This window comes from Polaromonas sp. JS666, assembly GCF_000013865.1.
GTDB lineage: Bacteria > Pseudomonadota > Gammaproteobacteria > Burkholderiales > Burkholderiaceae_C > Polaromonas.
The window spans coordinates 228404-341042 of record NC_007949.1; the positions used below are offsets into that span (position 1 = coordinate 228404).

Annotated in this window: 113 protein-coding genes, 9 pseudogenes and 2 other annotated features (2 of these 124 cut by a window edge); of the genes and pseudogenes, 76 read left to right on the plus strand and 46 right to left on the minus strand. The window is 57.4% G+C overall.

Annotated elements, in window-relative coordinates; all coding sequences use genetic code 11:
- The 5 genes in view from BPRO_RS25595 to BPRO_RS25615 are tightly spaced (at most 46 nt apart) and all read left to right on the plus strand, a layout consistent with a single transcriptional unit that may run on beyond the window.
- Window positions 1-812, plus strand: the 3' portion of a protein-coding gene (locus tag BPRO_RS25595; protein WP_011485966.1) for an NAD(P)-dependent oxidoreductase. The gene continues 82 nt to the left of window position 1, outside the view; the window shows 812 of its 894 coding nt (coding positions 83-894); the start codon falls outside the window, past its left edge; its stop codon occupies window positions 810-812.
- A 46-nt stretch (window positions 813-858) separates the two neighbouring features.
- Entirely contained in the window at window positions 859-1824 is a 966-nt protein-coding gene (locus tag BPRO_RS25600; protein WP_232291595.1) for a hydroxyacid dehydrogenase, read from the plus strand.
- Window position 1825: 1 nt separating this feature from the next.
- Entirely contained in the window at window positions 1826-2974 is a 1149-nt protein-coding gene (locus BPRO_RS25605) for a mandelate racemase/muconate lactonizing enzyme family protein (RefSeq protein WP_011485968.1), read from the plus strand.
- A gap of 19 nt (window positions 2975-2993) precedes the next feature.
- Window positions 2994-3980 (plus strand): tripartite tricarboxylate transporter substrate binding protein, encoded by a 987-nt coding sequence (locus BPRO_RS25610; protein ID WP_011485969.1) that lies wholly within the window; start codon window positions 2994-2996, stop codon window positions 3978-3980.
- 19 nt (window positions 3981-3999) lie between these two features.
- Window positions 4000-5109: a mandelate racemase family protein gene (locus tag BPRO_RS25615; RefSeq protein ID WP_011485970.1), complete on the plus strand. Its 1110-nt coding sequence runs from the start codon at window positions 4000-4002 to the stop codon at window positions 5107-5109.
- A gap of 565 nt (window positions 5110-5674) precedes the next feature.
- On the opposite strand, the gene BPRO_RS31005 is transcribed toward BPRO_RS25615, so the two are convergent.
- The 4 genes from BPRO_RS31005 to BPRO_RS25635 form a co-directional block, all read right to left on the minus strand.
- Window positions 5675-5815: a DUF1508 domain-containing protein gene (locus BPRO_RS31005; RefSeq protein ID WP_369794727.1), complete on the minus strand. Its 141-nt coding sequence runs from the start codon at window positions 5813-5815 to the stop codon at window positions 5675-5677.
- Window positions 5791-6009 carry a DUF262 domain-containing protein gene (locus BPRO_RS30650; protein WP_011485971.1) on the minus strand — a complete coding sequence of 73 codons (219 nt, stop codon included), beginning with the start codon at window positions 6007-6009 and terminating at the stop codon, window positions 5791-5793. Before BPRO_RS30650 ends, BPRO_RS31005 begins: the two co-directional genes overlap by 25 nt.
- 76 nt (window positions 6010-6085) lie before the next feature.
- Window positions 6086-7314, minus strand: a protein-coding gene (locus BPRO_RS25625) for an IS3 family transposase (RefSeq protein WP_369794721.1) whose coding sequence is annotated in 2 segments (ribosomal slippage) — window positions 6086-7023 and window positions 7023-7314 — 1230 coding nt in all. Because the reading frame shifts where the segments join, the coding sequence is not laid out codon by codon here.
- Window positions 6920-7036 (minus strand) — a sequence feature (AL1L pseudoknot). Its footprint overlaps the gene before it by 117 nt.
- Before the next feature lie 235 nt (window positions 7315-7549).
- Entirely contained in the window at window positions 7550-8167 is a 618-nt protein-coding gene (locus tag BPRO_RS25635) for a flavin reductase family protein (RefSeq protein ID WP_232291609.1), read from the minus strand.
- Window positions 8168-8947: 780 nt separating this feature from the next.
- On the opposite strand from BPRO_RS25635, the gene BPRO_RS25640 reads away from it, so the two are divergent.
- The 18 genes from BPRO_RS25640 to BPRO_RS25725 all read left to right on the plus strand — a co-directional run bounded on the left by BPRO_RS25640 (window position 8948) and on the right by BPRO_RS25725 (window position 24578).
- The gene (locus tag BPRO_RS25640; protein WP_011485975.1) at window positions 8948-9502 is read left to right on the plus strand and encodes a DUF4863 family protein; all 555 of its coding nucleotides are present in this window, start codon (window positions 8948-8950) and stop codon (window positions 9500-9502) included.
- Between the two features lie 54 nt (window positions 9503-9556).
- Window positions 9557-10723, plus strand: coding sequence for an ABC transporter substrate-binding protein (locus BPRO_RS25645; RefSeq protein WP_011485976.1), 1167 nt, complete (start codon window positions 9557-9559; stop codon window positions 10721-10723).
- A 56-nt stretch (window positions 10724-10779) separates the two neighbouring features.
- The gene (locus BPRO_RS25650; RefSeq protein ID WP_232291596.1) at window positions 10780-11400 is read left to right on the plus strand and encodes an NADPH-dependent FMN reductase; all 621 of its coding nucleotides are present in this window, start codon (window positions 10780-10782) and stop codon (window positions 11398-11400) included.
- Window positions 11397-12314, plus strand: coding sequence for a branched-chain amino acid ABC transporter permease (locus BPRO_RS25655; protein ID WP_011485978.1), 918 nt, complete (start codon window positions 11397-11399; stop codon window positions 12312-12314). The genes BPRO_RS25650 and BPRO_RS25655 overlap by 4 nt, the downstream gene beginning before the upstream one ends.
- Window positions 12315-12379: 65 nt before the next feature.
- On the plus strand, window positions 12380-13300 hold the full coding sequence (locus BPRO_RS25660; RefSeq protein ID WP_011485979.1) for a branched-chain amino acid ABC transporter permease: 921 nt from the start codon (window positions 12380-12382) through the stop codon (window positions 13298-13300).
- Window positions 13293-14045: an ABC transporter ATP-binding protein gene (locus tag BPRO_RS25665; RefSeq protein ID WP_011485980.1), complete on the plus strand. Its 753-nt coding sequence runs from the start codon at window positions 13293-13295 to the stop codon at window positions 14043-14045. Before BPRO_RS25660 ends, BPRO_RS25665 begins: the two co-directional genes overlap by 8 nt.
- Entirely contained in the window at window positions 14042-14752 is a 711-nt protein-coding gene (locus BPRO_RS25670) for an ABC transporter ATP-binding protein (RefSeq protein WP_011485981.1), read from the plus strand. The genes BPRO_RS25665 and BPRO_RS25670 overlap by 4 nt, the downstream gene beginning before the upstream one ends.
- A 245-nt stretch (window positions 14753-14997) precedes the next feature.
- Window positions 14998-16497, plus strand: a complete 1500-nt coding sequence (locus BPRO_RS25675; RefSeq protein ID WP_011485982.1) for a 2-hydroxymuconic semialdehyde dehydrogenase — start codon at window positions 14998-15000, stop codon at window positions 16495-16497.
- A gap of 9 nt (window positions 16498-16506) precedes the next feature.
- Window positions 16507-16893 carry a RidA family protein gene (locus BPRO_RS25680; protein ID WP_157046020.1) on the plus strand — a complete coding sequence of 129 codons (387 nt, stop codon included), beginning with the start codon at window positions 16507-16509 and terminating at the stop codon, window positions 16891-16893.
- A gap of 17 nt (window positions 16894-16910) precedes the next feature.
- Window positions 16911-17702 carry a 2-keto-4-pentenoate hydratase gene (locus BPRO_RS25685; RefSeq protein ID WP_011485984.1) on the plus strand — a complete coding sequence of 264 codons (792 nt, stop codon included), beginning with the start codon at window positions 16911-16913 and terminating at the stop codon, window positions 17700-17702.
- Window positions 17703-17713: 11 nt separating this feature from the next.
- Entirely contained in the window at window positions 17714-18658 is a 945-nt protein-coding gene (locus BPRO_RS25690; protein ID WP_011485985.1) for an acetaldehyde dehydrogenase (acetylating), read from the plus strand.
- Between the two features lie 9 nt (window positions 18659-18667).
- The gene (dmpG, locus tag BPRO_RS25695) at window positions 18668-19717 is read left to right on the plus strand and encodes a 4-hydroxy-2-oxovalerate aldolase (RefSeq protein ID WP_011485986.1); all 1050 of its coding nucleotides are present in this window, start codon (window positions 18668-18670) and stop codon (window positions 19715-19717) included.
- On the plus strand, window positions 19714-20493 hold the full coding sequence (locus BPRO_RS25700) for a 2-keto-4-pentenoate hydratase (protein WP_011485987.1): 780 nt from the start codon (window positions 19714-19716) through the stop codon (window positions 20491-20493). Before dmpG ends, BPRO_RS25700 begins: the two co-directional genes overlap by 4 nt.
- Window positions 20490-20912, plus strand: a complete 423-nt coding sequence (locus BPRO_RS25705; protein ID WP_011485988.1) for a RidA family protein — start codon at window positions 20490-20492, stop codon at window positions 20910-20912. The genes BPRO_RS25700 and BPRO_RS25705 overlap by 4 nt, the downstream gene beginning before the upstream one ends.
- A gap of 12 nt (window positions 20913-20924) precedes the next feature.
- Window positions 20925-21524 (plus strand): 3-hydroxyanthranilate 3,4-dioxygenase, encoded by a 600-nt coding sequence (locus BPRO_RS29000; protein WP_011485989.1) that lies wholly within the window; start codon window positions 20925-20927, stop codon window positions 21522-21524.
- Window positions 21521-22525 carry an amidohydrolase family protein gene (locus tag BPRO_RS25715; RefSeq protein ID WP_011485990.1) on the plus strand — a complete coding sequence of 335 codons (1005 nt, stop codon included), beginning with the start codon at window positions 21521-21523 and terminating at the stop codon, window positions 22523-22525. Before BPRO_RS29000 ends, BPRO_RS25715 begins: the two co-directional genes overlap by 4 nt.
- Window positions 22526-22537: 12 nt before the next feature.
- Entirely contained in the window at window positions 22538-23500 is a 963-nt protein-coding gene (locus tag BPRO_RS25720) for a LysR family transcriptional regulator (protein WP_011485991.1), read from the plus strand.
- A 160-nt stretch (window positions 23501-23660) separates the two neighbouring features.
- Window positions 23661-24578 carry an NADP-dependent oxidoreductase gene (locus BPRO_RS25725; RefSeq protein WP_011485992.1) on the plus strand — a complete coding sequence of 306 codons (918 nt, stop codon included), beginning with the start codon at window positions 23661-23663 and terminating at the stop codon, window positions 24576-24578.
- Between the two features lie 106 nt (window positions 24579-24684).
- Here the strand turns inward: BPRO_RS25725 and BPRO_RS25730 are convergent, their stop codons facing one another.
- The 12 genes from BPRO_RS25730 to BPRO_RS25785 form a co-directional block, all read right to left on the minus strand.
- Window positions 24685-26223 (minus strand): IS3 family transposase, encoded by a 1539-nt coding sequence (locus tag BPRO_RS25730; RefSeq protein WP_011485993.1) that lies wholly within the window; start codon window positions 26221-26223, stop codon window positions 24685-24687.
- 144 nt (window positions 26224-26367) lie between these two features.
- The gene (locus tag BPRO_RS31010) at window positions 26368-27054 is read right to left on the minus strand and encodes an ABC transporter substrate-binding protein (protein WP_369794728.1); all 687 of its coding nucleotides are present in this window, start codon (window positions 27052-27054) and stop codon (window positions 26368-26370) included.
- A gap of 57 nt (window positions 27055-27111) precedes the next feature.
- The gene (locus BPRO_RS25740) at window positions 27112-27834 is read right to left on the minus strand and encodes a type 1 glutamine amidotransferase (protein ID WP_011485995.1); all 723 of its coding nucleotides are present in this window, start codon (window positions 27832-27834) and stop codon (window positions 27112-27114) included.
- A 49-nt stretch (window positions 27835-27883) separates the two neighbouring features.
- Window positions 27884-28621 (minus strand): ABC transporter ATP-binding protein, encoded by a 738-nt coding sequence (locus BPRO_RS25745; protein ID WP_011485996.1) that lies wholly within the window; start codon window positions 28619-28621, stop codon window positions 27884-27886.
- Window positions 28614-29375, minus strand: coding sequence for an ABC transporter ATP-binding protein (locus BPRO_RS25750; RefSeq protein WP_011485997.1), 762 nt, complete (start codon window positions 29373-29375; stop codon window positions 28614-28616). Before BPRO_RS25750 ends, BPRO_RS25745 begins: the two co-directional genes overlap by 8 nt.
- Window positions 29372-30334 (minus strand): branched-chain amino acid ABC transporter permease, encoded by a 963-nt coding sequence (locus BPRO_RS25755; RefSeq protein ID WP_011485998.1) that lies wholly within the window; start codon window positions 30332-30334, stop codon window positions 29372-29374. Before BPRO_RS25755 ends, BPRO_RS25750 begins: the two co-directional genes overlap by 4 nt.
- Window positions 30331-31191 carry a branched-chain amino acid ABC transporter permease gene (locus BPRO_RS25760; RefSeq protein WP_041390466.1) on the minus strand — a complete coding sequence of 287 codons (861 nt, stop codon included), beginning with the start codon at window positions 31189-31191 and terminating at the stop codon, window positions 30331-30333. Before BPRO_RS25760 ends, BPRO_RS25755 begins: the two co-directional genes overlap by 4 nt.
- Window positions 31192-31250: 59 nt before the next feature.
- Window positions 31251-32444, minus strand: a complete 1194-nt coding sequence (locus BPRO_RS25765; protein WP_011486000.1) for an ABC transporter substrate-binding protein — start codon at window positions 32442-32444, stop codon at window positions 31251-31253.
- A gap of 105 nt (window positions 32445-32549) precedes the next feature.
- Entirely contained in the window at window positions 32550-33788 is a 1239-nt protein-coding gene (locus BPRO_RS25770; RefSeq protein ID WP_011486001.1) for an NAD(P)/FAD-dependent oxidoreductase, read from the minus strand.
- Window positions 33788-34111 carry a 2Fe-2S iron-sulfur cluster-binding protein gene (locus BPRO_RS25775; protein WP_011486002.1) on the minus strand — a complete coding sequence of 108 codons (324 nt, stop codon included), beginning with the start codon at window positions 34109-34111 and terminating at the stop codon, window positions 33788-33790. Before BPRO_RS25775 ends, BPRO_RS25770 begins: the two co-directional genes overlap by 1 nt.
- Window positions 34112-34121: 10 nt before the next feature.
- Window positions 34122-35561: a glutamine synthetase family protein gene (locus BPRO_RS25780; protein WP_011486003.1), complete on the minus strand. Its 1440-nt coding sequence runs from the start codon at window positions 35559-35561 to the stop codon at window positions 34122-34124.
- A gap of 15 nt (window positions 35562-35576) precedes the next feature.
- Window positions 35577-36899, minus strand: a complete 1323-nt coding sequence (locus tag BPRO_RS25785) for an aromatic ring-hydroxylating dioxygenase subunit alpha (protein WP_011486004.1) — start codon at window positions 36897-36899, stop codon at window positions 35577-35579.
- 282 nt (window positions 36900-37181) lie between these two features.
- Here BPRO_RS25785 and BPRO_RS25790 point away from each other — a divergent pair, with 282 nt between their 5' ends.
- Complete coding sequence (locus tag BPRO_RS25790; RefSeq protein ID WP_041390467.1) at window positions 37182-37916, plus strand: GntR family transcriptional regulator; 735 nt, start codon at window positions 37182-37184, stop codon at window positions 37914-37916.
- A 188-nt stretch (window positions 37917-38104) separates the two neighbouring features.
- Here BPRO_RS25790 and BPRO_RS29005 read toward each other — a convergent pair.
- The 3 genes and pseudogenes from BPRO_RS29005 to BPRO_RS25800 all read right to left on the minus strand — a co-directional run.
- Window positions 38105-38200 (minus strand): annotated as a pseudogene (locus BPRO_RS29005) (ATP-binding cassette domain-containing protein); the annotation flags it as partial.
- Between the two features lie 468 nt (window positions 38201-38668).
- The gene (locus tag BPRO_RS25795; protein ID WP_041390469.1) at window positions 38669-39538 is read right to left on the minus strand and encodes an ImmA/IrrE family metallo-endopeptidase; all 870 of its coding nucleotides are present in this window, start codon (window positions 39536-39538) and stop codon (window positions 38669-38671) included.
- Between the two features lie 5 nt (window positions 39539-39543).
- On the minus strand, window positions 39544-39867 hold the full coding sequence (locus BPRO_RS25800; protein WP_011486007.1) for a helix-turn-helix domain-containing protein: 324 nt from the start codon (window positions 39865-39867) through the stop codon (window positions 39544-39546).
- 146 nt (window positions 39868-40013) lie between these two features.
- On the opposite strand from BPRO_RS25800, the gene BPRO_RS25805 reads away from it, so the two are divergent.
- The 8 genes and pseudogenes from BPRO_RS25805 to BPRO_RS25835 all read left to right on the plus strand — a co-directional run.
- A complete protein-coding gene (locus tag BPRO_RS25805) occupies window positions 40014-40235 on the plus strand; it encodes a hypothetical protein (RefSeq protein ID WP_157046021.1) in 222 nt (73 codons plus the stop codon).
- Complete coding sequence (locus tag BPRO_RS25810; protein ID WP_011486008.1) at window positions 40232-41167, plus strand: AAA family ATPase; 936 nt, start codon at window positions 40232-40234, stop codon at window positions 41165-41167. The genes BPRO_RS25805 and BPRO_RS25810 overlap by 4 nt, the downstream gene beginning before the upstream one ends.
- A complete protein-coding gene (locus BPRO_RS25815; protein WP_011486009.1) occupies window positions 41164-41643 on the plus strand; it encodes a hypothetical protein in 480 nt (159 codons plus the stop codon). The genes BPRO_RS25810 and BPRO_RS25815 overlap by 4 nt, the downstream gene beginning before the upstream one ends.
- Window positions 41640-42140 carry a hypothetical protein gene (locus BPRO_RS25820; RefSeq protein ID WP_011486010.1) on the plus strand — a complete coding sequence of 167 codons (501 nt, stop codon included), beginning with the start codon at window positions 41640-41642 and terminating at the stop codon, window positions 42138-42140. Before BPRO_RS25815 ends, BPRO_RS25820 begins: the two co-directional genes overlap by 4 nt.
- The gene (locus tag BPRO_RS25825) at window positions 42140-43045 is read left to right on the plus strand and encodes a CBASS oligonucleotide cyclase (protein WP_011486011.1); all 906 of its coding nucleotides are present in this window, start codon (window positions 42140-42142) and stop codon (window positions 43043-43045) included. Before BPRO_RS25820 ends, BPRO_RS25825 begins: the two co-directional genes overlap by 1 nt.
- Before the next feature lie 12 nt (window positions 43046-43057).
- Window positions 43058-43822 carry a DUF6602 domain-containing protein gene (locus BPRO_RS25830; protein WP_011486012.1) on the plus strand — a complete coding sequence of 255 codons (765 nt, stop codon included), beginning with the start codon at window positions 43058-43060 and terminating at the stop codon, window positions 43820-43822.
- Window positions 43823-44399: 577 nt separating this feature from the next.
- On the plus strand, window positions 44400-44984 hold the full coding sequence (locus BPRO_RS29010) for a uracil-DNA glycosylase family protein (RefSeq protein WP_011486013.1): 585 nt from the start codon (window positions 44400-44402) through the stop codon (window positions 44982-44984).
- Window positions 44985-45027: 43 nt separating this feature from the next.
- Window positions 45028-45402 (plus strand): annotated as a pseudogene (locus BPRO_RS25835) (DUF488 domain-containing protein); the annotation flags it as partial.
- A 177-nt stretch (window positions 45403-45579) separates the two neighbouring features.
- On the opposite strand, the gene BPRO_RS25840 reads toward BPRO_RS25835, so the two are convergent.
- On the minus strand, window positions 45580-46989 hold the full coding sequence (locus BPRO_RS25840; protein ID WP_011486015.1) for a PLP-dependent aminotransferase family protein: 1410 nt from the start codon (window positions 46987-46989) through the stop codon (window positions 45580-45582).
- A 123-nt stretch (window positions 46990-47112) separates the two neighbouring features.
- On the opposite strand from BPRO_RS25840, the pseudogene BPRO_RS30660 reads away from it, so the two are divergent.
- The 12 genes and pseudogenes from BPRO_RS30660 to BPRO_RS29950 all read left to right on the plus strand — a co-directional run.
- Window positions 47113-47256 (plus strand): annotated as a pseudogene (locus BPRO_RS30660) (cupin domain-containing protein); the annotation flags it as partial.
- A gap of 105 nt (window positions 47257-47361) precedes the next feature.
- On the plus strand, window positions 47362-47817 hold the full coding sequence (locus tag BPRO_RS25845; protein WP_011486016.1) for a DUF3788 domain-containing protein: 456 nt from the start codon (window positions 47362-47364) through the stop codon (window positions 47815-47817).
- A gap of 107 nt (window positions 47818-47924) precedes the next feature.
- Window positions 47925-48341 carry a cupin domain-containing protein gene (locus tag BPRO_RS25850; protein ID WP_041390473.1) on the plus strand — a complete coding sequence of 139 codons (417 nt, stop codon included), beginning with the start codon at window positions 47925-47927 and terminating at the stop codon, window positions 48339-48341.
- A gap of 233 nt (window positions 48342-48574) precedes the next feature.
- Complete coding sequence (locus tag BPRO_RS25855) at window positions 48575-49210, plus strand: nitroreductase family protein (RefSeq protein ID WP_011486018.1); 636 nt, start codon at window positions 48575-48577, stop codon at window positions 49208-49210.
- Window positions 49211-49437: 227 nt separating this feature from the next.
- Window positions 49438-50394, plus strand: coding sequence for an AraC family transcriptional regulator (locus tag BPRO_RS25860; protein WP_011486019.1), 957 nt, complete (start codon window positions 49438-49440; stop codon window positions 50392-50394).
- Between the two features lie 318 nt (window positions 50395-50712).
- Window positions 50713-51258: a carboxymuconolactone decarboxylase family protein gene (locus tag BPRO_RS25865; RefSeq protein ID WP_011486020.1), complete on the plus strand. Its 546-nt coding sequence runs from the start codon at window positions 50713-50715 to the stop codon at window positions 51256-51258.
- Between the two features lie 165 nt (window positions 51259-51423).
- Window positions 51424-52133 (plus strand): annotated as a pseudogene (locus BPRO_RS25870) (SDR family NAD(P)-dependent oxidoreductase).
- A 42-nt stretch (window positions 52134-52175) separates the two neighbouring features.
- Entirely contained in the window at window positions 52176-52742 is a 567-nt protein-coding gene (locus BPRO_RS25875; protein WP_011486021.1) for a carboxymuconolactone decarboxylase family protein, read from the plus strand.
- Complete coding sequence (locus BPRO_RS25880; protein WP_011486022.1) at window positions 52739-53437, plus strand: glutathione S-transferase N-terminal domain-containing protein; 699 nt, start codon at window positions 52739-52741, stop codon at window positions 53435-53437. Before BPRO_RS25875 ends, BPRO_RS25880 begins: the two co-directional genes overlap by 4 nt.
- 59 nt (window positions 53438-53496) lie before the next feature.
- The gene (locus tag BPRO_RS25885) at window positions 53497-54120 is read left to right on the plus strand and encodes an FMN-dependent NADH-azoreductase (RefSeq protein WP_011486023.1); all 624 of its coding nucleotides are present in this window, start codon (window positions 53497-53499) and stop codon (window positions 54118-54120) included.
- A pseudogene (locus BPRO_RS31015) lies at window positions 54117-54581 on the plus strand (pyridoxamine 5'-phosphate oxidase family protein); the annotation flags it as partial. The gene BPRO_RS25885 and the pseudogene BPRO_RS31015, both read left to right, overlap by 4 nt.
- A 93-nt stretch (window positions 54582-54674) precedes the next feature.
- Window positions 54675-55124, plus strand: coding sequence for a GNAT family N-acetyltransferase (locus BPRO_RS29950; RefSeq protein WP_041390573.1), 450 nt, complete (start codon window positions 54675-54677; stop codon window positions 55122-55124).
- 340 nt (window positions 55125-55464) lie between these two features.
- On the opposite strand, the gene BPRO_RS25905 is transcribed toward BPRO_RS29950, so the two are convergent.
- From BPRO_RS25905 to BPRO_RS25930, 5 genes are all read right to left on the minus strand, one after another.
- Complete coding sequence (locus BPRO_RS25905) at window positions 55465-55710, minus strand: hypothetical protein (protein ID WP_011486025.1); 246 nt, start codon at window positions 55708-55710, stop codon at window positions 55465-55467.
- A gap of 538 nt (window positions 55711-56248) precedes the next feature.
- Complete coding sequence (locus BPRO_RS25910) at window positions 56249-56947, minus strand: glutathione binding-like protein (protein WP_011486026.1); 699 nt, start codon at window positions 56945-56947, stop codon at window positions 56249-56251.
- A 3-nt stretch (window positions 56948-56950) separates the two neighbouring features.
- Window positions 56951-57646 carry a glutathione S-transferase family protein gene (locus BPRO_RS25915; RefSeq protein WP_011486027.1) on the minus strand — a complete coding sequence of 232 codons (696 nt, stop codon included), beginning with the start codon at window positions 57644-57646 and terminating at the stop codon, window positions 56951-56953.
- 406 nt (window positions 57647-58052) lie between these two features.
- Window positions 58053-59147, minus strand: a complete 1095-nt coding sequence (locus BPRO_RS25925; RefSeq protein WP_011486028.1) for an enolase C-terminal domain-like protein — start codon at window positions 59145-59147, stop codon at window positions 58053-58055.
- Complete coding sequence (locus BPRO_RS25930; protein WP_011486029.1) at window positions 59144-60067, minus strand: ketopantoate reductase family protein; 924 nt, start codon at window positions 60065-60067, stop codon at window positions 59144-59146. Before BPRO_RS25930 ends, BPRO_RS25925 begins: the two co-directional genes overlap by 4 nt.
- A gap of 138 nt (window positions 60068-60205) precedes the next feature.
- Here BPRO_RS25930 and BPRO_RS25935 point away from each other — a divergent pair, with 138 nt between their 5' ends.
- Window positions 60206-60796 carry a TetR/AcrR family transcriptional regulator gene (locus BPRO_RS25935; RefSeq protein WP_011481499.1) on the plus strand — a complete coding sequence of 197 codons (591 nt, stop codon included), beginning with the start codon at window positions 60206-60208 and terminating at the stop codon, window positions 60794-60796.
- Window positions 60797-60898: 102 nt separating this feature from the next.
- Here the strand turns inward: BPRO_RS25935 and BPRO_RS25940 are convergent, their stop codons facing one another.
- Window positions 60899-62323 (minus strand): sigma-54 interaction domain-containing protein, encoded by a 1425-nt coding sequence (locus tag BPRO_RS25940; RefSeq protein WP_011486030.1) that lies wholly within the window; start codon window positions 62321-62323, stop codon window positions 60899-60901.
- Between the two features lie 455 nt (window positions 62324-62778).
- Here BPRO_RS25940 and BPRO_RS25945 point away from each other — a divergent pair, with 455 nt between their 5' ends.
- From BPRO_RS25945 to BPRO_RS29025, 4 genes are all read left to right on the plus strand, one after another.
- Window positions 62779-63045, plus strand: a complete 267-nt coding sequence (locus tag BPRO_RS25945; protein ID WP_011481497.1) for a DUF485 domain-containing protein — start codon at window positions 62779-62781, stop codon at window positions 63043-63045.
- Window positions 63042-64568, plus strand: a complete 1527-nt coding sequence (locus tag BPRO_RS25950; protein ID WP_011486031.1) for a solute symporter family protein — start codon at window positions 63042-63044, stop codon at window positions 64566-64568. The genes BPRO_RS25945 and BPRO_RS25950 overlap by 4 nt, the downstream gene beginning before the upstream one ends.
- 24 nt (window positions 64569-64592) lie before the next feature.
- Complete coding sequence (locus BPRO_RS25955; RefSeq protein WP_011486032.1) at window positions 64593-65282, plus strand: haloacid dehalogenase type II; 690 nt, start codon at window positions 64593-64595, stop codon at window positions 65280-65282.
- Between the two features lie 226 nt (window positions 65283-65508).
- On the plus strand, window positions 65509-65739 hold the full coding sequence (locus BPRO_RS29025; protein WP_011481494.1) for a DUF2798 domain-containing protein: 231 nt from the start codon (window positions 65509-65511) through the stop codon (window positions 65737-65739).
- Window positions 65740-65755: 16 nt separating this feature from the next.
- On the opposite strand, the pseudogene BPRO_RS31020 reads toward BPRO_RS29025, so the two are convergent.
- The 5 genes and pseudogenes from BPRO_RS31020 to BPRO_RS31025 form a co-directional block, all read right to left on the minus strand.
- Window positions 65756-66082: pseudogene (locus BPRO_RS31020) on the minus strand (hypothetical protein); the annotation flags it as partial.
- A gap of 105 nt (window positions 66083-66187) precedes the next feature.
- Window positions 66188-66400, minus strand: coding sequence for a hypothetical protein (locus tag BPRO_RS25960; RefSeq protein ID WP_041390476.1), 213 nt, complete (start codon window positions 66398-66400; stop codon window positions 66188-66190).
- Between the two features lie 116 nt (window positions 66401-66516).
- On the minus strand, window positions 66517-66840 hold the full coding sequence (locus BPRO_RS25965) for a DUF72 domain-containing protein (protein ID WP_198141059.1): 324 nt from the start codon (window positions 66838-66840) through the stop codon (window positions 66517-66519).
- A gap of 320 nt (window positions 66841-67160) precedes the next feature.
- On the minus strand, window positions 67161-67418 hold the full coding sequence (locus BPRO_RS25970) for a hypothetical protein (protein ID WP_011486034.1): 258 nt from the start codon (window positions 67416-67418) through the stop codon (window positions 67161-67163).
- A 206-nt stretch (window positions 67419-67624) separates the two neighbouring features.
- The gene (locus BPRO_RS31025) at window positions 67625-68212 is read right to left on the minus strand and encodes a carboxymuconolactone decarboxylase family protein (protein WP_011486035.1); all 588 of its coding nucleotides are present in this window, start codon (window positions 68210-68212) and stop codon (window positions 67625-67627) included.
- A gap of 501 nt (window positions 68213-68713) precedes the next feature.
- Here BPRO_RS31025 and BPRO_RS25980 point away from each other — a divergent pair.
- Complete coding sequence (locus tag BPRO_RS25980) at window positions 68714-69406, plus strand: DNA/RNA non-specific endonuclease (RefSeq protein ID WP_081430598.1); 693 nt, start codon at window positions 68714-68716, stop codon at window positions 69404-69406.
- Between the two features lie 17 nt (window positions 69407-69423).
- Here BPRO_RS25980 and BPRO_RS29960 read toward each other — a convergent pair.
- Window positions 69424-69591 (minus strand): annotated as a pseudogene (locus BPRO_RS29960) (IS30 family transposase); the annotation flags it as partial.
- A 637-nt stretch (window positions 69592-70228) separates the two neighbouring features.
- Here BPRO_RS29960 and istA point away from each other — a divergent pair.
- From istA to BPRO_RS29045, 3 genes and pseudogenes are all read left to right on the plus strand, one after another.
- Window positions 70229-71785: an IS21 family transposase gene (gene istA / locus BPRO_RS25985; RefSeq protein ID WP_041390576.1), complete on the plus strand. Its 1557-nt coding sequence runs from the start codon at window positions 70229-70231 to the stop codon at window positions 71783-71785.
- 23 nt (window positions 71786-71808) lie between these two features.
- Complete coding sequence (istB, locus tag BPRO_RS25990; protein ID WP_041390578.1) at window positions 71809-72570, plus strand: IS21-like element helper ATPase IstB; 762 nt, start codon at window positions 71809-71811, stop codon at window positions 72568-72570.
- Between the two features lie 257 nt (window positions 72571-72827).
- Window positions 72828-72988 (plus strand): annotated as a pseudogene (locus BPRO_RS29045) (amino acid ABC transporter ATP-binding protein); the annotation flags it as partial.
- Window positions 72989-72991: 3 nt separating this feature from the next.
- On the opposite strand, the gene BPRO_RS25995 reads toward BPRO_RS29045, so the two are convergent.
- Entirely contained in the window at window positions 72992-73918 is a 927-nt protein-coding gene (locus tag BPRO_RS25995; protein WP_011486039.1) for a LysR family transcriptional regulator, read from the minus strand.
- A 104-nt stretch (window positions 73919-74022) separates the two neighbouring features.
- Here BPRO_RS25995 and BPRO_RS26000 point away from each other — a divergent pair, with 104 nt between their 5' ends.
- Window positions 74023-75120: a YeiH family protein gene (locus tag BPRO_RS26000; protein WP_011486040.1), complete on the plus strand. Its 1098-nt coding sequence runs from the start codon at window positions 74023-74025 to the stop codon at window positions 75118-75120.
- Window positions 75121-75133: 13 nt separating this feature from the next.
- On the opposite strand, the gene BPRO_RS29965 is transcribed toward BPRO_RS26000, so the two are convergent.
- Entirely contained in the window at window positions 75134-75328 is a 195-nt protein-coding gene (locus BPRO_RS29965; protein ID WP_157046024.1) for a hypothetical protein, read from the minus strand.
- Between BPRO_RS29965 and hutH the strand changes: the two genes are divergently transcribed.
- The 6 genes and pseudogenes from hutH to BPRO_RS26035 all read left to right on the plus strand — a co-directional run bounded on the left by hutH (window position 75327) and on the right by BPRO_RS26035 (window position 81894).
- Window positions 75327-76946 (plus strand): HAL/PAL/TAL family ammonia-lyase, encoded by a 1620-nt coding sequence (hutH, locus tag BPRO_RS26005; protein ID WP_011486041.1) that lies wholly within the window; start codon window positions 75327-75329, stop codon window positions 76944-76946. The genes BPRO_RS29965 and hutH overlap by 2 nt on opposite strands.
- A gap of 28 nt (window positions 76947-76974) precedes the next feature.
- A complete protein-coding gene (locus BPRO_RS26010; protein ID WP_011486042.1) occupies window positions 76975-78003 on the plus strand; it encodes a Bug family tripartite tricarboxylate transporter substrate binding protein in 1029 nt (342 codons plus the stop codon).
- Window positions 78004-78051: 48 nt separating this feature from the next.
- Entirely contained in the window at window positions 78052-79056 is a 1005-nt protein-coding gene (locus tag BPRO_RS26015; RefSeq protein WP_041390479.1) for an ornithine cyclodeaminase family protein, read from the plus strand.
- A 5-nt stretch (window positions 79057-79061) separates the two neighbouring features.
- Complete coding sequence (locus tag BPRO_RS26020; protein ID WP_011486044.1) at window positions 79062-79898, plus strand: phosphate/phosphite/phosphonate ABC transporter substrate-binding protein; 837 nt, start codon at window positions 79062-79064, stop codon at window positions 79896-79898.
- 251 nt (window positions 79899-80149) lie between these two features.
- A pseudogene (locus tag BPRO_RS26025) lies at window positions 80150-80614 on the plus strand (helix-turn-helix domain-containing protein); the annotation flags it as partial.
- 51 nt (window positions 80615-80665) lie between these two features.
- Window positions 80666-81894 (plus strand): IS3 family transposase gene (locus BPRO_RS26035; protein ID WP_369794721.1). Its coding sequence is split into 2 segments (ribosomal slippage): window positions 80666-80957 and window positions 80957-81894, totalling 1230 coding nucleotides; the frame shifts between segments, so codons are not numbered across the junction.
- Window positions 80944-81060, plus strand: a sequence feature (AL1L pseudoknot). It overlaps the preceding gene by 117 nt.
- Before the next feature lies 1 nt (window position 81895).
- Here the strand turns inward: BPRO_RS26035 and BPRO_RS26040 are convergent.
- Both BPRO_RS26040 and BPRO_RS26045 read right to left on the minus strand, forming a co-directional pair.
- A complete protein-coding gene (locus BPRO_RS26040; RefSeq protein ID WP_011486046.1) occupies window positions 81896-82156 on the minus strand; it encodes a BPSL0761 family protein in 261 nt (86 codons plus the stop codon).
- Window positions 82157-82429: 273 nt separating this feature from the next.
- A complete protein-coding gene (locus BPRO_RS26045; RefSeq protein WP_041390482.1) occupies window positions 82430-83377 on the minus strand; it encodes a tyrosine-type recombinase/integrase in 948 nt (315 codons plus the stop codon).
- Window positions 83378-84281: 904 nt separating this feature from the next.
- On the opposite strand from BPRO_RS26045, the gene BPRO_RS26050 reads away from it, so the two are divergent.
- Window positions 84282-86636: an adenosylcobalamin-dependent ribonucleoside-diphosphate reductase gene (locus tag BPRO_RS26050; protein WP_011486048.1), complete on the plus strand. Its 2355-nt coding sequence runs from the start codon at window positions 84282-84284 to the stop codon at window positions 86634-86636.
- A 387-nt stretch (window positions 86637-87023) separates the two neighbouring features.
- Here BPRO_RS26050 and BPRO_RS26055 read toward each other — a convergent pair whose 3' ends face one another.
- The 8 genes from BPRO_RS26055 to BPRO_RS29055 form a co-directional block, all read right to left on the minus strand.
- The gene (locus BPRO_RS26055; protein ID WP_232291597.1) at window positions 87024-87746 is read right to left on the minus strand and encodes an SOS response-associated peptidase; all 723 of its coding nucleotides are present in this window, start codon (window positions 87744-87746) and stop codon (window positions 87024-87026) included.
- 39 nt (window positions 87747-87785) lie between these two features.
- Window positions 87786-88022 (minus strand): hypothetical protein, encoded by a 237-nt coding sequence (locus tag BPRO_RS26060; protein WP_041390484.1) that lies wholly within the window; start codon window positions 88020-88022, stop codon window positions 87786-87788.
- 214 nt (window positions 88023-88236) lie between these two features.
- The gene (locus tag BPRO_RS26065) at window positions 88237-89148 is read right to left on the minus strand and encodes an RES family NAD+ phosphorylase (protein ID WP_011486051.1); all 912 of its coding nucleotides are present in this window, start codon (window positions 89146-89148) and stop codon (window positions 88237-88239) included.
- A 175-nt stretch (window positions 89149-89323) separates the two neighbouring features.
- Window positions 89324-89461 carry a transposase gene (locus tag BPRO_RS30760; RefSeq protein WP_081430600.1) on the minus strand — a complete coding sequence of 46 codons (138 nt, stop codon included), beginning with the start codon at window positions 89459-89461 and terminating at the stop codon, window positions 89324-89326.
- Between the two features lie 100 nt (window positions 89462-89561).
- Window positions 89562-90086: a hypothetical protein gene (locus BPRO_RS26070; protein WP_011486052.1), complete on the minus strand. Its 525-nt coding sequence runs from the start codon at window positions 90084-90086 to the stop codon at window positions 89562-89564.
- Between the two features lie 58 nt (window positions 90087-90144).
- Complete coding sequence (locus BPRO_RS26075) at window positions 90145-90843, minus strand: hypothetical protein (RefSeq protein ID WP_011486053.1); 699 nt, start codon at window positions 90841-90843, stop codon at window positions 90145-90147.
- Window positions 90840-91583, minus strand: coding sequence for a hypothetical protein (locus BPRO_RS28235; protein ID WP_011486054.1), 744 nt, complete (start codon window positions 91581-91583; stop codon window positions 90840-90842). Before BPRO_RS28235 ends, BPRO_RS26075 begins: the two co-directional genes overlap by 4 nt.
- A gap of 189 nt (window positions 91584-91772) precedes the next feature.
- Window positions 91773-92045, minus strand: coding sequence for a hypothetical protein (locus tag BPRO_RS29055; RefSeq protein WP_011486055.1), 273 nt, complete (start codon window positions 92043-92045; stop codon window positions 91773-91775).
- Between the two features lie 203 nt (window positions 92046-92248).
- Here BPRO_RS29055 and BPRO_RS26085 point away from each other — a divergent pair, with 203 nt between their 5' ends.
- The 3 genes from BPRO_RS26085 to BPRO_RS26105 all read left to right on the plus strand — a co-directional run bounded on the left by BPRO_RS26085 (window position 92249) and on the right by BPRO_RS26105 (window position 97038).
- Window positions 92249-93379, plus strand: a complete 1131-nt coding sequence (locus BPRO_RS26085; RefSeq protein WP_011486056.1) for a DUF3150 domain-containing protein — start codon at window positions 92249-92251, stop codon at window positions 93377-93379.
- Window positions 93380-93436: 57 nt separating this feature from the next.
- Window positions 93437-95707: a VWA domain-containing protein gene (locus tag BPRO_RS29060; RefSeq protein ID WP_157046027.1), complete on the plus strand. Its 2271-nt coding sequence runs from the start codon at window positions 93437-93439 to the stop codon at window positions 95705-95707.
- Between the two features lie 263 nt (window positions 95708-95970).
- Complete coding sequence (locus BPRO_RS26105) at window positions 95971-97038, plus strand: DUF7146 domain-containing protein (protein ID WP_011486058.1); 1068 nt, start codon at window positions 95971-95973, stop codon at window positions 97036-97038.
- A gap of 130 nt (window positions 97039-97168) precedes the next feature.
- On the opposite strand, the gene BPRO_RS28240 is transcribed toward BPRO_RS26105, so the two are convergent.
- Window positions 97169-98329: a hypothetical protein gene (locus BPRO_RS28240; RefSeq protein WP_157046028.1), complete on the minus strand. Its 1161-nt coding sequence runs from the start codon at window positions 98327-98329 to the stop codon at window positions 97169-97171.
- Between the two features lie 171 nt (window positions 98330-98500).
- Entirely contained in the window at window positions 98501-99205 is a 705-nt protein-coding gene (locus BPRO_RS26115; RefSeq protein WP_011486060.1) for a hypothetical protein, read from the minus strand.
- 236 nt (window positions 99206-99441) lie between these two features.
- On the opposite strand from BPRO_RS26115, the gene BPRO_RS26120 reads away from it, so the two are divergent.
- From BPRO_RS26120 to BPRO_RS26175, 12 genes are all read left to right on the plus strand, one after another.
- Window positions 99442-99999 carry a hypothetical protein gene (locus BPRO_RS26120; RefSeq protein WP_041390494.1) on the plus strand — a complete coding sequence of 186 codons (558 nt, stop codon included), beginning with the start codon at window positions 99442-99444 and terminating at the stop codon, window positions 99997-99999.
- A gap of 47 nt (window positions 100000-100046) precedes the next feature.
- Window positions 100047-100760: a FlhC family transcriptional regulator gene (locus tag BPRO_RS26125; protein ID WP_011486062.1), complete on the plus strand. Its 714-nt coding sequence runs from the start codon at window positions 100047-100049 to the stop codon at window positions 100758-100760.
- A 317-nt stretch (window positions 100761-101077) separates the two neighbouring features.
- Entirely contained in the window at window positions 101078-102874 is a 1797-nt protein-coding gene (gene mobH / locus BPRO_RS26130) for a MobH family relaxase (RefSeq protein ID WP_041390496.1), read from the plus strand.
- A complete protein-coding gene (traD, locus tag BPRO_RS26135; protein WP_011486064.1) occupies window positions 102874-104826 on the plus strand; it encodes a conjugative transfer system coupling protein TraD in 1953 nt (650 codons plus the stop codon). The genes mobH and traD overlap by 1 nt, the downstream gene beginning before the upstream one ends.
- Window positions 104827-104830: 4 nt before the next feature.
- Window positions 104831-105442 (plus strand): hypothetical protein, encoded by a 612-nt coding sequence (locus tag BPRO_RS26140; RefSeq protein ID WP_157046030.1) that lies wholly within the window; start codon window positions 104831-104833, stop codon window positions 105440-105442.
- A gap of 3 nt (window positions 105443-105445) precedes the next feature.
- Window positions 105446-106084 carry a DUF4400 domain-containing protein gene (locus BPRO_RS26145; protein WP_011486065.1) on the plus strand — a complete coding sequence of 213 codons (639 nt, stop codon included), beginning with the start codon at window positions 105446-105448 and terminating at the stop codon, window positions 106082-106084.
- A 102-nt stretch (window positions 106085-106186) separates the two neighbouring features.
- Complete coding sequence (locus BPRO_RS26150; RefSeq protein ID WP_011486066.1) at window positions 106187-107185, plus strand: CpaF family protein; 999 nt, start codon at window positions 106187-106189, stop codon at window positions 107183-107185.
- 36 nt (window positions 107186-107221) lie between these two features.
- Window positions 107222-107605 carry a TrbC/VirB2 family protein gene (locus BPRO_RS26155; protein ID WP_011486067.1) on the plus strand — a complete coding sequence of 128 codons (384 nt, stop codon included), beginning with the start codon at window positions 107222-107224 and terminating at the stop codon, window positions 107603-107605.
- On the plus strand, window positions 107606-107911 hold the full coding sequence (locus tag BPRO_RS26160; RefSeq protein WP_011486068.1) for a VirB3 family type IV secretion system protein: 306 nt from the start codon (window positions 107606-107608) through the stop codon (window positions 107909-107911).
- Between the two features lie 11 nt (window positions 107912-107922).
- Window positions 107923-110463, plus strand: coding sequence for a VirB4 family type IV secretion system protein (locus BPRO_RS26165; RefSeq protein ID WP_011486069.1), 2541 nt, complete (start codon window positions 107923-107925; stop codon window positions 110461-110463).
- Window positions 110450-111229 (plus strand): hypothetical protein, encoded by a 780-nt coding sequence (locus BPRO_RS26170; protein WP_011486070.1) that lies wholly within the window; start codon window positions 110450-110452, stop codon window positions 111227-111229. Before BPRO_RS26165 ends, BPRO_RS26170 begins: the two co-directional genes overlap by 14 nt.
- Before the next feature lie 13 nt (window positions 111230-111242).
- Window positions 111243-112639, plus strand: the 5' portion of a protein-coding gene (locus BPRO_RS26175) for a type IV secretion system protein (protein WP_011486071.1). 22 nt of this gene lie beyond the right edge of the window; the window shows 1397 of its 1419 coding nt (coding positions 1-1397); the start codon lies at window positions 111243-111245; the stop codon falls past the right edge of the window.

The window sequence follows — 112639 nt, forward strand, 5'->3', positions numbered from 1 at the left end:
TGCTGCTTGAGCATCCCGGGAATCAGCCGTTGCAAGGACTGATCGCGGCCGGCGCAACCACGACAGACAGCGCGGCGACCCTTGCCGGGGTGGTCGATATCATCATCCTGTGCGTGACCGGCACGCCGGAAGTCGAGGATGTGCTGTACCGCAAGGGCGGGCTGCTCGAAGGCATCAAGCCGGGCACGATTGTGATCGACTGCTCTACCGCCATTCCCTCATCGACGATCCGGATTGCCGAGTCCGTCGAAAAGGCGGGGGGGCGATTTCTCGACGCGCCCATGACCCGCACGCCGAAAGAGGCTGCAGAAGGGCGGCTCAATTTGATCGTGGGCGGCGACCCGGCGCTCTTCGAGAGCTGCAAGCCGGTGCTTGAGTGCTATGCCGAGAACATCGTCCTGGCCGGTCCGGTCGGATCCGGCCACCGGCTCAAGCTGCTGCATAACTTTGTCTCCCTCGGGTTTTCTGCTGTACTCGCCGAAGCGGCGGCATGCGCAGACTGCTCGGGCATAGATCCCCAGGTTTTCGTGGAAATCCTGGCGAAAGGCGGAGGCGATGGCGCCATCCTCAATCGCCTGCGTCCCTATATCGAATCGCGCGATAACTCCGGCTTTCGCTTCTCCATTGCCAATGCGTTGAAAGACATGGGTTATTACACGACGATGGCGCAGGAGGCCGGTGCAATGCACGGCACGGCGGACGCGATCAGGCAGACCTACGCCACGGCCATCAAGAAAAGCCCCGCACAGTCCACGGTGCCTGAGCTCGTTACCCTCCTGGCGGCGTCGCAGCCATGCGCGGCAGAAGCCTAGATCGACCATGATGAATCGGCAGCCCATGGTACGGCCAACGATTCTCTTGACCGACCGTATTCACCCTGATGCACACGCACGACTCGCCCTGGAGGCGAACGTTGTCGTGTTGCCTGATGGATTGTCCCGTGAAGAAAGCGATGCGGCATTGCGCACCCTGCTACCCGGCGTACAGGGGCTCGTCGTGCGTCGGCAGTTGCCCGACAATCTCTTCGACACGCCGGCTCCGCTATGCGGCGTCGTACGGCACGGCGTGGGGCTGGACTTCATTCCGGTCGCACAAGCTTCGGCGCGTCAGATACCGGTCGCCAACACCCCCGCCGTCAACGCCAATGCGGTGGCCGAATATGTTTTCGCGGCGATGTTCGCCATGAGCCGGCAGCTCGCGTTTTTCGACCAGGAGGTACGCCAGGGTAACTGGCAGTCCCGTCAGACAGCTGGAGCAAAAACGGCTGACCTGCGCGGACGTACGCTGGGCGTGATCGGCTATGGCGCGATCGGCAGGCGCATTGGCGAAATAGCCAGCCAGGGTTTTTCAATGAAGGTCGTGGCGCACACCACCACGCCGTCACGCCTGCCCGCCGATGTCGAGGCGCTTTCATTGGAGGCGTTGTTTGCGGCCAGCGATTTTCTGGTCCTGGCCTGCCCGCTCACGCCGCAGACGCTAGGCATGATCGATCGGCGTGTCATCGCTTTTGCCAAACCGGGCGCCGTGCTGATCAACGTCGCACGGGGCCCGGTCATCTGCGAAGACGATCTTGCCTGCGCCCTGACGGCAGGCACGATCAGCGGTGCGGTGCTCGACGTATTCGAGGTCCAGCCGCTTCCGGTGGACAGCAGTCTGCGCAAGCATCCCAGAGTCCTCCTGACGCCGCACCTTGCGGGCATCACGCAGGACGCCGAGCGTGCAATGGGAATGTTGGCCGTCGCTACCATGCTGGCGCTGCTTCGCGGCGAGCGGCCGGATAACGTTGTCAATCAAGAGATTTACCCAAAATTCAAGAAGGCATGACATGAAAATCACAAAAATCAACGCGATCCCCTTGTCCTACCGCTTGCCCGAGGGCAAGACCGTCACGATGGGGGTTGGCAGCACGATAAAGCGCGATGCCATCATCATCCGTGTGGAGACTTCTGAAGGAATCACCGGCTATGGCGAAGCCCATCCCGGCCGCAGCCCGGGGGCCATCACCAGCCTGATCCACAATACGATCGCGCCGATGCTGATCGGCATGAAAGCGACCGACTGCGTGGGTGCGTGGCAACGCGTGCACCGCATGCAACTCTCCAGTCATGGGCTGGGTGCCGGTGCTGCGCTGGCAATTTCCGGCATAGACATGGCCCTGTGGGACATCCGCGGCAAGGCGGCCAACATGCCCCTGTATGAGCTGTTGGGTGGCAGCAAGCGACGCATCCCGGCCTATGCGGGCGGCATTGCACTTGGCTATCAGCCCAAGGAGTCACTGGCGGAAGAGGCACAGGAATACATCGCCCGCGGCTACAAAGCCCTGAAGCTGCGCATCGGGGATGCCGCCAGAGTGGATATCGAACGCGTGCGCCATGTGCGCAAGGTATTGGGCGACGAGGTCGACATCCTGACCGATGCGAACACGGCCTACACGATGGCTGATGCACGCCGCGTGTTGCCGGTGCTTGCCGAAATCCAGGCGGGCTGGCTGGAAGAGCCGTTCGCCTGCAACGACTTCGCTTCGTATAGGGAAGTGGCCAAGATCACGCCGCTGGTGCCGATTGCGGCGGGAGAAAATCACTACACCCGCTTCGAATTCGGACAAATGCTCGATGCTGGTGCGGTCCAGGTCTGGCAACCCGATCTGTCCAAGTGCGGAGGCATCACGGAAGGTATCCGCATCGCCGCCATGGCCTCGGCCTACCGCATTCCGATTAATGCCCACAGCTCGGCGACCGGTCTGAACCATGCGGCAACGATTCACTTTTTGGCCGCCACCGAAAACGCCGGCTACTTCGAAGCCTGCGTCTCGAAATTCAATCCATTCCGCGACATGTTTGGCACCTCGTTCGAGATCGGTGCCGATGGCTGTGTCGAGCCGCCGGATGCGCCGGGCTTGGGCATTGAAGTGGACGAATCCATTTTCGAAAAGTATCCGGCTGTCGATGGCCCGGGTTATGTAGTGAAGTTCTAAACACCAACAGGAGACAACCATGTACACGTTAACGAAGAGAGTTTTTCTGTCGCTTTGCCTTGGCACCATGCTGAGCAGCATTGCTGTTGTTGCCACGGCGGCTGATGTTTTTCCGGAACGATCGGTCCGCATCGTCGTGCCCTATACGCCCGGCGGATTCAACGACACCTTGGCGCGCGTGGTCGGAGAGCGGCTGTCGAAGATGTGGAATCAGCCCGTGGTGGTTGATAATCGCCCAGGCGGCAACACCACCATTGGCAATACCTTTGTGGCCAAATCACCACCCGATGGCTACACCGTCCTGATCACGCCGCTGCCGTTCTCGGCGCTTCCCGGCTTGTACGGGCCGCAGCTGCCCTACGATGCCTTGAAGGATTTCAGTCCCCTTGTCTGGGCGGGCAGTACGCAGAACGTACTGACGGTGCGCAACGATCTGCCCGTCAACAGCGTCAAAGAGCTTCTGGACTATGCCAAAAAGAACCCGGGCAAGCTGAACTACGGCTCTACCGGTTCCGGTTCATCGAATCATTTGTCGATGGAACTGCTGATGCGCATGACGGATACCAAAATGACGCACATCCCGTATAAAGGCAGCGCGCCTGCTGTGCTGGCGATCATGGGCGGCGAGACCGACGTGTTCTTCGACAACATTCCGAATGTGCTGCCGCACCTGAAGGCCGGAAAAATGAAAGCCATTGCCGTTACGGGAACACAACGTTCGGTGCTGTTCCCGTCCCTTCCGACCATTGCGGAAGCAGGCGTTCCGGGCTATGAAGTCAACGTGTGGTTCGGCATGCAATTACCTGCGGGAACGCCGAAACCACTGGTCGACAGTATGAACCGGGACATCGTCCGCGTGCTGAAAGAACCAGAAATCATCAAGAGATTCCGCGAGCAAGGCGTCGAAGTGGTTGCCAGCTCACCCGCGGCATTCGGCCAGCTGGTGCAGGGCGAAGTACTGAAATGGACGCAAGTCATACGGGATGCCAACATCAAGGTCGAATGAGCGTGGTAATGGAGCTGACATGAAAATCACAGATGTGACCCTGACCTTGTTCGCCTGGGAAAATATTCCCGCCACCAGCTATGGTGCCCACACCGGGCGGTTTTCAGGCGAAAGCAAGCTCGGCCTGCTCGCGGTAACGACGGACCAGGGTGTGACGGGCCATGCCTTTCTGGGTTCGGCGTTTTATGCGGCGGACATGGACGGCGCGAGCCTGATTCGCTACCTCAAGCCGCTTCTTCTCGGGCAGGACCCGCTGGACCGTGAGCGTCTGTATAAGGCCATGTGGAAACGCGTGCGCACCACCACGGTCCGCGCCATCGGCGCGGTAGACATCGCGCTGTGGGACATCGCAGGCAAGGCGGCCGGACTGCCGATCCACCGGCTGCTCGGCTCTTACCGCGATCGCGTACCGGCGTACATCAGCTCCGCCGTCCTGGCGAGCCCCCAGGCCTATGCCGAGGAAGCGCTCCATTACAAATCGCTCAACATGGCCGCCTACAAGATTCATCCGCCGCAAGCCTGGCGTGATGACATCAAGGTCTGCGAGGCGGTGCGCAAGGCGGTGGGCGACGACTACCTGCTGATGCTCGATTCAGTCTGGAGCTATGACTACGCCGCGGCGCTGCGTGTGGGCCAGGCCATCGAGGCTTTGGGGTACTACTGGTATGAAGATCCTCTCGCCGATGCGGATATCTACAACTATGTCGAACTGCGAAAAAAACTGCGTATCCCGATCATGGCAACCGAATACCCGGCGGGCGGGCTCGACGCTTACGCCCCCTGGATCATGGAGCGGGCCACCGACTTCCTGCGCGGCGATGTGGCAGTCAAAGGCGGGATCACCACACTGATCAAGACCGCCCACCTGGCCGAAGCTTTTCACCTGAATTACGAACTGCATCACGGCGGGAACTCGCTCAACAATTTCGCCAACCTGCATGTGATCATGGCGATCCAGAACACGGAGTTCTTCGAAGTGCTGTTGCCGGCCGAATCGCAGAAATACGGCCTGCTCCAGGATATCGTCATCGACAGCGACGGCATGGTGTATGCCCCGACCGGCTCGGGCCTGGGTGCCACGATAGACTTTGAGCTGATCGAACGGAAAAAGCTCGCACTATTAGCATAGTAGCTGTTGGTGCGAGGATGGTTCGACAAGGATGTCTATCGCAGACTGCGGACAGTCCGATCGCGCTGGCTTCCTCCCGCACCGGTCTTGACCCGTCAGGGTTTTAGAAATTACCGCGTATCGCATTTATTTCACATACCAGTGTGGCCACCGATATGCCGCTGGTAATAAATCTCACATAGCGAGGATAGGTACGCCCCTTGCGGGCGTATGTTCGCCGCGCTGAAACCTGCACCGTGGGTCCTGAAGCAGTGTTGCCGACAGCTACCTACACCAGCCGCGCATTGCCGCAAACAATAATGTGCAGCGAATTGCGGCAGCAGCACTCGCTGACCGATGTGATGCGGGGCACAGTTCACACCATCTTCGGTAAGGTGCGCTTCACCCGCTGCGCATAGCACCTCGTTGCCAATCTCTTTGGCAGGCTGGGTGTGCAACGCAGCATTGCCAATTGCTTGCGGTAAGGCCACGCGGGCCCAAAAACCGCCTAGTTACGGTAATTGGGTGTTGTGGTAAGTAGGAAAACGAGCGGGACGTGGGTGCGCCGGGGCCACCGTAGCTGTGGCTACGCCACTGTATTGGCAGCTGGCGCGTTGGCTTTTACCCAGACCATGCCGGTGTTGCGCGCGGCGGCGGTAGCGTACAGCGCGCAGGTGCCAATTATTTTGCCGTTGGCGGCTGTTAAAGCAAAGTAGGGCGCTGCCAGTGGTGGCGGTGCAGTTGCCGATGACGGGGCATCAGACCACGCGTGCTGGGAAGATAATTGCCCATAATAGAATCGAACAGCTTTTCGATGCCCTCCGTGTCCCAGACGTATTCGCGCTGGATTGCCGGCAAGAAGGTCGTCCGGTTGATGTATTCGAGAACGACTTCGCTGATAGTTTTTGGGATGTAGCTCAAAGGTATCCTCAGAGTTGTTTATATTCGCAATAGAAACTGAATCGCCCCGGGTTTCGTGGAGGCCGGTTGGTTTAAGTCAGACCGGTGTGACGGACTGACTGGCGAGTTGCCGATAGTAATTTTCCTCAGCTTCGGCAGGAGGAATGTAGCCGATGGGCTCCAGTAGCCGGTGGTGGTTGAACCATGCCACCCACTCCAGGGTTGCCAGTTCCACAGCCTCCTTGGTCTTCCAGGGTGCCCGGCGGTGGATCAATTCGGCCTTGTACAAGCCGTTGATCGTCTCGGCCAGGGCGTTGTCATAGCTGTCGCCTTTGCTGCCCACAGACGGCTCGATGCCCGCTTCGGCCAGACGCTCGCTGTAGCGGATCGAAACGTATTGCGAGCCCCTGTCGCTGTGATGGATCAGCGCATCGTCTGCATCGGGCTGCCGGGCGTACAGCGCCTGCTCCAGCGCATCGAGCACGAAGTCCGTTCGCATGGAGCTGCTGACCCGCCAGCCCACGATGCGCCGGGCGAACACGTCGATGACGAAGGCCACGTACAGCCAGCCTTGCCAGGTCGAGACATAGGTGAAGTCCGACACCCACAGCTGGTTGGGTCGCTCGGCCTTGAATTGCCGATTGACCCGGTCCAGCGGGCGGGCAGCGGCTGCATCGTTGATGGTCGTGCGTACGACCTTGCCTCGGCGCACACCCTGCAGACCCGAGCGGCGCATGAGCCGCTCCACCGTGCAGCGGGCCACCGCCATGCCTTCACGCCTCAACTGCCTCCAGACCTTGTCAGCACCGTAGACCCGCATGTTGGCTTGCCAGACCCGCTCAATCTCTGGCGCCAGAGTGTCATCACGCTGCACGCGTGCGCAGCGCAGTGCCGGGTCTCTTTGCTGCGCGGCATGGCGCCGGTATCCCGATGGGGCAATCTGCAAGACCTTGCAGACCGGCTCGACCCCGTAGGTATCGCGATGCTGGTCAATGAAGTCCCTCAGGACTTGAATCGGCGGTCGAGCTCCGCCTGGGCGAAAAACGCGCTGGCCAGTTTCAGGATCTCGTTGGCTTTGCGTAGCTCTTTGACTTCCCGTTCAAGGGCCTTGACGCGTTCATGCTCGACAGTCGTCACCCCCTGGCGACTTCCCGCGTCAATTTCGTGCCTGCGTACCCATTCATGCAGGGTTTGAGGCACGCATCCGATCTTCGGTGCGATGGACTCTATGGCGGCCCACAGGGACGGGTACTCGCCACGGTGCTCTTGCACCATGCGGACCGCGCGTTCGCGCACTTCGGGGGAAAACTTGTTTGACTTTCTCATGGCTCCATCTTCTCAAAGGTTGGAGCCTCCTCAAAATCCGGGGCGATTCATGTTGGCTGATCTTGCGTTTCACGAGCATTGCCGCATTCATCCAAATCCCGACGCATGATGTCGACGTTAGACCGAAAGACCCCGTGCACGCCAGAGGGCTATTCAGTGTCCAGTTGACGGGCCATATGGCATTAAAAACCAGTGCCACTTGCCTCCAGGTACCCTTGAGATTCGTCATGCTGCCCTATATCCTGGGTTTCCCGGACGAAGGCAAAAAGGTTGGCACTGGGAGGCGAACTCTGTCTGTGGATCGGCAGTAGTTGGGCCCGCCGAGGCGTCCGACCGGAGCGAAGCGATCCACGTTCACGCGCAGTGTTTCCTCGTTGATGAGATCATCCCGGAAATACATCGAGACGATTTCTCCAAAAACTATGGAGCGGTTCTTTGAGAAGTCAAATATCTTGAAAAGCTTGCATTCCCATGCAATCGGAGCGTCTAAGACGCGAGGCACGCCGACGACGTTTGACTGCGTCAGTTCGAAACCAACGGAGGCAGCTTCCGATACATCCGCTGGGTAGTCGGTCCCGCAAAGAACCATCCTGTCCATGATCGTTTCGTCCACCATGTTGACGACAAATTCTTTGCGCTCCATGATGTTTTTCAAGGTGTCCTTGATTTCACCGGGGCGGTGACTTTCCTCGCCGTAGTGATCGACGGCAATTGCGAACAGGGGAGGGTCTTCACCCATGTAGTTGAAAGCGCTGTACGGTGCCGTGTTACAGAGACCAGACTCGCTCAGACTCGTAACAAGGGCGATCGGACGAGGTCCCACGCTGCCCGTGATCAGCCAATACTTTTGCATGTTGTTCAAGTGTTCCAACGCTATGTGGGGCATCTTTTTTCTTTCGAAATGGTGTCTTAAAAAGCCAGAATTTGACAGCAAGTCTAGGCTGCAAACTTAATGAGCGCCAATGAATATGGTCGATGCTGCTATCACCATTTGGAATATCAAACGTCCGGATGCGTCAACATTTTCCAAGCCTCTATTGCCTGTCTACTGCACCGGAGTTTGCTTGGTATATGCGCTCGAGGAGCTTGATGCGAGCTTGATCGGCTAAATGGGACGGTCGGCAAGAACTGTTTAAGTGCGGCGCGTGGCAGCAGCAGCGAGCGCTAAAGACAAGCGTCGTCGTCTGCCGTCTGCCGTCTGCCGCATTAGTCGACCGGGATCACGATTCAACTCAAGCATCCCAACAAACCCTAATGCAGCAACTTTTCCCCACTCAGAAGCCGTGACAAATCTAGGCACCGTAATCGGTTTTGGAGTGACCAACCATTCGCCGTATGTGGGGGTCGATAGCTGAGGCCGCAGCGATAAACGTGATGATTTTGAAGAGTTTTTTCTATTGGCAACTTCTGGCGCTTCCCGCACCACAGCGGCGCGAGCGAAAGTGGCACTTGCATTTGGCGCTCAAAAGGGTGCTCAGCTATAACAAATGCGAATAGACGATTCGATTCTTTTGATTGGCCGCGCAAATTTCCTAATCCTAAGATTCATTTCGTTGTCACATGACTTGGAACGGAACAAGAGCCCGCCACAGGTCGTTGCAACGAATCCACGATCGAACGCCTAGGAGGTTTCATGATTAACTCGCCTGTTAGTAACGGGTCAGCCCTACCGGAAAAAGGCGACGTCTTGCCTACCGGACCACACAAACCGAAGCTGATGGCGGCGATTGCCCGTCTGCTTGATTTCATTAAAGACAGGCCGCTTGATGCGGCGCTTGAGAAGGATCTCAACGATCGTTATGGCGCAACGACGGAGGGATACGCAGAGCTCTTGGGTTTGCTGAGGATAGGTATCGCCGAAGGTTGGGCATGCTATGCCGAAATTGACGGCCCTGATTATCGCCGCGGACGCCTTGCCAAGCCATCCGCCGAGACCCATGGGTTCAGCGTGGAGACCGGGATGTTAAAGGACGTGCTCGGCAACTATCACCGTCACCCTCTGGGCGAGATCAACATGATCGGGCCGGTCGATGCCACAGGACGTTTTTGTGGATACGGCGCGGGATGGAAAGTTTTTGCGCCCGACAGCCAGCACTACCCGACAGTCACCGGCGGCAAGGTGACGATGCTGTTTTTTCTGCCTGGCGGCCAGATCGAATACATGACCCCACCGATTCCGCAGCAATAGACGCCAACGCGCCCGCGCCATCTCTATCTCCAACCATTGAAGGACATTGCCATCATGAAAACCAAGTTTGCAGCCCTTATCCTACTGGCGTCATTTGCCAACGCTGTGCTCGCAGCGGACAACGTGAAGATTGGATTCCTCAGCACCTTGTCCGGACCGATCGCATCACTCGGCCTCGAGATCCGCGATGGTTTCAACCTGGCGCTGAAAAACAGCGGCAATAAAGTAGGCGGACTGCCCGTAGAGGTTGTGTTCGGTGACGACCAGGCCAGCCCCGATGTCGGCAAACAGCTCGCCGACAAGATGATCAAGCGCGACAAGGTCGACTTCATGACCGGCGTTGTTTACTCCAACGTAATGCTCGCGGTCGGACCACCGACCTTTGCCGCGCAGACCTTCTATATCAGCTCGGCGGCCGGTCCGGCCGCGCTGGCGGGCGAGCGCTGCAACAAGTTCTTCTTCGGGCTGTCCTGGCAGAACGACGGGCAAAGCGAGGCGGTCGGCGAATACATGACGACCAAAAACTACAAGAATGTGTTCATCATTGCGCCCAACTACACCGGCGGCAAGGAAAACCTCGAAGGCTTCAAACGCTTCTTCAAGGGCAAGATCAGCGGCGAAGTCTATGTGAAGCTTGGTCAGCTCGATTTCGCCTCCGAACTGGCGCAGGTTCGCGCCGCCAAACCCGATGCCGTCTTTTTCTTTCTACCGGGTGGCATGGGCATCAACTTCATCAAGCAGTACGTTGGCGCCGGACTGGACAAGCAGATTCCCTATTTTGTGCCGGGATACTCGGCTGACGAAGACACCATCGCCGCGGTGGGCGATCCGATCGTGGGCCTGAAAAACGGATCGCACTGGGCTTGGGACCTGAAGAACCCGCAGAACGAAAAGTTTGTCGCCGACTTCAAGAAGGAATACGGCCGCATTCCCACCATGTATGCATTCCAAGGCTACGACGTGGTGCGGCTGCTCGACAGCGCTGTCAAGGATGTGAAGGGCAACCTGAGTGACAAGGAGGCGCTGCACAAAGCGCTGAAGACCACCAACTTCGGATCTCTGCGCGGTAGTTTCAAGTTCAACAACAACCAATTCCCGATGGATACCTTCTATCTTCGTGAAGTGCAGAAAGACAGCAGCGGTCGCATTACCAACAAGACCATCGGCACGATTTTCAGCAACCACGCCGACGCCTATGCCGGTGAATGCAAGCTGAAATAAAAAAAGCTTGCCGGACGCTTCGCGCTGAGACGGAGTGTCCTGGCCGCCTGCAACCCATGGAATATGAAATGCAACGAAACCCTAAGATCCTCGCCTTTTCCGGAAGCTCGCGGAAAGGCTCATTAAATGCCAACCTCTTGAAGCATGCCGTGGATGCAGTCCGGGCGGCTGGTGCCGATGTGACTGCCATCGACCTGAGAGATCTTTCACTGCCCCTGTACGACGGTGACCTCGAGGCCGGGCACGGCGTTCCCGAAAATGCCAAGATCCTGCGCACGCAGATGATCGCGCATGACGGCTTCCTGATGGCATCGCCTGAATACAACGGTTCGGTGTCGGCTCTTCTTAAGAATACGCTGGACTGGTGCTCGCGGCCCGTCGACGGGATCGACGGGCTGGCACCTTACCGCGGCAAGACGGTGGCCCTGTTGTCCGCTTCGGTCAGCCCCTTTGGCGGTGCGCGTGGATTGATCGCCCTGCGCGCCATCATGGCGAAGATGGGCGCGATTGTTCTGGGCGAAGACGTGGCCGTGCCATTTGCTCAGAACGCCTTCGACGACAGCGGCGCCCTGACCCATGCGGGAGCGATTCAGGTCGTTCACACTCTTGCGACCAACTTCGTCAAGCTGACACACAAGCTGCACGTCCTGCCGGCTCTAGATGGAAGTGTGCGATGAACATCCTGCTAATTGAGCAGACATTGAACGGCTTTCAGTTCGGCCTGATGCTGTTTCTGTTGGCGGCCGGGCTGACGCTGGTGTTTGGCATCATGGACATGATTAACTTGGCGCACGGTTCGCTGTATATGGTGGGCGCCTTCCTTACCGCAGCCGTGACACAAGCCAGTGGTTCATACACTGTGGGTGTTCTATCCGCATTGGCAGGAACGGCCGTTTTCGGCATGCTGCTCGAAGTGTCGCTGTTGCGGCGCCTCTACCGCAGGGACCATTTGTCCCAGGTCCTCGCGACCTTCGCGTTGATCCTGATCTGCAATGAAGGTGTTCGCATGATTTGGGGAGCTTCGCCGATCAAGCTGAATGCGCCCGAAGCCTTGTCCCGGCCGATCGAGCTGGTTCCAGGATTGTTTTACCCCGCACACCGCTTGCTGATCATTGTGGTTGGGATAGTCGTTGCGATAGGGCTGTACATACTGGTCGCGAAGACCCGCGTCGGCATGTGGGTGAGGGCGGGCGCATCGAACCGCGAAATGGCGACGGCAATGGGCGTCAATATTCAGTGGCTGTTTACCTTTGTTTTTGGTTTCGGCGCCGCGCTGTGCGCATTGGCCGGCTCCATGTTAAGCCCATTGATGGCTGTGCAGGTCGGCATGGGTGAGAGCATCCTGATTCTTGCGTTCGTTGTCGTCGTGATCGGCGGAATTGGCTCTATTCGGGGCGCCTTCGTCGGCGCGCTGCTGATCGGAACCGTGGATACGCTTAGCCGGACTTTGATTCCGACATTGCTCGGCCAGTTTCTCTCGCCGTCAACCACCTCGGCCCTCGGTCCCGCCCTCGCGTCCATCATCATTTATGTCTTGATGGCCGCAGTTCTGTTTTGGAAACCCCAGGGCTTGTTCCCTGCGAGAGGATGACCGTCGTGAACATCGTAACGTCAACCATAATGCGGTCCACGCTGCACCACAGGGCTCGGCCAGTAATGACGATTATTGTGCTCGTCCTGCTACTGGCCCTGCCTTGGGCGGCCACCGCCTCGGATCACGCCTTCTACACCACGTTTGCCACACGCATCATGATTTTTGCGCTGGCGGCCACCAGCCTCAACCTCGTGCTGGGCTTTGGTGGCATGGTGGCGTTCGGGCATGCCGGCTTCCTCGGCATCGGTGCCTACACCGTGGGCATCCTGATGGACAAAGGCTTCAGCTCGGCATGGCTTTCCTGGCCTGCGGCGACCTTGATCAGTGGCGCCATCGCCGGTCTGATCGGGCTGGTGTCGCTGAGGACCAAGGGTGTCTATTTCATCATGATTACCCTTTCCTTCGCCCAGATGCTCTACTTTATTTCGGTTTCGCTGACTTATTTTGGAGGAGATGATGGCATGTCTTTACCGGGAAGATCGATCATTCAGTTTGGCCCCGACCTAGCCTCGGATGACCGGTTTTTCTATGTGGTGCTGGGATTGTGTGTGGCTGTGCTTTTTTTCCTGCACCGTCTGATCAATGGGCGATTCGGCCGTGTGCTGCAGTCCATCCGCGAAAACGAAACGCGCATGTCTTCGATCGGTTATCCGGTGTTCCGGTACAAGCTCGTTGCTTTCACGATCTCCGGCGCGCTGGCCGGGCTGGCGGGCGCCTTGATCGCTAACCAGAACGGTTTTATCAGTCCTAGCCTGATGTTATGGACGCAATCCGGCTCGCTGATGATCATGATCATCCTGGGCGGCGTTGGCTACCTGTATGGCGGCGTGCTCGGATCGGTGGTCTTTCTGCTGCTGGAGGAGGGACTGTCCAATGTTACCATTCACTGGCAACTGCCTCTTGGTTTGATCCTGTTGTGCGTGGTCCTCTTCGCGCCCACCGGCTTGGTCGGATTTTTCCGGGATCGGCGCCGTCATGACTAAACCACTTCTGGAAGTACGGAATCTTGTCAAAAGATTCGGAGGCCTGGTGGTGACAAACTCCGCCAGCTTGACGGTGGTGGAGGGTGAGATGCATGCATTGATCGGGCCGAACGGCGCCGGCAAGACAACGCTGATTCATCAAATTTCAGGTGGTTTGGCGGCGGACGACGGCGAGATGCTGTTTTGCGGCGAAGACATTTTCCGGATGCCGATGCACCAACGAGTCAGACTTGGTCTTGCGCGCTCCTACCAGGTCACCAGTATCTTCATGAGGCTCACGGTGCTGGACAACGTCGCGCTGGCGGTACAGGCCCACAGCGGCTCCAGCTTCCGTTTCTGGCGCGCGGCGGTGTCTGAAACCGCACTGTTCGAAGAAGCCTACTCCATCCTGGAGCAAGTTGGTCTCCACACCAAGGCCGGTCTGCTGGCTGGAAGTCTGGCGCACGGTGAGCAGCGGCAACTCGAGCTGGGCATCACCCTCGCGACCCGTCCAAAGTTGTTGTTGCTCGATGAGCCTATGGCCGGTATGGGCCCCGAAGATTCCGAACGCATGGTTAATCTCCTGCTCACCCTGAGGGGCAAAGCGACGGTGTTGCTGGTCGAGCACGATATGAGCGCGGTCTTCCGTTTGGCGGACACGATCTCCGCGCTGGTTTATGGACGCGTGATTGCGAGCGGTACACCGGCAGAGATAAAGGGCGACCCGGAAGTCAAGAAGGCCTATTTGGGGGAGGAAGTGGCATGAGTGCAATTCTGGAAGTCGCGGGAATGGAAAGCGGGTATGGGACTTGTCGGGTTCTGTTCGGCATTGATCTCAAGATCAACGACGGCGAAGTTTCCACCCTGCTGGGGCGCAATGGCATGGGCAAGACTACCAGTGTGCGGTCAATCCTGGGCCTGACACCGGTACGCACTGGGACCGTCCGTTTCCGCGGAGAGCAGATCCACCGCCTGTCACCCAATGCCATCGGTTCAAAAGGCATCGCAGTGGTGCCCGAAGGTCGGCAGATTTTCCCTAACCTGACTGTGAAGGAAAACCTGGTCGCGTTTGCCGCGAACCGAAACGGAACGCGTGAGCCCTGGACGCTCGAGAAGATTTATGCGTTCTTTCCACGCCTCCAGGAACGCGAGCGGAATATGGGCGTCGAGCTTTCCGGTGGCGAGCAGCAGATGCTAGCAATCGGTCGGGCGTTGATGACCAATCCGCATCTGCTGATCCTCGATGAGGCGACTGAGGGGCTGGCCCCGCTGATACGCGAGGAGATCTGGCAATGCCTGGCGACTTTGCGCCGAAGCGGACAAACCATTCTTGTCATCGATAAGTATGTCGAGCGCCTGATTGCTCTGGCCGATCGGCACACCATCATCGAGCGCGGCAAGGTGGCATGGGAAGGAACGTCCGCAGAGCTCGGCGCTGACAAAACCATCTGGGAACGGTACCTGGGCGTCTGACGGCATCGCGCGTGACAGAGAAAAGTTAAGCCCATGTGGCAGATATGGGCAGGGACCGGTACGCCTCACGCTTTTGAACTGCTATTCCAATCACGAATACAGGGTGGTGATTATTTGAATTTCAGATGTGAACACAGCTCGATAGACTTTGATTCACAGTGCAAAACACTGCGGTGGCCGCTGAAGAGACAAGGCCCCGCTCCATCGCAAAGCTTGCGGCGACTAATGAAAGAGGCGAGAAGTTTATGAAAAATTCAGGAAATGATCCCGCAGTCAAACCGGTTGCTGAACGCAAGCAGCTGCGGCATTACGTTGACGGCGCGTTTGTGGGAAGCGAGGTCACGTTCTCCAACATCAATCCGGTTGATGGCACGCTGATCGCCGAAGTTTGTGAAGCTAACGCATCGACCGTCGATCAGGCGGTTCGCGCCGCACAGGCGGCACTCAAAGGTCCCTGGGGAAGGCTGAGCGTGCAGGAGCGAGCCGCTGTGCTCCACAAGGTGGCCGACGGGATCCTGGCGCGCTTCGAAGAATTCGTGGAGGCCGAGGTGGCCGACACCGGCCGGCCGGTGCATCAAGCCCGGACGCTTGATATCGCTCGCGCCATTGCCAACTTTCGCACCTTCGCCGACCTCGCAAAGACCGCGAACACTGATCTCTTCGAAATGGCCACGGCCGACGGCGCCGGAGCCCTGAACTACACCGTGCGTAAACCATTGGGTGTCATTGGCGTCATTTCGCCGTGGAACCTGCCGTTGCTGCTGTTCACCTGGAAGGTCGCGCCTGCGCTGGCCTGCGGCAACACGGTCGTCGCCAAGCCTTCCGAAGAGTCGCCATCGTCAGCCACCTTGCTGGCCGAAGTGATGCACGATGCGGGCGTACCGCCGGGCGTCTTCAACCTGATCCACGGATTTGGCAAAGACTCGGCCGGTGAATTTTTGACGCGGCATCCCGGCATCAGCGCGCTCACCTTCACGGGTGAATCGAAGACCGGGAGCACCATCATGAAATCGGTGGCGGACGGCGTCAAGGAGGTGTCGTTCGAGCTCGGCGGAAAGAATGCCGCCGTGGTTTTCGCAGACACGGATTTCGATGCTGCCGTGGCGGGCGTACTGCGCTCAGCATTTACCAATTCCGGTCAGGTATGCCTCTGCTCTGAGCGGGTCTATGTGCAGCGGCCGATTTTCGACAAGTTCGTTGCGGCCCTCAAAGCCGGCACCGAACGGCTGAAGATAGGGTATCCACATGACGACGGCGTCGACATAGGGCCGCTAATTTCGCATGGTCATCGCGACAAGGTTCTGTCTTATTACAAGCTAGCGGTGGAGGAGGGAGCCACCGTCGTGACTGGCGGCGGTGTTCCTTCTTTTGGCGACGCGAGAGACGCGGGCGCCTACGTTCAACCAACGATCTGGACCGGCTTAACTGACAGCGCGCGTTGCGTGACCGAAGAGATCTTCGGCCCCGTTTGCCATATCGCGCCCTTCGACAACGAGGAGGAAGTCATCGCTCGTGTCAACGACAGTGTCTATGGTCTCGCCTGCGCGGTTTGGACAACCAACCTGTCGCGCGCGCACCGGGTTTCGCGCCAGATACATGTCGGGCTGGTCTGGGTCAACACCTGGTATCTGCGCGATTTGAGGACCCCGTTCGGCGGCGTGAAGCTGTCCGGCCTCGGACGTGAAGGTGGCAGGTACTCGCTGGATTTCTACTCAGATGTGGCCAACATCTGCATCAAGTTGTAGGGAATGACGATGCGCCAAATCCTGCGATCGAGCGCCATTCCGGCGCCGCGCTTTCACTATTCTCCCTGCGTCAGGATTGGAAACACCTGCCAGGTATCCGGCATGGTTGCACTTGACCTGGATACCGGAACGCTGGCCGGCGGAGGTCCTGGTCCCGAGACAACCCGGATCCTTGAAAACCTTCGGCGCGCCTTGCCTGACTATGGGGTCACGCTGGACGATCTGCTGATAGCTCGTATCTTCACCACCCGCTTCGAAAAGTTTGCTGAGATCAATGCCGCCTGGGAGGCGTTCTTTACTGTTGACGTTGTGCCTCCAGCTCGAACTTCGGTGGGTGTGAGCGCGTTGCCGCTGGCCGCCACCGTGGAAATCGAATTCACTTTCATCAAACACTGACGACTTAAGGAGAAGACATGCAAGAGAGGAATGAAAGGGCCGCGGAGCGACTTTGGCAGGCCGCACAAACCGGAACGCCATGCGAACCGGTGCGTGACCTGATCGGCGCAGACAATATTGATGCCGCATATGCAGTACAAAAGATCATCAGCGCAAGTCGAGAAATCCTCGGCGGGCGTCTGGTGGGGCGAAAAATCGGCCTAACCTCATTGGCAGTACAGAAGCAACTCGGCGTCAACCAACCGGACTTCGGCATGCTGTTTGCCGATATGTGCCTTGGCGACGGCGAAGAAGTGGCCGAGGGCAGGGTGATGCAGGCTAAGGTCGAGGCTGAAATTGCCTTGGTTATCGACCGGCCGTTGACGCATGAAAAACATACGGTCGCGGACATCATTCGCGCGACCGCATTCGCGCTGCCTTCGATCGAGATCGTCGGGAGCCGCATTGCCAAATGGGATATCAAACTGGGCGACACCATCGCAGATAACGCGTCTAGCGGCCTTTTTGTGCTGGGTTCCCGGCCGGTCAAGCTTGATGCCTTCGACATCGTCGGCTGCGGCATGGTGATGGAGCGCCGCGGCGACCAAGTCAGCGTTGGCACGGGATCTGCCTGCATGGGAAATCCCCTGCTGGCTGCGGTATGGCTGGCCGACGTCATGGCCAGGTATGGTCAGCCGCTGCAGCCGGGCGACATCGTCATGACCGGTGCTCTGGGACCGATGGTGCCCGCAGCTGCCAGCGACATCTTCGATGCACATATTCAGGGGCTGGGACGGGTGCGAGCTTCCTTTGCGCCGGCACAGAACTAAGGAAGTATTTCATGACTAAATCTCAACGCTTGCAGGTGGCGATCATCGGCTCGGGCAATATCGGCACCGACCTGATGATCAAGGTCATGCGCAACAGCAAACATCTGTCGATGGGTGCGATGGTAGGCATCGACGCAGCGTCTGACGGTCTGGCTCGTGCTGGGCGGCTGGGTGTTCCCGTGACACATGAAGGCATCACTGGCCTGGTCGGACTGCCGAACTTTGGAGATATCCGCATTGCTTTCGATGCGACTTCGGCAGGTGCGCATGCCGGACACAACGAAGTCTTGCAGCGTCATGGGGTCAAGGTGATCGACCTTACCCCGGCGGCCATCGGTCCGTATGTGATACCTGTGGTGAACCTTGAGGAACAGCTGTCGAGCCCGAACATCAACATGGTGACCTGTGGGGGACAGGCGACCATTCCCATCGTGCGCGCGGTCTCGCAGATAGCCCGCGTTCGTTATGCGGAAATCGTGGCTTCGATTGCCAGCAAATCCGCTGGCCCGGGCACGCGCGCAAATATCGACGAATTCACCGAAACCACGTCAGCAGCCATTGTCAGTGTCGGCCGCGCCGAACATGGCAAGGCCATCATTGTGCTTAATCCCGCCGAACCGTCGCTGATGATGCGAGACACCGTCTTCTGCCTGGTGGATGCCGATGCAGATCAAGAAGCTATCCGGCTATCCGTTCGGGACATGGTCCGGAGCGTAGCTGCTTATGTTCCCGGCTATCGACTCAAGCAAGACGTTCAATTCGACGTTATCCCGGATAAGGCGCCGGTCAACGTACCTGGCATCGGCCGCGTCTCAGGCCTGAAGGTCTCGGTCTTCCTTGAAGTCGAAGGGGCCGCTCACTACCTGCCGGCATACGCCGGAAACCTCGACATCATGACGTCGGCAGCCTTGGCCGCTGCTGACAAGATCGCCGCCAGTTTGATCACGGCCCGCTAAGGAGAACACATGTACAACGGCCAAAAACTCTACATCTCGGATGTGACCTTGCGCGACGGCATGCATGCCATCCGCCATCAATACTCCATCGACCAGGCCGTCGCCATCGCGAAAGCGCTGGACGACGCGAAGGTCGACAGCATCGAAGTCGCGCACGGCGACGGCCTGCGTGGATCGAGCTTCAATTACGGTTTTGGCGCACACAGCGACCTCGAGTGGATCGAAGCCGTCGCTTCCGTCCTGAAGCACGCCCGCGTGGCGACACTGCTGCTGCCGGGCATTGGTACCTTGCACGACCTGGACGCCGCATTCAAGGCCGGCGTGCGCACGGTACGCGTGGCGACGCACTGCACCGAAGCCGATGTTTCCCGTCAACACATCGAACATGCGCGCAAACTGGGCATGGATACCGTCGGCTTTCTGATGATGTCGCATATGACGTCCCCGCAGATCCTGGCTCAGCAGGCCAAGCTGATGGAAAACTACGGTGCTGAATGCATCTATGTGGTCGATTCGGGCGGCGCGCTGTCGATGCAGCAGGTCGCCGATCGTTTCAAGGCGTTCAAAGATGTTCTCAAGCCGGAAACGCAGACGGGTATGCACGCTCACCATAACCTCGCGCTCGGCGTCGCCAACTCGATTGTTGCCGTGGAAAACGGATGCGACCGTATCGACGCCTCGCTGGCTGGTATGGGTGCCGGCGCGGGCAATGCGCCGCTCGAGGTCTTTATCGCCACTGCCGACCGCATGGGATGGAACCACGGCACCGATCTCTTCGGGCTGATGAATGCGGCTGACGATCTGGTCCGCCCATTACAGGACCGTCCGGTGCGGGTCGACCGCGAGACACTGGCACTCGGTTATGCCGGTGTGTATTCCAGCTTCCTTCGGCACGCGGAGGCAGCTTCCGCACGCTACGGCATCGCCGCGGTCGACATCCTGGTCGAGCTCGGTCGGCGCCGCATGGTGGGCGGCCAGGAAGACATGATTGTGGACGTTGCGCTAGACCTGATCAAAACGCGTCAGCGCACAACCGGCACTTCAGGGGTGGCGGCATGAGCGTCATCAACCTGCAACAAATGGCGAGTCAACTCGACCATGCGGCGCGCTTTCGCATCGAGATCGATCCCCTGACGCCACAGCATCCCTTCACTCTCGAAGAGGCGTACAGCATCCAGCGAGAGGCGATCGCGTTGAGGTATGCGCGTGGAGAGCAACCGGTTGGCCTCAAACTGGGCTTTACCAGTCGGGCCAAAATGATCCAGATGGGCGTTGAGAGTCTGATATGGGGTCGTCTTACCGATGCCATGCTGTACGACGAGGGTACGGAGGTCGATTTGAGCGACTTCATCCATCCGAGAGCCGAGCCTGAGGTGTGTTTCCTGACGAAGCGCAGGATTGATCGCCCAATCACTCTCATCGAGGCCCAATCCTATCTCGAAGGCGTGGCTCCTGCCATCGAGATTATCGATTCCCGCTACCGCGACTTCAAATTCACGCTGGAGGACGTGGTGGCTGATAACTGCTCTTCAGCAGGCTTGATCATTGGTTCGCTCACCAATCGGTTTGACAGCCTCTCCAATCTCGGTGTCTTCGTGCGTGTCAATGGCCGCCTGGTTCAAAGCGGAAGTACCGGAGCCATCTTGGGCGATCCCATGCGAAGCCTTGTGCAGGCCTCGCAACTGGCTACAAAGGCGGAAATGGTGCTCGAAGCCGGCTCCCTGATCATGGCCGGCGCGGCGACTGCCGCTGAGGCCCTGCAGCCTGGAGCGCATGTCAGCGCCGAAATCACGGGCCTGGGCCGTGTCGAGTTCCACACAAGGAGCCAAGCGTGAGCGCTACAGCAAAAGTTATCGAGGGCAAGGCCACGCCCCGTGGCAAATACCCGCATATCAAACGCGCTGGTGATTTCCTGTTCGTGTCGGGCACCAGTTCGCGGCGGGCGGACAACACCCTCGTTGGCGTGGAGGTGGACGCATTGGGTACTTTCCGTCTGGACATCCGATCGCAGACCTCCGCCGTGATCGAGAACATCCGGGGCATCCTGCAGAGCATGGGTGCCGATCTCAAGGATGTGGTTGAAGTCTCGACATTCCTGGTCAACATGAATGACTTCGCCGGGTACAACGAAGTGTATGGCTCGTTTTTCGACTACGACGGCCCGACGCGCACCACTGTTGCTGTCCACCAACTTCCGCATCCCCATTTGTTGATTGAAATCAAAGCTATCGCATACAAGCCGCTATCGGCATAAGGAGATCTCATCATGTACAAGTATGGAAGACCACTCAATTTCCCCCGTTGGCTTGAAGAAAATTCCGAGTTACTCAAGCCGCCGGTTGGCAATCAGCAGATCTGGAAGGACGCTGATTTTTTGGTGACGGTGGTCGGCGGGCCCAACCATAGAACAGATTTTCATGATGACCCGATGGAAGAGTTCTTCTATCAGTTCAGGGGCCATGCGTACCTCAACATCATGGACCGCGGAAAGATAGATCGTATCGATCTTAACGAAGGTGACATCTTCCTGATGCCTCCTCATCTGCGGCATTCGCCACAGCGTCCCGACCCGGAAAGTCGCTGCCTCGTGATCGAAAGGCACCGGCCCGAAGGCGTCATTGATGGCTTCGAATGGTACTGCCTGGAATGCCACCACTTGGTGTATCGGGTCGAAGTGCAACTGAGCAACATCGTCAAAGATCTGCCGCCCCTGTTCGCTCATTTTTACGCCCACGAAGAGCTTCGCAAGTGCAGCCATTGCGGGGCCGTCCACCTTGGAAAATATGCGATCGGCGGTGGCACCCAGCCAGTGAAATCGCTATCTCAAGCTTCAAGCTCTGTACCGCCTGCTGGAGATCAATCTTGAGCGATCTGTGCATCGACATCCATTCGCATTTCTTCCCGCGAATTTCCGAATCCGAGGCCGCCTCCTACGATACGGCCCGCGCGCCCTGGCTTCAGTCCGAAGTCACGGGCGATAAAGGCTACATCATGCTCGGGAAGAAATCTTTTCGTCCCGTGTACAGGGCACTATGGGATCCCGCGTTTCGACTGAAGGAAATGGACCAACACGGCGTGGATATACAGATTACCTGCGCGACGCCGGTCATGTTCGGCTATGGGTGGAAAGCCAGGAAAGCTGCCGACTGGGCCGCTAAGATGAACGACCTTGCACTTGAGTTTGCAGCGCATGATCCGCGTCGCATCAAGGTGCTTGCTCAGGTGCCGCTGCAGGATATAGATCTCGCTTGCGAAGAGGCTTCGCGAGCGATGAAGAGCGGGCACATCGGTGTGCAGATCGGGAACCATCTGGGCGACAGAGATATGGACGATCAGGGGCTGGAAACGTTTTTAACCCATTGCGCCAATAATGACATTCCGATTTTGGTGCATCCTTGGGACATGATGGGTGGCGAGCGCATGAAAAAGTGGATGCTGCCCTGGCTGGTCGCCATGCCGGCGGAAACGCAACTGGCGATCCTGTCATTGATCCTCTCCGGCGCATTCGAGCGCATCCCAAAATCTCTCAGAATTTGTTTTGGTCACGGCGGAGGTAGCTTTGCATTTCTACTCGGACGCGTAGAGAACGCCTGGAAGCATCGGGACATCGTCCGCGAAGACTGCCCGCGCCCGCCATCCGAGTATGTTGACCGGTTTTATGTTGACAGCGCCGTTTTCAACCAGGGTGCATTGCAGTTGCTGGTAGATGTGATGGGCGATGACCGCGTCCTCTTGGGTTCGGACTATCCGTTTCCGTTGGGAGAGCAAAAGATCGGCGACTTGGTGGCTAACAGCCAGCTCGCGGTGGAGTCAAAGAGAAAAGTTATGGAGCACAATGCCCGAAGGTTCTTCAATCTGGAAATCTAGTTCGGGATCGCCATGACTGCCTTGCCGATTTCAACCATCACCCTCAGCCGCAAGCTTAAATTCAACCAGTTAATGATTTTTGAGTTGGTGCTGGAATCGGGCTCGTTTGTGCGTGCCGCCAACGCGATGGGACTAACCCAACCAGCAGTCACCAAGGCAATTTATGACCTGGAATCTTTTTTCGGTGCTCCGCTGTTCGAGCGTTCCAATCGCGGAGTGACGCCTACAGATTTCGGGGTCATGTTGGGGCGTCGGGTCAAATCCCTGATCGCGGAAACCAGGTATATGACCGAGGAGGTCAATGCTTTCAGGACTGGAGAGGCGGGGCATGTAATCGTAGGTACTCTGATATCTGCGTCTGCAAGATTATTGCCGCGAGCTATCTTCAAGCTTAGGCAGATGACGCCTGGGGTGTCCATCACCGTAAAAGAAGGAACCACCGCGCAGATGTTCCCGGCGCTTGCTACTGGAGATCTCGATGTCGTCGTCGGGCGTCTACCTGAAAAGGAATTGCCCCTGGCGCACGCATTTCCACTGTCGCATGAGATGCTTTTTCAAGAATCATTTGCTATCGTGGTGGGCCTGAATCATCCTATGGCTGAACAAAAAAATCTGAAACTTTTCGATCTGATTCAGGAGGAATGGATTTTTCCACTCGATGAGTCTTACACGCATAACGCTGTGGAAAAGATGTTCTATAGCGAGGGGCTTACGCTCCCTCCGCATCATGTGAAGTCGCTTTCGATGCTAACCAATATTGGTTTATTGCTCGAGGGTAACTTGATCGCGATAATGCCGCGGGCGGCCGCATTGCAATTCGTAGAAGTAGGTTTGCTTGTCACTTTGGATTTGCCTAATACGGTTAATTTTGGGGATGTTGGTTTTTCGATACGTGCGGACAAAGACGTAAGTCCGGCCTGTAAAAACTTCATTAAGTGTCTGAGGGCTGCTACAGCTGAAATGTTTGGTTCGTAAATCTGGCGTGGTGACCAGTGCAGCTTGATCAGACCTCGATAGTCGAGGTAGATGAGCAGGCCGCGCGTCGTAGCCGGAAACAACGTATCGGCATCCGCAACGACGGGAATGCTCACGACGAAAAGATTTCCTAAGCTACAAACGATCAAGGAGATTTCCCATGAAAGCGATAGTTGTAACAGACCAGGCGGCGGGAACGGCCGGGATGACGCTGGTAGAGCGGCCCGAGCCGCAGGCAGCGATAAACGACGTTATCGTTCAGATTCATGCATCGGGATTCGTCCCGACCGAGCTGGAGTGGCCCTCGACCTGGACCGATCGCAGTGACCGCGACCGAACACCGTCGATCCCCGGCCATGAGCTGGCTGGAGTGGTCAGCGCCCTCGGTTACGGCACAACGGGACTGTCGATAGGTCAGCGAGTGTTTGGCCTCGCGGACTGGCATCGCGACGGCACCCTGGCCGAGTACGTGGCGATCGAGGCCCGGAACCTCGCGCCGCTGCCGGGCGACGTTGACTTCACAGTGGGCGCGAGCCTGCCGATCTCGGGGCTCACCGCGTTGCAAGGACTGTTCGAGCACGGCCGCCTTCGGGCGGGGCAGAGCGTCATCGCGCACGGCGCGGCTGGCGCGGTCGGTTCGATGGTGACGCAGCTCGCGCGAGAGGCCGGCGCCCACGTCATCGGCACCGGACGCGCGGCCGACCGTCAGAAGGCGCTCGACTTCGGCGCGCAAGAGTTTATCGACCTCGACAGCGACACGCTGGAAGACGTTGGTGGCGTCGATCTGGTGTTCGATGTCATCGGCGGTGAGATCGGCAAGCGGTCCGCGCGCCTGATTCGAGCCGGCGGAACGCTGGTGTCCGTCGTCGGACCGTCGGAGGCGCGGCCCGAAGACGGCCGGGCGATCGACTTCGTTGTCGAGTCTGATCGTGCCCAACTGACCGAGATCGTCCAGCGGGTGCGGGACGGGCGACTGCGGACGAACATCGGCACCGTCTCGACCCTCGACGATGCCATCGCCGCCTTCAACTCGACCAAGCGGCGCGCGGGGAAGACGGTCATCAGCGTTCGTCCATGAAGACTTGGCGAGGGCGAGCGGTGCTGTCTTCCACATTTATTGTCGGTCTTGTTGATTTCCATCCAATCTTGACCCCGGGGGGATGCGGACAAAAACTTGGACTGGTTTATGCCGTAAATCCAAGACTCTCTCGGTATTCGATGGGGCTAAGAGAGCCAAGAGAGATCTTGATCCGCTTCTCGTTGTACCAGCGGATGTAGGAATCGACTACCTCAATGAACTGCTCAATGGTAGTGGTCTTCCAGTCCCGAGGGTAGAACAGTTCCGTTTTCAGCCGTCCGAAGAAGCCTTCGCATGCAGCGTTGTCAGGCGAACACCCCTTGCGCGACATCGAGCGAATGAGCTTCGCATCTCCGATCCGCGAGAGCCAGCCCGGCCAGCGATAGTGGGCGCCACGATCGGAGTGGACGACGGGCCGGTCATTGCCGCCGGCCACCGTCTCGATGGCTGCATCCAGCATCGTGTTGACGAGCTCAGCGTCGGGATGCATCCCAATGGTCCAGCTGATGACCAGGCCATCGAAGCAGTCGATGATAGGCGATAGATACACCTTGCCGGCCGGGATCTGGAACTCTGTGATGTCGGTGAGCCACTTCTCGTTCGGGGCCGCTGCGTGGAAGTCGCGATTGATGAGGTTCTCGGGCGCTGGGCTGATTTCGCCCAGGTAGGAGCCGTACCGACGCCGCTTAGGCTTGGCAACGACCAAGCTCTCTTGTTTCATCAACCGCTGCACGACCTTCTCAGAGATGGTGACGCGCTGCCTGGTCAACGAAGCCTGCAGCCTGCGGTAGCCGTAACAGCGGTGGTTCAGCTCGAAGATGTCGGTGAGGGTTTGCCGCACTGCAAGGTACTTGTCTGCCACCTTTACACGGGCTCGATGGTAGAAGTACGAGCTGCGCGCCAGGTCCAACTGAGCAAGGAGCTCTGGCAGGGCATAGAGCTCATTGAGGGCGCCAACCAGCAATGTCTTCTCCCGGTTGGTCAGGAGTTGCAGATCGACGCCCAGGCCTTTTTTTATTATTTCATTGGCCTTCTTCAAGAGATCGCGTTCGAGCTGCAGTTGCCGGATGTCGCGTTGTAGTGATTCGAGCTGGCGCTCCAGCTCCGCCCGTTCGGGCATTGGCGGTGAGTTGTTGCTGTGTTTCATGGATGCGGGAGCCTCACGGCCAAGTAGCTGGTTCTTCCAGTTGTACAACGTCGGCCTGCACACGCCTAATTTTTCAGCCACAGCCTGCGCAGTTTCTCGTCGGGTGCAAAGCTCGATGACCCCGGCCTGCTTCATCGACTCGGGATACCTTCGGCGCCCAACGCTGCCAACTACGGCTTTCCTGCTCTCAGGAAGCGCCTCGCGAACCCAAGCGGTCAATGTCCCACGACCGGGGTAGCCCAGCGCCCTCATGGTAGCGACAATGCATCGATCGTGAGTGAGGTAGTGCTCAACAGCTGCCTCCTTCTGCGCCTGCGAGTACTTGGGTTCCCGGCCCGCATAGCCCACCGGCAAATCGATCCGTTGCTCATATTCCCGGTACCAGCCCTTCAAAGCATTCTTGGTTGGGTAACCCAGCTGACGGATGGTTGGCCTCACGCGTTTGCCGAGCTTGATGTAGAGCTCGACCGCTCGAATCCTGTCTTCGTACGAACACATGAACTACCTCCTGGTAGTCCAAGTTTTTGTCCGCATCCCCAACTCAGCTGAATGGACTGCACCCCTGAGGGTAGACCTGTGCGGCAAGGCCCGCCTGCCGATACGCTGCGATGAATTCTGGGGAAGTCTGCGAGAGGTAGGCAATCACGACGTCAGGCTTTGCAGCCCACAGTGCCTCCACCACCTGTCCAAACTCCGTGGTGTTGACTGAGGGCACTGACAGCAGTGCGACGCTTTCCCACCCTCTTTCTCGACGGCATCGCGGTATACAGGGATGACCGGTGAGCCAAAACTATCGCTTGGTACGACCAGGGCGAATCGGGTGAGGCCTACCGCCTTGGCATGCCGGATAATGGCCCTAACCCTAACCTCGTCGTTGTATGTCCCTCGCACGAAGAAAGCCTTGCCGTCCATAGGCTTGCGCACTGCGGCGGTTCCGGTGAGAGGTGCCACTACCGGTACATTTCCAGCTGCTTCTATGGCCGCCATTGTATGACCGGTGCCCATGGTTCCAAAGACGGCGCAGACGCTGGACATTGTGGCCGCGCCCACGTTGGCTGCCGTCTGCTTAGGATCGAACTTGTCGTCGGTCACCGCCATGTCGACGGTTTTTCCATGAACCCCTCCGTTGCGGGTGACGCGGCGAAGGAGCAACTGCGCGCCCTCTGCATACTCCACTCCGACCCAGCGCTGTGGGCCAGATAGATCGATGGATTGCACCACCCGAAGCGGGTTTCCAGCCACGCACGATGCGGCCTGAACCGTGGGCAGCATGTAACTCAGCGCGGCGACCAGAACCCAACGAATTGCGGGGCCACGGCTTCGATGCATGCTCACAATTAGGTCGCCTCTTCAGTAGTGGAATGGGTATGAAAAAAACGGTGACTGTTAGTCCGAGCAGCCGCGAATCCAGCGCGCGTACAGGTGAAGAAGTACTTTATTCATTTGCCGCGTGCGGTTAGCTAGGTCCTGAAGCATTTCGTTGGGACGCTGTGCGGCCGGATTGCCTTGTGCGAGCTGCCGCTCGAGCTGGGCGTGATTTTTTTCGAAAGTGCGCTCCACCAAATCAGGCGTCATCTCCAGGTGCGACTGCACGAGAAGGTGGCGATCGCGAATCACGAAAACCTGGTTCTCGCAATGCTCATTGGTTGCAATGCGCTCAGCGCCGGCTGGCGGCACGAACGTATCTTGATGCCATTGGAAGGTTTCGATAGCATGGGTTGCGTAGCGACCCCACCACTCGTACGCTGTGGAGGTGAGCTCCGGCTGGATACGACCCCATCCAATCTCTGGTCGACCGTGCTTCCGGACGATTCCGCCTAAAGCGAGCGCGACGAGCTGGCTCCCAAGGCAGTGGCCGGCGATCGGCAAACCTATGTTGTCAGCCTGCCTGATGAGCTCCAACTCCAGTGCAATCCAGGGCAAGGGATCGTGGACGCCCATTGATCCACCGAGGAACACGAGGCCGGCAAAGGCGGATGCGTCTACCGGAATCGGCGCCGTATCAAAGACTTTCACCAAATGGATCTTGCGGCCCAGGCTCTCGAGGATGGGTACAATGGCGCCGGGCGCACCGATCTTCGTGTGTTGCAAGATGGCAATTGGCTTCATTCAAAACTTCCGGCAAGAGCTACCTTAAGGCGGTCGTCAATTGCGGCCTTCATGCTGCGGTGACCTCGGCGACAGGGTCATCGACCATTCCAACTCCAAGTAAACCGCCGAGCAGTCTGCCGTCTTCCGCCAGCTCCGCACTCGCCCCAGAGTGAACGACCGTTCCTCGCTCCAGGACAATGGCATGGTGGGTCATTTCGAGCGCAAGCACCGGGTGCTGCTCAACCACGATCGAGGACAAACCTTCGCTCTCGCAAAGATGGCGAATCGACTTGGCGAGCTCCTCGACGATGATGGGCGCGAGGCCTTCCATGGGTTCGTCGAGCAGCAGGAGCCTCGGGTTGGTCATCAATGCACGGCCGATAGCGAGCATCTGCTGTTCGCCACCTGACAGCTGGTTTCCGTAGTTGCCGCGACGTTCTCGAAGCCGTGGAAAAAATTCGTAGACGCGCCTCAAGTTCCATGTACCCGGCCGTGCGATCACGGTGAGGTTCTCTTCCACGGTCAGCGACGGAAACACCTCGCGCTCCTGTGGCACCCAGCCCAACCCGGTGCGTGCACGGCGGTGGGCCGACCAGCGTGTGATGTCTTCGCCGCACCAGCGGATGGCGCCGCGCATCACACGCGTGTTGCCCATCAGCGTTTCGATCAGCGTGGTCTTACCCACGCCGTTTCGTCCCAGAATGGCGAGGCTGCTGCCTTGGGCCAGCGAGAAGCTCAGGCGGTCGAGCACGACGGCGTTTCCGTAGCCCGCGACGACTTGGTCAAAAGCAAGCATTTCAGACATGGACAGCTCCTGCGTGGCCGAGGTAGACCTCGCGCACGCGCGGGTCGGTGCCAATCTCGGCGGGGGTTCCTTCGGTCAGGATCTGGCCTGCCACCAGCACCGAGATGCGCCGCGAAAAGCGGAAAACCAGGTTCATATCGTGTTCGATGAACAGGATACTGATGTCCTGCGGTAGTTCGTCAATGGCTTCGAAGAGCTCGCCGCTCTCGTCTTCGGGTACGCCTGCGGCGGGCTCGTCGAGTAGCAGGATGCGTGGGCGGGCAGCCATCGCTAGGGCGATCTCCAGCAGTCGCTGCTTGCCGTAGGCGAGTTCGGCGACCGGCACGTCGGCGAGCGCGTCGAGCTTGAGCCGTCCGAGCAGTGCGTGCGCCTCATCGAACAGCGCTTTGTTGCGCATCAGCGGACGCCACCAAACCGCACCCAGGCCTTCGCGTTCGCTGATCGCGAGCACCACTGACAACAGTGGTGTGAGGCTGGGAAACAGTGTGTTGATCTGAAAGGTACGCGCGAGGCCCAAGCGTGCGCGCTTGTCAGCCGACAGCGAGGTGAGCTCCCGATCGCCCATATGGATCGTGCCGCTGGTGGGTTTGAAGACGCCCGTCAGCAGGTTGATCAGCGTCGTCTTGCCAGCGCCATTGGGGCCGATCAGGGCCTGACGCGCACCGGGCTCGAGAGTCAGGTTGACGTTGTTGACCGCGCGGAACGCGCCAAAGGAAATTCCCAGCCCCCGGGTGTGGAGCGCAACACTGCTCATGACGCCCTCCCGATCTTCACGAAGCGCGACAGCGCGCCCATGACCCCGCCGCGGCCCAGCATGACAGCGGAGATAAGGAAGATGCCGAGCCAGAACATCCAGAACTCAGGATTGAGATTGGCAAACCAGTCGTGCACCAGCATGTAGACGATCGCGCCGATGAGCCCGCCGTAAAGGCGGCCGGTTCCACCCAGCACAAGGATGATCATTACTTCTGCGGATCTGTTGAAGCCAATCGATTCGAGGCCGACAAACTGCGTGGTCTGTGCGAGCAGCGCACCCGCAATGCCAGCGACGCCTGCGGAAAGTGCATACGCCATGCGCAAGCGCGCATCGACCGGCGAGCCGATCGCGAGCATGCGCTTGCGGCTGTCGTGAATGCCGCGCAGCGTGAGCCCGAAGGGCGAACGCAGCACCAACCGAACGCCGAGGAACATGACCAGCACAATGCAGTATGCGTAGACGAACGCCGTCCTGCCGAACAGGTCGAACTCGAAAATGCCGAAGACCGGGGCGATCGTCACGCCTTGCAGGCCGTCCGAGCCACCGGTGATAGGCGCCAACCGGTTGGCCAATTCAGCCAGCAGCACGCAGACACCGATAGTGATCATGAGTCGCGTGAGATCGGCGCCGCGCACGACCAGGTAGCTCAGCGCGTAGCCGAGCGCTGTGCACACCAGGAGCGCTAGCAACAGGCCGCTGAAGGGTTCGCTCCAGCCGTGCTTGGCCAGCAGCCCGGCAGCATACGCGCCGGCCCCGAAGAAGGCTGCATGGCCCACGGTGATGATGCCCGCGTATCCCAGGGCCATGTCGAGCGAAACCGCGAAGAGCCCGAAGATCATGATCTGGCTCATCAACGTGAGCTTGTCCGGCAGCAGGAAGAAGCTGGCGCCCAGCGCGAGCCAGAAGACGACCTCAACCGCACGCAGACGAGCCGGGGATATAGGAATTGGTTTCATGCGAGACCCTTGCGTGGAATGATGCCGTTCGGGCGCACCAGCAACATGATGATCATGACGACATAGATGAGAAAGGCGCCGGCTTCCGGCAAGTAGTACTTGCCGGCAACGTCGATGACGCCGACCAGCAGTGCGGCCACGAAGGGGCCGGTGATAGTTCCGGCACCACCGACGCACACGACGATCAAGAAATACACGAGGTACTTGAGGGGGAACGAGGGCTCAAGACCCAGCATGCCGAGGCTCAGCGCTCCGCCCAGGCCAGCAAGGCCGCAGCCGAGGGAAAAGGTCAAGAAGAAGAGCCGCTGCACGTGGATGCCGGTGCCGCCCGCGACGCGCTGGTTGTCCACTGCGGCCCGCACCATCGCGCCGTAGCGCGTCTTGCCAAGCACCAAGAGCATGCAGGCGAGCACCAGCACGCCGCACAAGATCAGGAAAAGGCGATAACGACCGACTTCGAGGCCCAGCAGCGATACCCGTCCGTCCAGAATGGGCGGCAGGCTGAAGGGTTGCATCGTTGGACCGAAGAAGTATGTGAAGACCGCGACCGAGACGAACACGATACCGATCGACAGGAGGACCTGGTCGAGTGGATGCGCGCGATAGAGCCGCCGGTAGAAGAAGAACTCAAGCACCGCTCCGGCCAACGCGGCCGCGACGAAGGCGGCTGCCAGCGATGGAAAGAAGTCCATGCCGAAGCGGTTCATTAATGCGCTCGCGGCGTAGCCGCCCACCATCGCAAACGTGCCGTGCGCGAGGTTGACGAAGTTCATGAGGCCCATCGTGATGGACAAACCAACTCCGATAAGAAACAGGAGCATGCCGAAGGCCACTCCGTCGAAGATTACGATTTGCATATAGATTCTGTATCTGCCGATGGCGCAGTGAGTCCGGCGTCCGTCGATCGGTTGCTTGACTACTTGACTTCTTTGGCGGGATCCTTGATGCGTTCAAATTTGTCGAACTCGACGTTCACGAGTTCTCCCTTAACCCGCTCGGTCTTGCGGATGTAGACCGTCTGCACGATGTCGCGCGTCACTGGATCGATCTGGATCGGACCGCGTGGGCTCTCGAAGCTCAGGCCCTTGAGTGCCTCCATGACCTTGTCGCCCGACACGTCACCCTTTGTCTTGGCGAGAGCGAGTTCGATGGCTTGCATCGCGTCGTAGGCCGTGACAGAAAAATAGCTTGGTCGCAGCGCTGCGCCCAAATCAGCGGCGAAGTCCTTGACGAACTTCTGGTTCTTCGGGGAAGGATGGGCATACGAATAGTGGTGGCTGGTGATCAGGCCCAACGCGACGTCACCAGTGGTGCCGAGGTAGCTGTCGTCAGTGGCTTCGCCGGTCGCGAAAAGCTTTATGCCAGCCTCCTCCATGCCGCGTTCCTTCCAAACCTTGAGGAAGGCCGGTGGCATCACCCCGGAGGGAAAGAAGAAGAATACGGCCTGCGGTTTGGCGTCCTTGATGCGCTGGACGTAAGCCGAGAAATCGGGGTTGTTCATCGGCGTGCGCACTTCGCCCGAGACCTTGCCGCCGCCGGTGGTGAAGGCTTTCTTGAAAGCGGTCTCGGCATCTACGCCCGAGGCGTAGTCGGCGACTACGGTGTAGGCGTCCTTCACGCCCTGCTTGAGCATCCAACGCGCCATCGGGTCCGTGACCTGCTGCACGGTGAACGACAGGCGTGCGACGTAGGGCGAGCTGGTCGTGATGGCCGAGGAGGCGGCGTTCATCACGATGGTGGGAATCTTCGCCTGCGTCGCGATCGCGCCGACTGCGTATGCGTTAGGGCTGAAGTCCAGGCCGGTGAGGAAGCTCACCTTATCGCGCACCACCAGCTCCTGCGCGATTCGCTTGGCCGCGTCCGGTGCTGGACCACCGGTATCCTTTTTGATGATCTCTACCGTTCGGCCGGCGATTTTACCGCCGTGTTCCTTGAGATAGAGCGCCACGCCGGCGTCGAACTGGCGTCCGTAGTCGGCATAGGGACCCGAATAGGTCGCGATCAGGCCGATGCGAAGCGGCTCGTCGGCGGCTTGCACGGCGCTCATCACGCCGAGGGCGCCGAGGCAGGCCAGCGTCAAGCTGGCAACCAGATTTTTCTTCATCATCATCGTGGGAGCTCCATTCGGTAAAGCCGGGTGACCGGCAGGTAAGGTGGTTAAAAAAAGGTTGTGCCAGTGCGCCTGAGCGGAATTCATCCGTCTCCGGACCCCGGATCAGTGGGCGCCACTTTTTTTGAGGTCAAAGGATTCGTCAGCGAGCTGGTAGGCAGTGAATTGCGCGCGTGCGCCGATCAGCTTTCGGCTCTGCATGTGCTCGGATGGCTTGTTCACAGAGTGCGCAGCCACCAGCGTGCCGTCGCGCAGATAGAACACGCTGAAGCGGTCGGTCGCCATGTCGCCGCGCAGCACAACGTCGTCGCCGGGCAGGGGCAGTCCGGCCATCTGGAACTTGAGATTGAACTGGTCGCTCCAGAACCAAGGTACGGCGACGCAGGGCTGTGCGCACCCGACCATCAGCGACGCGGCGGCTTTCGCGCCGTCGTTGGCTGCCTGGATGGATTCGAATCGCATGCGCGCCGGTGCGCCGGGCGCAGCCGGCAGTGCCATGTTGGCGACATCGCCTGCGGCAAGCACATGCGGTGCGGAGGTCCGCCCAAGCATGTCGACAACGATTCCGTTGTCGATAGCGATCCCGGCCTGCTGCGCCATCTCGGCGTTCGGTTGTACGCCGATACCGAGTACGACCAGGTCGCAATCGATGCGCATGCCGTCATCGAGCTCTACCGAGGCCACGCGCCCCTGTTCGCCGTGCAGCGCACGTACGCCGCGGCCTGTCAATAGGTCGGTGCCGCGCAGTCGGTGCGCATGTTCGACGTAGGCCGCCATCCTGGTCGGGAGGCTGCGCATAAGCAGACGAGGCTGCGCTTCGATCACCGTGACGTCGACGCCGCGTGAGTGCAGCGCCGAGGCGACTTCGAGCCCAATGAATCCGCCGCCGATCACGCAGGCACGCTGGGCGCGGTCTGCGGCATCGGCGACGCGCAGCGCATCATCGAGCGTGCGCAGATTGAACACGCCTTCGAGCTTCGAACCCGGCAGCGTGAACGACCTGCAGCGCGCACCGGTGGCCAGGGCGAGCCAGCTGTATTCGAGCGTGGCACCATCGTCCAACCTCACGGTGCGTCCGCCGACGTCCATTACTTCAGCGCGACGTCCGAGCAAAAGCTCGATCTCGTTCTGCTCAAAGAAATCTGGGCCGCGCAATGGCAGCTGGTCGATCGTCGTCTTCCCGGTCAGCATGCCCTTCGACAGCGGCGGGCGTTGGTAAGGTGCGTGGACTTCCTCGCCGACGATGACGATACGCTCCGCGAAGCCGAGTTCGCGTGCACTGGCGGCGATCTGGACGCCTGCATAGGAAGCGCCGACGATCACTAGGGGTTTGGCGTTTGTCATTAGCTTTGTGCCTCTGGAACGCGGACGGTCAGGCCATCCAGATCGGCGGTCACTGTGATCTGACAGCTCAAGCGACTGCTGGTCAGGCGTGCGGAGGCGACGCCATCGAGTAGTTCGTTCTCCATGTCGTCGGGCGGCTGAAGGCGGTTGATGAAGGCGTCGTCGACGTAAATGTGGCAAGTCGCGCACGAACAGGAGCCACCACATTCGGCATCGATGCCCCGGATGTTGCTGCGGACAGCGTTCTCCATGACGCTCGAGCCGATCTTGGCTTCGACGCTGCGAATGCTGCCGTCTTTGAGGATATAGTGGATCATGGGCATGATGGTTTAGTCAGAACATGTCGAAGTATTCGCGGTGTTCCCACTCGCTGACTTCCAGGTTGAATCGCGCAATCTCCGCTTCTTTGATGTCACACAGGTAATCGACAAAGGTCTTACCCATCTGTTCGTTCAGCATCTCGTCCTTACGCAAACAGGTGAGTGCGTCGCCCAACGAGCGAGGCAAACTTTCGGCCGGCGTTTCATAAGGTGCATCTGCAGATGGCCCGGGATTCGTTTTCTTACGAATGCCGTCTAGCCCCGAGAAAAGCTGTGACGCGAGGTAGAGATAGGGATTTGCGGTCGGTTCGCCCACCCGGTTCTCGATGCGTGTCGCGGTTTGACCGACGCCACCCAGCACGCGCAGCATTGCGCCGCGGTTGTCGCGCGCCCAGATCGCGCGGTCGGGCGCTAGCGAGAAGGGCCGATAGCGGCGATAGCCGTTGATGGTTGGACTAGCCAGCACCGCCGCGCCGCAGGCATGCTGCTTCAGGCCGCCGAGGTAGTGCAAGCCGATGTCGCTCAGGACCTGTCCGGCTACTTCGGGCATGAAAGCGTTAACTCCATCACTCTTGCGAGTCAGCGACTGGTGGAGGTGCCAACCGCTCGACATTACGTTCGGAATACGCGGACGGCACATAAAGGTGGCGTGGTAGCCGGCGCGCTGGCAGATCTGCTTGATGGCGCTGCGCAACAGCACCATCGTGTCGGCGGGCAGCACGCCAGCAGTCGGGCCGAACGTCAGCTCGAACTGACTCGGGCCGTATTCGACCTCCAGCGAGCGCAACGGTAGCCCAAGCGCAAGAAGTTGCGAGCGCAACAATTCCATCACCGCATCGACGCGATCGTAGCGCAGCTCGGTCAGATACTGATGACCGTGCGACAGCAGCGACACGCGTGGCGGCTCGCCGGGCTGGCCCGAATCGCCAAGACCCATGCGCGCGTCTTCAAGTTTGAAGACATGGAATTCGACTTCGAGACCGGCGATGAAGTTCAGTCCTATCTCCCCGAGTTGGCGAACGGCGCGCTGCAGGATCTGCCGCGTAGCGTAGGGACAGGGTTTTCCATCGGGCATGTACGCGTCACATAGGACCCAGCCGGTGCGCGGCGTCCACGGCAGCACCTTGAAAGTTGAAGGGTCCGCCACGACCGTGAAATCGGCGCCCCCCTGGAAGCCTTCGATTGCGAAACCGCCGCCAGCGGCGAATACGGGAAAGACGGTTTGGTGAGAGGTGTCTTTCGCCAACAGCGTAGAGGTAAGGTTTACGCCATCCCACAGCGCGGCGCGGGCTTCGCTCGCAACCAAGGTTTTGCCGCGCAGCAATCCGTGCTGGTCGGGCCAGGCGAAGCGGACCACATCAATCTCGCCGGCGTCAATGCGATGAACCAGGTCGCGGGCCTGCTTCAGTTGGTCCTCGGACCAGAGGCCGTGACGGTCTACAAATGTGCTCATGTCGTATGGCCGTTCTTAAGCTGTGAGACGGGCGGAAGCCCAGTCCGATTTGAGGCGGCGCTCGCGATCGGCGCTTTGCCAGTAGCCATCTGCGCTGCCTGCTTTCGCTATGCCGTCGATCGACGGCGGGCCGGTGAGCGCGCCAGCTTGCGCGGCGTCGATAATCATGGGGGCGCTTTCGCCGGCCAGCGTGCTATCGATCGCCTTTACCAGCATGCGACGGTACGCGACGATGCCCTTGTCGGTACTGCCCAAGTGTTCACGCGTGCGATCCTGGATTGGTCCCTGCGACTCGATGGCCCACTGGTCGTGCACGTTGATGTCGTCGCCCATGCCGGTGTACGTTTCGGTCAGCTGCTCGTCGATGCTGTAGCCGTAGTTGTTGCGCTTGTTCTTGCGCGAGGTGTAGTCGGGCAGCTCGTAGAGCTTCAGGCGCTGGTCGCGCATCTGCTGCTTGTCCACCGGGCCGGTGAAGCTGGTGAAGATGGCATACCAATAGCAATGCGTGTCGTCGACCGGCACGTGCCACTGCGAGATCGTCATCTCGGCGCTCATCGGGATCACGAACGCCTGTGGAAACACAAGGTTGGTCACGCGCACGTGGGTGCTGGTCTCGGAGAGCTTGCGCAATGCGGTCAAGCGCATACCGTAGTCGGTCGGGTCGACGCTGATTTCGGGCCGGTCGTACTCGCGCAGCACCTTGGTGATCGGCATGTCGGAGTCGGCCGACGCGCCGCGGAACTGCTTGCCGTAGCTCTCGGACGTGTCCTCGTCCTCGAAGAAGCGGTGCAGGTAGGAGGCATGGGCCGGGTCGATGCCGACCTCCAGCGCCTGCAGCCAGTTGCATTCGAACAGACCCTTGAATGCGAAGGTGTGCGAGTCAGGTGCCACGAAGCAGTCGAACTCGGGGAACGCCGGCGGCTCGCCCTCGCCGATATACGCAAACACGGTGCCGGCGCGCTCGATCACCGGGTAGGCGCCTTGCTTGACGCGGCTGCAGAGCTTGCTGCTGGCGGGTTCAGCGGGGGTTTCGAGGCAGCTGCCTTTGGCATCGAACAGCCAGCCGTGGAAAGAACAGCGCAGGCCGCCGTTTTCAAGCCGGCCGAATGCCAGGTCGGCACCGCGGTGTGGGCAATCCCGGTCGAGCATGCCGAGTTTGCCGCTCTCGTCGCGAAACAGCACGAAATGCTGCCCCATCAGTTGTACTGGCCTCACCGGGCGTGGGCCGGTCAGGTCATCGGCCAGCGCCACGGGCTGCCAGTAGCGGCGCAGCAGCTTGCCTGCCGGGGTACCGGGGCCTACCCGGGTAATGAAATCGTTTTGTTCGGCGCTGATCATAGGTACTCCATCAAAGGTAACGGGCAGGAAATTTATTGTATGCAGTGGCATGCATTATTTTATGTGGCGCTGATGTTAGTCAAATTTTTTCGCGATAAAACAGCAAAATAAACGTAAAAACTAGGGTAAATACCTAAATATTGGCGCGTGAAATCACGTTTCGTGGCGGATAAATGAGTGCCGCCATTTCATTGTATGCAACGATTTGACCATTTTGCAGTGTTGCGTGCAGCTCCACTGCTTTTCCCTACAATCGGTAAATCCTCCGCTCTACAAAAACCGATGGACTCCCAACAATCCCGTGTGCTGGTGCAACTCCGAGACTTGATCCTCAAGGGTGAATTCGTGCCCGGTGAGCGGTTGGCGGAGATACCGCTGGCGGAAAAGCTCGGTGCTTCGCGCACGCCCGTGCGTCTGGCGCTCGCCAGCTTGGAACACGAGGGCTTGATCGAACAGTCGCCGAGTGGCGGTTACCAGATGCGCCGCTTCACCTCGCAGGAGATCGCTGACGCGATCCGCGTGCGCGGCGTTGTTGAAGGCTTCGCGGCCCGCTTGCTGGCAGAAGATGGCGCGTCGCGCCAGTTGCTGCGCGACCTGCACGAATGCCTCGACGACGGCGACAAAGCGGTCAACAAGGTCGACATGAATCTGGACGACTATGCGGCCTATGTCGAGATGAACGACCGCTTCCACAAACTGATCATGCAGGGGTGTGGCAATGTCGCGCTGCAGCGTGTGATGGACATGCTCGCCGGCCAGCCCTTCGCCTCACCCAGCGCCATGTTGCCTATGCAGTCGTCGATCGAAGAGGGGCACGAATGGATGAAACAGGCGCACCGCACGCACCATGCGCTGGTGCAAGCCATCGAGCGTGGTCAAGGCTCGCGCGCGCAGGCGCTGGGAGAAGAGCATGTCGAGATCGCACGCATGAATCTCGACTACGCGCTGGAGCGCCCGGAACTCGTCGCCGAGCTGATGCCAGGCATCCGTTTGGTTGGGGGCAAAGCGCGAAGCTGAGCAGTCAGCGCATTCGAATATCCGCGGGCCTCCAAAGCCTGCGGGAGAGGGGCGCCACGACGCCGAGCGCTGGCGCGAACCCGAATGGCATCCGTCTGACATCGCGTGGCCCGGTGAGTGGCGGAGCTACGGCCTCCTAGAGGCATGGTGCTTCAGGTCCAAGGTGCATCGGACCTCTAGCGCGAGGGCATCAGTGAGGCGATCGGGGTTGTTTTACCAACCCCATTGCGTCCCAACAATGCCAAAGTTTTTCCAGATTCGAGTTCAAATGAAACCCCGTCCAACGATCACTGCCCAGATGTCTCCTATTGGTCGATGGCGGGTGCCGGATCCATCGAAATCACGGCCGTATTGCTGACCAAAAGCCTGTAGCCCTGAGTGGCCGGTCTGGAGCAAGCAGATCGAAAAGCTGTATGACGGCAGTCAGTCTGTACCTGGCATTCACGCGAAATCTTGCACAACACTCTGACCACTGACTCTTCAAGACTGGCTCCAGACATACAGCTTTTGGAACTGCCTCCTCCAAAGCGGTCACTGAGATCCGGCGCTTGAATGCCTGCAATATGGCGTTGAGTTCGCTACTGGCAAGACCCGAAACCGACCAATACCCGTCGTTCGATGCCGGCGACCGATAGCAGCCAGTCACTTCTGAGTAAAGCTGACGCTCGACAAGCGGCGCAGCATGATAAGCCGGCGGTTTTCATTGAGGTTGCGCGTCGAATGTGGCGAGTACGAACGCCAACTCGGACTCGTTATACACCCCACTCCCGAGGCGCCCAAACCTTGTCACCGCGGGACAGGTGCAGCAACGATAAGGTGTACCCATAGTTGTCACACACGAGCTTCATCTCTCGAGCGACGGCGTCAGGATGCGCATGCTCAAACCATGTGTTCAGGCTGACGCGCCGACCTAGGCGACAAGATTCCATTGTTTTTTCGGCCGCTAGCGATTGCATTGGTAGTTCGACCACGCGACCCCGGGTCCTGATGAAAGCACCGTTCATTCGGGCCTTGTCAGACGAAACGCTCCAGTCGATGAAGCCGTCCCGCGACAGCACGAGCACGGCGCTCTCCTCGGTAGAGAGAATCCATCTCAGACACGTCGCGGTTAGAGATACGCCGAACTTCGTCGAGGCCTCCGACAACATCTCGAAATCTATGGCGTGGCCCGTCATGCAAACCCGGAACTGCTTCATTGGCATCAGCAAGTTCGACGCAAACTCGTCAGCCTGCGACTCCAGCGCCTTTTGGTTGGGCCCCCAGTGGACCATGTCGGCCTCGGAGCATTCGAAAGCTTCCTGCTGCTGCCTATGAAGCAGGTAGTGCCCGAGCTCGTGCGCCTGAGTAAACCGCACCCGACCAGGCGACCCAAGTTGCTCGTTGTACAGGAGCGCCCACCCGCGGCGTTCTTTGATGTGGAAGAGACCCCCTTCGAACATTGGTAGGTTCGCCGCTCTCACCTCCACTATCGGGTCCGGCCACTTCAGCGTCTGACCAACGTCGAGCGCCAACTTATCTACCGCAACGGGGAATCGCTCAAGACCTGCAGCTTCCGCCGCATCGAGCCAATGAGTGAGTCGGATGGCTGCACTGCTCGGATTGAAGTTGTCTCCTACGGCCATAACGCTCAATTCGGCTTTCTAAACGTCTCAAGTATGCGGCGCAACTGCTCTTTTGAATCCTCATCGAGCTTCGAGAAATTACGAAAAAATTGCTTGTCTCGATGCGCTTCCTGCGGGTTGTCGACCGAATCATCAACGAAGAACGAAACGTCTACGCCCAGCACGTCGGCGATACCCTGCAATTTCTCGGCGGACGGCCGCTGTGACTCGCGGTTTTCCAGTTCCCACAGGTAGCTCTTGCTCAAACCCGCCTGATGGGCGAGGGCCTCAAGGGTCAACCCTTTCTTGGTCCGGTAAGAACGAATCTTTTCGCCGAGTTTTGTGGCCATCGAATTTGGCACCTTATTGAAAAGCCTAACATCATACTGCTATACCGAACTTTTTATATGGAATACCCGAGTATTTTGAGTGGATGGCAAAATCGCTATTCCGAACTTTCTGTTAGTCTATAGCCATCTCACAAATGGAGCATTCCATGGAATCGAAGAACAACGGTAAGCAGTGGACCTCTGCTGAACTGAGTCACCTTCAAGAACTGGCGAGGGGCAACATGCCCATCCACATCATCTCTGTCAAGGTACACCATACGCTCCCGGCTGTCCAGTCGAAGGCGACGACCAAAGGCCTCCCTGGTATGCCCACCGACCAGTCCTCTTCAACCACCGCAAGCCCTAACCGTCTGGAGCAGTTCGTATGAAAACAACAAGGCCTTCTCCCTTGCATCTGGTGCAGTCCCATGACCTGCCTCGCGGAATTCAGTCCGTCAGAGCGCTACCAGACCCCGAGCTGGCGGCGCTTTGGGACAGCATCATCGTTGAAGATAGCGTGAAGGAACGCCTGCTTTCGCAAGCGGTGCTGAACTACACCTTGAGACCCAAGGTGGAGCGCAGCGTCCTGCCGCTGCACGGAGTCATATTGCTTGTCGGACCACCCGGAACCGGCAAGACCTCGCTCGCTCGCGGACTCGCAAGCACCGTCGCATCGCTTCTGAAGGGGCCAGCGTTTCGTTTGGTTGAGGTTGACCCTCACGCCTTGACGAGTTCCGCAATGGGGAAAACGCAACGCGCTGTTGGCGAACTGTTCTCGCAGTCCATTGCCGAGCAAGCGGCGAGCGGTCCCACCATCGTATTACTCGACGAGGTGGAAACTCTGGCGGCCGACCGGACCCGCATGAGCCTGGAAGCCAACCCGGTCGACATCCATCGCGCGACCGACGCGGTGCTTGTACAGCTGGATGCGCTCGCCAGCACCCACCCGCAGCTCCTGTTCCTCGCCACGAGCAACTTCCCTCAGGCCATCGACGGTGCATTCACATCCCGCTGCGACCTCGTCATGGAAGTGCCGCCGCCCGGGGCCGAGGCCTCGCGCCAAATCTTGCGGCAATGCCTTGTGGGGGTTGGCGAGACATTTCCCTCGATCGCAAACCTGGCAGACAGCAAGGACCTCGAGAGCCTCGCACGTTCCACGGCCGGTCTCGACGGCCGAACCCTGCGAAAGCTCGTGGTCAATGCGCTTGCCATGCGAAAAGAGACCGCCATGGACCCTAACAAGCTCACCATTGCGGACTTGCTTGCCGCAGCAAAACTCGCTCAGCATAGCCGCGCGGCCAGCAAGGGAGACCGCCCATGAGCACAGTATCACGACGGGATTTTCGCAGCATTCCGCATCGCGACGCTTCGGCCACATGGGCAGCCATCGTTGACCTACTGACTAATGGCGGTAACGACGCAGGAAAGCGGCAGGAATTGTTGAAGGTTGCTGGGGTGGCGAGCAGCGTCATTGCTGACCAAGGGCCTCGCGAGAGCCCTATCGTAGTGACCTGCGACGGTCCACGCACTCGAATTTACTGCAGTTATGACGACGATGCTCTGGACGACTCCAACAGCAACGAAGCCAAGCTGGGCTTCGACGCGTTGAAAGGCGACTGGCAGGTCTCGCTGCCGGTCACCGAGGAGGACTTGGCCTGGGTGCAAGCGGCGCTTAAGAAGAGCAGTAGCCGCGTCGTTGCTCGAGACAAAGACTCCGGCATCGAGGTTGAACAGAAGGCGCAGGCCGCCGCGGGCAATGAGTTCGTCTTGGATGCCGAGGGGTTTATGAAGTCATGACTACCGTAGCAGCCTACTCATACACCCATTCTGTCACCTACGTCGCAGACAACGTGCTCAAGAGCTTGAAGGACATCATTCGCCTCAGCGGCATGGATCCGACCAAGCTCACTGATGAATGGGACAGCACGCACCGTGCCATCAAGACCTGGCTCGAAAGTGAACACCTGGAGAAAGTTGTTCTCGAGGTCTACAACCCGGCTACCGGTTCGCTCGTACTCCGGTGGGATATCGACATCGTCTACCAGTGGTCCAGCAGCGACGGGGCGTTTTACACCGATACCGATCAACTCCGCTACCACATCAAGAAGGCTGGCGTGGCACCCGCAGAAGCGCGCTACGACATCCTGTTGAAGAACAAGCCGGGCCGTCCTGACGTGGCAGGCTGGGGGCCGGGCTCGTTCCGCGCAACCGATGGCATGGTTCGCCAAAGCCTTGGGTCGACCATCGACCACAGCGGCCTGGGTGGAAGCGCTGCATATTGGAGGACCCGCTGATGTTGACCGTCGAAGAGGCCTTTCGCAAGTTCAAGAGCCGTCTTGAACTCAATGAGCGGGAAAAGCAAAACGCGAGCAAGCGGCATACGGAAGTACGGGAGCATCTTCGAGCGCGCTTCGCAGTCGACCGCGACTTCCTGACCGGCTCGTACGCCAGATACACCAAGACCAAGCCGCTCAAGGACATTGATATCTTCTTCGTGCTGGCCGATTCGGAGCGCAAGAGATATCGCGACCAACCGCCTAACGTGGTCCTCGACGACTTCTGCAAAGCGCTGGTGGACAAGTACGGCAGGGATGCGGTGCGCAAACAAGGACGCTCAGTCAGTGTGGACTTCGGCGTCGTCATCGACGCCGAGGACAACACTGACTATCGCGTGGTCAGCGTCGACGTCGTGCCGGCGTTTGCGGTCGGCGGCGACTACGAGATTCCAAATGCCGACACCGGCAAGTGGATGAAGACCAACCCCGAAATCCACGCGCAGGAAGCTCGCGATGCCCATCAGGCCTTCTCCAACGAATGGAAAGGCTTAGTCCGCATGGTCAAATACTGGAACAACAACGCAAAGCACGGCAAGGACAAGCCTGTGAAGCCCTCCTTCCTCATCGAGGTGATGGCGCTCCAATGCCTGCACGGCGGCTGGCAAGGGCGCTTCGACTACGAAATACAGGCGTTCTTCGCATCGTTGGCGGATCGAGTGCTCGACGAGTGGCCGGACCCCGCCGGCCTCGGCTCGCCCGTGAGCGACGGCATGGATGACCAGCGCAAGGTTCGAGCGAAAGAGTTGCTTCAAGCAGCGAGCCGCGACGCGGCCAATGCCATCCAGCTGACCAAACGAGGCTTAAACGGCGATGCATTAAAGGCCTGGCGACAATTGTTCGGCCCGAAGTTTCCTTTGTCTTGATGGGTGAGCAACATGACTATCACGATGCCGACGACCCCCACCGCTCTCCAGGCGTCTAACGACGACGTGTCCTGGCTACGCGAGTCATTCGCCATGGTGCAGACCAACCTGCGTGCGCAGATGGGACTGGCCTCGCACTCCATCAGCCATGCGGGCACGATGGGCTCGGTCAACGAAGAGCACTGGCTCGAAGTGTTCAGGTCGTATCTGCCGAACCGATACGATGTTGCCACCGGCATCGTCATCGACAGCCGAGGCAACAGAAGCGACCAGATTGACGTCGTAGTCTTCGACCGGCACTTCACTCCGACACTACTGGACCAGAAGAACCACAGGTACATCCCGGCCGAGGCGGTCTACGCGATGTTCGAGTGCAAACCGACTATCGACAAAGCGTACATCGAATACGCAGAGGCAAAGGCAGCATCGGTCAGGCGCATGCACCGCACGTCGGTTGCCATTTCGCACGCAGGTGGCGTGTACAAGCCGAAGGCGCCGTTTAGGATAGTTGCAGGACTCCTGGCGCCTCAGGCAAGTTGGGTCGACGGCCTGGGCGAGGCATTTCGGCGCAACCTGACAATAGATGACGCATCGAAGCTCGACTGCGGCTGCGCGCTTGAGCATGGCTGTTTTGACTTCCACGACGGACAACTTCTTGTCGCCACGGAGCAGGGCGCGTTGATGTTCTTTCTTTTTCGCCTGCTTGCACGCCTTCAGTCGCTTGGAACTGTTCCAGCAATCGACTGGGCAGCATACAGCCGCATCATCAGGCCGTAGCTCGGCACGACGGCGCTGACCGACACTACACTTGTTTGCAGTTCGGCATTTGCACCGTGTCGTTCGACGGCACACACGTACCTAACGAGCGACGGGCGGCACCGCCAAACGCCACCCATGAACGACCGCTGTGCGACAGTTAGATAGAACAACCGTTCCTGACCGTTCAGTTACTTCGACGAACGTCTGGTTGTCTTTAAGGCAAAGGACCGCTTCGGGCACGATGGAGCCTGTGACCGGTGGCCGCAATCTGGAACCCTGGTTTTGGAAGTGCCCAATGACAGCTTTCTGGCTAGCTCTTTCGACCGGCAATTCGGTGTCGTTTAGTGCCAACAGCCGATCGGGATTTTTTTTCGACGGTCAACAGAAGACCTTGGATTCAACGGCGGCTTTGACACTTAAGCATTGTGGTGCACTAGGTCATGCGAACTTTGATGCTAATACTTACAAGCCATAGCACCCGGTATTGCGATGTATTCAAGCGCTGAGAATTTACGCAGGGTGGAATAGTATGCTTATCTGGCGAAATTGACGCTCACCGCAACTTCCAGAAAACAGAAATTTCCAGGTAAGAAAAATGGTTCGAAGTACGAAAATGTTACATGCGGAAATTTCTTCCTGCACGAACTGTGCACCAAATTTGCCCTTAGGCCCTCGTCCGGTAGTGCAATTCGGCAGAACAGCGCGGATTTTGATCATCTCACAAGCGCCTGGTACGAAGGTCCATGCCAGCGGCATTCCCTGGGACGATCAAAGCGGCGCGCGTTTACGGGAATGGCTTGGTATATCACCACAAGATTTTTACAATCCAGAAAAAGTCGCCATCATGCCAATGGGATTTTGTTATCCCGGCAAAGGAAAAAGCGGCGATTTACCACCACGGCCTGAATGCGCGCCCCTGTGGCATGACAGGATTTTGGCGCAACTACCGCCTGATCGTTTGACATTGCTAGTCGGAAGCTATGCGCAAGCGTATTATTTGCCACAAACAGCGCATCGTTTGCTAACGGATAAAGTTGAAGCGTTCGCCTCTTTTCTACCCGCATTTTTTCTGTTGCCGCATCCGTCATGGCGTTGCGTTAGTTGGATGGCTCGCAATCCCTGGTTCGAAAGTAAAGTTTTGCCGGTGTTGCGTGATACGGTGCAAAAAAGCCTCGAGTAAATGAATAGTTGTTTACGACAGCATGGCCAGTGAGGAACAATAAATGTCCAATCTAGGCAATAAACGTCCAATGATTTCGATTCGTCGAGCATATGAGGATCCGTCCGTAGACGATGGCTATCGAGTGCTGGTCGACCGTCTCTGGCCTCGTGGCCGTAGCAAAGGATCGCTCAAACTTGATCAATGGGCGCGCGAACTCGCACCGACCGACGAATTGCGAAAATGGTTCGCGCACGATCCGCAACATTGGGAAGTTTTCCAACAGCGCTATCGAAGCGAACTTACCGAAGCAGAAAAATTGCAGCTGATGCAATTACTGCTCGCAAATGCCGCTGGCCGGCCGATAACGCTTGTATACGGCGCTAAGGATGAGCAACATAATCAGGCGGTAGTGTTGCGCGAAGTCATGTCGAAGCTGCATCTAAAAATTACAAAAATTCTTGTGGCTGCGAGCAGCGCCATGATGGCGATATTCCACGTCACGCCTACGGCCGCCATTCAGCTTGCGATATCCGAACTGCGGAACTCTGGCTACGCGCGGCGGCGCATCTGTTGTTGACTTTCACTAGAGTTTTCTTCGTAATCTAACACCGGGCTAGCAATATCGGTCGATGATCTCGAACAGCTGACGACATGATTTCGCGACGTACGGTTCAGGTGCCGAGGCAACCCCGAGTAAAAGACCGGGTAAGGCCCTGGATGGAGTCGCGAACCACGCAGACAAAGGTGATGGTGCGATGCCAATGCTCCTCGCTTCCCGAACGATCTGCACGTCGGGGGCACCATCGGGAAGTCTGAGAAGTACTGCCAAGCCGGCCTTAATCCATTCTGCGTCGCGCATTCGTAACTGCTCGCATAGCGCGTCACTCTGGGCAGAATATAGACGCTTGAGTCGACGTACGCGCTGAATGTAGTGACCATCACGCATAAATTGAGCCGTAGCGAGTTGAGTTACGGGTGATGGCGCAGGGGCAAGTGTTGCGGCTACCTCGGAGAATGCGGCAGCCAGTTCGGCTGGCACCACGACAAATCCAAGTCGTAGCCCCGGGCTAATAGTCTTGCTGAAAGAACCTATGTGGATAACCCTTTTCCCCTCGTCCAAAGATGCCAAGGCGGGTGCCGGTCTGCCTTCTAGTTGCAGCTCGCTGAGGTAGTCATCTTCGATGATCCAGGCATCATTCGAGGTTGCCCATTCAAGTAATTGAAGCCGTCGCCTCAAAGACAGAGTCGTGCCCAACGGAGCTTGTTGACCGGGCGTCACCACGACTAACGCGGCGTCCGCGGCGTTCTCGATTCCGTAGTCTACGTTGAGGCCTTCGGCGTCCACCGGTACCGGGACAATATTCAAACGAGCGAGCTCTAAACCCTTCCGGGTAAGAAGAAAACCAGGCTCTTCCATCCAAACCTTCCTACCGTCCAAACCTAACACTCGTAGTACAAGGCCTAAGCCGGAACTGTATCCCGAAGTGATCAACACCTGCTCCGGGAAGCAGTGGAGGTTTCTAGAAATGGAGAGATAGCCTGCAACCTCTCTGCGCAGCTCGAACTCCCCTCTAGGATCGGGATAGACCAGTGATGAGAAAGATCCCGTCTTCAATAAATTGGAAGAGCGTGCGCGGGCGAAAAGTTTGTCCGGAAACCCTTCCATCGCTGGAATGCCGAGCTGAAAGATCGCTGGCCCGGCCATCATCTCCTGATAGGTTTTCATAAAAGCCCCGGGCTGCGGCGCTTCTGGTTTCACAGTAGCCGCGTGAGGTCGTGGCGCTACGCGGGTGCCCTTTGCTCCGAATGTTTCGATCATCTGAGAGTCAGATAACCGTTCATACGCCGCTTGAACTGTGCCGCGAGCCACACCAAGTTGTGCGGCTAGACCCTGCCACGAGGGCAATCGAGTGCCAGGTGCGAGGAGGCCTGACTCTATTGCCCGGCGAATACTCACACAAATTTGTTCAGACAGGGACAGCTTCGCTGTCCGGTCGAGCTGAATTTGCAGGTCTGAATTCATACTCTTAGTACACACAAAAATGGGGAATCTTGGTTCTTTTATTCATATCATCGATGGTACAGAATATGTTTACATTAACGCACAAATTTATAAGGTCAACATGGACTCCCGAGCATGATCGCTTACCGCGCTGGTGAGAGCTGGTCTGAACCGCCCGGCGCAAGCCATCCCGTAAGCCAGAACGCGAGCAAAACCCAAGCTGCAAAGCTGCTGGCCATATTCGTCGTTGATAGCAAAGACAAAGAACTGACTACGCCAGTCAAGTAGACACCGTCTTGGAAAATCTCGCGAGAAGCCCATGAAAAATCGTCTGTAGAAAGAGCAAGCATCAGCTCCATCAGAGCAATAAATTTGAGGCGTGAGGAAAGCGACATGGAACAGTCCCCCCAGATCGGCGACAGGATCAACGACAAATCAGCACCGCCCGATGAGAGCACGATCCGCGACTGGATGGGGCCGGAGGCGTTCGAGCATTGGACCGAGCTGCGGAGCTGGATCGAGGCATCCTACCCGGGTGTTTTCGCGCCGGATTGGCTCTATGGTGGCAAGAAACGCGGTTGGTCTCTGCGTTATACGAAGACCAAGGCGTTGTGCACCTTAGTGCCGGCATACAAGCTGTTTTCGGTTTTGGTCGTCTTGGGGGGAGCAGAGCGAGAGAAGTTTGAGCAGCGGCGCTATTTCTGGAGTCCGCAGTTGGTCAAGCTCTACGATGAAACCCGAACCTACCATGATGGGAAGTGGCTGACAGTTGCGATCTCGTCCGCAGATCATCAGCATGAGGTGACCGAGCTTGTGAGTATGAAGCGTCCTCCACTTTCCGATTCTTAGTACACACAAAAATTGGGAATCTTGGTTCTTTTATTCATACCATCGATGGTACAGAATATTCGCACATTGACGCACAAAATTCTAAGGTCGACATGAGACATCCGAGCATGATCGTTCATTCGATTCTGATTGCGTTTTGCACGACAGTTGCAATCTTCGTCAGCACTGATGTTGCAGCGCATGAGCCCAGCGAAATTGTGAAGCCGAATTTTGAACAAGCAATTCCCAATCTGCCGGGTAAATCACTCGTCGCTGTAGAAGTCGAGTATCCACCAGGCGCTGCCTCGTTACCCCACATGCACGCGAAGTCCGCTTTCATATACGCGTACGTGGTATCCGGCGCGATCGAATCAAAAGTCAACGATGGTGACGTGCGTGTGTACCGCGGTGGTGAGAGCTGGTCTGAACCGCCCGGCGCGAGCCATCCCATAAGCCGGAACGCGAGCAAAACCCAAGCAGCAAAGTTGTTGGCCATATTCGTCGTTGATAGCAACGACAAAGAACTGACCACGCTACCCAAGTAAACCCGATCTTGGAGCGCGAAAGGAGCATACAGGCCGTCGCAATGAGCCGATCTATTTATGCGCCGATGCACGCCTGCTGAAGCACTGTTGGCCGACTGCAAGAGACTTATTCATGCAGCATTCAACAGAAGCAGAGGAGAAACCGCCGACCAACACCCCGAACAAACCCGAGTACGCGTAGTGCGAAAGCACTCCTATACATCAACCTAATCCTTCACCCCATAGGAATAACCGTGATCAACGGAACCACCAAGACCAATCCCGTCATCGAATGTATTCTGAGCCGCACCGCTGCCAAGTATTACGACCCTGACGCTACCTTAAGCGATGAGCAAATCTATGAGCTCGTGCGAATCGGCACCACCGCACCAACATCCTTCCACTTGCAGAACTGGCGCTTCATCGCCGTGCGCACACGTGAAGCTAAGGCTCGACTGAGCCCAATTGCTTGGGGCCAACCTCCGATCACCGAAGCATCCGTTACCTTCATCATCTGCGGTCAGTTAGCCGATTCCAGCGTAATACCAGAGCGCCTGGCTCCATTGGTGAAAGCGGGCGTCATGCCAGCAACGATGGTGCCGGAGTGGGAGAACCCTGCACGCGGTCTTTACATGGAGCAGCCGCAGCGCCAGCGTGACGAGGCAATGCGCACCGGCACATTTGGCGCGGCAGCGATGATCTATGCAGCCCGTTCGCTGGGCCTAGGTTCGACGCCAATGATCGGTTTCGATGCTGACGCGGTGCACCGCGAGTTCGGACTGACCAAGAACGAAGTGCCGGTCATGCTGTTGTCCATTGGGGCGGAGCGTGCGGGAAACTGGGCGCAGAAGCCACGCCGTCCGGTGACCGAGGTACTGAATTTCATCTGAACTCTTTCCGGTCGCATCGCCTCCCGTGAGATCTAGGAGTGATGCAACGTAACACCAAAACCCGGAGGCACCCAGGAAGTAGTCTTGGAAACGCCTCCGGTTTTTTAGTTTTCCAAACGAGCTAGCCGGTTACGTATCCGATCAGTTCGCGCACTGAGGCCCTGTGGTCGTACAACCGTTTTGCAACCGCAATAAAACGTTTGAGCGTTTCAAGTTTCCGAGGTCCTATGTCCCAAGTCGACTGGCTGAGCAGTCTCCTGCAAATTATTACCATCACTGGTCAGTTAGAGGCCCGCTGCGCCTACGGTGCGCCATGGCGTGTAGCCTGGGCTCAGTCTGCGGCGCACGAGATTCCCTACCACGTCGTTCTCAAGGGGCGAGCCATTATTGAGGATCCGACGACGAGGATGATCAAGGAGTTAGTGGGCGGAGATATCGTGCTGTTGCCTCATGGATCTGCGCATGTGCTGCACGATGGCAGCGGACATACGCCGGGTCGCATCTACAGTCGCCAAGGTTCTGCAGGATGGGTGCTCAGCGAGAATGATGGTCAGGGCGAGCATCTGGACATGTTGTGTGGGCGATTTTTCATCGGACCGCCACATGATCGGCTGATTCGCGACTATCTACCCTCGACTCTAATGGTGCGTGCCATAGACAGCGGTGGTGAAAAGGGTATCGGGTCTGCTTCGAGCCATCTGGCCAGTCTCGTGGGGTTGATGCGCACGGAGTCCTCCGGCGACAAACCGGGCGGAAGCGCCATCCTCAACGCGCTTAGCTCAGCTCTGTTCACACTGGCGCTCCGTGCGGCAAGCGAGTCCGAACAGGCCCCGGCTGGCTTGTTGGCGCTTGCAGGCCATTCACGACTGGCCCCAGCTATTTCAGCAATGTTCACTGAGCCGGCGCGACCATGGAACCTGCCTGGCCTGGCCGACTTGTGCAGCATGTCACGTGCCACCTTCGTACGACACTTTCAGGACAAGCTGGGGCGCTCGGCCATCGAACTGCTGACCGATATCCGGATGAGCTTGGCCGCCAACGAGTTGAAGAAACCGGCGATGTCCACCGAAACTGTGGCCGACACAGTCGGGTATCGATCCGTAGCAGCCTTCCGGCGTGTGTTCACCGACAAGATGGGGATGACGCCGGGGCAATGGCGCCGTCTTGCGCACGAAGGTGGCTAATGCGCTTCGCTTTCTGTATGCAGCGTGGATGAGGTGCTAGCTGTGCTTAATGTTGGTGTCACCCATTTCGCGGTTTGCGACATACGTAACGGTTGAGAACCGTGCCGCAAAAGTCGTTTTGCAGTGCCGTGCTGCAGTTGGGATGAATTGCCTCGTTGCTTTGAGACTCTCCGGCATTTTATTGAGCAAAGGTAGTCTCGAAATTGATATCGGGTAAGCCTAAAGTGGAGGCTCCTAATCACGAGAGATGTCCCACATGGACTTCCCCCAATTAGTGAAACCAGTAACTTACTTAATTACTTATCTACGGAGATTATGATGACAAGAACTGCAGCTCTAAAGCCAGAACAGGTGCCGGCTGATTCGAAACCGACTCTCGATATGTTCACCAAGAACATCGGATTCACCCCAAACATGATGGCGACTTTCGCGCAGAGCCCGATCGCGTTCAACGCATGGGCCACCTTGCTCGGCTCCTTGAGCAAGGCGCTCGACGTGAAAACACGTGACAGCATCGGCCTCGCTGTCTCCGAAGTGAATGGTTGCAACTACTGCCTGATGGTTCACAGCTATACGGCCGAGCATATGGCCAGGCTGCCGGCCGATGAAATCATTCTCGCTCGGAAGGGCCATGCCACCGACCCGAAACGAGATGCCGCCGTGCAGTTTGCGCGCAAAGTCATTGAGGCCCGCGGCCAGGTTAGCGACGCCGATCTGAAAATCGTCCGCGATGCTGGTTACACGGATGCGAACATCATGGAGATCGTCGCGCTGGTGGCCATGTACTCCCTGACTAATTTTATCAATAACGTGTTCGATCCCGAGAAGGACTTCCCCGCCGTTACACCGGCTGGCGCGATCTGAACTCTATCCGGTCGCATCAACATCTCCGAGGGCCCTCGGAGGTTTCATGTGATGCGAACGTAACGCCAAACCCAGATACACCTCCGAAAGATTTTTGGGAACGCGTCTGGTTTTTTCATATGTGCCGACGATAGATGAAGCGAACAATATTTTCAGGGATAACGCATGAACAAGTCACAGAAGGTTGTTGTTGTCACCGGTGCGTCGCAAGGCATCGGAGCTAAAGTAGTACAGGCATTCCGAAAGCTCGATTACCGCATCGTCGCGACCTCACGTTCGATCAAACTGCCGGACGACGAGAATATCTTGAACATCGCCGGCGACATCGGCGACCCCACAACCGCTCGACGTGTCATTTCCGAAGGCGTCGCACGATTTGGCCGGATTGATACGCTCGTGAACAACGCCGGCATCTACATCGGAAAGCCTTTCACCGAACACACGGCCGAAGACTACGTTGCCGTGATGAATGTGAACATGGCGGGCTTCTATCACATCACGCAACTCGCGAACCTGAGATGGAAAAAAGCTCGAGTGGCCACGTGGTGAGCGTCACGGCCAGCATCGACCAGGCTGCAATCAGTGGGGTCTACTCGGTCTTGGCGGCTCTGACGAAGGGCGGCGTCAACGCAGCCACGAAGTCACTGGCGATCGAGTACGCGAAGAAAGGCATTCGCGTGAATGCTGTCGCTCCGGGGAACATAAGGACGCCGATGCACGCGCCTGAAACTCACGAGGCGCTGGGAGCTTTCAACCCTATCGGACGCCTGGGTGAAATAAGCGATATCGCCGACGCCATCCTCTTTCTCGACTCTGCACCGTTCATCACTGGAGAAATCCTGCACGTCGATGGCGGGCAAAGTGCTGGCCGCTGAGATGCGCCATCAAATCAAACCAGTAACTTTAGGAAGACGACGATGCCAAAAATTGCTGCTCTAAAGCCGGAACAGGTGCCGGCCGATTCGAAACCGACTCTCGATGCATTCAGCAAGAATCTCGGGTTCCCCCCAAATATGCTAGCGACTTTCGCGCAGAGCCCGATCGCGTTCAACGCATGGGCCACCTTCCGCAGCTCCTTGAACAAGGCGCTCGACATGAAGACGCGTGAAGCCATAAGTCTCATTGTTTCCGAGGTGAATGACTGCAACTACTGCCTAGCGGTTCACACCTACGCAGCCAATATGGCCAAGATGCCGGCCGACGAAATCATCCTCGCCCGGGAGGGCCATGCCTCCGACCCGAAGCGCGACGCCGCCGTCCAGTTTGCGCGCAAAGTTATCGAGACGCGCGGCCAACTCAATGACGCCGATGTTAAAGACGTCCGCGATGCCGGCTATACGAATGCGAACGTCATGGAGATTGTCGCGCCGGTGGCCATGTTCTCTCTGACAAACCTTTTCAATAACGTGTTTGATCCCGAGAAGGACTATCCACCCGTTCCGCCGGCTGGCTCGATGTCGAGAAGTTCAGGAGAAAGAAAGTGACACTCGATCATCCGATTTTCAAGCGGTGGCCGGCGCGGTACCCCGATCGGTTGCAACTCTTTTCTCTTCCGACACCCAATGGGGTGAAGGTCGGCGTCATGCTTGAAGAAACGGGCCTCGCCTACGAGCCGCACCGGATCGACATCATGGCGAACGAAAACCACGACCCGGCCTTTCTCGCGCTCAATCCCAACGGCAAGATCCCCGCAATCTATGACCCCGACGGGCCGAGCGGCGCGCCGCTCGCGCTGTTCGAATCGGGCGCGATCCTCCTCTATCTTGCCGACAAGACGGGGCGATTTATCTCGGCCGATCTGAACACCCGCTACGAAACGATCCAATGGGTGATGTGGCAGATGGGCGGAGTCGGGCCGATGTTCGGCCAGGTCGGCTTTTTCAACAAATTCGCCGGCAAAGCCTATGAGGACAAGCGCCCGCGCGACCGTTACGCAACCGAATCAGCGCGGCTGCTCGGCGTCCTCGACGACCGTCTCGCGGGCCGCGACTGGGTGATGGGGGCTGATTACAGCATCGCCGACATTTCGCTGCTCGGCTGGGTGCGCAATCTGATCGGGTTCTACGAAGCGCGCGAGCTCGTCGGCTTCGACCGCTTTCTTAATGTGCAGGCGTGGTTCAACCGTGGCCTCGCGCGTCCGGCGGTGCAGCGCGGGCTCGAAGTAACGGCAACTGACTGAGGAGAATAAATTATGAAAATAGTCATGATCGGCTTCGTAAAGCCATTGGGATTGTTCGCATGAACATCCTCCATATTGATTGCAGCCCGCGTCCAGAATCACACAGCCGCCAGCTTTCGGCGGCGATCGTCAAAAAGCTCCTTGAGGTTGCGCCCGGCGCGAGCATCAACCGACGAGACTTTGCGGCTGCCCCCCTGCCGCACGCTTCGCCCGACTACGCGACTACCCTGTCGTCGCCAGCTACCTTGGCGGCCCCATTGAAGGGCGCGCTGGAGCTTTCCGAGACGCTTATTCAGGAAGTCGAGGGGGCCGATGTAATTGTCATCGGAACGCCCATGAATAACTTAACCGTTCCCTCGGTCTTCAAGGCATGGATCGACCAAATCCTTCGTGCCGGTCGCACGTTCAAATCGACGCCAGCCGGGAAGGTGGGAATGCTCCGGGATCGTCCCGTGTTTATCGGCATCGCTTCCGGTGGCGTCTTTACCGGCAACCGAGCCCACCAGCCCGATTTTCTCACGCCGTATTTGTCGGTGGTGCTGGGCAGCATTGGGCTGAAAACCCTGCAATTCCTCTCCGTGCAGGCCACTGCGTTTCTCGACCGGGACCAAGCCACATTAGCCAGGGACAAAGCGCTTGCGGCGATCGACCTCACGGTCATGGGAGAGGTTCCATGTCTATGACTGAAATCACTGCCGACATGGAAGCGATTATCAAGCAGGCGATATTGTCGTTCGTAGCGACAGTCAACGAAGACGGAACGCCCAATCTTTCGCCGAAGGCGTCTTTGACGGTCAGGAACGGCGTTCTCTACTTCGCCGATATCGCATCACCCTGGACGATACGGAACTTGAAGCGCAATCCCGCCGTCGAAATTAACGTAGTCGATTTCTTCCAGAGGCGTGGTTATCGATTTAAGGGCCAAGCGTTGGTGCTGTCGCCCGGCGATGAGGAGTATCTGGTGATCGCCGACTGGGTTCGAGCGACGAACGGCCCAGAGTATCCCGTCGAACACGTCGTCAAAATCGAACCCACTTCGATCACCCCGTTGCTGTCGCCGGCCCATGTCTTTGCCGCCCCTCTTCGGAGTCAGGACGAGATCAGGAACACCTACCATCAAAAGTACGGTGTGAAACCCATCGGGGCAGAAGTGCAGGGTCCGGGAAACAACCGGCCACGTCCGCGCGCCCGTCCGCATGCAGCAGCGTGGCGGTCATCCGAATTTCAGGAGCATTCTGTGCAATCAGTCGAGATCAAAGCCATTGAAAACAGCGATTTTGATATTTGGTTTCCGCTGTGGAAAGACTATCAGCGATTCTACGAAGTGGATATCCCCGAGTCCGTGACGCTCAAAACCTGGGCGCGCTTCTTGGACCCGGTCGAGCCGATGCATGCAGCGCTTGCCATGGTGGGTGAACAAGCAGTGGGGCTGGTGCATTCGATCTATCATCGATCCGGCTGGACGACGAGCGACGATTGCTATCTTCAAGACCTGTTTGTCGCAGTCGATGGCCGTGGCAGCGGTGTCGGCCGCGCGCTGATCGAGCATGTCTATGCGGATGCGAGAAGTCGCGGGACCTCCCGCGTGTACTGGCTGACGCACGAATCCAACCATAACGCCCGGCAGCTTTACGACCGCATCGCTGATCGCTCGGGTTTCATCCACTACCGAAAACTACTTGCCTGACACGCTGATTCCCCAGTTCCTGTGTCCCAAGTGACTGGTTGAGCCATCTCCTGAAAATGATCGCCATCATTGGCCGGCGCGCGGAGCCTGGGACCAAGTTGAAGTGGCGTGTTCTGCCAGATGGAAGAATCATCGTGCGTGCTAAGACCAAGTCGATACTGGACATGAAAGGAATACTAAAGGCCCCTAACAGGAAGAAGGTTCGCATCGAGGATATGAGTCCTTAGTGCTGAGGGCCGCTTTGGGCACCATGCGGCCATCCATAACGGACAGGTCTAGGACCTTAGCCGCGGAAAGAAAGTCGAGTGCGGCCGCTCATCCAACTCCTGGAGTTTTGGCCTCACGCTCCGACCGCTTCTTTTACACACTTCTTAGAGAAACTACTCTTGGCAGCGCCAGCCAACTTCTTGTCCTTGGCGGCCAGATCACACTTGGTTGCAGCGTCCTTTTCACATTTTTTCAGGAAAGAGTTCTTGGCTGCGCCGGCAAGCTTCTTTTCAGCCGCGGCAGCTGTGCAGGTCGCATCCTGGGCGTACACCGCACCGGTGAATGTGAGAGCGGCAATCAGGCAAAGTTTTTTCAGCATGAAACATTTCCTTGTGAGTGGGGACATCCCGAAGGGCAGTCTAACCAAGTGCCGGCGATTCCAAAATAGGTCGACCAGCATGGCTGCGGTGAATGTCACCGCCCGGGACTGAACGCGACAGAAGCGAGCACCTGCAGCGATCAACTCAGGATTGAACCCGCTGCCTCACATGCCGGCTCAACCCCTCACAGGCATCTTCCACCTGGTTCAGCACATGCTGGCGGGTTATCGGAGTGATAGTTGTGCGTGCCGGCCGAGTCCACTTGTACCTGATCGGCCAGGCCATGCTCGATGAGCTTTTCGGAATACACCGTGAGCCGTGGGGCTTCGGCAGATGTTGACTGCGAACAACATCGTGCGAATGGCTCGAATGCTGATGCAGATACCGCAAGGGGCGCTCTGATGAGCCGCCAGAACGGGGGTACGGAGCCCCGCGACACAATCGGGGCACCCAACACTCCTCGCAGCGGTCCAAAACACTGGATGGACTCGCGTTTGATGTCCTGAGCAATTCATCCCGGCGAATTTCAACAGCCTGTTAGCGAATAGTTTTGGCATCCTGCCCGAACAAAATGCTCTTGGACTTCTCATCGACGGTCGGTGCGATATTGATGGATTTAGCCAGGTCATAGGCTTTCCGGGTAGCTGACCTGACACTAATCCTCTCGAACCATTGATTCAACGCAGGGAAGTGGTTCATATCCTGTCTTTGCCGCTCATGAGGAACAACCCAAGGATAAGCCGCCATGTCGGCGATAGAGTAATCGCCGCAGATGTACTCACGACCATCCGATAAATGTTTATTCAGCACCCCATAAAGCCTTGACGTCTCTTTGACATAGCGGTCAACGGCATAAGGTAGTTTTTCAGGGGCGTACTGAACAAAATGGTGATTTTGCCCAGCCATGGGACCCAAGCCGCCCATCTGCCAAAACAGCCATTGAAGACATTCACTCCTGCCGCGCAGGTCGTGAGGTATGAACTGCTTAGTTTTATCGGCAAGATACAGCAGGATCGCACCGGATTCAAAAACGGCAATGGGCTCACCACCACCTTGCGGCGCATGATCGACGATGGCAGGAATCCGGTTGTTAGGAGCGATCTTCAAAAACTCGGGGGTGAACTGTTCCCCCTCGCTGATGTTGATTGGCTTAATGTCGTATTCAAGCCCAACCTCCTCCAGGTACATCGTGATCTTGTGGCCATTGGGAGTGGTCCAGTAGTACAAGTCAATCATGGATCAGGCGCTTGCTTGTTTCAGGCGTTCATTCGAAGGGAAGAGTATTTTCCGAGCATCTTCATCCACCTCGGACTTGAATGCGAATTTGGTTTTCAATGCCTCCGCTCGCTGTGCGGCGGGGCGCGCATTGATCTCGTCTAGCAAGCGCTTCACATGGGGAAGTCTCTCCCACGCGTCGGCGCCCAAAACAAGAGGTGCTACTCGGGCCCAGCCCCAAACCGACATATCGACCACCGTGTATTCACTGCCCATCATGTAAGCCTGAGTTGTCAAGCGGTCATTAATGATGTGCCAATGACGCCACGCTTCGAAGTCATACCGGTTGACAGCATATTCTTTGGGTTCAGGCGCGAAATGCTTGAAGTGGACCGCTTGACCACAGTAGGGGCCAATGCCTGTGGCAACAAACATGAGCCATGAATACATTTCAGCCTTGTTGGCTGGGGTATTGGGTGGCACAAATTTGCCAATCTTCTCGGCCAGATAGATCAACATGGCATTGCTGTCAAAGACACGGATATCGCCGTCCACCATCGCTGGTGTTTTGGCATTGGGGTTGATGGCCTTGAAAGCCTCCGAATGCTGCTCACCCTTGCGGGTGTCGATCGCAATGAGTTCGTAAGGTTCGCCTGTTTCCTCAAGATACAAGGCAATCTTTAAAGGATTGGGCGAAGGGTGGAAATAAAAGTTGATCATCAATGGCCTCCTTGAAAAAGTTAAAAAATCGGAATCGCATGAACACCAGCCAAATTGCCAACGGCAAAGCGGCGCAAATGCAAACGTGGCCAACAATGACGGTCGAGGCCAACGTACTGGGTACAACTTTAAAGCGGCGTCCGCAAGAAGTACTGCGGTTGATACTGTTTTCGTGGGTAGCCAGTTAGGCCGCATCTGTTGACTGGATACTTTCGGTGTGGCGCCGGTACAAGCCAGTGGCCTTGCTTCATCAACAGGACCAAGGCCGCCGGTGCACCAGCGAGCACTTCCAGAAATTGCCAAATGAGCAGGGTACCGAATAGCATGAGCCGAGCGGATGAAGTCTGAGACAACCCGGCGATGGAGCGCTTCTTGGGCGCTGCTTCCATACACAAGTCCTGACGAATCACCATTTTTGGTAATGCCTCACAGCGTCCGGATCCCAAGTCAGGCCGTTGCCAGGCCGGGCGGGCGCTGACAGGCAGCCGTCCACCACTTTCAGCGGCTCCTGCAAAATGGCGTCGGCCCAATCGACGTACTCGATCCAGTGTGCTGTAGGCGTGCTGGCCAGCAGGTGCGCGCTGACTTCGGGAAACAGGTGCGACGAAAGCTCAATGCCTGCAACATTGGCAAGCGCCGAGGCATCGATCCAGCCACTCACGCCGCCGATGCGTTCCAGGTCCGGCATGACAAAGTCGCAAGCGCGCTGCGCCAGTGCCTGGGCCATGGCACGAGGGCCGGCAAAGTTTTCCCCAATCTGGACAGGTGTGCGCAGCAAGGCGGTCAGTTCGGCACTGGTGGCGTAATCGTCATGGCGAACCGGTTCTTCAATCCAGTACAGGCCCTCATCATCAAGCTGCTGGCATCGCTCGACAGCAGCGTTGCGGCTTAACGCTTGGTTGAAGTCGGCCATCAGCGCAATCCCGGCTGGTAGGGCTTGCTTGACAGCCCGCACGGCGGCCAAGTCGTCTTTGGCCAGCGGGCGCCCCAGGCGCATTTTGATGGCATGAAACCCCTCACTGACCAGTTCCAGGGCCTCATCGGCCGCGGCCCGCGCGTCCAGCAAACCCAGGCCGTTGCTGTTGTAGGCTGGGATAGGCCTGGGCTGGGCGCCCAGTAGCGTTGCCAGTGGCAGCCCGGCGCAAATGGCCAGCGCGTCCCAACAGGCGATGTCAATCCCCGCCATGAGCATGGACACGATACCGCGTGCGCCCAGGAGGCGAAACCGCGCTTCCAGCGCACGCCGTACCGCGGCGGGCGCTGCCGTTTTCCCCACAAGCTCGGCGTTGATGTCGCGTACCAGCGCAAGAGCGGCCGCGCCGGCCGCTTCAAGGTAGCAGAACAGGTACGCACGGCCCGTAATGCCTTCTTCTGTTTGCAAGTCCAGTAGCAGCAGTGGTGCCTGTGTCACCAGCATGGCGCTGGTGCCAAGTGCCCGCCGCATGGGTACAACTACCAGTGTGGCTTCAATGGCCCGCACCGTGAGATGTTGCGGGCTCATGCAGTACGCCCCTCACTATGCACAGACAGAATATCAAGGATGGCCCGATTGCAGGGCGTGGCCACCCCGAGGCGGGCGCCCCTGTGCACCACGTCGCCGCTGAGCCACTGCACTTCGAGACGGCTTCCGCGCTCAAGATCCCCATGCATGGAGGAAGTCATCGTCGCCGCTAGCTGGTCGCAAAAAGCCAGGCGGTTATTTGCGTAGTCTTCGGCCACTTGCACGCCGTCAGCCCGTGCGACTCGCACCACCTCATCCATGACGTCCCTCAAAAAGGCGCGTGCACGTTCGTTGGCACGCACCGTGCCTATGGGTGTTCGCGTGACGGTCGTGGTGCCCGACAGGCCGACCAGGAATACAAATTTTTCCCATATCGTCTGACCGATGCGGTCACTGATTTCCACATCAATGCCGGCCTCAACACAGGCATCGCGAAAGCGGGCCACACGTGCAGTGCTTGTGCCGTCATACTCTCCGAACACCAGCTTTTGCATCGCGCCCGAATGCCTAATGAGGCCGGGCTCGGCTATCGTCGCCGCGATATAGCAGACGCCGCCTATGACATGGGCCTCGCCCAGAGTCTGGCGAAGGATGTCGTCCTTGACGACACCGTTCTGGAATGACACCACGGCCGTATGTTCGCCAATCAGCGGCTTGATGGCCTCAGCGGCGTCGGCCGTATCCCACAGTTTGACGCCAAACAGCACGATATCAGCCGGCCCTATGTCCGCGGGTGTATCGGTAACGCTGACCTTCTTAAGGTGCAGGTTGCCGAGAGGACTTTCCACACGCAAGCCCGTGTCCCGGATGGCCGCAAGCTGCCGGCCACGCGCCACAAAGCTCACGTCATGGCCGGCCTTGGCAAGACGCGCCCCGAAATAACCACCCACACCACCGGTTCCCATGACAGCGATACGCATTTTTTCTCCAATTAATGAACGATCAATCAAGAATTAATGGAGTATAGAGTGAGAAAATTGCGTGTCAATAGCTTATAAATTTATCCATTAAACATTTCATTAAGCTATTTATTGAATACATAAACTATAATTTTTTGCATGGGAAGAACACGGGAATTTGACACCGATACGGCGCTGGATGCCGCAACAGATACCTTCTGGCACCAGGGGTTTGAAGCGACACCGATGCAGGACCTGTGTCGATCCATGAACCTCGGGCCCGGCAGCATTTATGCCGCATTCGGTGATAAGCGAAACCTTTTTCGCCAGGCGCTGCACCGCTACATGGACACCGTGTCAATGCAGGCTCTGGAGAGGATCAACAGCGCCCCCTCGGGTCTGCAGGGCATACGCGGCTATTTCGAGCACCTAGTGGACGCCATGATTGACGGCAAGCGGCGTTGGGGCTGCCTCATGACAAATTCCTTGGTCGAGTTCGCGTCACGCGATCCCGAGTTGGCCGTGTTGTTTCAACTGCATCTAGCCCGACTGGAAACGACCTTTGCGGCAGCGTTGACACGTGCCCGCGCCGCCGGCGAATTGCGACCGGACGTCGGGCCTGAAGCAGCTGGTTACCTGGTCGCCGTGGTGCAGGGTATGAACGTGTTGGCCAAGACCAAACCGGGTCGCCGCACGCTCGAACGCATCGTGGAAGTCGCCGTGGCCGGGCTTGCATTGCCGTCATCATAATTTGGGTGGTTTTGCGCAACCAATACACACGGCCTGAATCAGCCGTAGCATCACCCCCCCCGATATTCTGGAGAATAGTCTTGGGCGACCGCAAATAACTTGTCATGCTGCGTTCAGCTTGCGAACCACAGTGGATTGGCTGAGATTTAACTGCTTGGCCACGGCGCGTGTATTGCCATATTTCTTGAGCGCCTCTGCGACAAGTTGCTTTTCAAATTGAGCCACTATGGCGCGGTACTCAAGCGGGTCTGCGAAGGCCTGGTCCACTGGTGCTATTAGATATTCCGGCAAGTCGATCACGTCAATCAGGTCCGTAGGCGTGGTCACCACCAGGCGCTCGACGATATTGCGCAGCTCGCGCACATTGCCAGGCCACTCGTACGTCAGCAAAGACTTCAAGGCGCGTTCGGAAAATCGCTTGTTGAAACTGTATGAGGCATTTAACTCGTCGAGCGCATGCTCTGTCAGCGGAAAAATGTCTTCCTTGCGCAAGCGCAGGGGCGGCACGCTCAATGGAACCACGTTCAGGCGGTAGTACAGATCGCTGCGGAACTGGTTGTTGTCCACCATGACTTGCAAGTCGCGATTGGTTGCCGCAATCACCCGCAGATCGACGTGGACGACCCGAGTGCCGCCCACACGCACCACAGTATGGTCTTGCAGCGTCTGGAGCAGCTTGACCTGCAGGTTCATCGGCAGTTCGCCGATCTCATCCAGAAACAGGGTGCCGTGGTGGGCGGTTTCTATCAGGCCTACCTTGCCCTGCTTGAGTGCGCCAGTGAACGCCCCTCCCTCGTAGCCAAACAATTCCGACTCCAGCAACTCGCGTGGAATGGCGCCGCAATTGATTTTGATCAAAGGTCCCTGGCTACGCTGACTTTCCTTGTGAATCTGTCGCGCCAGCACCTCCTTGCCCACCCCCGATTCGCCGCTGATCAGCACCGCCGTATCCACTTTGGCTACTCGCAATGCCAAGCTGGACAAGCGCTGCATGCTCTGGCTTTTGAGCGCCACACCATCGGGTTTGAGGTTTTGCAGACGTAGCTCTTTCATCTCGTTTTCAACACGCTGCAAATCCTCGCGCGTGCGCAGCAATGCCTCCTGCAACTGCACCAGCTCGGTGGTGTCGCGCGAGTTGATGATGACTTTGCGCACCGCGCCCTGGTCGTCGAACAAGGGAATGCCCGTGACCATGATGGTTTTCCCAGTGTGGGTGTGCTGCATGGCAGAAATGCGTTTTCGCTCGGCCGCCACACGGGTTGCAATCACCGGACGTATCCACCCCTTTTTTTCAAATTCTGAAACGTGGTGACCTACCAATTCCTCAGCCTTGAGGTCGTAGTTGCGCTCACAGCCTTCGTTGACCATCAGCGTGATGCCCTTGCCGTCGGCCACAAAAATGCCGTCAAACGAGTTGCGATAAATTTCCTCGAAGTCTTTGCAAAGCTGTCGCAAATGCAGCAACTCGCTCATTTCGGTCTTGCTCGACAAGGAATCGGACGTGGATATGTTCTCGTAAGTCTGCATGGTGGGTTGCCTTGCTCGGTGCGGCTTGATTCAAAATTGAATCAAGCCCCGCAAAGCATAGAGCAAGAGCCACGCGAAGCAAATCGCCATAGGCCAAAACAAAGGGTTTTCACGTAGTAAGTTCACTTGAATGAGCTCATGCAGGGGCAATCCTGGTACGCGAGGCGCCTCTGCACGCCGCGCAACCGAGTCTTTAGTGACTCAGTTGATATCAAAAATGCATCAAATCTTCACAAAAAAAACGGCAGGCTGCATTCAAGCCATTGATTTCAATAAAGAATTTCCTTGGCACAGTCCCTGCAATATAGGGGCGTCCTGGCAACAGGCGCCGTGAAATCCCGTAAAGGTGATCCCTATAAAAGGAGACAAAGATGAGTTCAAACGATCAAAGTATTGCAGCCCGAGACGCGAGGTATTGGCAAAACGCCGTCAATCTGCCCGCATTCCGCTAGTTAATGGCTGCCAAAAAGAAGTTGCTGGTGCCGATGGTGCTGATGTACTTCGGCCTGTTCATGGGCATGACTTTGTTGGCCGGTTATGCCAAAGGCTTCATGACACAGAAAATCAGCGGTGCGTTCAACATGGCCTACTTGCTGGTGCTGTGCTGCTACTTCATGTGTTGGATCATGGGTGTGATCTACGTGCGCATTGCCAACCGTGATTTCGACGTGATGGCGTCCCGGGCGGTACATGAGCTCGCGCACGGCAGGGGGCAAGCATGAAATTCATCACGCTGGGCATATTTCTGTTCATTCTGGGCATCACCCTTGCAGTGACTTACTGGGCCGCCAAACGCACCAAAACTACCAGCGAATTTTACGCGGCGGGGGGCAATCTGGGGGCGGTAGAAAACGGCTTTGCACTGGCCGGAGACTGGATGAGTGCCGCCGCTTTTCTGGGCTTTGTCGGCCTGTCCGCGTTGTTTGGCTGGGATGGCGCACTGTATGCGCTGGGTGCGCTGGTGGCTTTCATGACCATCTTGTTGCTGGTCGCCGAGCCGCTGCGCAACACCGGCCGCTACACACTGGGCGACGTGATTGCCTACCGCATGCAACGCCCGCAAGCCCGGGTGGCGGCAGTGGTCGGTACCATTGTGGTTAACCTAGCGTACCTGATTCCGCAAATGGCCGGTGGCGGTGTGTTGATCAAATTGCTGCTGGACATTCCCTACAGCGCCTCTGTGGTGTTTGTCGGCATTGGCATGATTGTGTATGTGGCCTTTGGTGGCATGCTGGCCACCACTTGGGTGCAAATTATCAAGGCGGTGCTGCTGATTTCTACCGCCGTCGTGCTGGTGGTGTGGATACTGGCCCTATTTGGCTTCAACCCGGTGGCGCTGTTTGACGGCATGGAGGCCAAGTACGGCAGCAAAATATTGTCGCCAGGAAATTTCTTCAAGCACCCACTGGATGCATTCTCTCTGGGCATCAGTTTTGTGCTGGGCACCGCCGGCCTGCCGCACATCATGACCCGCTTTTACACCGTGCCAGATGCAAAAACGGCGCGCAAATCGGTCATCTGGCTGATGTTTCTCGCGGGCGGATTTTTTCTTGTCACCACACTGATTGGTTTTGCCTCGGCCCTGCTGGTGGGGCAGGACGCCATACGCGCGGCTGACAAGGGTGGCAATCTGGCGCTCCCCCTGCTGGCGCAATACCTGGGCGGTGGGGTCGGAACTTTGGGCGGACAGATTTTCCTGGCCTTCGTAGCAGCTGTGGCTTTTGCCACCATTTTGGCGGTGGTGGCAGGCTTGACACTCGCCACCTCGGGAGCCATCGCTCATGACCTCTACGTCAACGTCATCAAGCAGGGCGTGCTCAGTGAAAAAGAACAGGTCAGAGTCGCCCGCGTCTCGGTGATCGGCATCGGCATTGTGGCTACGGTACTGGGTTTGCTGGCGCAAGGCCAGAACGTGGCAGTGCTGGTGATTCTGGCGATCTCGATCGCGGCGAGTGCCAATTTCCCCATCGTCGTGCTGTCGCTGTTCTGGCGGCGCTTCAACACCGGCGGCGTCATAGGCGGCGTCGGCGTCGGTTTGGTATCCGCCATCGGGCTGGCACTCATTGGCCCGGCTTTCATGGGCAAGGAAGCGATGTTTCCCATCGTTAATCCGGCCATTGCCAGCATGCCGTTGGGCTTTTTGGGTGCCTACCTCGGGACCCTCCTGGGCGGCAGGAATGCCGAGCTTGAAGCCCACTTTGACCAGGTACTGTTCAAGGCCCAGACCGCCATAGCCATCGATTGATTTTAAAAATTTTTGGAGAATAGTATGCATGCCATCAAAGCCGTTGTTTTTGACCTGTACGGTACCTTGTACGACGTTTACTCTGTCCGCACCTCCTGCGAGCGCATCTTCCCCGGCCAGGGCGAGATGGTCAGCAAGATGTGGCGCCAAAAGCAACTTGAATACACATGGATGAGAACGCTGATGGGCCAGTACCAAGACTTCGAGAGCGCCACCCTCGATGCGTTGCGCTACACCTGTGGCAGTCTGGGTCTGGCGCTCGATGCAGACGGTGAAGCACACCTGTGCTCGGAGTACCTGAGTCTGACTCCTTTCGCGGATGTTCCACAGGCGCTTCAGCAGTTGCGGGCCGCAGGGCTGAAAACCGCCATTTTGTCCAACGGTTCGCGCCATTCCATCCGCCAGGTGGTGGGCAATTCGGGGTTGACCAACTCCTTCGATCACTTGATCAGCGTTGACGAAGTGCGGCTGTTCAAACCGCACCAGAAAGTTTATGAACTTGCGATGGATACCCTGCACTTGGGTAAATCAGAAATCCTGTTCGTCTCATGTAACTCATGGGATGCGACGGGCGCCAAGTATTTTGGCTACCCGGTATGCTGGATCAATCGCAGCAATGGCGTGTTTGATCAACTGGGTGTCGTGCCCGACATCGTGGTCAGCGATGTGGGCGTGCTTGCCTCGCGTTTTTCGCCGGTAGACGAGGCTGCATAAGATGAAATAACTAGTGACCTGTAACGGAGAAAAGAGAGTGAACTTTTCCCTGTGTAGAGTGCTTCCGATTCAATCGTTACAGTCCACTAGCGCGGGGAGTTTCCTCAGTCAGCGCCATGATCAGCGGCCAACATTCAACGTTGTGCTTGGGATTGGCATAAAGAAAGGCAAGACCGACTCTTATGACCGCAATCTACTTTGAACATTCACTGTAAGCTGAAAAACCGTGATAAAAATCCCCAAAAATTTCGCTCATTTGGTCTACGGTGTCCTCCAATCGGGGCTGACCTGCGCGGTGGCTACTGGCATTTCAAGCGTAGGCTCTACCAGCTTGGAAGCCTACATGCTGCACTGGTTGAAATCTTGGGTGTTGTCGTGGCTTTTTATGCTACCAGTTGTCGTGCTGGCTTCGCCGTTAATTCGAAGGTTGGCGGACAAACTCATACATGGCGCTTAGGGAGCGTTCGCTTTCCCTAGCGGCCTGCCGCTATGTAACAAACGAGCCTCTTAGTTTTAAACCGGCTCCTATGGGCGAGACTCCGAAGCACCAGATTGGCCGGGGCATTCGCAGCGGCAGACAAGCCGTCGAGGTTGTACCGAAGCATTACGGGATTCATGAAGGGTTGAAGCACCTGCATGATCCCGCGACACGTCTCGTCGACAGGGGTCGTTTGTTCAAACTCGCCGGACCCTCGACCCTTCAAGATGAAGGCCGACAGGGTGCGCTGGATTCTCTCGACGTAGGTCTGCGCGCACGGCCACCCTTCCGCGCCAGCACAAGATGCGATGTCGTAAAGTCGTCGATCGTTGAAAAATAGCTGTGCTCCGCTTTCGCCCCCGGCTTTTGTTGGTGCAGTCTGGGCAGCGGCGCCAGCCTAGCAAATGGCTTCAGCCGCCTGGCACTGTCACCACAGCGCTGAGTCACGCATGTCAATGGCACGGCGTCTGGCCTTCTGCACGTTGCTATGTTTAATAACCGCCGCCACAACCAGGGCTGCCAGGGCAATGGCGGTCATTTCCCACCACAAAAGGCGGCGCTGCATTACGGTAGCAACAACCATTGCCAAGGTGGCCACAGCCGCGGCTACACCCACCAAGGCAAGCGCCAGTCGAAACATAGGGTGACCCCAGGAGGAAGCTGAGCGATTACGAGCCATGGGTAAATTCTAGTGTGGTCGGCTAGAGCTTGGTGCCTAAGCCCGCATTCGTGTGTGCGCACCTAATGGGTGCAGCATCAATGCAACCTGTTCATCAACGTTGCGGCATTCCGCTGGCCCTGGTCCTGGTAGTTGTTGTTAAAAATCACCTGCACCAGCTCCGCTTTGCGGTCCAGATCACGAATGCCAGGCACCAGCTGCTGCAGTTCGTGCTCTGGGTAGTCGTAGTTAAACCGGTCAGACGCCACGGTCGCGCCCTTTATGTTCCAGGTCTCGGCATTACGTCCGTGCAGCCCCACAACCGCCAGCTTGGTGCTGGCGATAGCCCAGACGGGCGGCACGCAGTTGCTAAACCCCTGGGGCCCGTCCACCACAACATGGGCAACCCCTACCAGCGTCAAACAGCTGTTGCAGCACATCAACCAGTTCGTCTAGCGCTACAGTTTCAGCTGTCAGCGTTTCGCTGGACGGCAACCCGATTCAATTTTCAGAGACCCGAAAGCGCTGACGTAAACCGTTTCTGTATGTGCGTTTATGCATTGAACCGAACGCTGGCCCCGTAAATGTGGGCGTGATCAGCCGTTGAATATGCAAAACTTGGTTGCGGATGCAGCAGGGGGACCTCCAACTCTCACGCCGAAAGATGACCATGAGTGCTGATGGCTACCACATTTGCAATATGGCAGCCACACTTTCAGCTATAGCACCTCACCGGCTCGGCTTAACGGCCCCGATAGAGGTCCTTGAACACGTCAGCCGATTGATTCACATGACCCATGCCGTCTTTGGTCATCTTGTCAGATTTACCTTCTGCCATTTTCATCGTTTCGGCTTTCATGTGCTTGCCATCTTGATCGCCTTTCGTCATTTCCATGTTGGTTTTTTCGTCCATCTTTTGGGTATTTTGTGCATGCGCAAGGAAAGCTGAGGACATTGCAATAGAAGCGGCGAGGATCGAAATAGTGCTGCGAATTTTCATAATAATTTCCGGATTTCAAAGAGGTTTTTCAACAAAGCTGCGGGCTAATATCTGCACGATGGATCTATTAGCACCGCATGGGCAGCGCGTTATTACGTTGCTTAAAAATTGGTCGGAGTCTGCAGGTTGTTCTTACAAAAAATGTCATCTCCAAGTTTTCAACATAAAAATCATCGAAAGTAAACTGCATGTGCACTATCAAGCAATCAGGCCAGACCGACTCTTCGAAACCATCGCCTCGAAAGCCGTTTTCGGGACGCTTTGTTCACGGGACGACGGACGCGGTGTATATCCTCAAAACTCGAAGCGGTGTTTTTGACTATTGATGCAATGCGTTGACACGCTCCTGGATCCGAACCACACCAGCGTGTGCGCAAACCTCGTCGAGTGCTCCACCTGGAGCGCCTCCGACGCCTATAGCCGCGATCGTTTCGTCGTTGTGGCGTATGGCTATCAGCCTTGGGATCACTCGATGCGCCCTTACGGTTGGCGACAATCTCAGCCTCGTCGAGCTTGGCGACGTTGCCTGCCAAGTAGGTATGGGCTGCTAGGCAGTAGCCACAGCTGTTGATCTCTGCAACTGCCAATGCAACGCGTTCGCGTGTTTGGGCGCTGAGTTTCCCCTTAGACGCCGCGCTGTTGAAATCAATGTAGCCTTGTAACGCAGCCGGGCTGTTTGCAACGACGCGAAACAGGTTGGGTAATGTTGCCACCGAGCTCAGCGTATAGCGTTTGCCATTGGCGTCAGCTGCGGCGGCACCGTTATGCTTCCAGGGACACAAACTCGAATACACAGAGTGCTCAATGTGTGAAGAACCCCTTTCGCTTGACGATCAGTCCCTCGATGGCATGTGTAGTTACTGCAAATATAAGTTCGACAAGATGATGGCCGAATGACCGCTGATAGTTGCGGATTCAACCGGTCGATGCAACAGCATCCGCCTCTCAGTGCGACTATGCTATGTACCTGTCAAGCTGTATGGATGGCAAGGAAGCCCCTACCTGGAGCCTCATCACACGATCAAAGTTTCGGATGGGGGACTTGATCACCCCTGACACGTTGGCGCCATTTGCCCCACTGGCCACCGCGAGATTCACTACAGAATTGGCGGGCATGGTCGCAATGCCCAGTCCAGGATCTTTCTTCGATCGAATCAGAAAAATAAGCCCAACATTCATCCGCGTCTGCTCCTTCATCGGTGGTCCAATAACGGCCTTGAACTTCAATGGTGAGATAAGTGGTGCGAGAGAAACAGAAGAAGACATGGGTACGGCGGACATTGACTGCAGCAGTGATGTCAGTGGGCTTGGCAGCCCAGGCCGCCAGTGGTTTTGCGGAGTGTCCAGAGTTCTTTGCTCATGGGCAGCCACCTGCAGCACCGAAGCAACCTGCACAAAGAGAGCTTTGCTACGAAGCCTTCGCAGTCCTTCACAGCGGTGAAACCAAGACCCCGGTTTACGTCGCCCAGCGCCTGAGCCGGAAAAGCATCGAGGATGCCGACGAAAAGCGCACCAACAAGTTCTTTGCTGATGCCCGACTGCCACGCCGGGAGCGGGCGGAGCTGGAAGATTACAAGCGATCGGGCTACTCACGCGGGCACATGGCCCCTGCGGGAGATATGCCCACGGCGCAGGCGATGGCACAGAGCTTTTCCTTGGCCAATGTGGTGCCCCAGGCCAGACAGCACAACTCGGGCGCGTGGGCCAAGATCGAGCGAGACACTCGCAAGTACGCAGGACGGGCGCGAGGCGACGTGTATGTACTCACCGGGCCGGTGTTTGGCCCGAGCAGCGAAACCATCGGTGACAACCGGGTGCGGGTGCCCAAGTACCTGTTCAAGTTGGTCTATGACGCCGAGCGCAACCGCGCCTGGGCGCATTGGCAGGAGAACGGGGATGACACACAGGCATCCAGGCCAATCAGCTACGAGGAGCTGGTGAGGCGGACCGGTGTGGAGTTCTTGCCAGCGGTGGCCGGTGTGCGATGACCCGCTTTCGGCCAGCTTCGGTCAGCCGGGCGTATGCCACCAGTCTCAGCCAGGATGCGACTGACAGATGAGTGGTTTCGATCAAACAACTGGGCAATCTGTTGAAGGGATTCGCCCTTCTTCCAGCGTTCCCACATCAGAGCCTTCTGGCTCTCTGAATAGTAAATCCTTGTTCTGTACTTCATCTGCAACACTCCTACTGCTCACGCAGTATTTAATGTGTTGCACCGATCGGTTGAATCCAAGCTGCAGTCCTGTCGTTTGAATCCCAATCATCAGTGACCGCAAAGGGCGCGAAGCCGTCATCGGCGCCAATGGCATTGACTATCGATAATTGAACATTGCCGATAGCCAGCCAGCAAGGGCGCCACGTGACCGCTGTGCAAATCCCGAGGTTAGAAATCAACGCCGCGATGGATCCTAGACATCTGAATTTATGCTCCGCGTTTATTCCGGCCAAAACCTTACGGTCTATAAGTGTTGGCGTCCCGTCGAGTCCTGGGTGGCCTTTGGACACCGTCCAGCCACGAGCTATTAAAGCTATAGCTGTGCGTTGAGCCACCTACTTACGGTAAGTACTTATTGTCGGTAGTCACCTATTGAGTATTCCGGTCCAACGTGACCGGTGATTCCGGGATCGTGACCGACATTCCGGTGAACGTGACCGGAGGGATTCCGGCAACGTGACCGCTGATTCCGACGAACGTGACCGCTGGCAACGGTCACGACAGTCGGCACGGTGGTATACGCCGCCGGAACGGTGTTGCGCATAAACGAAACCTGGCGTGGCGTGTAGCTTCGATGCTTTTTGCAAAGAACTACATGCCCGCCTTAAGGATCAACATGCGCAAACTCAAAGACGCCCTGCGTCTCAAATTCGACGGTGGGCTTTCCCACCAACAAATCGCGGGTGCCCTGGGCATCTCCAAAGGTGTTGTCACCAAGTACGTGGGTCTGGCTGTCGCCGCTGGGCTCGATTGGGTGGCCATTGCCGCCATGGACGAAGCCGCGCTGGAGCGATGCCTGCTGGCATCGCCTCGCCCCAGCGACATCTATGCCCAAGCCGACTACGGGCGAATCCACCAGGAGCTGGGCCGCAAGGGCGTCACGCTCATGCTGCTGTGGGAGGAATACTGCGCCCAGGTCGGCGACGAGCACAGCGCCGACAACCCCATCAAGCCCTGGCGCTACTCGCAGTTCTGCGAGAACTACCGCCAGTTTGCCAAACGCCTCAAGCGCTCCATGCGGCAAGTCCACCGCGCTGGCGAGAAGCTGTTCATCGATTTTGCTGGCCCCACCATCACGCTCATGGTGCAGGGCCAAGAGGTGGGACGGGCCAACATCTTCGTGGCTGCCATGGGCGTTTCGGGCTACTGCTTTGCCTGTGCCACGCCCACGCAAACTGGCCGCGACTGGCTGGGCGCAACAGCACAGGCCTTGAGCTTTTGTGGTGGCGTGCCCCAGCTCATAGTCCCAGACAACCCACGCGCCCTGGTGAGCAAGGCCGAGCGTTACGAGCCGCTGCTGACAGACAGCGTGCGAGACTTCGCCCGCCACTACGGCTGCTCGGTCTTGCCCGCACGCGCCTACCACCCGCAGGACAAGCCCAAGGTCGAACTCAGCGTGCTGCTGGTGGAGCGCTGGATACTGGCACGCCTGCGCAAAATTCAATTCACCAGTGTGGAGGAAGTCAACGACGCCATTGCCCCCTTGCTGCACTGGCTCAACCAGCGCGCCTTTCAAAAGCTGCCAGGCAGCCGCGCCAGCGTGTTTGCCCAAATCGACGCCCCGGCCCTGATGGCCTTGCCGGTGCAGCCCTGGGAATGGGCGGTCTTCAAGACCGTGCGCGTGCACATTGACAGCCACGTCGAATTTGAAGGCCACCGCTACAGCGTGCCCAACGCCCTGGTTGGCCTGGCGCTGGAGCTGCGAGTGACCGCCCATGCGATAGAGGCCTTGCACCGTGGCAACCGTGTTGCCAGCCACATGCGCTGCGCCCACAAAGGCGGTTTCACCACCGTGACCGAGCACTTGCCCGAACGCCACCAACACCAGGCCCAGTGGACGCCCGAGCGGCTGGTGGTCTGGGGCGAACGTATTGGCGTGGCCTGTGCTGCCACGGTGCAAAGAATGCTGGAGCGCCAGCGCCACCCCGAGCATGCCTACCGTGCCTGCCTGGGCCTGCTGTCTTTGAGCAAACGCTACGGCGATACCCGGCTGGAGGCGGCGTGCACCTTGGCGTTGAGCCTGGGCACCAGCAAATACACCCACATCCGCGACATCTTGCTCAACCGGCGCGACCTGCTGCAAACCCACACGCCCCCTGAATGGACCAGCCCGACACATGCCCATGTGCGTGGCGCCAATTACTACCAATGAAACCCAACACGGACAAATCCAGCATGATGATGAACACCACCTCGAACCAACTGCGCGGCCTGCGTCTTGAGACCATGGCCCAGGCGCTGGAGCAGCAGCTCACGCAAAGCGGCATCAGCGCCATGAGCTTTGAAGAGCGACTGGCGCTGCTGGTAGACCGGGAGGTGCACGGCAGACAAGACCGGCGCTGTGCGCGCTTGCTCAAGAGTGCAAAACTCAAATACCCGCAAGCGGCCATTGAAGACCTGGACAGCCGCGCCAGACGCGGCCTGGAGCGCAGCGCGGTGATGAGTCTGGCCCTGGGCGAATGGGTCAAGGCAGGGCACGCCGTGCTGATCACCGGCCCGACAAGCGCGGGCAAGTCGTGGCTTGCGTGCGCCCTGGCCCAGCATGCCTGCAGGCGTGGTCATAGTGCCCTGTACCAGCGGGTTCCCCGCCTGGGTGAGGAGTTGCGCATCCGGCACGCCAACGGCACGTTCACGCGCTGGCTGGATGCCCTGAAAAACACTGACGTGCTGCTGCTGGACGACTGGGGCATGGCCGCCATGGATGGGCAAACCAGAGCGGATCTGCTGGAGATCATTGATGACCGTGCGGGCCACCACGCCACCATCATCACCAGCCAGGTACCCATTGAGCATTGGCACGAGTGGATCGGTGACCAGACGATGGCTGACGCCATGCTGGACCGGCTGATGCAAAGCCATCACCGCTTCACGCTCACGGGCGAATCGCTGCGCAAAAAGAGCACTCCAAACAAAGCAAAAGCAGGCGACCACGGCTAGAACAAAATCATCAGACCTCAACAGAGCGTAGCCCTGGCCGGGGGCGGGTCATGCACGAGTACCTGCACGACCAGAAGGGGCCTCCGGCGGCCTGGCAGGGGCCTATAAATTCAAAAACAACCCATTACCTGACAAGGAAAATCAGCCGAAAAGCAAGCCGGCATAAAATCAAAGCGCGCAACACCGGCCCTCGGTCACGTTCGCCGGAATGCCGGTCACGTTGCCGGAATCAGCGGTCACGTTCACCGGAATACGCAACCTATGAAATGGGATTCGCCAGGAAAGTTGCCACAGGGTCGTCTTCATCAATGTCGGCAGCCGCATCCTGGAAGACTGCTCAAAAGACGAGTTCTTTGGTAAGCCCGATGGGCGTCAGCCGCGAACCAAGGATTTTCTGAACAAAATCCTCTCACACTGAGATTCAGTCCACGCTGAGCAGATCGATGAATCGGATCATAGCCGGAGTGAATTGCTTGTCCCGGTGAACTACCCAGTGGTACTGCCGCATGATGCGGGGGAGGCCACTACGGACAACGCACAACCGTCCGGACTCCAGAAAATCTGACGCAACCCACTTGGATAAACAAGCGAGTCCCAGCCCTGCAGAGGCAGCATGCTTGATCGCTTCCGAACTACCTAGCTCAATAGACTTGCGGTAGCCCCGCAGATGCGGCAAGAGGACCTCGTCGGTGGCTTCCCGTGTTCCTGATCCGCTCTCGCGAAGCAACCAGACCGCATCACGTAGAGATGCCAAGTTGGTGCGCCTTCCCGCACGCTCTGCCTCCATGTTGACACGCGAGACCTGATGGCTGGGAGAGGCCACCACAACCATTTCGTCCGCAAGCCATGCGTGCACAAGTACGGCCGACTCGTGGCTCGGCCCCTCTATCAGGCCGATGTCCAATTCAAAGGCTGCAACCCGCGCACAGATGGCCGCTGTGTTACCGACCATGACGCTGGACTGCCATGCTTCGGCTTGCGCATGCCGACCACTCAAGAATGCCGTTAGCAGTCGAGGGAGAACATAGGTTCCAATCGTAGTGCTTGCCCCAATTCGCAGTTCCTGCAATTGGGCGTCAGCGCTTTGTGACATGCGTTCTATGGTGCTGGCGCCTTCCAACAGGGCCTGTGCTTGAGGCAATAGCGCACGACCGTTGTCGTTCAGCAGTAACCGCTTCCCGGCTCGATCGAATAGTTGAAGCGAGAGAAGTCGCTCCAACTCATTGACAGCTGAACTAGTCGCCGACTGCGACAGTGCGATAGCTTCTCCGGCAGCGGTGGTGCTACCGGTTCGGGCGACCGCCACAAAAATCTGGAGCTGTCGCAGCGTGAGACGAAGGATGTCCATCTGCCTTCTTTAGCGATTAGATAGATTTATTATATCTATATAACCTGTTGGACGAATTGAACTGTGGCGCCCAAACTTCGAGCAACTCCTCGAAGTACCGTCCCATGACCAACAGCTCTTCCGCCGCCGCTTCTGCCTTGGCGACCGTCTTTGTTTCGCGCCCCAGACTCCACGTTGTCCCTGGCGTGGTGGCGAGCGCGAGTATCGCCCTGATCGGAATGGCGCTTGGCAGCATCGGCTGGATGCAAGACCATGGCCTCAGCGCATTGACACTCGCGATTGCCCTTGGCATTCTGGCCGGGAACACCCTGTATCCCCGGTTCGCAGCGCTCGCTGCGCCCGGCGTGGACTTCTGCCGCACCAAGGTTCTACGGCTCGGGATCGTGTTCTATGGTCTGCGCTTGACCATTCATGACATTGGCCGGGTCGGCGCCCAAGGCATCGTGCTGGATGGCTTGGTGATTGTCAGCACCTTCGCCTTGGCTTGGTGGGTTGGCACCCGGTGGCTACGAATGGATCGGAATACCGCCATTTTGATTGGTGTGGGCAGCTCCATTTGCGGTGCAGCAGCTGTAATGGCCGCCGCGCCAGTAGTCAGAGCGCGATCAGAGCAGGTGGCTGTCGCCGTGGCCACGGTGGTCGTTTTCGGAACGCTCGCCATGTTTAGCTACCCGGCGCTCTATGAGCTCAATCGGCACTACGGCATTATCACCGGTGGGGCTAGCGGATTCGGGGTGTATACCGGCGCCACCATTCACGAAGTCGCACAAGTGGTGGCTGCAGGCCGTTCCGTAAGCATCGAAGCCGCAGATACCGCAGTCATCGCCAAGATGGTCCGCGTAATGATGCTTGCTCCATTCCTGCTGTTCCTTGCCATGGGGTTGCAGCACCGCCAAGCCGACTCGTCACAGCTCAAAACTCCGATGGTCATCCCATGGTTTGCGTTTGGCTTCGTAGGTATGGTTCTCTTCAACTCGCTGCAGCTGCTCCCGGCTTCCTTGAACGGGCCGATCTCTCAGATCGATACTGCGCTTTTGGCTACAGCCATGGCTGCACTTGGCCTATCGACGCAGCTGCGTTCTATCCGAGACGCGGGTGCGAAGCCTCTACTGCTCTCTGCCATCTTGATGGCGTGGCTTGTCCTCGGCGGCGCGGCGATGCACCGTGGAGTGAGCGTGCTGTTCGGAAATAGTCTCCGCTAGCCTTCATTTCATATCAACTATTCAGGAGATTTATGCGTTCATCATCGTCTTTTTCAGTCTTGATCAAGCGGACTTTCCTTGCACTGGCCGCTTGTTCGTTGGGGGGAATCGCGCTAGCGCAGGGCGAGTTGGATCCTCGGCTGCTGAGCAGCGCGCAAACTTCAAACGGCTTGTCGCCCCAGCCTGCCGTCAAACTGGAGAAATCCATGGTTCGGGTTTCAGCGGCCGAGCCAATTGAGCTGACTGGCCGGGCGCTGACCATTGATCAAGTGCTGCAAGTGTCCCGCGAAGACCGAAAGGTGGCGGTGTCAAATGAGTCTTGGGCCCGCGTGGCACGCTCACACGCGCTGCTGCTGAGCTATGCGCGCCTGGGTCAACCGGTCTATGGACTCAATCGCGGCGTTGGACTGAACAAGGATCAAACGCCTTTCAGCGGTGATGTGATTGCGCCAGAGGTGCGAGCGTTGTCTGAGACGTTCAACCGCAACATGCTGCTGTCGCACACAGTGGCTTATGGGCCGCTGGTTCCTGCTGATGTGGTGCGCGCTGCGATGCTGATTCGGCTGAACACGGCGCTGTTCGGCGGCACAGGAATGCAGCCTGAAGTGGTACGCCAGTACGCGGAGTTTTTGAACCAGGGCATCACACCCGTCATTCGCGGCCAAGGTTCGGTGGGCGCGGCGGACATCACGGTATTGCCGCAAATCGCGCTGGCGTTGATGGGAGAAGGCGAGGTGTTTTATCGCGGCCAGCGCATGGCCAGCGCCGAGGTGCTGCGTACAGCGGGGCTTGGCGCCATCAAGCCGTTTGCCAAAGATTCGCTGTCCATGCTGAGCGCGAATGCCTACGGCGCAGCGCTGGCTGCAGTGGCCGCTAGCGATGCGCAGGCGCTGCTTAACCAAGCTGATGTGGTGGCCGCGCTGTCGCTTGAAGGGCTGGATGGCAATGTGGCCCCGTTTTTGGCGGTCACACAGGCGCAGCGCCCGTTTTTTGGTCAAAGCGCTGCGGCGCATCACATCGTGAGCTTGCTGCAAGGTAGCTCGCTGTGGCAGCGCAGTGAGCAGCGCCCGCTGCAAGACCCGTTGAGCTTTCGCTCGACAGCCCAAATCCACGGTGCGGCGCGTGACGCGCTGGCCGCCTTGCATGCGCAATTGGTGGTGCAAATCAACAGTTCGGACGACAATCCCACCGTCGCGCTAGACGTGCGTCCCGCCACCAACGCGACGCCGCAAGAGCGCCGCTATTTCGTGACTGAGGGCGCCGTGCAAGGCGCGATCTTGCCCAGCGCCAGCTTTGATCCCACAGTGTGGGCCGTGTCGCTCGAAGGCGTGGGCATTGCGATGTCACATGTGGCGCAATCATCTGCGCAGCGCGTGCTGCGGCTGGGCGACCCTGCGTTCACGCGACTTTCGCGTTTTTTGAGTCCCGGCGGAGGCGTGTTGGCTTACACCACAATTCAAAAAACCGTGTCTTCGCTCAGCACTGAAGTGCGCGCTTTGTCGCAGCCAGTATCGAGCGACAGCTTGGTGCTGGCCGGAAACATTGAAGATGTGGCCTCCAACGCACCTCTGGCTGCGCAACGCGTGGCGCAGCAAATCAAGCTGGTGCGCACGCTGCTGGGCATTGAGACGATTCACGCCGCCCAAGCGATTGATTTACGCCTGCAAGCTGAGCCTACGCGCACGCTGGGCGCTGGCACACGAGCGTTCCACAAAGCCTTCCGCGCCCAGGTTCCGTTTTTAGATGCTGATCGGCGCTTAGGCACGGACATTGAAAAAGCTGACTTGTTTTTGTTAACCCAAGCACAGCCACAAACGCGCCCTTAAATCCACCATAGGAAGAGCTAACTAATACATGAACATGAAATCCATAAAATTACTCACCCGACGCGCCCGGCTCGCTCAATTTGCTTTGGCGCTGCCGCTGCTATTGGGCAACCTGCACAACACCGCGCAGGCTGCCAATGAAACGGCCAAGCCGACTTACCCCAACAAAACCGTGCGCATCATCGTGCCGTTTGGCCCGGCTGGCGTGGCCGATGCTCTGCCGCGCATCGTGGGCCAAAAGCTGTCCGAAAAATGGGGCGTTCCCGTCGTTATCGACAACAAGCCTGGCGCGTCCGGCAACATCGGCATGACAGCAGGCATCCTTGCGCCCGCTGACGGCTACACGCTGACGCTCGCACCGACGGGCAATCTCACCGTTAACCCAACACTCTTTCCTAATTTGAGCTTTGACGTGAAACGCGACATTGCACCGATTACCGTGCTGGGAGAATCACCGAATTTGCTGGTCGTCAACGCTAAAGTTCCAGTCAAAAATCTCGATGAATTCATCAACCGCGCCAAGCAAAGCGGTGTGAGCATGAGCTTCGGCTCGCCCGGCACGGGCTCGGGTCCTCACCTGGCGGGTGAGCTGCTCAACCAAATCGCCGGAACGCATTTGCTGCATGTGCCTTATAACGCGATGGCGCTGGCCATGAATGATGTGATGGGGGGCACGCTTGATTCGATGTTCGTCGCCTCCGCTATTTCGCTGCCCCACATCCAAAGCGGCAAGCTGCGCGTGCTGGCGGTGGCAGGCGCCAAACGATTGAGTCAATTGCCCGATGTGCCGACCGTTGCCGAGAGCGGTTTCCCCGGTTTCGATGTGACCTCTTGGTATGGCATCGTCGTGCCCAAAGCCGTGCCGCAGCCCATCATCAACAAGCTACACCAAGATATTTCCGAAGTGCTGAAGATGCCCGATGTGCGACAGAAATTCGCTGCTTTAGGCGTTACACCCGTGGGCAGCAGTCCACAAGAGTTCAGCGCCATGATTCTGAATGAATCAAAAAAATGGGGCGGCATCATTCATGCAGCGAACATTAAGCCAGCTCAATAATTGATCAGTAACCACCTACTCATTGAAAGAAGAAATCCCATGTCCCAAATGCCAAAAATCGAAATCAGCTACTTGAACGGCCCCGATGTTGCCGCGCTGGCGCTGACCAACGATGAAATCCTTGCCGCCGTCGAAATGGCCCTGCGTGCGCAGGGCAACAAAGAAGTCGTGATCGAGCCAAGGATGCACCTCGTGCCCGAATCGTCTGACAAAGGCCACTTCAACGTGCTACGCGGCTACGTCAAGCCGCTGCAAGTTGCTGGCGTTAAAGTGGTGAGTGATTTTGTTGATAACTACAAGCAAAATCTGCCCTCCGAGATGGCGCTGCTCAACCTGTTTGATCCCGAAACCGGCAAGCCACTGGCCATCATTGACGCCACCGCGATTACCGACATGCGCACCGGCGCAGTCACTGCCCTGGGCGCTAAATATCTGGCACGCAAGAACAGCAAAGTGCTAGGCCATATTGGCGCACGCGGCACCTCGTACTGGAACGTGCGGTTGCTCGATCACCTGTTTGACTTTGATGAAATCCGTGTCCATTCGCGCCGACCCGAGAGCCGAGATGCCTTTGCTGCGCGCCTATCCAAAGACTTGGGCAAACCGGTCACCGTCACCAGCGATTGGGAGTCTTGCGTGCGCGGCGCAGACATTGTGGTTGAAGCCTCGCGCCTGCCAGCGCCTACCCCCCTGCTGAAAACCGAGTGGATCAAGCCCGGCGCGCTGGTCATGCCCTACGGCACGATGAGCGCGGTCGAACTCTCGCTGACCGACATCATGAGCAAGATGCTGGTCGACGACTGGGGCCAATGCCGCAAAGGGCTGCCCTACGGTTCGCTGCGTCCCCATGTTGAGAGCGACCGCTTGGGCGAGCACAACCTGCACGCCGAGCTTGGTCAAGTCGTTGCCGGGCACAAACCAGGGCGCGAAAACGACACCGAGACGATTCTTTTCTGGCACCGCGGCTTATCCACCACTGACATCGCCTTGGGCCACGCCATGCTCACCAAAGCCGCCACGCTCGGATTAGGCCAGCGCTTGATTTACGCCTGAGCAACATGCAGCCCCTGATCTCATCCACCCGGCTCTACAACGTCGCCCCCGCTGCCCGCGCCGCATGGGAGTCATTGCTGCAAGCCGTCTACCAGCGCGCAGGCATCCGCGTGCAGATGATCGAACACGCTTGGCCGCAGCCCGTGGCTGAACTCTGGGCGCGACCTGGCCTGTGCGGCGCTTTCATGTGCGGTTGGCCGTTTTGGCATGCCACGCGAACCGGCCAGCCGATGGCGATCAATGCCTTGGCAGGCGTCGTGCCCGACTTTGCCGCCTACAAAGACCAGCCGCGTTACCGTAGCGAATTTTTGGTGCGCACCGATTCGGGCAGCAAACCAGGCTGGAAAAGGCTTGAAGACAGCTTTGGCTCACGTTACGGCTGGATGGTCAAGGACTCGCAAAGCGGTTGGAACGCGCCGCGCAGTGTGTTGGCGAGGCACGCGCAGGGCAAACCGCTGTTTGCTGAATCCAGCGGGCCGTACGGAAATCCGTTGTCGCTCCTAAAAGCGCTGCACGACCAACAAATCGACATCACCGCCGTTGATGGCTGGTATCTTGACTTGCTGCGCGCTCATACGCCCGAAGTTCTGCTGGGCCTGCAAACCCTGGCCTACACGCCATGGACACCAAACCCGCTACTGGTCACGGGGCGAGAGGTGGCGCCTGACGTCGCTCGGCGCCTGCAAGCAGAGTTGCTTAAGTTGCACTTAGACGGTGAATGCGCACCACTCCTGGCAGCCGCGCATGTAGCGCGATTTACCCCTGTTAATTCATCTGAATACAGCGGGCTGGACGCGATGGCCGAGGAAGCGCTGGCCTTGGGCTACCCGGAAATTGCTTGATGCGACACAACTTGCGAACCAATCCGAGTTGCGTGGTGTTTCATGGTTTATCGAAGACCGACGGGAATTCGGGGGGAGAAAGAGTCGACGTGCTGCGCCTGCGCTAGTCAACATTTTACCCCTTTCAATTTGCATAGAAACGTTGGTTCTTCGTCGATTTCACTGTGATTTTTCCCTCACCCCAGCCCCATCTCCAACTTCCCGCAATGAAACAAAATGGCGGGCTGGCAAATTGACCTACAAGTTTTTAGATGAAAGACACGGTGCTGTACGAACAACTGCTTGGGCTGAAATCGCCCTGGTCGGTCAAACGAGTGGAGCTCTCGCTGGCCGAGCAGCGCGTGACAGTGGAGGTGGTGCTCAAGGCGGGCCAAGTCTGGGCCGACCCGAGCAACGCGCGAGCGCGAGCCCACATCAACGGCTGGAGCGAGCGCGAATGGCGCCATCTGGACACCGGCCAGTTCGAGACCGTCATCAAAGCCCGCGCGCCCCAGCTCAAGTACAGCGACGGCACCGTGGAGGAGTTGGCCGTGCCCTGGGCCGAGCGCTACTCGCGCGTGAGCATCCTGATGGAGGCCTTCGTGCTCAAGCTGCTGCAGGCCTGCCCAAACACCAAGCGGGTGTGCGAACTCACGGGCCTGGCCTGGCACACCGTCAACGCCATCATGGTCAAAGGCGTGGAGCGCGGCATGGCGCGCCGACAGGCCGACAGCATTATGAATCGCCCCGGATTTTGAGGAGGCTCCAACCTTTGAGAAGATGGAGCCATGAGAAAGTCAAACAAGTTTTCCCCCGAAGTGCGCGAACGCGCGGTCCGCATGGTGCAAGAGCACCGTGGCGAGTACCCGTCCCTGTGGGCCGCCATAGAGTCCATCGCACCGAAGATCGGATGCGTGCCTCAAACCCTGCATGAATGGGTACGCAGGCACGAAATTGACGCGGGAAGTCGCCAGGGGGTGACGACTGTCGAGCATGAACGCGTCAAGGCCCTTGAACGGGAAGTCAAAGAGCTACGCAAAGCCAACGAGATCCTGAAACTGGCCAGCGCGTTTTTCGCCCAGGCGGAGCTCGACCGCCGATTCAAGTCCTGAGGGACTTCATTGACCAGCATCGCGATACCTACGGGGTCGAGCCGGTCTGCAAGGTCTTGCAGATTGCCCCATCGGGATACCGGCGCCATGCCGCGCAGCAAAGAGACCCGGCACTGCGCTGCGCACGCGTGCAGCGTGATGACACTCTGGCGCCAGAGATTGAGCGGGTCTGGCAAGCCAACATGCGGGTCTACGGTGCTGACAAGGTCTGGAGGCAGTTGAGGCGTGAAGGCATGGCGGTGGCCCGCTGCACGGTGGAGCGGCTCATGCGCCGCTCGGGTCTGCAGGGTGTGCGCCGAGGCAAGGTCGTACGCACGACCATCAACGATGCAGCCGCTGCCCGCCCGCTGGACCGGGTCAATCGGCAATTCAAGGCCGAGCGACCCAACCAGCTGTGGGTGTCGGACTTCACCTATGTCTCGACCTGGCAAGGCTGGCTGTACGTGGCCTTCGTCATCGACGTGTTCGCCCGGCGCATCGTGGGCTGGCGGGTCAGCAGCTCCATGCGAACGGACTTCGTGCTCGATGCGCTGGAGCAGGCGCTGTACGCCCGGCAGCCCGATGCAGACGATGCGCTGATCCATCACAGCGACAGGGGCTCGCAATACGTTTCGATCCGCTACAGCGAGCGTCTGGCCGAAGCGGGCATCGAGCCGTCTGTGGGCAGCAAAGGCGACAGCTATGACAACGCCCTGGCCGAGACGATCAACGGCTTGTACAAGGCCGAATTGATCCACCGCCGGGCACCCTGGAAGACCAAGGAGGCTGTGGAACTGGCAACCCTGGAGTGGGTGGCATGGTTCAACCACCACCGGCTACTGGAGCCCATCGGCTACATTCCTCCTGCCGAAGCTGAGGAAAATTACTATCGGCAACTCGCCAGTCAGTCCGTCACACCGGTCTGACTTAAACCAACCGGCCTCCACGAAACCCGGGGCGATTCAGAACGACGCTCACTGCTTCAATACCTTTGAGCTGCATCGAATGCTCCCTGCGAGATTGAAAATAGGAGAATTGAAGGTCGATTTCCGTTGCGCTTGGGTAATGACGCAGGATCACCAGGGCTTCGTGCTTGCGCTTTTCCGAAAGCTCACCAGCGGCGGCAAGCTCCTTGATGAATTCTCCCGCCCATCGCAATGCACGGGCTCGCTCTGTTGGTGTTGTCATAAAGGATTCTCGCGTCGAGTTACATGTACGCTCGCCTTAGTGCCTGCTTAGCCACCACTAGACGAAATCCAATAAATCGGCATGCGTTGAACCGACAGTACTTAAGTGCAGTCCGATGCTCGGGCTATCCGCCCACTCACAAGGGGCTTCTGACCAAGTCGGCCGAGAGCACCGGCTGAGTTGCTAGCCAAGGCAAATCGCAGGAATCTTGCGAGCCCCGCCGATCTACAGTTTCAGCATGCAGTTCTTCTTGGACATTGATGATGAATGCGGTCATAAAGGCTGTGTAATTAGAGAGCTTAGATACTGCTCCCAGAGCATCAAAACGTCCCGCTTTTCGGGCATGTAATCGTGCCGGTCATAGTGCTTGTTCTGAATACCGCCAAGACCATGAGACTGAAGCTGCGCACGATGGTCTGTAGAGACGCCTAACGACGCCAATTTTGTTTCGATGGTGCGACGAAAGTCTACGAACGCAAAATGCTCTACGCAAAGGCCCGACGCTTCCATCTCGCGGCGGATTCGTAATACTTCGTTGGAAATAGATCCAACATTGAGTGCGGTACCTTGTCTGGAGCCTGGCAACAAGTAGGGTGATTTGACGCTTTGGGCGTAGTCCATCAGCCACTGCACCTCCGCTTTTGCCAGAGGGCAGAGGGGGAGCAGATGTTGACGTGGTGTTACGCGCCGTCCTTTGCCGTCTAAGAGCAAGATCGTTCCGGCGTCAAGGTCAACTCGAGCAACCTTGACCGATACCATCTGTTCGGCCCGCTGCCCGCCTAGTAACATGCAAAGGCGTAGGCCCCTCATCGGTATGGTGAGTTTCGTCTCCGGTTGAAGATGCCGCCAGACTTCCCGGAGTTCACTGTCGCGCAGGTAGCGGTCGCGGGCAGTCTTGTATTGCGCCAGTGCATCGATCCCGGAGATTGGATTTGATTCGATTCCATAGTCAAGTTGTGACTTAGGTGCTGAGGGATTTAACCTTGCACTCAGCGCGCGCGCATAGGCGGCGTGCAAGTGAGCGCGTACTTTTGCTGCTGTTCGGCCGGAGGCATTGCTAATGACGTCTCTCAGCAGATTGGTGAAAGCAGTTGGTTTGATTTGCCGTGCAGCCTGGCTCGCTAGCTCAGATGGTGCAATGAATCGCTCGATATGGTACTTCACCTCCTTTGCAGAGGCCTTGCCGTCGTCATTTAGGCCCTGCGCGTAGGAACGACACATTTGAATAAGCGTAAGGTTTGAAGGCTCCGTTGTTACGGGGAGTGGGTGGGCCGGAGTCGGTGCTATAGCTGGAGGTGCCGATGCCGGATTGGCCGTGCCTGCCGAATCGACGACAGATTGTTCGTAAAGCGATACTGCTAGATTGGACGCCCGATTGCGTGCTTGGGAAAGGGTCAGGTATCCAGCCCGCGTTGTTCTCGAGTAGAGCCCTAAAGGAATCGCTTTTGATCGTCCGGGCGCACGGGGCGGTCGGTAGTAGAAACGCTGCACTCCGCCCGCCGAGACGCGCAAAACCAAACGGCCATTCCCGTGAGCCCCATGGTCATCACTCAACCACAGATCGCGGCCTGCGGAATGGGCAACTCGAGTTGACGTTTTAATCCTGGCCGAGTTGAGGAGTTGGTGCATGGTTAGCCTCGTGGGTCAACGGTTGCCACTACCGTACTAGTTATGTTGCCCTTTCTTCCATCAATGTATGACCATCGAGCACAAAAAGCTATCTAAGTGACTGATTTGTAAGGGTATTTGCAAATCGCCTTGATGCGTTATGAGACGTCTTGGACCGACTTGAGACGATACGACCTAGGAGTCGCAGTCATAGTCTCCTTCTGAAATCTCCTCCGTAGGAAGATTTGCAGAAGGGCGATTGGTCCTTTTCATTTTCTTGCTCGTAGAGCAATACACGGAGCTGGAGTTCCGTGGCGTGTGGTCCCAAGCCATGCGCACATCCAGCCTTAATCAGTCCTCAGGGGAAAGTTGTTACTTCCTCCAGGGGCGGCATAACTTCTCCCCTGTTGATTACTTCAACAGATCCCTCGAAGGGGCCATCCAATGTGCATCCCTTCGTGGGTGTGCATTGGCGGGTCTCGCGGGAGACCCACATTTGCAAATGGAGAGTTCCTTTATGAAAACCAATGACAGCAATTTGTCAGTGCCTCAGGCGCTGCAACAACTTTGTTATGACGTACTTCTTGAAAAGTACGCTGCGCCTGGTGAATCCAGTGTGCGTGAAATACAAGAGCGTGTGGCAACATCTCTCGCTGACGATAAGGCTCAACAGGCCCGTTTTGTGAGTGCGCAGGCTGGAGGTTTTGTACCAGGTGGCCGGATTAATTCTGCTGCAGGTATGGACCGCGTCAGTACGATGATTAACTGCTTCGTGCAGCCGGTAGGTGACAGCATGTCTGGAAGCAATCAGGATGGCCAGCCAGGCATCATGGATGCTCTGCGAGAATCTGCTGAAACGATGCGCCGCGGCGGTGGTGTGGGCTACGACTTTTCTTCCATACGTCCTGTGGGCGCGCGGGTGAAGGGGACGGATTCCAAAGCCTCCGGCCCAGTGTCGTACATGCGTGTCTTTGATCGCATGTGCCAAACAGTCGAGTCCGCCGGCGCTCGTCGTGGCGCCCAAATGGGCGTCATGCGCGTGGATCATCCGGACATTGAAATGTTCATCGATGCGAAGAAGACCCCTGACTTCTCCCAGATGGGGTTGGATAAGAAAGATGCTGACGGCCTGCTGGATCTGGTTCGCAAGAATCAGGGGTTTGGATGGTCCCTACGCTCTGCGTTCGCCACCTTGTCGAACTTCAACATCAGTGTTGCGGTGACCGATGAGTTCATGAATGCAGTGGTGAACGACAGTGACTTCGATCTGGTGCACGATGCTGAACCTGTTGAAGCATGCCCTACAAAGGTGTGTACAGACGGCAAGGCGCGCTTCGTGTACCGAACGGTCAAAGCAATTGAAATCTGGACCAAGATCATGCGCAACACCTACTATGGTGCTGAGCCGGGTGTGTTGTTCATCGACCGCATTAACCAGGACAACAACCTTCGTTACTGCGAAGTCATCAAGGCTACGAATCCCTGCGGTGAGCAAACGCTGCCGCCGTATGGTTGCTGCTGCCTGGGATCTCCCAATTTGACAAGGTTTGTGAGTAATCCATTCACACTGATGGCGTCCTTCGACTTCGACGGGCTGTCTAAGGTGGTCGCGAAAGCGGTGGAAATGCTTGACAAGGTGTTGGACAAGACTCACTGGCCCCTACCACAGCAGGCCAGTGAGGCGGCCAACAAGCGTCGTATCGGACTCGGCCATTTTGGCTTGGCCGATGCGATGGCGATGTTGGGCATTCGGTATGACTCTCAACAGGGCGCCGATTTTGCTGCTCACGTATCTGAGGTTCTGCGTGATTCGGCGTACATGGCGTCTGTGAATCTGGCCAAGACGTTGGGGGCGTTCCCGTTCTTCGATGCTGAAAAGTATCTGGAGGAGGGTACGTTTGCCTCGCGTTTGCCCGAGAAGATCAAGGATGCGATTCGAATGTATGGAATCCGCAATTCGCACTTGTTGTCCATTGCGCCGACCGGGACCATTTCGATGGCCTTTGGTGACAACGCCAGCTCGGGTATTGAGCCCATCTTTAGCCTGCGCCAGCAGCGCAACAAGATGATGGCCGATGGCTCGCGCCAGATATTTGAGTTGGAAGATTACGCCTACCGGCAGTTCAAACTGTCCAAGGGCGAAGATGCGAAGTCCGATGTGTTTGTGACGGCCATGCAAATGACTGTTGCTGACCACCTCCGGGTGCTGGGTGCAGTTGCTCCCTACATCGACAGCGCGATCAGCAAGACGGTGAATGTCCCAGCTGACTATCCGTTTGAAGACTTCCAGCAGGTCTACATGGACGCGTGGAGGATGGGTTTGAAGGGCATTACGACCTACAGGCCCAATGACATGATCGGTGCTGTGCTGGTGTCTGCAGATGATGCGGACAAAAAGGCGGCGGTGGCGACAGAGCAGGACTTGCGCCAGGATGATCCGGATCGCCGTGTTGTGCTCAAAGATGTGCAAAACATCAATGACGTGATGCGCTGGCCTGATCGCCCGGACGTGAACCCGGAAGGTATTACTTACCGTGTGAAGCATCCGCAAGGTAGCTTTGCAGTGGTGGTGAACCACTTCCGCAATGGACACCTGCACCCTCTGGAGGTGTTTGTTGCAGGTGCTGAGCAGCCACGTGGGCTGGCAGCGATCGCGAAGTCCTTGAGCGTGGATAGCCGATGCATACCGTGTCTCCCATCACCTTGCCAGTTACCTGTGCGGAATTTGTGGAGCTCTCCAGTGGAGCACTGGTTTGGCGGTGGTTATTTGCTATGCGGTGATCGAATCGTCCGGAGGCCCGTAGGTGCTTTGCTGGTCGGCGATGTCGTCATAGGCCGGATGGAACCCGTCACCGGCCATGTCGGCCTTTAGTTTTGTCTGTCGGGCTTGCAACTTCGCGGTGTTTACTACGGCCGGCGCGCCAGGCAGCTTGCAAAGCCAGCGAGCGGCGTGAGTCTCGGTTTTTGACTTCGCCGTCTGCCGGCTGGCCACAACGACTTGGCCCTCAAGCACCATGCTGTGGCTGTTCATCAGGATGCGGTCGACATAGAGGAGCGGGGGCAGCAACTCATTGCGCGTGCCTGGCTCGTAAAGGCGCGCTTCGCGCGAGGTGTCCCAGGGTGAATTCGGGAATCGCTTAGCAATGATCAGATCGCCGCGGCGGCCGCGCTTCAGGGCGCTGACCGGATCAGCTTCGGGGCCAGGTGGTCCAAGGTTGTAAACGTCATAAATCACTGTTTTAATATACAGTGTTTCCGGCTAGAATAAACCTTCTCCCGAGGTCGCGACCTGGGTATTTCGCGCTGCGCCAGGCAGAGGAATGTTCTTGGCCAAATCGACGGCGCCGTGCCTGAAAATCTCCAGCGGCGGCACCTGGATCAGGGCTTCAGCCTGCTCGATGCTACCGTTCAGCCACTCGTCCCAGCGGTCCCGTTCGATGGGAACCACGGCCCGCTTGTCCTGCTGATCTGCCGGCACCACCTCCTTGGTTTTCTTGTCCACCTCGGGTTTGTGCATTAGCGCGAGCAGCGGGTGGCCGTTGCAGGGTTGCGTGATGATTGTGTAGCTGGGAACGATGTCCCCGGTTTCCGGCTCTATCCACTCCGCATAAAGCCCGGCCAATGCCCACAGCTCGCCGTCGGCGCGTCGGAACTGCCACGCGATGCTCTTGGCGCTCTCCGGCGGGTAATAGGGCTCCTGAAAGCTCTCGGCCGGGATCAGGCAGCGCTGGCCAACCAGCCACGGCCCCTTGAAGGTCTTAGCGACAGCCAGGCCCTCGCGGCGCGCGTTGTTCGTGCTCAGCCGCATGCCATTGGGAGCAGCAGGAACGCGAGTCCTGCAGCCCGGCGGGATCATGCCCCACTGCCCGACCGTGATGTCGCCGTTGCCGAGCATGTAGGGCCCAGGCTTGAGCGGCGCGACGTAGCTGCCCCACAAGCCCTTCATGTTGGGTTTGCCCAGGCGCTCATAGGAAGGGGGCACGTAGAGGTTGCACATTGCGTACCTGGAGGCGCGGTGCGGTCAGCCGACCGGGCTGGTGTTTTCGTCCTCACCAGCTGCAAGTGGGCCTGTTTTCTTGTCCTCGACCATCCTCAGCAATTCCTTGTTGCCGGCTTCATAAGCTGCAAGCCAGCTGGGGAAACTCGCTTCAGATGACTGGAAGTCCAGCCACACAGTTGCGTCCTCGGTGCTTTCGTGCATCACCCAGTAAAACTGACCCGGATCTGGCTCATCGACAAAAATGGCAATGCGACGCAAGTGCTGGGTAGCCGCTGGGCGTTTGACTGATGGATTGTTCATACCCGCAGGATAACGCCAGCCACCGCCAGTCACAAATCCTCATTGCTTTTGTGGCTGTAGGATCTCGCCCTGGTGGCAGTTTCATCCATACGGGCACCCTGAAAAGCATATTCGGAAGCTGCAGTGGCAGTGCGCTCTGCAGTTAAGGGGTCCGTATACGAGGGGTTAGGCCTCACTGGTGTACGCGCTTGAATTGCATGAACGCGCTTGGATCGTCCTCGAGTTTGATGCCAGCTTCATACTCCTCCCTAGTCAGGTTAAAGAGATGTCGACGTGGTGGGGCGAGCGGTGGCATCCATTCAAATCGTCCGGCGTCGTCCACTCTTGCAGCTTCCTTGATAACTGTGTACTCCACGAAGCCGAACTCATGCAACGATTCGACGCGCAATTGAAAGCACGAAGTTGCGTGCATCTTCGTTGCCACGGCTTCTGGCTTTAGAGTGATGTTGTACCCGAGAGGGTCTTTCGCGCTTGGATACGCGATGCCGTCAATCGCTAAGTCGCGGTGAAGCATCGCGGCCACGGCGCGACTGAGAACATAGTTCTTGGTGCCCGCCGCAGGGTCTGATAGCAAAGAATGCAGGAAAGCATCAATGTATAGAAGCCGGCGACCAGCGCTCAGTCCCTTCTCGTTCAACAGTCGCCCCAGAGTTGCAGCGGGATCAGCACCCGTCAACCGCATGTACCCGAACTTGTGGACATGCATCATCTCGCCGACAACGGCGAGGCGAATATCTTTGTCAACAAGAGTTCGGTGCCCAATCAATTGAACGTGGTCGCCGGCACACGCTTGAATCTCGGCAAGCGCCGTCTCCTCTTTCAAGGACGCATATAGCATCGGGCAGCCAGTGTCGTTCAATCGACCGATTGACGTCTTTTCGGGAGGAGGCGCAGTCATCTGAGAGACCGCTGCCCACGGTTCCAATTCGGATAGGCGCGCGCGCCAGAAGATTGAATCACGCGTCAGGTCCAGGCTTATGACTTCATACTGGTCGAAGATGGGCGCGAGCGCGTGGCACGCTGCGGCAACGGTGGCAGCTTCGCGTGCGTCTCGGAAAAGCGACTCGAACCGACTGAGCGACATGGGATGTGTGAGGCTTAACGAGACTGCATAAAGAGCCGTTTTTCATGCGGCTGGGCACACGTGCACAAGCCTGGATAATTTACGGTTGAGTATTTTTCAGACATGTTCGAAGTGTGCCGGATTTTGGATTGCTTTGACACCTTGTTCACGTCGTGGTGGCCCTTCTGCTATCACCCTATTGCAAAAACCCCGCTTTCGCCAGTTTCTCAATGCTGTGTACCAGGCAATATAGGTGCCACTGCGTATTTACCTTGGCCTTGCCTCTGAGCGTGGACCGGTCCAGCCGCTTGTTGTGCCGCAGATTGGCAAGCACCGGATCTGCAACTTAGCGTAAGGCTTGACCGGCGAACAAGGGAGGAGCGCGCCGCGCGACGGAAGAATGTCTGCGTTCACGTCTAAGGACCTGGCAGGCATCACTTGTGCGCAGAGGTCGAGAGTTCGTTAAGCCGGCCGCCATGAACTGCTAACCGAATGACAATTTTCTTGCTGGGGAAGTTTGGCGCGTCTTCCGGCCCGACCTCAAGGGCATCGATTTCAATAACCATGTCTCGGCCTTTCGAAGCCTGGGTAGTTCGTGCATTTAGCTCCTCTACGCCGCGCCACCCCTTGCCGCCAATGTGAACGAAGTCCAGCAGCGTGTAGTAAGGATTGGTCTTGTCATCTGAGTCGACCTCGAACAACGCGAGGTACTGCGAGTGATTATTGCCCCCTCCGAACCCTTCGATGTTGAATACGACGATGGCGCCTTCGCGATAGCGAGTGAACTTAACGTTTTGAACCATGGTCGCCGGTGGATACCCCACAGCGTGGCTGTCCTTTAGTAGTTGGGTCAGTCTTTCGACTTGCTCAATAAGCGCTTTTGGCGCCGGAGGGGCGGCGGCGTGGGCGGGGTGGAGCGCCAAGGCCAACGCCATGAGAAGTGGAGAAATGAGATTCATGATGTGTGATGAACGTTCGACAAAACCGGCGCCGTGCGGCTGCTAGATGGGTTGGGTGTCATTGTCTGGCGATTGACAGCGCCGTCGTCCGCTGAGTTGTGCCGTCGAACAACAGTACTTCTCGAAATGGGGAGGCCTGGAGTTCTCGCTCCACCTCGGCCACGAGAAGGCGCCAGTCATCCGCGGTATACAGACTGTTGAGATGACATTGGACAACCAATGACGTGTTACCCGGGTAGGCGATCTCGCATTTCCTTCGGATTGACGAGATGACTATGGGCGCGAACTTCTTGACGTGCTCTTCGTTGGTAAACACGACGGGGTGTGACTGGAGCGGTGTTCCTCGGCTGGCGTCGATTCCTTCCGGTGCGAAGACTACCTCGCCCTTGTTCGTGAGTTTCCATGACCAATGCTCGTTCTCGTGCATGGCGCTGGTTGCTTCCAAGTACGCCAGGGGCGCGTAATAGCCCTTTGCGATGTAGTCGCCGCGTTGGTGGAGTTCGGCATCGAACCTTTGACTGCCGTTGACCCAACGGACAGAGATGTAGCGGCCAGCTCTGTAGTAGGTTTGGACGTAGCGGCTAATGGGGATAAGTTCTTCCAGAAGGCGCTTCTCGTTCTCTCCGGATCGCAATCGCAGGCGTTCAACGCCCCCAGGCTGGGCTCTAAGGTGTTCGAATAGCGCATAGGTGCCCGCGCAGAACTCCAAGCCATCGAGCAGACGCCCGTCGAAAGCGTCAACGTCGGTGACTGTCATGACGCCCTCTCGATTGAGCGGTAGGCCTCAAGCGCACGCCGGAAGTCTCTTGGGTCGAGGAGAACAATCCGGTCGAATGAGTGACTGATCTTGTCGAGGACATCCGTCTTGAAGCGGGCCCTGTCCTCGCCATCGACGCCGAAGTCGATGCGGTCTTCAAGCACCAACCACCACTCCTCGTAGCGATGGCGATAGGGGGAGAGGGAGACTTTGGTTTCCTTCTCAGCGATGCAGATGCGTAGGTTGCGGTCGAGTTCAAGCATGGTCCAGCCGCCGCTGTCTTCATCCATGTTCGCGCCGAAGACGAAGAAGGAGCCGTGATCGGTTCCGGCGCGGAAGAAGTCGATCTTGAAGCTCTTGGTGACTCGTATCTTCATAGGCTGCCGGTCAGGCGAGGCCATGAAGTCCGACAGAGCGGCATGCAACAAGGGGCGCAGGGTTTTCCACGGTTCAAGCGGTCGCCTGAAGGTGTAGCCGACGTACCAGCACTCGCCCTCCCGGGATGATGCGAACTCACGAAGGTATCGTTTGACGCGTTGACGGAGGGAGATATCCACTACCTCCAGCCCTTCGTTGCCGCCTGCACCGTCTGCAAAGTTCTGGTTCAAGCGTCGGACCTCAACAGCGATACGCCCTGCGACCACGAAATCGGGCGTGACCTTGCCATGGGGCTCAAACTCCACCGGTCCGAGGTCGAGAGACTCGAGGTAGCGGGCCGCGAGCGCCTCAGACTGGTTCATTTGAGGCCTAATCAACGCAATTTAAACCGCAAATCCTGCGGATTAATCTGGACGCTGCGGGATAAACTGGACACGACTTCCTCCTGAGATTGGCTAGCAGTCTTAGTTTCCGGCTTCTAAATGGGCACTATAGCCTGAGCACCGAAACAGCGCATCTCGACTGGATCCGTTTTTACATCCGCTGCCAGGCTAGGGACGATCCAATGTGGCAAGGCTGGTGCTGATGGGAGGGGAGGGCGGTACTTCGCGCAGTTCCTCACCCCAAAAGGTTTCTTCACGTTCTCTGGCCCGGCTGGTTTTGTCCAGGAGCACATACCAAAGACCTCCATGGTCCATCCCGCCGATGCTGTTGAGGCGTTTGACCTCTCCAATGCGCCCTGGGTATTTGGGCGGGCCAAGACGGGTTTTGCTTTGATCTTTGATGACTTGGACCCTCAATCCCACTGAAATTTGTGTATCCATGCCACCAAATTACCTGCAAAGCCGGGTTTGTCCAGTGGGGCTGGGCCGGGTTTCAGCTTGCCGCGTGTGGAATATGCCGGTAAACTAAAGCGGCTTCCTCATTTTGAGGACTCGCGTGTGCAATGCACGCCAATTTCAACCCGAGCGGGAATTCAATTCCCGCAGGGGTATTGGGTTCTCGCTTTTCCTTTTTGGAGAGCCCAATGACGAATATCGTCAACGAAGCGGTCAAGCAAAAATCAGCCGAAGGGCTTGTTTGCGTGACTCTGGAAGTACACCTTTGGTCTGGACGTAAGCGGCTCAAGAAAGAGCAGCTGATCGCCAAGAACAAGGAATTCGAAAACCTTCCCCCTGCGACCTTGGCAACTCTTGGCTCGATCAAGATTTGCGACACGGACGATCTCGCCCCCTTCAATGCAATGAAGCGCGAAGCTGAAAAGCTTCTAGCGATCAATGGCCTGCCCCTCCTGGGGACGACCGGCATTCCAGAAGGGAAGCTCGAAAACGTCTACAAGGGACTGGCCATCATTCAGGCAACGTTCAACGACAAACGGGACACCTTCTTCAAGCGGTTTGACAGCGCAATTGAGGACTGGCGTAACCAGCCTGAGAACGCTGAATGGAGCAACCTGATCCATGACATTCCATCGCCTGAACAGGCGGCCGGCAAGATGTCATTCGGATTCCACCTGTGCCGCGTGAGCGCGCCCAGTACGGATGAGTTCAGCGACGCCAACCGGATGTACGCAAAGCAGATGACAGGCCTCAAAGGCGAGTTGTTTGCGGATGCTGCAAAGGAAGCGGAAATCCTGATCACGAAATACCTCACTGGCAAGTCCATGGGTGGGGTGGTTCAGAAGCGTGAGAAGGTGACTTGGAAGACGTTGCGGCCCCTTAAGCGCATCGGCGAAAAGTTCACCAGCTTTGCGTTCCTGGACCCGACGTGCGAGCCTATGGCGGACATGATCGACCACGTGCTCGGGCTGCTGCCTGATGAAGGTCCGATTGATGGGGTGCATTTGATGCACATCTGGACTCTGGCGCAGGCCCTGTCCAATCCCCAAAAGGCAAGTGCACTGGCGCAGATGGCGTTCGAAGCTGAATCCTCGGCTGACGCTTTCGAGAATCTGCTGGGTGTGCGCGCTACCGCGCCTGCATTCGCAGAGCCTGCTGGCCTCGCTGTTGAAGTTGCCCCGGCAACTGAGACGGCGGCCGCTATCGACAGTGGGTTCATTCAAGTGCCCACTGAGCATCACTTGCAGGAGAACTCACAAGAGTTCGCCCACCAGGCAGATGCATTGCTAGAACAGCCGTCTTTCGTCGCGCTGTTCTAAATATTCCAACCCAACCCTCACAGCGCTCTGGCGCTCGTGGGGGCCTATGGAGGTCACATGAACAATGTGGGAAAGATCGCGAGTGCCCAACGGGTAATCGCAGGTTTGATGTCTCTGATTCTGGGCAAGAAAAGCACAGTTGACTGGGGACAGTCGGCCGCATGCGGTGAGAGCGGCGCAATTTCATTGCCTCGCCCAAAGACCGGTGATGCCGATGAGATCGCGCTTCTGACGCGATTGGCCGTGCATGAAGCTGGACATGATAAGCACACGGACTTTGAATGCATTGAAGGACTGGACGGCAACGTGCAGGCTCTGATGAATGCGCTTGAAGACCCGCGCATTGAGCGTGAGCAGGTAAAGACCTTTCCGGGTGCTGCCTTGATTCTGAATCGTGGATTGGAAGATGCCATCCGGGTGGTGGACTCCAAGCTCGACGCAGGTAATCCCGAGCACAGCGCAGATCTGGTAACAGTGAATGTGCTGCTCAAGGGGTACCGAAAGCTGGTGCGTCATCAGGGTGTGAAGGAAGCTGCTGACAGTCTGGTTGCCAAGGGCGATCAGATCCTGGGCGAGGCTCGTGTGGATGCGGTTGGTCAAGCAATTGATCGGCTGGCAGGCTGTACCAGCACTTCCGATGCAGTAGCACTCGCGAAGGACCTCTGGACGGCATTACAGCCACCCGAACCGGAGCAACAACAGCCGCCACCGTCCGATCCTCAGGAGCAAGACGGTGCCGGCGGAGCTGCTGATGACAGCCAGGAAAAACAGGATGAGGCTGACGATGCGGACCAAGACACGCAAGAGCAGCCAGGTGAGCCTGAAGGTAGCGGGGATGACGAAAGTCGACCCGGTACTGATAGCCAGCCTGATAGCACCCCGCCTGAGTCGAGCGATGCCGGTGGGGACGCTCCGCAAGGGGGAGATCCGCAGGAAGGTGCCGATGGCGATCCTAAATCTGATGGAAATGGCGGTGACGAGAGTCGCGCAGATTCCAGCGGTTCACCTGGAGATGCCGCCCAGGATTCAGCAGATGGGGCTAGCGAGACCGGAGGGGGCAACCCTGAAGGCGGCGCCCCCAAGGAGCCGAACGACGAATCGGGATCTGGCGGCGGTGGCCAGGCCAATGGTTCTGGTGATCAGGATGGTGATGGGAAACCATCGCCAGACGCTCATAACCAAGTAAGCCGGGAAGCTGGTGAAGGCGGAAACGCGCAAGAACCTCAAAAAGGTGATGGTGGACAGGGCAAAGCCGGTCAGAACGGGAAACTTGATCTGACCTCAGCAATGGGAACCGATCTTGGGGCACTACTGGCCCAGGCCTACGAGCTCAAATACGGGAAACCGGACATTGATGCACCTGGCCTGGCGGCGCCCGCGCAAACAACCACAACCACGGACGATTTCACCCAGCTGGTGGCTACTGCTTTGGAGCGGGCTGCTGACGATGGTGAATCGCTGGAGAGGGCGCTGGAGTTGATTGAGGTGGCCTTGGAAGCTGTTTCCGCATCTGAACAAGGTGAGGGCAGTGAAAAAGAGCCTCAACTGCTGGGGCTGGCTGCCGGGATTGGAAATGCCACGGGTACAGCCATTCCCTTGGACACATCAGCACGCATGAGTGGTGCTGTGAGCCGGTTAGTACGGATCTTCACCAAGGAGCTGCAGGACAAGCGCCGGCGGACTGTGAAGCTGGCTTCGGCTGGTGGGCAGGTTGCATCCAACCGCGTATGGCGCCTGAAGGCAATGGGTGACACCAATGTTTTCAAAGTGACCTCAAGCGTGTGTGGAATCGACGCGGCAGCGACCATCTTGCTGGACCGATCGGGTTCCATGAGCCGTTGCATCGTTGAGGCCGCTGGTGCCGCACTGTCTTGTTCTCAGGCGCTGGAGAGGATTTCGAAGGTGAAAACTTCGATTGAAATGTTCCCGGGCTATGCGAAATGTGTGGGTAACACGGTGGCCCTGCAGGCGTTTGGCCAGTCCGCGCGGCAAGTGGCGCGCAGGGTCAACGAAGTGGATGCCGAAGGTGGAACGCCTTTGGCTGAAGCCTTACAGGAAGTGATGCCCAGGCTGCTTGCGCAGCGTGTGAAGAAGCGGATCGTGTTTCTGGTGACTGATGGCATTCCCAACAACCGTCCTGGGGCGCTTGAAGAAATCGGGAAGGCGGAGAAATTGGGCGTTGAGTTCGTAGGCATCGGTATCGGTGTACACGGCAGAGCGATTGAGGGGCTTACCCCTTTCTCGATTTGCATCAATGACGCATCTGAATTACCGGATGCATTTGAGAAGCTGTTTCGAGGCAACATTGCCTTGAAGTTGGCAGCTTGACGGGAGTCCCTTTGCGCTTTGCGCGAAGGGGCTTTTTACGCAGTCCTACTGTTCAACAAGGGGTGCGCAAAAAGCCAAATCCAACGGGATTGAAATTGAACACGGCATGCCAAACGAATGGACGGACCTCACCAAATGCTGGACAATGTAATGGTCTTCGCAACTACGCGAATTTCGCAACCTTCCATGGTTGCCTTTATCTTTAACCCCATGGGGCCGGCTGCCCCTACTGGGGTGGTCGGTCCCTTTTCTTTGGAGGGACTATGAACGACAAAGCGGAAGATCTAGCATTTGGCCGCTGGCCGGACATCCTTCAAGCGCGAGGGATGTCAGCGAGATACTTCAGTGGTAAAAACGGCCCGTGTCCTTTCTGCCCCGATGGTGGGGGCAAGGACAGGTATCGCTGGACCCAGAAGAAGTACGGTGGCGTGTGGGTCTGCAGTGCGTGCACTGAAGGCAAATACGCAACTGGCTTCAACATGCTGATGAAGCACATGGGATACCAGACTTTCCGTGAGGCAGCTGACGACGTGCGGGATTACTTCGGAGCAAATCCGACTGTGAAGCCCATAACCCGAGAGCAGCGCCTTGCAATGGGCGGTTCCATGACCCCGGAGCTCGTATTGCGCAATCGAACCAGGATGCAGAAAACCTGGGACGAAGGCCGCGAAGTGACGGCGGGAGACCCGGTCGCTTTGTACTTGCATGGGCGGGTACGCGGGCTGGATTTTGTACCTGCCAACATTCGCTTCCATCCGGCGTTGCCATATTGGGCTCCGCCGCCAGATGGTCAGGACAAGCCCGTGTTGCTTGGACGTTTCGCAGCCATGCTGGCATACGCGCAAGCGCCTGACGGGTCACTGGCCCAGTTGCACAAAACCTACTTGACGTCGGAAGGCGCAAAGGCGAACGTGCCACTGGTGAAGAAGACTGATCTTGGCGTTGGTGTCAATTCGTTTGCCGTCCGAATGCTGGAGCCTTGTGGCGACACGCTCGGTGTGTGTGAAGGGTTTGAAACCGGCTGTGCTTCAGCGATGCTGCGTGACATACCGGTGTGGCCATGCCTCAATGGTCCTGCCATGGCGGAGTTTGAGTTGCCTCCAGAGCTTCACGGGAAAATCAGGAAACTGGTGATCTTCGAAGACTCGGACGAGCTCAAGGCATTTGGGCGCAATCCTGACGGCTCCACAAAATGGAGACGACCGGGAAGTGTCTACGCTCAGAAACTGGCAGACCGTGCCCGTCTGGCGGGCCTGAGGACGTTAATCATCAAGTCAGCGAAAGTTGGAGATGACATGGCCGACTACTGGAGTGCACAAGCCACGGCTTGACGCACCTGGATAAATTGAATGAACCCTCTATCGCAAGCTTGCGGTGGAGGGTTTTTCTCGTTGTGCGCATCAATTTTCTGAATATTCATGGGAGAACCTTGAAGCCACGCCGTACCAGGGGCGGACAACCTCAGTTAGCACGCAGAAGCAACGCGATACCTGCTGAAAAGTTCTCCGTGCCAAGCGAGCCGCTCACTGAAAGGTCACTTAGGGCGTTTGGGAAATCATCCTCTACTACCACCGATGAAGCCCGTGCCAAAAACTGAGCATCCGCAATTGACATTGACCCAAAACATCTGAAAGACGTTGTGTCTGCTGAGTCCTGTCGTTCCCAAGAGTGGACGCCCGCTAGCTTAATTGTGCGGCCTCCGCTGGCTAACGTGACGCAAGCACGGTCTTTATCACCTTCGGGGAATCCACCGACTCGATCAGACGTGACTACTTTGTTATCAAACTCAGCACTTACCGCGACGATTATTCGATCTCGATCGCGGCCTCGGACCAAGCCCACCTGGATAAGTTTGCCAGCGCTGATCTCTTGTGTGAGGGTGAGCATTGGCACTCCGCTCGCCGATGCTTTCAGTACCCAAGGACTTGAGGGCATGGCGATGTTGTCCAAACGCGCAGCTTTCAGCTGATCGGCTCGTAGCCAGTAAATCGATGTGGGGGGAACAAGAGATGCTATATCGAGCAGTTCCCGGTTCACGCCCATGTCCCGCAGGTAAGACGCAATATGAACCACAGTCACTTGAGTTGCTGCGGCCCCCATGTCCCTGGTTGCGCCTGAAAACTGATGAACCCCCATCCTTGAGCCCGCCTCCGCTGTCCTGTTCACTCCGCCTGCGAATGCTAGGACACATGCTGAAGCGCACTTTGCCCCCGGCAAGAACGTCTCATAGCCTTCCTTCTTCCCTCGGTTAACTCGGTCGTAGCTCGGCGCTAATGCAGTATCCAGCTTCCGGGCACGAATCAACTTTCCAAGCAGAATTCCACCGTAGAGGCTTCCTCCGGGACTATCGAAGACGATGGTCACAGATGGTGGGAGTTCCTCGCCCTGCGGGCGTCGGAGATTCAAAAAGCTTTCGAGCTTCGCAGCCGAGTCTGCTTCAATCGCCCCTTCTGCAAGAACTCTTGTTCCGCAAAAGCTGCCATTCCCGTCACAGGGCCAATAGGTGCTGAACCGCATTGGCCCTTCGTACGCAGCAGCGGCGAGCAGGGGCATGACCAGAAGGGCCGCAAAGGGCAGCTTTCGGAGACCCCCCATTACGGCAATGATGAGCTTTGGATTCATGGTGCGCATTGTCGCTGGGCACATTTGGAATGTCCAAACTTCGCGGAAAAATGTCTGATGGGCGGGACCGGCCACTGCCGCGATTCGCAAGCTGCGCCTATGGCAATGGTCAAGACGGGATTGCCGGGCGCTTACGATGAAAGTAACCCCCAATCAGCTTGATATTGCCGTCTACAAGTTCAGCATAACCTTCGCGGATCTGGTCGTCATCGCAATGACGCCCAGATGCTCGATGCCAGCTTCCTTCATGTAGTCGGGTTTCAGGCGCTGGCCCTCAGCGTCGAGTGGAAGTATTTTTGACATGCATCCCCCGTTGCTGGAGGACATGCTTGTGAATGTGGATCTGCCAGGATGAACATCCACGCACTTGAGGATTTCAAACTTGCTCGCGGCCCACATCAGGTAAAGCCGATTTGGGATTGCCGATACCGAGCCCTCAGCAGGGGTGCAGTTGATCACGTAGTCACCGGGCTCCACACCAAACCCCATCCGGTGCTTGGCCACCACATAGCTCCACTCATCATCGGGTTCCGTGAAGGGGGCCTTGGAATAGGGAGTGGGGACACGAATAACAATGTTTTCGCCCGTTCCCAAGGGCTTGACAAGCCGGGTTTCTGGGGGATATTGGGTTATCGAGTCATTCAGGAAGTATCCCGGTTGCTGGTTGGTAACAGCGCAAATCTTTAAGAAAGTGTCCCAATCCGGCATGAGAAAACCAGTGAGCATTGCAGACACGTTGCCAGCGTCATGTTCGATTGCGTTGCCTAAAAACCGTGCACGGTCAAGTGGGAGAGCTGGAGCACCTAAAGCGTCCAGTGCTCTATTGAGTCGATGGGCGAATCGCTTCAGGAGTGTTTGGGAGGCTGTCGGTGACATGGTGTTAATTCGCAACTCAGAACTATACGGAGTTGGTTTTCAATTAAGTAATTCTGCTTCATATTTGCAAATTCGACGAGATTTATGCCGCCTACCTGTCAATTTTGTCAGTTCCAGGGTTGCGGGATCGAGCTATCGAATGCAAAGTAATGGCTACAACTTGATACGAATTTAAACATTCTGCAATGAAATCAGTGATTAGTCCAACCTCAGCTCCAGCAAAGCCACCAAGGCGCATGTACTTACCCACTGTTGATCGCAGTATCCAGGATGAGAACAAGAGTGCGCTTTTGCGCCGATGGGCCTTCGCATCCACGGAACTCGCCAACGACATACGCATTTGTCAGCAGTGGTTTCCTGGTCAGCGGGAACTTCTGGAGGTGCTTTCTGTCCTGAACGAGGAGCAGGTCCACGAACTCGCTGACTGCGGCCTACCACTGTTTTCCATCCGCCCCCCTATCGCTGCGCAGAACGATGCTTTTGAATCTCACAGGCCAAAAGATGCGTTCCAGGCAGAGGCCATTGAGGAGGTCTTCATGGCTTTGATTTCTCGCCTGGACAGCCTACGCACCTCTCCCACCCAAGCCGCGATGCTTTTCGACCTGCCATCCGCGCAGGCCAGTTTGATCAGTCGTCACAGCCCACGTGAGCTACATGTGATCGCTACTGACCCCGCGGTGGTTCTTCTGCCAACCGTAGCCGATGAATATTTCTTGATTGCCGCTACCACTCCTATGACCTTCCGTGAACGAACAGTCTTGGCAGGTACCGCACGCAGAAAACGGGCAATGTAGGTCAAGGTCTGCGACAGCATTCAAGGAAAACGGAAGTTATCAAACTCATGCGCTCAGTAAAGCAAGCAACGGCCAAAGAAGTGACTGCTGGTAAGGCATCGGCGTCAAAGTCAAGGATCAACCTGTTTGATGATCCACGGTGGGAAGATCGTTTCGATGTACTGATTCGCCTGACCCAGCGTACCCAACTGATCAAAGACCTAACCGGTACCGACATTCGTCCCCAGCGGATCAAGGCTGCAATCGACAAGCGCTTGGAGGAAATGGGCGTAGAAATTCAGCGCCCACGCGGAAGCGGCCAGACATACACCGCCAAGGGGTTCCTTTCAAAGATGGCGGACAAATATGATGCGGCCTACTTGCTTGGACTGCACTTTGGAGCTAATGGCCCCGGATCGCTGGCCACGTTTGACACAAACCTAGGTACTGCACTCGACAAGCGCATGGAAACCTACTTGCGCTACTGCAGCGACATGTATGAACGTCAAGAAGACGCAAGCATCAGTTTTGAAACCTACATTGTCCTAATTGAGGGGATCAAGAACCACGAAGTCCCCATGCATACCTGCAAGGACTGCAGTACATCCTATGTCTGGCCGGTTGGCTCCTATGTCCGTCACTCCTGCCCAGTCTGCGCTGTCCATCAGCACGACGTGAAAGCAGCCAAGCAGAAACTGGAAGTGATGCTCAACGCCAAAAAGACCAGAGCGACCCCTGTCCGCAGCCACTTGTTGACTGGAAGTGCACGTGATCCAGCTTGATGAGCTGACCCAATATTGAAATTGTTAACGCCCTCTCCAGGGCGTTTTTCTTTGGGCTGCCACATTGTCCAAGGATCAAACTGTATAGAGATTGTCGATTCCGGGGAATGAGTGTGCGCGTCCAAAGAACGATTAAAACGGCCAACACACCAAAAAGCGTACGTAGAGCGTACACAGCGAGAAGTCTGAATCGAGACAATCATTAAATGGGAATGAAATGGCTGTCCGCTCTACTAAAACCAAACAAACCAGAGCTTCTGGCCGCACCTCCGAGCTCAAAATCTGCGCGGCCGGCGGCCGCTGCACCAGCAGTGGCCATGCAAAACATCTATCCTCCGGACGATCAAGGTCTGCCGCTGCGTAGGGTTGCGGAGCTGCTAGCTGGGAATGAGAGTTTGATTTCCCGCATCCGTCTCCATGCCGCCGCAGACGTGGACAAATTCGATGTCCGATTCCTGACACCCATCACGAATTTGGCAAACCAGATCAATGCGCTGCCGGCTTCATCCTCTTCATTGTTCTCGGGTGAGGGTGGCTTGTTGCGAGCGTCCCTGGAAATGGCATTCTTGTGCTTTCAGGCATCGGATGGGCGCATTTTTACGGGCGCAGCAACGGTCGAGGTGCGACACAAATTGGAGCCTCGCTGGCGATACATCTGTTTTCTGGCAGGTTTGCTTCACCCCATAGGTATACCTTTGGTCCGCATGGTGGTTTCAACCAAGGGGGGGGAGTCATGGCCCAAGCACATGCACGACATCACCACCTGGGCCCAGGGCGCCAAGATCGACCGCGTCTATGTGAATTGGTCGGATGAGTCAAAGCTCGAACAGAACAAGCTGCTCGGCCCATCGCCATACACCGCTTCCATCCTGCACAAAATTGTCGGGCCCGAGAATCTGGGCTGGTTGGAAGAAGGCTCCCCAGATCTGACACGTACCCTTTTCGAACTGGTGGGAGGTAGTGAGACAACCTCACGAATCGCCAAGGATGTTGTTGTAACGATGTGGGGCAAGGTGCAGCAGCGCGAGGAGGCGCGCCGGCCCCAAGCCTACGGGCGGTTGACTGTTGGCACACACCTGACGCCCTACCTGGTGGGGTCGATGCGGTCACTTGTTAACGACGGCAAGTGGAAGCCCAATGACGGTCCCCTAATCGTGGATAGCACCGGCGTCTACTTGATTTGGCCGGATGCGGGGGAAGAGATTGTGCGGCAAGGCGCTCGCGAAGGACGCGATGGATGGCCGTCATCCGCGGCTACTCTGGCTGAGTTGCTCAAGCAAGATGGTGTTTTTGAAACCTCGTACGGAAACGATATGGGGATGACTGAGGTCGTAGATAAGGAGGGCAACGTCCTCCAGTCATACAAGTTAAAGAAGCCGACCACAGTCATCGAAACGTATGAGGCCTCCGATTACCAGCGGGCAGCGCCCAAGACGTTGAGTGGTGTTCTGGATCGTGACCCTCTTGCAAAGGCAGAGGCTAAAGCGGTAGAGAAGAAGGCCAAGCCTGCTCAGGCAAACCTTGAGGTCGATACACCAGCGGTGTCCACTTCTCCTGCGAATGCAACGGTGGATCCGGAGACTGGTGAACTCATCGCATCCACGGAGGTTCGCAATGACGTTTCGAGCACCGACGGGGCCGATTTGTCGGCGGACAGCGCACCTGTCGAACCTGTTGCCGTTACAGAGGTAGCAACCGCGCCTATTCAACCGCCAGCACTTGCTACGGCGCCACTGCCTGGACAGAGCGGAAGGATCAAAGAGGCCGCAGAAGTGAAGTTCAGTGATCTCGTTCCCGAGGAAATCCGCAAGGAAATCAAGACCACTCTGACCATTGAGTTGCTTGGCAAGGTCATAAAGGCATGGCGGGAGCGCGGTGAGCAGAGTACCACCATGCGCCTGACTGACAACGGGGCTGCTATCAGCATCGATTTCCTGGGAACACTCATGCGCAGCATCCCGGACTGGGCAAACGAAATGGCATCTGCAGGCTTGATTTACGCACCCCCCGATCGTCCAGGTCTGAAGGTCCATAAGGTGGCGATTCCCGAAGGCTCCAAGGCCAAAGAGGCGATCGTTATATCCCGTTACGGTTGCAAGAAGTTGGGGCTCTAATGGCTGAAAATCGATTTGAACAACTGTTGCGCCCGGCATTCGAAGCGCGGGCTGCGATTGGGTGGGGGATAGCCGCTATCTGGATGTTGATCTGTGCTGTCCTTGTCAACGCACCACGCGGCACTCTACTTGCATCCGCTGGTCTTGCTGTGGCCATGGCGTCGTGGCGCATGTTCGGAGCCCAGCGTTTGCTTAAATACAAGCTGTCTCTTTCGGGCAAGGAAGTGGTGATCATGAAGACCACGGACCTCCAAAAAGCGATGCCGAAGCTCGGTGAAAACCTTTGGCTGGGCTGGGGCTACCGCTGGGAGCCTCGTCACACCCAGCGCGCATACGAGGTTCTCAAGCGGGATCTTGACGATGTGTATCCACCACAATGGTGGCTCAAGTGGATGGGCAAGACCAAAGATCCACGCAAGGCCAAAGGCCTGCCGTGGGTTCATGGCTTGGATATGAAGGAGAGCGACGTCCTGTTGCCCTTTGAATCGCTGAAGGGCCATTGCGCAATCATTGCTACGACAGGTGCCATCAAAACACGTCTGGCGGCACTGGTGATCTTCCAGCTGGCCTTGAGGGGCGATTGCGTGATCGTGATTGACCCGAAAGGGGATCGTGACTTGCGCGAAATCTGCCGACAGGCCGCCGTGCTCGCAGGCCACCCCGAGCGGTTTCTGATGCTTCACCCGGCCTTTGCCTCCGAGTCCGTCAGGCTCGACCTGGTGAAGAACTGGGATCAGGTGTCTCAGGTGGCTTCGCGTATCACTATGGTCCTGGGTTCCCAGGAGAGTGACAACTTCAAGGAATTCTGCTGGATGGCCGTCCACCGGATTACCAACGGAATGAAGTACATCGGTCGCCGAGTGAGCCTCTACAACTTGAAAACGTCGATGGAGTCACGGGTATCTGTCGAAAAGCTCACCGAGCAAGCTCTGCGGAAATTCTTTAAGGAAGAGTGCCCGCAGCTGTTGGAGTCAATTGAGAAGGAAATCAACGCGTCGAATGCCGCCGGCAAGCGCCCTGTCAGCAAAAACGCAGTAGAGACCAATTCCCCGGAGCTGAGTGCCATGATCAAAGTCTTCCTTTCCGAAGTGCCGGAAAGCCATGACGAGGCGACGTCGAAAGGTCTGCCAGCCAAGCCCGAAGAGGTCCGTGGTTTGGTTGCCATTCTGGAAGCTAACAAGGAATGGTTCGGCAAGATGATCGTCAGCATCACGCCGTTGCTTACCAAGTTGACTACGGACGATCTCCGTGGGCTCTTGTCGCCAGACTATGAGGACATCAACGACACACGTCCCATCATGGACGGAAAGCGCCTGGTCGAAGGGAATCATATCTTCTACATGGGGACAGACACGCTGGCCGACGAATCCGTTGGAAAGGCCATGTCAACGATGGCTTTGGCCGAGCTTTCATCGGTGGCGGCCGAGATTTACAACCATGGTGTTGCGTCCAAGGATGACGGTTCGCAACCCCGACGTGTCCACGTCGTAGTGGACGAATGGCGCGATGCGGCCTGTGAACCAATGATCCAACAGGCGAACAAGGGCCGTGGGGCTGGGTTCTTCATTTGGGCACTAGGACAAACATTCTCCGACCTGGTAGACAAGTTCGGTGGCAATACCGCCCGTGCGCGTACCTTCATCGGCAACATGAACAACCTGATCGTAGGTGCAACTCAGGATCCGGACACGATGAACCTGATCATCGACAAGCTGGGTGAGACTTCAATCATCGTCAAGAGTCAGTCCACTGGCATGGGTTCGAAAACCGAGGATGTGGGGCTGGAATTCAGCGCCAATCAAAGCGAATCCATTTCAGAAAAGACGGTGGAGATTTTCCCGAGGAGTTTGTTACCGCAGCTGCAGGATCTGCACTACATCGGATTCTTTAACCGCGGCGAGCTCATTAAGGGCCGTATCCCCGTCATCGTGCAGAACAACAGGCCTACCTAATTACATGACGTCAGTAACAAACATCGGTTCCAAAGCACGACAAGACAGATCGCCCACCGACGGTGGTGCGGCTGTTTGGCCTATCAATTCGCTTGCTCCCAAGACCCCCAACGCATGGCTGAACGAGATTATCCGAAATAAGCCGTACGAGAGTATCGCTTTGTCGATTTGGACGCACCAACCGAACCTTCGGGTTGCAACCGAGAAGTTGGGTGGCTACCTGACGCCTCTGTGGCCAGCACCTGATGGCAGGTCTCTTTGGAGCGAAGCCATCGAAAAAGCGGTGACCAAGGTCGACCTCGCCGTCCAGCGTGGGGAAAACTACCACGGTCGAGTGGTCGGCATTTACCTGTTCTGGCTGGCCAGTTGCGTTCCCGACGTGGCGCGCATCGCCGTTCATGGCTACAACAAGCAAGGTCAGCGAATCGTTTGGAAGTATTTTTCCCAGCCGTTGAGCGCCTGGGTGAAAGCCAACGCGATCGAGCGCATCGAGGCTGTGTTGGTAGAAGAGGAGCCGGCCGAAGAGGTTACGGCTGGACTACGCACGCATTTGGTGGCCCGCATCACCGATCCCGTGGATGCGGGATACCTGGAAATGTACGCACCGCGGGGGTAAGACATGAAGAACAGTCAGCACCTTGGGTTTTGGTTGGCAGTGGTGTTCCTGGGATTTTTCATCGCGCCACTGATGAGAAGTGGGTCCAGCATGGAGGCCTTTGTGGGGGACGAAGTTCATCAGACACGTGAGGCACTGGGAGCCCGCGTGGGCGACTTTGTCGTTTCGTTTGCGAACGCCACCTTTCAAGACACGCCATTGGGCATGGTTGCTCAGACGGCAAAGACTGCCAAGCACACCAAGGAAGAGGTGGCCTTATCGAAGCGGGTGGCTGGACCTGGGGGAGAGTTGATGTCCTCGGTTTACAACAGCTACCTGCAGGGTCTGATACTCCAGGCATTCGTGGTCGCAATGAGGCTGGCTATCGTCCTGATCTGGCTTGTCGTTCTGGCCCCAATGTTGGGTGCTTCGGTATTTGATGGGTTCATGCAGAGGCGCATCAAGCGAGCCGAGTTTGGTGCGATCCGTCCCGCAACCTTCACTGTGGCCGGGATGTTTGTGATCCCATTGCTGGCGCTGCCCCTGGTATACCTGGTCATTCCTTTCAGCCTATCACCCCTGCTGGCACCGCTTTGGGCGCTGATTGTTGCTTTGCCTCTGTCACTGCTGGTGTCCAACATGCAGCCATTGTTCGGCCGGTGATGCAATTTAAAGAGCCGTTGGCTGTGCGCCAATGGCTCTATGCATCGTTTTAGCGCCATTGTCCGGGCAAAAAATATGGACTGAGCTTGGAGAATTCCAAGCATGCATATCGAAGAGCCTCCATCAGCCGCAAAAGCCCAAGAGGCCATCCGACTTGGTCACACCCAACGGGTTCTGGCGCAGCTTATGGATACGCTGGCCGTTCTGAGAACCCATTTTGATGACGCTGAAATCAGCGAAATCATGATCAATGGGCCAGATGACGTGTTCATCGAAAAGCACGGCAAAACCATCAAGCTCAAGGTCAAGCTGGCCGCTCCAAACATTCGTGCCGCCATTAGCCTGATCGCCGGCCTGATGGAAAAGGAAGTTGGCGAAAAGAACAAGCAGCGTGTCTTGTCTGCGAGACTCCCCGGGTTCCGGGTCGAGGCGATCCTTCCCCCCGTGGCAGTCAATGGCCCGACCATGTGTATTCGGCGCCATGCCTCCCGCGTATTCAGCATCGAAGAGTACATCAGCAGTGGTGTGATCTCTCAGGAGTATGCGGATCTGCTCAAGCAGGCAATCCTCAACAAGGAAAACTTCCTGATCGTTGGTGGAACTGGCTCGGGCAAGACCACGATGATGAATACGGCCTTGAGCATGGTTCCGCCTGACGAGCGTCTGTTTGTCATTGAAACAGTTCACGAACTGCAGATCGTTTCCCCCAACAAGGTTCTCGTTGAATGTGACGACGAACAGGGGATGACCCCCCGTAAAGCAGTGCGCACAGCCATGCGCTACGCACCCAAACGCGTGATCGTCGGCGAGCTGCGCGGACCAGAAGCCTATGACTGGATGGATGCGGCAAACACAGGCCACCCAGGGTCTGCGGCAACCATCCATGCCAACAGTGCCGCCCGCGGCCTTGGCCGCCTGGAAAACCTGCTCCTCATGTCAAACATGGGCGTTCCTCATGAGGCATTAAAGGTGGCCATCGCGGACAGCGTTCAGTGGCTGTTTTTCATCAAACGCGATGGAGCAACTCGCAAGGTAACCGAGGTGTGCCGTGTACTCGACTACGACCGCGTGAAGGGTGAGTACGTCCTCGAAAAGTTTTGATTCCCCATTTTGTTTTTTTACCCTAGGAGAGCTCTCATGATCCAAACCATCAAATCCAAAATTACCGCGCTGCGCCAGAACCAGTCGGGCGGCCAGAACCTGAAGACGGTTTTGACTGCCACCCTGGTAGCGGCCCTGCTCGCTGTCATGCCCATTGATGCCATGGCCCAAAACTTCGACATTCCATTCATCACGCAGTTTGGCTGCTCCGTGGTGAAGTGGATGAAGGGACCATTGGCGATTCTGATCTTCGTTGTCGTCGTGATCGCTACGCTGGTGATCGGGATGATTTCCAAGATGGACTGGAGTCGCATTATTTCCGTGTGTGTGGTGTTCGGCATCATCATCGGTCTGGGCGGTGTACTGGCTAATTCGTCGTACTTCCAAGCCATGCCCGCAATGCAATCCTGCTTGTCCTAAATGGCATCGCGTTCCTCGGCCTTTCATCAGTCGTTGCAGCGATCGCGGCTGATCATGGGAATCGAGAAGGCCAGCTTCGGGGGGTTGGTCTTCGCCAGCTCCTTCTGTCTGGTCGCTCGCAGCTATTGGGGTGTCCCAATCATCGTCATCCTGTACCTGCTCGCCAAGTGGCTTACCAAACGTGATGGGCAGTTCATTGAGGTCTTCTTCAAGTACCTCAATGAGGACCATGTCTACGACGCAACGCCGCGCCTTAGCGATTACAAGTCCCGGCCCAAAGGCTGGGGTAAAGACCTACCGCTCTGATTGGCCAAATAATGATTGCATTTGAAGACCTTTTCAACAAGCCGCGTAAAGCGGCTCGTTCCTTTGCTGAACTGCTACCTTGGTTCGCCCAAGTAGCTCCCGGGCTGGTAATTTGCCAGGATGGCTCGCTGCTTGCGGGCTACACCTTTGAGGGCTCGGATGTCGAGGGGCGGCAGGACTTCGAATCCGATCAGAAGATCAACCAGCTTCAAACGGCCCTGCGCACGCTGACGGACAGAATCACCATGTGGACGGTGCAGGAGCGCCGGTTTGTCTCTGGATACCCGAAAGGGGACTTCTCCAGCCCTATTGCCCGTGCGATTGACGAGCAGTGGGAAAAGTCCATTTCCAAGCAACGCAATGCACGGTTGACCCAGCGGATCTACCTCGGGTTCAACTTTCCAAACTCCAGCGAGGCCTTCTTTGAAGCCTTGCGCGCCGAACTGGAGGAAAATGATGGCAAGGTGCTCGCCGCATTGGGTGGACTGATCAAGCGCCGACTCTCCGACAAGGGCGCGATTGCGAAGGTCCGGGGGCAGCTGGCCGACATGACCACCGAGTTTGAAAAGCTGCTGGGAGCCTTCTCGGGGATAGTCGAGACAAACCTGGGGTTCAAGCGGCTGGAGGGTGAAGAATTCCTGGGTGACCTGTATTCCCGGGCCAACTTGGCTTCACCTCCTGGGCCTGTTCGTTTGCCGAAAGGTGGTGCCTATCTGAATACTGCGTTGGCATCCGACACGCTGATCCGCCGCCAAGATCAGTTCGAGTTCAAAGGGCCGACGAAAAGCGCATATGTTGCTGCTCTGTCCACCACCGGCACGCCACAAGAGGCGTATAGCGGCTACATGGATTCCCTCATGGCGGTGGATTGCGAGTATGTCCTGGTACAGTGCTACCGCTTCATTGACCGCACCGTGGCCGAAAAAGCCATTCAGGATGCGGAAATGTTCTATCGCTCGGAGGTGAAGTCGGTTCTGACGCGAGTCTTTGAACGCATGACCGACTCCGAATCGGAAAAGGTCAACACCGGTAACCTGCAACTGGCCCAGGATGCACAGGATGCTCTGGTTGAACTCACAGCTTCTGATGTGAGCTACGGCTACTACAACATGACGATCCTTGCCCTCGGCACAACGCAGAAGGAAGCCGAGAATGCGGCAGACCTGATGGCCAGCAATTTGCGGGCTAACGGCTTCACCATCCTGCGCGAGCGCCAGGGTCTGATGTCAGCGTTCTTGGCAACCATGCCAGGCAATGCAGATGCAATTCTTCGTTGGAAGCTGGCTTCAACGGCAAATCTGGCCGATCTGGCACCGATTCGTACGATTTCCAAGGGTGAACCTACGCATCCCCTGTTCTCGCGGCTTATCGGTCATGACGTGCCCGCTTTGGCCAGGTTCTTGACGCCCTACGGTGTCACCTATGACTTCAACAATCACGAGACCGATGTAGGTCATACCGCGGTCATTGGAGGTACCGGGGCAGGTAAAACATCGCTGATGACACTCCTGATCTCGATGTTCCAGAAGTACAACCCTGGGCAGACATTCATCTTCGACATGAAATACTCGTTGATGATGGCCACTGTGCTGCTGGGCGGTAAGCACATCGATATGGGTGGAAAAGGTGGCAAGACAATCGGGATGAACCCGGTAAAAACCATGTTACTCGCCAATGACGATATGCAACTTCGCCAGTGGGTTGAAGTGCTCATTGGTGCCGGCGGAAACACGATCTCTTCGAATGAGAGCCAGGTAATTTACACAGCCATTCAAGGGCTTCGTCGGTCCCCACCTTCCACATGGCGCCTCTCGGCCCTGTACGCACTGATCGCTGGTGCCGACCAAGATTTGGCCGCAAAACTATCGCCCTATGTCGACCGGACCGATGATGATGAAATCGGCTCAGGGCCGTATGCGTCCTATTTCGACAACGATGAAGATCACTTCCAGCTGACCCAGATCGTCGGTATGGAGGTTGAAGGCATCCTGAAAACGCCTCAACTGGCAAGTCCCTTCATGGACTATGCGTTCTACAACATCGAGCGCCGGCTTGATGGAGCTACGCCCACCCTGATCTACATCGAAGAAGCTTGGTACATGCTGGCCAACAAGGCTTTCGTCGAGAAGTTCGAGACCTGGCTGCGCACATTCCGAAGCAAACGCGCATTTATTGTCTTTGCTACCCAGTCCTTGGGTGAAATCGCACGTCTTGAAAACCTGGAGGGAATTGTCACCAATATTCCGACACAGATTCTGCTGCCCGCCGTGAAGAACTCAGTGCATCAGCAAGCGGATCTGTACAAGGATGTGTTCGGCATAAATGACAACCAACTTGATTTGCTATCCCGTGCCATCCCCAAGCGGGATTACTTGATCGTCAAACCATCGGTTACCCGCCTGGTTAGCACGCAAATGCCGCCTTTGCTCATTGCCATCAATGAGGCAACAACCCAGCCTTCTATGCGCTCTGCTGTTCTTGCAGCAGCTGCCAAGGGCGGCCTCGATTGGGAACTTAATTTTGTAAGGGAGGTGCTTCATGTTCAAGTCTAAATTTATCGCACTCGCGGTTGCTATTGGAGCCGTGAGTTCCATTCCATTGGTACACGCGGGCACGGTTGCCGGCTTTGGTGGTTCTACGGAAATTACCCAGCTGATGAACAATGCGGAACTGTTGAAGATGGGCGTGGACGGTGCACAGACAGCGGTGACCACGGTTAACCAGTACATGGTGCAGATTGAGCAGTACCGGAACCAGCTCATCAACACGGCTGGCATGGACCCCATGAAGCTCAATGCCCAGGTGAACATCCTCAATACCTCGTACCAGCAGTTGGCCAGCTATCGTGACCAAATCAACCGTACATCAGGCAGCATGAACAACCAGCTGGACGCCTGGGGCCAGCGGTACACCACTGCGAAAGTTGCTGGCCGTACTCTGAAAGAACAGCTGGACGCCGAGGCGAAACTTCGTGAGGGCCGCAATGGCGCGGCACTGGAGCGTGCAAAGCGTGATGAGCAGATCATGCAGGATGTGAACAGGGACATTGAGCAGCTGCGCCAGGCTGAGGCAGACATACCAAAGTCCCAGGGGATGAACGAATCGATCCAAAACATGCACAGGACGATGAACAAGATCGCCTACCAGAACACCAAGATGATTGAGCTGCTGGTGGAAAGCAGCGCTGCCAATCGCAACAACAACATGGATCGCAATGTGGATGCTGAAAACAGTAACCGCGTTGAGAAGTACCGCAGGGACTACCAAGATGCGTTACGGAAGCGCCAGCTTGAGTTTATCGCTCCAAAATCCAATTAATTTAGGGCCTCACATGTACACAGTGACCTCTGAGGATACCGGCCGAAGAATTTTCGCGGATGCCGTTGGGGGCTTGATGCGTGTCGCACGCAGGTTCCTTAGCAATGCCATTGCCACGGCGAAGGCTCAAAAGGTGACGTTTGGCGCCATCATCTTCGTGTTGATGATGTCCAGTTTGATGGCCGTGGCGCAGAACAATACTGCCGGTACTCCAGAAAGCGTTGTGTCAGGACCGCCGGCAGTTAACAGCATAGGGATGAATTCCACAGACGTGGCCTCCATGATCGCGAAGTCCATGGACGATAAGCTGAACGGACTCACAGGGTCAACAACCCTCATGGGTGCGCGCGACATCATTCTTGGTGTTGGATTGGCAATCGGGCTGTTTTGGACTGGTCTCAAGACCATGGTTGCCGGCAAGGGTATTGGCGAGCTGCTTGGCGAGTGGATTCCCATTCTGATCACTGCTGGTGTGGTCACGGCTTTCACCACTCCTGGCCCAGGCAGTGCAGGTAACCAAATTGCAGTCACCATGGACCAGATTGCAGGGGCAATCACCGGCGCAGCTGGGGGACAAGCAATTGATACCTCTAGCGTTCAGGGCGTTATCGGTTCTGCTGTGACCACTACATTCAACGCTGTTGTGAGTGTTGCCAGAACTCCTCAGCGCACCGAAGGTGGCTGGAGCAACATTGCTGGCGCCATTGCCTCCGTTCCCATCTGGGTGTTTGCCACGATCATGAAGCTTGTTACCAGTTTCATCATTGTTATAGCGATGTGCATCTACATGGCAACGGCTGTGATGGCTATGGTGAGCATCAAATTGGTGATTGCTCTTGCACCAGTCATGGTGCCATTCCTGATCTTCAAGCCCACCGCCTGGCTCTTTGATTCGTGGCTAAGGTTTCTGCTGGGTGCTTCCATGATGAAGCTGGTGGGTGCGTTCATGCTAAGCCTTACTTCCGGGCTGATGAGTTCGATGGTGCTGGTTGCACAGAAGATAGATGCCGATTCAGCGGCCGGAACCTATGACACCTTCACCGGCGACATCGTTTTGTTCGCCACTATCCTGCTCCTGTCCGTCCTTGCAGGGTTGCTGATGGCCCAGGTGCCCAGCATTTCGAGTGGCTTGCTGGCCGGAAGCGCCGGCGGGGCAGGCTTCAGCGGCTTGAAAGGTGTTTCGCAGACTCTGGGCGCGAAAGCTGGCACCAGTGCTACCAGCGCCGGTGGTCGCTATGGATACGACAAGGGCATTGGCGAGGCTCGTGCTGCCCGTCAGGGTGCTAAGGATGCGGCCGGTGGTTTCTCGACTGGTGGCCGCCAATATGGAAGCCAACGCGCTTCTACAGCCTATCTTCGTGGTCACGCGGTGGCTAAGGCAGGTGCTCCACAGGCGGCCGCCGCCGCCAA

Excerpts from the sequence above, each read along its gene's own strand:
- BPRO_RS25605 (WP_011485968.1), top strand. The coding sequence starts at position 1,826 with ATGAAAATCACAAAAATCAACGCGATCCCCTTGTCCTACCGCTTGCCC.
- BPRO_RS25610 (WP_011485969.1), top strand. The coding sequence starts at position 2,994 with ATGTACACGTTAACGAAGAGAGTTTTTCTGTCGCTTTGCCTTGGCACC.
- BPRO_RS25615 (WP_011485970.1), top strand. The coding sequence starts at position 4,000 with ATGAAAATCACAGATGTGACCCTGACCTTGTTCGCCTGGGAAAATATT.
- BPRO_RS25635 (WP_232291609.1), bottom strand. The coding sequence starts at position 8,167 with ATGCAAAAGTATTGGCTGATCACGGGCAGCGTGGGACCTCGTCCGATC.
- BPRO_RS25640 (WP_011485975.1), top strand. The coding sequence starts at position 8,948 with ATGATTAACTCGCCTGTTAGTAACGGGTCAGCCCTACCGGAAAAAGGC.
- BPRO_RS25645 (WP_011485976.1), top strand. The coding sequence starts at position 9,557 with ATGAAAACCAAGTTTGCAGCCCTTATCCTACTGGCGTCATTTGCCAAC.
- BPRO_RS25650 (WP_232291596.1), top strand. The coding sequence starts at position 10,780 with ATGGAATATGAAATGCAACGAAACCCTAAGATCCTCGCCTTTTCCGGA.
- BPRO_RS25655 (WP_011485978.1), top strand. The coding sequence starts at position 11,397 with ATGAACATCCTGCTAATTGAGCAGACATTGAACGGCTTTCAGTTCGGC.
- BPRO_RS25660 (WP_011485979.1), top strand. The coding sequence starts at position 12,380 with ATGACGATTATTGTGCTCGTCCTGCTACTGGCCCTGCCTTGGGCGGCC.
- BPRO_RS25665 (WP_011485980.1), top strand. The coding sequence starts at position 13,293 with ATGACTAAACCACTTCTGGAAGTACGGAATCTTGTCAAAAGATTCGGA.
- BPRO_RS25670 (WP_011485981.1), top strand. The coding sequence starts at position 14,042 with ATGAGTGCAATTCTGGAAGTCGCGGGAATGGAAAGCGGGTATGGGACT.
- BPRO_RS25675 (WP_011485982.1), top strand. The coding sequence starts at position 14,998 with ATGAAAAATTCAGGAAATGATCCCGCAGTCAAACCGGTTGCTGAACGC.
- BPRO_RS25680 (WP_157046020.1), top strand. The coding sequence starts at position 16,507 with ATGCGCCAAATCCTGCGATCGAGCGCCATTCCGGCGCCGCGCTTTCAC.
- BPRO_RS25685 (WP_011485984.1), top strand. The coding sequence starts at position 16,911 with ATGCAAGAGAGGAATGAAAGGGCCGCGGAGCGACTTTGGCAGGCCGCA.
- BPRO_RS25690 (WP_011485985.1), top strand. The coding sequence starts at position 17,714 with ATGACTAAATCTCAACGCTTGCAGGTGGCGATCATCGGCTCGGGCAAT.
- dmpG (WP_011485986.1), top strand. The coding sequence starts at position 18,668 with ATGTACAACGGCCAAAAACTCTACATCTCGGATGTGACCTTGCGCGAC.
- BPRO_RS25700 (WP_011485987.1), top strand. The coding sequence starts at position 19,714 with ATGAGCGTCATCAACCTGCAACAAATGGCGAGTCAACTCGACCATGCG.
- BPRO_RS29000 (WP_011485989.1), top strand. The coding sequence starts at position 20,925 with ATGTACAAGTATGGAAGACCACTCAATTTCCCCCGTTGGCTTGAAGAA.
- BPRO_RS25720 (WP_011485991.1), top strand. The coding sequence starts at position 22,538 with ATGACTGCCTTGCCGATTTCAACCATCACCCTCAGCCGCAAGCTTAAA.
- BPRO_RS25725 (WP_011485992.1), top strand. The coding sequence starts at position 23,661 with ATGAAAGCGATAGTTGTAACAGACCAGGCGGCGGGAACGGCCGGGATG.
- BPRO_RS25730 (WP_011485993.1), bottom strand. The coding sequence starts at position 26,223 with ATGTGTTCGTACGAAGACAGGATTCGAGCGGTCGAGCTCTACATCAAG.
- BPRO_RS31010 (WP_369794728.1), bottom strand. The coding sequence starts at position 27,054 with ATGCATCGAAGCCGTGGCCCCGCAATTCGTTGGGTTCTGGTCGCCGCG.
- BPRO_RS25740 (WP_011485995.1), bottom strand. The coding sequence starts at position 27,834 with ATGAAGCCAATTGCCATCTTGCAACACACGAAGATCGGTGCGCCCGGC.
- BPRO_RS25745 (WP_011485996.1), bottom strand. The coding sequence starts at position 28,621 with ATGTCTGAAATGCTTGCTTTTGACCAAGTCGTCGCGGGCTACGGAAAC.
- BPRO_RS25750 (WP_011485997.1), bottom strand. The coding sequence starts at position 29,375 with ATGAGCAGTGTTGCGCTCCACACCCGGGGGCTGGGAATTTCCTTTGGC.
- BPRO_RS25755 (WP_011485998.1), bottom strand. The coding sequence starts at position 30,334 with ATGAAACCAATTCCTATATCCCCGGCTCGTCTGCGTGCGGTTGAGGTC.
- BPRO_RS25760 (WP_041390466.1), bottom strand. The coding sequence starts at position 31,191 with ATGCAAATCGTAATCTTCGACGGAGTGGCCTTCGGCATGCTCCTGTTT.
- BPRO_RS25765 (WP_011486000.1), bottom strand. The coding sequence starts at position 32,444 with ATGATGATGAAGAAAAATCTGGTTGCCAGCTTGACGCTGGCCTGCCTC.
- BPRO_RS25770 (WP_011486001.1), bottom strand. The coding sequence starts at position 33,788 with ATGACAAACGCCAAACCCCTAGTGATCGTCGGCGCTTCCTATGCAGGC.
- BPRO_RS25775 (WP_011486002.1), bottom strand. The coding sequence starts at position 34,111 with ATGCCCATGATCCACTATATCCTCAAAGACGGCAGCATTCGCAGCGTC.
- BPRO_RS25780 (WP_011486003.1), bottom strand. The coding sequence starts at position 35,561 with ATGAGCACATTTGTAGACCGTCACGGCCTCTGGTCCGAGGACCAACTG.
- BPRO_RS25785 (WP_011486004.1), bottom strand. The coding sequence starts at position 36,899 with ATGATCAGCGCCGAACAAAACGATTTCATTACCCGGGTAGGCCCCGGT.
- BPRO_RS25790 (WP_041390467.1), top strand. The coding sequence starts at position 37,182 with ATGGACTCCCAACAATCCCGTGTGCTGGTGCAACTCCGAGACTTGATC.
- BPRO_RS25795 (WP_041390469.1), bottom strand. The coding sequence starts at position 39,538 with ATGGCCGTAGGAGACAACTTCAATCCGAGCAGTGCAGCCATCCGACTC.
- BPRO_RS25800 (WP_011486007.1), bottom strand. The coding sequence starts at position 39,867 with ATGGCCACAAAACTCGGCGAAAAGATTCGTTCTTACCGGACCAAGAAA.
- BPRO_RS25805 (WP_157046021.1), top strand. The coding sequence starts at position 40,014 with ATGGAATCGAAGAACAACGGTAAGCAGTGGACCTCTGCTGAACTGAGT.
- BPRO_RS25810 (WP_011486008.1), top strand. The coding sequence starts at position 40,232 with ATGAAAACAACAAGGCCTTCTCCCTTGCATCTGGTGCAGTCCCATGAC.
- BPRO_RS25815 (WP_011486009.1), top strand. The coding sequence starts at position 41,164 with ATGAGCACAGTATCACGACGGGATTTTCGCAGCATTCCGCATCGCGAC.
- BPRO_RS25820 (WP_011486010.1), top strand. The coding sequence starts at position 41,640 with ATGACTACCGTAGCAGCCTACTCATACACCCATTCTGTCACCTACGTC.
- BPRO_RS25825 (WP_011486011.1), top strand. The coding sequence starts at position 42,140 with ATGTTGACCGTCGAAGAGGCCTTTCGCAAGTTCAAGAGCCGTCTTGAA.
- BPRO_RS25830 (WP_011486012.1), top strand. The coding sequence starts at position 43,058 with ATGACTATCACGATGCCGACGACCCCCACCGCTCTCCAGGCGTCTAAC.
- BPRO_RS29010 (WP_011486013.1), top strand. The coding sequence starts at position 44,400 with ATGGTTCGAAGTACGAAAATGTTACATGCGGAAATTTCTTCCTGCACG.
- BPRO_RS25840 (WP_011486015.1), bottom strand. The coding sequence starts at position 46,989 with ATGAATTCAGACCTGCAAATTCAGCTCGACCGGACAGCGAAGCTGTCC.
- BPRO_RS25845 (WP_011486016.1), top strand. The coding sequence starts at position 47,362 with ATGGAACAGTCCCCCCAGATCGGCGACAGGATCAACGACAAATCAGCA.
- BPRO_RS25850 (WP_041390473.1), top strand. The coding sequence starts at position 47,925 with ATGATCGTTCATTCGATTCTGATTGCGTTTTGCACGACAGTTGCAATC.
- BPRO_RS25860 (WP_011486019.1), top strand. The coding sequence starts at position 49,438 with ATGTCCCAAGTCGACTGGCTGAGCAGTCTCCTGCAAATTATTACCATC.
- BPRO_RS25865 (WP_011486020.1), top strand. The coding sequence starts at position 50,713 with ATGACAAGAACTGCAGCTCTAAAGCCAGAACAGGTGCCGGCTGATTCG.
- BPRO_RS25875 (WP_011486021.1), top strand. The coding sequence starts at position 52,176 with ATGCCAAAAATTGCTGCTCTAAAGCCGGAACAGGTGCCGGCCGATTCG.
- BPRO_RS25885 (WP_011486023.1), top strand. The coding sequence starts at position 53,497 with ATGAACATCCTCCATATTGATTGCAGCCCGCGTCCAGAATCACACAGC.
- BPRO_RS25905 (WP_011486025.1), bottom strand. The coding sequence starts at position 55,710 with ATGCTGAAAAAACTTTGCCTGATTGCCGCTCTCACATTCACCGGTGCG.
- BPRO_RS25910 (WP_011486026.1), bottom strand. The coding sequence starts at position 56,947 with ATGATTGACTTGTACTACTGGACCACTCCCAATGGCCACAAGATCACG.
- BPRO_RS25915 (WP_011486027.1), bottom strand. The coding sequence starts at position 57,646 with ATGATCAACTTTTATTTCCACCCTTCGCCCAATCCTTTAAAGATTGCC.
- BPRO_RS25925 (WP_011486028.1), bottom strand. The coding sequence starts at position 59,147 with ATGAGCCCGCAACATCTCACGGTGCGGGCCATTGAAGCCACACTGGTA.
- BPRO_RS25930 (WP_011486029.1), bottom strand. The coding sequence starts at position 60,067 with ATGCGTATCGCTGTCATGGGAACCGGTGGTGTGGGTGGTTATTTCGGG.
- BPRO_RS25935 (WP_011481499.1), top strand. The coding sequence starts at position 60,206 with ATGGGAAGAACACGGGAATTTGACACCGATACGGCGCTGGATGCCGCA.
- BPRO_RS25940 (WP_011486030.1), bottom strand. The coding sequence starts at position 62,323 with ATGCAGACTTACGAGAACATATCCACGTCCGATTCCTTGTCGAGCAAG.
- BPRO_RS25945 (WP_011481497.1), top strand. The coding sequence starts at position 62,779 with ATGGCTGCCAAAAAGAAGTTGCTGGTGCCGATGGTGCTGATGTACTTC.
- BPRO_RS25950 (WP_011486031.1), top strand. The coding sequence starts at position 63,042 with ATGAAATTCATCACGCTGGGCATATTTCTGTTCATTCTGGGCATCACC.
- BPRO_RS25955 (WP_011486032.1), top strand. The coding sequence starts at position 64,593 with ATGCATGCCATCAAAGCCGTTGTTTTTGACCTGTACGGTACCTTGTAC.
- BPRO_RS25960 (WP_041390476.1), bottom strand. The coding sequence starts at position 66,400 with ATGTTTCGACTGGCGCTTGCCTTGGTGGGTGTAGCCGCGGCTGTGGCC.
- BPRO_RS25970 (WP_011486034.1), bottom strand. The coding sequence starts at position 67,418 with ATGAAAATTCGCAGCACTATTTCGATCCTCGCCGCTTCTATTGCAATG.
- BPRO_RS25980 (WP_081430598.1), top strand. The coding sequence starts at position 68,714 with ATGTCAGTGGGCTTGGCAGCCCAGGCCGCCAGTGGTTTTGCGGAGTGT.
- istA (WP_041390576.1), top strand. The coding sequence starts at position 70,229 with ATGCCCGCCTTAAGGATCAACATGCGCAAACTCAAAGACGCCCTGCGT.
- istB (WP_041390578.1), top strand. The coding sequence starts at position 71,809 with ATGATGATGAACACCACCTCGAACCAACTGCGCGGCCTGCGTCTTGAG.
- BPRO_RS25995 (WP_011486039.1), bottom strand. The coding sequence starts at position 73,918 with ATGGACATCCTTCGTCTCACGCTGCGACAGCTCCAGATTTTTGTGGCG.
- BPRO_RS26000 (WP_011486040.1), top strand. The coding sequence starts at position 74,023 with ATGACCAACAGCTCTTCCGCCGCCGCTTCTGCCTTGGCGACCGTCTTT.
- hutH (WP_011486041.1), top strand. The coding sequence starts at position 75,327 with ATGGTTCGGGTTTCAGCGGCCGAGCCAATTGAGCTGACTGGCCGGGCG.
- BPRO_RS29965 (WP_157046024.1), bottom strand. The coding sequence starts at position 75,328 with ATGGATTTCTCCAGTTTGACGGCAGGCTGGGGCGACAAGCCGTTTGAA.
- BPRO_RS26010 (WP_011486042.1), top strand. The coding sequence starts at position 76,975 with ATGAACATGAAATCCATAAAATTACTCACCCGACGCGCCCGGCTCGCT.
- BPRO_RS26015 (WP_041390479.1), top strand. The coding sequence starts at position 78,052 with ATGCCAAAAATCGAAATCAGCTACTTGAACGGCCCCGATGTTGCCGCG.
- BPRO_RS26020 (WP_011486044.1), top strand. The coding sequence starts at position 79,062 with ATGCAGCCCCTGATCTCATCCACCCGGCTCTACAACGTCGCCCCCGCT.
- BPRO_RS26040 (WP_011486046.1), bottom strand. The coding sequence starts at position 82,156 with ATGACAACACCAACAGAGCGAGCCCGTGCATTGCGATGGGCGGGAGAA.
- BPRO_RS26045 (WP_041390482.1), bottom strand. The coding sequence starts at position 83,377 with ATGTGTCGTTCCTACGCGCAGGGCCTAAATGACGACGGCAAGGCCTCT.
- BPRO_RS26050 (WP_011486048.1), top strand. The coding sequence starts at position 84,282 with ATGAAAACCAATGACAGCAATTTGTCAGTGCCTCAGGCGCTGCAACAA.
- BPRO_RS26065 (WP_011486051.1), bottom strand. The coding sequence starts at position 89,148 with ATGTCGCTCAGTCGGTTCGAGTCGCTTTTCCGAGACGCACGCGAAGCT.
- BPRO_RS26070 (WP_011486052.1), bottom strand. The coding sequence starts at position 90,086 with ATGAATCTCATTTCTCCACTTCTCATGGCGTTGGCCTTGGCGCTCCAC.
- BPRO_RS26075 (WP_011486053.1), bottom strand. The coding sequence starts at position 90,843 with ATGACAGTCACCGACGTTGACGCTTTCGACGGGCGTCTGCTCGATGGC.
- BPRO_RS28235 (WP_011486054.1), bottom strand. The coding sequence starts at position 91,583 with ATGAACCAGTCTGAGGCGCTCGCGGCCCGCTACCTCGAGTCTCTCGAC.
- BPRO_RS29055 (WP_011486055.1), bottom strand. The coding sequence starts at position 92,045 with ATGGATACACAAATTTCAGTGGGATTGAGGGTCCAAGTCATCAAAGAT.
- BPRO_RS26085 (WP_011486056.1), top strand. The coding sequence starts at position 92,249 with ATGACGAATATCGTCAACGAAGCGGTCAAGCAAAAATCAGCCGAAGGG.
- BPRO_RS29060 (WP_157046027.1), top strand. The coding sequence starts at position 93,437 with ATGAACAATGTGGGAAAGATCGCGAGTGCCCAACGGGTAATCGCAGGT.
- BPRO_RS26105 (WP_011486058.1), top strand. The coding sequence starts at position 95,971 with ATGAACGACAAAGCGGAAGATCTAGCATTTGGCCGCTGGCCGGACATC.
- BPRO_RS28240 (WP_157046028.1), bottom strand. The coding sequence starts at position 98,329 with ATGAATCCAAAGCTCATCATTGCCGTAATGGGGGGTCTCCGAAAGCTG.
- BPRO_RS26115 (WP_011486060.1), bottom strand. The coding sequence starts at position 99,205 with ATGTCACCGACAGCCTCCCAAACACTCCTGAAGCGATTCGCCCATCGA.
- BPRO_RS26120 (WP_041390494.1), top strand. The coding sequence starts at position 99,442 with ATGTACTTACCCACTGTTGATCGCAGTATCCAGGATGAGAACAAGAGT.
- BPRO_RS26125 (WP_011486062.1), top strand. The coding sequence starts at position 100,047 with ATGCGCTCAGTAAAGCAAGCAACGGCCAAAGAAGTGACTGCTGGTAAG.
- mobH (WP_041390496.1), top strand. The coding sequence starts at position 101,078 with ATGCAAAACATCTATCCTCCGGACGATCAAGGTCTGCCGCTGCGTAGG.
- traD (WP_011486064.1), top strand. The coding sequence starts at position 102,874 with ATGGCTGAAAATCGATTTGAACAACTGTTGCGCCCGGCATTCGAAGCG.
- BPRO_RS26140 (WP_157046030.1), top strand. The coding sequence starts at position 104,831 with ATGACGTCAGTAACAAACATCGGTTCCAAAGCACGACAAGACAGATCG.
- BPRO_RS26145 (WP_011486065.1), top strand. The coding sequence starts at position 105,446 with ATGAAGAACAGTCAGCACCTTGGGTTTTGGTTGGCAGTGGTGTTCCTG.
- BPRO_RS26150 (WP_011486066.1), top strand. The coding sequence starts at position 106,187 with ATGCATATCGAAGAGCCTCCATCAGCCGCAAAAGCCCAAGAGGCCATC.
- BPRO_RS26155 (WP_011486067.1), top strand. The coding sequence starts at position 107,222 with ATGATCCAAACCATCAAATCCAAAATTACCGCGCTGCGCCAGAACCAG.
- BPRO_RS26160 (WP_011486068.1), top strand. The coding sequence starts at position 107,606 with ATGGCATCGCGTTCCTCGGCCTTTCATCAGTCGTTGCAGCGATCGCGG.
- BPRO_RS26165 (WP_011486069.1), top strand. The coding sequence starts at position 107,923 with ATGATTGCATTTGAAGACCTTTTCAACAAGCCGCGTAAAGCGGCTCGT.
- BPRO_RS26170 (WP_011486070.1), top strand. The coding sequence starts at position 110,450 with ATGTTCAAGTCTAAATTTATCGCACTCGCGGTTGCTATTGGAGCCGTG.